This window comes from Elizabethkingia occulta (genome assembly GCF_002023715.1).
GTDB lineage: Bacteria > Bacteroidota > Bacteroidia > Flavobacteriales > Weeksellaceae > Elizabethkingia > Elizabethkingia occulta.
The window spans coordinates 461,371-576,713 of the sequence record NZ_MAHX01000013.1; the positions used below are offsets into that span (position 1 = coordinate 461,371).

107 protein-coding genes, 1 tRNA gene, 2 pseudogenes and 2 riboswitches (2 of these 112 only partly in view) are annotated in these 115,343 nt (G+C 36.3%); of the genes and pseudogenes, 57 read left to right on the top strand and 53 right to left on the bottom strand.

What is annotated here, in order from left to right; translation table 11 throughout:
* The 3 genes in view from BAZ10_RS08460 to BAZ10_RS08470 are tightly spaced (at most 1 nt apart) and all read left to right on the top strand, a layout consistent with a single transcriptional unit that may run on beyond the window.
* Positions 1 to 84: the 3' end of a translocation/assembly module TamB domain-containing protein gene (locus BAZ10_RS08460; RefSeq protein WP_078771671.1), read on the top strand. The gene continues 4,935 nt to the left of window position 1, outside the view; 84 of the gene's 5,019 nt are visible here — the last part of the coding sequence; its start codon lies off the left edge, out of view; its stop codon occupies positions 82 to 84.
* Positions 84 to 2,420, top strand: coding sequence for a translocation and assembly module lipoprotein TamL (gene tamL / locus BAZ10_RS08465; RefSeq protein ID WP_078771672.1), 2,337 nt, complete (start codon positions 84 to 86; stop codon positions 2,418 to 2,420). The genes BAZ10_RS08460 and tamL overlap by 1 nt, the downstream gene beginning before the upstream one ends.
* Before the next feature lies 1 nt (position 2,421).
* Positions 2,422 to 3,342, top strand: coding sequence for a YihY/virulence factor BrkB family protein (locus tag BAZ10_RS08470; RefSeq protein ID WP_078771673.1), 921 nt, complete (start codon positions 2,422 to 2,424; stop codon positions 3,340 to 3,342).
* A gap of 14 nt (positions 3,343 to 3,356) precedes the next feature.
* Here the strand turns inward: BAZ10_RS08470 and BAZ10_RS08475 are convergent, their stop codons facing one another.
* The 12 genes from BAZ10_RS08475 to BAZ10_RS08530 all read right to left on the bottom strand — a co-directional run bounded on the left by BAZ10_RS08475 (position 3,357) and on the right by BAZ10_RS08530 (position 17,100).
* Entirely contained in the window at positions 3,357 to 4,022 is a 666-nt protein-coding gene (locus BAZ10_RS08475) for a hypothetical protein (RefSeq protein WP_078771674.1), read from the bottom strand.
* A gap of 48 nt (positions 4,023 to 4,070) precedes the next feature.
* The gene (locus BAZ10_RS08480; RefSeq protein ID WP_059323451.1) at positions 4,071 to 4,826 is read right to left on the bottom strand and encodes an SDR family oxidoreductase; all 756 of its coding nucleotides are present in this window, start codon (positions 4,824 to 4,826) and stop codon (positions 4,071 to 4,073) included.
* Between the two features lie 167 nt (positions 4,827 to 4,993).
* Positions 4,994 to 6,301 carry a voltage-gated chloride channel family protein gene (locus tag BAZ10_RS08485; protein ID WP_078771675.1) on the bottom strand — a complete coding sequence of 436 codons (1,308 nt, stop codon included), beginning with the start codon at positions 6,299 to 6,301 and terminating at the stop codon, positions 4,994 to 4,996.
* A 29-nt stretch (positions 6,302 to 6,330) separates the two neighbouring features.
* Positions 6,331 to 6,398: riboswitch (Fluoride riboswitch) on the bottom strand.
* 85 nt (positions 6,399 to 6,483) lie between these two features.
* A complete protein-coding gene (locus BAZ10_RS08490) occupies positions 6,484 to 6,825 on the bottom strand; it encodes a cupin domain-containing protein (RefSeq protein ID WP_078771676.1) in 342 nt (113 codons plus the stop codon).
* Positions 6,826 to 6,836: 11 nt separating this feature from the next.
* A complete protein-coding gene (locus BAZ10_RS08495) occupies positions 6,837 to 7,673 on the bottom strand; it encodes a class I SAM-dependent methyltransferase (RefSeq protein WP_185116413.1) in 837 nt (278 codons plus the stop codon).
* A 139-nt stretch (positions 7,674 to 7,812) separates the two neighbouring features.
* The gene (locus tag BAZ10_RS08500; protein ID WP_078771678.1) at positions 7,813 to 8,301 is read right to left on the bottom strand and encodes a hypothetical protein; all 489 of its coding nucleotides are present in this window, start codon (positions 8,299 to 8,301) and stop codon (positions 7,813 to 7,815) included.
* A 260-nt stretch (positions 8,302 to 8,561) separates the two neighbouring features.
* Complete coding sequence (locus BAZ10_RS08505) at positions 8,562 to 9,062, bottom strand: MepB family protein (RefSeq protein ID WP_108721228.1); 501 nt, start codon at positions 9,060 to 9,062, stop codon at positions 8,562 to 8,564.
* 10 nt (positions 9,063 to 9,072) lie between these two features.
* Positions 9,073 to 9,870 carry a Rossmann-fold NAD(P)-binding domain-containing protein gene (locus BAZ10_RS08510; RefSeq protein ID WP_245803780.1) on the bottom strand — a complete coding sequence of 266 codons (798 nt, stop codon included), beginning with the start codon at positions 9,868 to 9,870 and terminating at the stop codon, positions 9,073 to 9,075.
* A gap of 132 nt (positions 9,871 to 10,002) precedes the next feature.
* A complete protein-coding gene (locus BAZ10_RS08515) occupies positions 10,003 to 11,430 on the bottom strand; it encodes an efflux transporter outer membrane subunit (RefSeq protein WP_078771679.1) in 1,428 nt (475 codons plus the stop codon).
* A 13-nt stretch (positions 11,431 to 11,443) separates the two neighbouring features.
* A complete protein-coding gene (locus BAZ10_RS08520; RefSeq protein WP_078771680.1) occupies positions 11,444 to 14,587 on the bottom strand; it encodes an efflux RND transporter permease subunit in 3,144 nt (1,047 codons plus the stop codon).
* Positions 14,588 to 14,608: 21 nt separating this feature from the next.
* Positions 14,609 to 15,763, bottom strand: coding sequence for an efflux RND transporter periplasmic adaptor subunit (locus tag BAZ10_RS08525; protein ID WP_078771681.1), 1,155 nt, complete (start codon positions 15,761 to 15,763; stop codon positions 14,609 to 14,611).
* A 443-nt stretch (positions 15,764 to 16,206) separates the two neighbouring features.
* Positions 16,207 to 17,100 (bottom strand): helix-turn-helix domain-containing protein, encoded by an 894-nt coding sequence (locus BAZ10_RS08530; protein WP_078771682.1) that lies wholly within the window; start codon positions 17,098 to 17,100, stop codon positions 16,207 to 16,209.
* A gap of 568 nt (positions 17,101 to 17,668) precedes the next feature.
* On the opposite strand from BAZ10_RS08530, the gene BAZ10_RS08535 reads away from it, so the two are divergent.
* From BAZ10_RS08535 to BAZ10_RS08545, 3 genes are all read left to right on the top strand, one after another.
* Positions 17,669 to 17,884 (top strand): hypothetical protein, encoded by a 216-nt coding sequence (locus BAZ10_RS08535; protein WP_078771683.1) that lies wholly within the window; start codon positions 17,669 to 17,671, stop codon positions 17,882 to 17,884.
* Positions 17,885 to 17,961: 77 nt separating this feature from the next.
* Entirely contained in the window at positions 17,962 to 19,695 is a 1,734-nt protein-coding gene (locus BAZ10_RS08540; protein WP_078771850.1) for a hypothetical protein, read from the top strand.
* Between the two features lie 550 nt (positions 19,696 to 20,245).
* Positions 20,246 to 21,829: a helix-turn-helix domain-containing protein gene (locus tag BAZ10_RS08545; protein WP_078771684.1), complete on the top strand. Its 1,584-nt coding sequence runs from the start codon at positions 20,246 to 20,248 to the stop codon at positions 21,827 to 21,829.
* Between the two features lie 8 nt (positions 21,830 to 21,837).
* Here BAZ10_RS08545 and BAZ10_RS08550 read toward each other — a convergent pair whose 3' ends face one another.
* From BAZ10_RS08550 to BAZ10_RS08555, 3 genes are read right to left on the bottom strand one after another with little or no spacing between them, the layout of a single operon-like run.
* Complete coding sequence (locus BAZ10_RS08550; protein WP_078771685.1) at positions 21,838 to 22,458, bottom strand: class I SAM-dependent methyltransferase; 621 nt, start codon at positions 22,456 to 22,458, stop codon at positions 21,838 to 21,840.
* A gap of 50 nt (positions 22,459 to 22,508) precedes the next feature.
* A complete protein-coding gene (locus BAZ10_RS18890; RefSeq protein WP_131828792.1) occupies positions 22,509 to 22,604 on the bottom strand; it encodes an MGMT family protein in 96 nt (31 codons plus the stop codon).
* Positions 22,605 to 22,626: 22 nt separating this feature from the next.
* Entirely contained in the window at positions 22,627 to 23,196 is a 570-nt protein-coding gene (locus BAZ10_RS08555) for a dihydrofolate reductase family protein (RefSeq protein ID WP_078771686.1), read from the bottom strand.
* Between the two features lie 361 nt (positions 23,197 to 23,557).
* On the opposite strand from BAZ10_RS08555, the gene BAZ10_RS08560 reads away from it, so the two are divergent.
* Genes BAZ10_RS08560 through lpdA form a run of 3 tightly spaced genes read left to right on the top strand, consistent with a single transcriptional unit; the run spans position 23,558 to position 26,795 of the window.
* On the top strand, positions 23,558 to 24,151 hold the full coding sequence (locus BAZ10_RS08560) for a TetR/AcrR family transcriptional regulator (protein ID WP_078771687.1): 594 nt from the start codon (positions 23,558 to 23,560) through the stop codon (positions 24,149 to 24,151).
* A gap of 47 nt (positions 24,152 to 24,198) precedes the next feature.
* Positions 24,199 to 25,371: an acetyl-CoA C-acyltransferase gene (locus BAZ10_RS08565; protein WP_078771688.1), complete on the top strand. Its 1,173-nt coding sequence runs from the start codon at positions 24,199 to 24,201 to the stop codon at positions 25,369 to 25,371.
* Positions 25,372 to 25,394: 23 nt separating this feature from the next.
* Complete coding sequence (lpdA, locus tag BAZ10_RS08570; protein WP_078771689.1) at positions 25,395 to 26,795, top strand: dihydrolipoyl dehydrogenase; 1,401 nt, start codon at positions 25,395 to 25,397, stop codon at positions 26,793 to 26,795.
* A gap of 175 nt (positions 26,796 to 26,970) precedes the next feature.
* Here lpdA and BAZ10_RS08575 read toward each other — a convergent pair whose 3' ends face one another.
* The 7 genes from BAZ10_RS08575 to BAZ10_RS08605 form a co-directional block, all read right to left on the bottom strand.
* Positions 26,971 to 28,239 carry an acetyl-CoA C-acetyltransferase gene (locus tag BAZ10_RS08575; protein WP_078771690.1) on the bottom strand — a complete coding sequence of 423 codons (1,269 nt, stop codon included), beginning with the start codon at positions 28,237 to 28,239 and terminating at the stop codon, positions 26,971 to 26,973.
* A 67-nt stretch (positions 28,240 to 28,306) separates the two neighbouring features.
* Entirely contained in the window at positions 28,307 to 28,732 is a 426-nt protein-coding gene (locus BAZ10_RS08580; protein WP_078771691.1) for a nuclear transport factor 2 family protein, read from the bottom strand.
* Positions 28,733 to 28,752: 20 nt separating this feature from the next.
* Positions 28,753 to 29,331 carry a GDP-mannose pyrophosphatase NudK gene (nudK, locus tag BAZ10_RS08585; protein WP_078771851.1) on the bottom strand — a complete coding sequence of 193 codons (579 nt, stop codon included), beginning with the start codon at positions 29,329 to 29,331 and terminating at the stop codon, positions 28,753 to 28,755.
* A gap of 227 nt (positions 29,332 to 29,558) precedes the next feature.
* Positions 29,559 to 30,359 carry a Cof-type HAD-IIB family hydrolase gene (locus BAZ10_RS08590; protein ID WP_078771692.1) on the bottom strand — a complete coding sequence of 267 codons (801 nt, stop codon included), beginning with the start codon at positions 30,357 to 30,359 and terminating at the stop codon, positions 29,559 to 29,561.
* Positions 30,360 to 30,383: 24 nt separating this feature from the next.
* Positions 30,384 to 31,574, bottom strand: coding sequence for an acyltransferase family protein (locus tag BAZ10_RS08595; RefSeq protein WP_078771693.1), 1,191 nt, complete (start codon positions 31,572 to 31,574; stop codon positions 30,384 to 30,386).
* Between the two features lie 193 nt (positions 31,575 to 31,767).
* Positions 31,768 to 32,505: a phytanoyl-CoA dioxygenase family protein gene (locus BAZ10_RS08600; protein WP_078771694.1), complete on the bottom strand. Its 738-nt coding sequence runs from the start codon at positions 32,503 to 32,505 to the stop codon at positions 31,768 to 31,770.
* Positions 32,506 to 32,727: 222 nt separating this feature from the next.
* Positions 32,728 to 33,633: a hypothetical protein gene (locus BAZ10_RS08605; protein WP_245803781.1), complete on the bottom strand. Its 906-nt coding sequence runs from the start codon at positions 33,631 to 33,633 to the stop codon at positions 32,728 to 32,730.
* A gap of 317 nt (positions 33,634 to 33,950) precedes the next feature.
* Here BAZ10_RS08605 and BAZ10_RS18895 point away from each other — a divergent pair, with 317 nt between their 5' ends.
* The 13 genes from BAZ10_RS18895 to BAZ10_RS08665 all read left to right on the top strand — a co-directional run bounded on the left by BAZ10_RS18895 (position 33,951) and on the right by BAZ10_RS08665 (position 45,984).
* Complete coding sequence (locus BAZ10_RS18895; protein WP_131828254.1) at positions 33,951 to 34,139, top strand: hypothetical protein; 189 nt, start codon at positions 33,951 to 33,953, stop codon at positions 34,137 to 34,139.
* Between the two features lie 175 nt (positions 34,140 to 34,314).
* Positions 34,315 to 35,985, top strand: a complete 1,671-nt coding sequence (locus tag BAZ10_RS08610; RefSeq protein WP_131828253.1) for a tetratricopeptide repeat-containing sensor histidine kinase — start codon at positions 34,315 to 34,317, stop codon at positions 35,983 to 35,985.
* 15 nt (positions 35,986 to 36,000) lie between these two features.
* Positions 36,001 to 36,666 (top strand): DNA-binding response regulator, encoded by a 666-nt coding sequence (locus BAZ10_RS08615; protein ID WP_078771696.1) that lies wholly within the window; start codon positions 36,001 to 36,003, stop codon positions 36,664 to 36,666.
* 466 nt (positions 36,667 to 37,132) lie between these two features.
* Positions 37,133 to 37,465: a YegP family protein gene (locus BAZ10_RS08620; protein WP_078771697.1), complete on the top strand. Its 333-nt coding sequence runs from the start codon at positions 37,133 to 37,135 to the stop codon at positions 37,463 to 37,465.
* Between the two features lie 11 nt (positions 37,466 to 37,476).
* Positions 37,477 to 38,544: a type I restriction endonuclease gene (locus BAZ10_RS08625; protein WP_078771698.1), complete on the top strand. Its 1,068-nt coding sequence runs from the start codon at positions 37,477 to 37,479 to the stop codon at positions 38,542 to 38,544.
* Entirely contained in the window at positions 38,541 to 39,071 is a 531-nt protein-coding gene (locus BAZ10_RS08630) for an SH3 domain-containing protein (RefSeq protein ID WP_078771699.1), read from the top strand. Before BAZ10_RS08625 ends, BAZ10_RS08630 begins: the two co-directional genes overlap by 4 nt.
* The gene (locus BAZ10_RS08635) at positions 39,072 to 39,455 is read left to right on the top strand and encodes a DUF6804 family protein (RefSeq protein ID WP_078771700.1); all 384 of its coding nucleotides are present in this window, start codon (positions 39,072 to 39,074) and stop codon (positions 39,453 to 39,455) included.
* A 2-nt stretch (positions 39,456 to 39,457) separates the two neighbouring features.
* Entirely contained in the window at positions 39,458 to 39,862 is a 405-nt protein-coding gene (locus BAZ10_RS08640) for a hypothetical protein (RefSeq protein ID WP_024568266.1), read from the top strand.
* A 6-nt stretch (positions 39,863 to 39,868) separates the two neighbouring features.
* Positions 39,869 to 41,203 (top strand): beta-carotene 15,15'-monooxygenase, encoded by a 1,335-nt coding sequence (locus BAZ10_RS08645; protein ID WP_078771701.1) that lies wholly within the window; start codon positions 39,869 to 39,871, stop codon positions 41,201 to 41,203.
* 11 nt (positions 41,204 to 41,214) lie between these two features.
* On the top strand, positions 41,215 to 42,117 hold the full coding sequence (locus BAZ10_RS08650; protein WP_049038955.1) for a hypothetical protein: 903 nt from the start codon (positions 41,215 to 41,217) through the stop codon (positions 42,115 to 42,117).
* A 441-nt stretch (positions 42,118 to 42,558) separates the two neighbouring features.
* Positions 42,559 to 43,905, top strand: coding sequence for a hypothetical protein (locus tag BAZ10_RS08655; RefSeq protein ID WP_078771702.1), 1,347 nt, complete (start codon positions 42,559 to 42,561; stop codon positions 43,903 to 43,905).
* 311 nt (positions 43,906 to 44,216) lie between these two features.
* Positions 44,217 to 45,575 carry an acyl-CoA dehydrogenase family protein gene (locus tag BAZ10_RS08660; protein ID WP_078771703.1) on the top strand — a complete coding sequence of 453 codons (1,359 nt, stop codon included), beginning with the start codon at positions 44,217 to 44,219 and terminating at the stop codon, positions 45,573 to 45,575.
* A gap of 52 nt (positions 45,576 to 45,627) precedes the next feature.
* The gene (locus tag BAZ10_RS08665) at positions 45,628 to 45,984 is read left to right on the top strand and encodes a TfoX/Sxy family protein (RefSeq protein WP_078771704.1); all 357 of its coding nucleotides are present in this window, start codon (positions 45,628 to 45,630) and stop codon (positions 45,982 to 45,984) included.
* A 71-nt stretch (positions 45,985 to 46,055) separates the two neighbouring features.
* Here BAZ10_RS08665 and BAZ10_RS08670 read toward each other — a convergent pair.
* The 5 genes and pseudogenes from BAZ10_RS08670 to BAZ10_RS08685 all read right to left on the bottom strand — a co-directional run bounded on the left by BAZ10_RS08670 (position 46,056) and on the right by BAZ10_RS08685 (position 51,075).
* Positions 46,056 to 47,114: pseudogene (locus tag BAZ10_RS08670) on the bottom strand (DNA polymerase beta superfamily protein).
* Between the two features lie 20 nt (positions 47,115 to 47,134).
* Positions 47,135 to 48,514: a TROVE domain-containing protein gene (locus BAZ10_RS08675; RefSeq protein WP_078771705.1), complete on the bottom strand. Its 1,380-nt coding sequence runs from the start codon at positions 48,512 to 48,514 to the stop codon at positions 47,135 to 47,137.
* A 99-nt stretch (positions 48,515 to 48,613) separates the two neighbouring features.
* Positions 48,614 to 48,740, bottom strand: a tRNA-OTHER gene (locus tag BAZ10_RS19055).
* Between the two features lie 75 nt (positions 48,741 to 48,815).
* Positions 48,816 to 49,563 (bottom strand): annotated as a pseudogene (locus tag BAZ10_RS08680) (nucleotidyltransferase domain-containing protein).
* Positions 49,564 to 49,695: 132 nt separating this feature from the next.
* Positions 49,696 to 51,075, bottom strand: coding sequence for an RtcB family protein (locus BAZ10_RS08685; RefSeq protein WP_078771706.1), 1,380 nt, complete (start codon positions 51,073 to 51,075; stop codon positions 49,696 to 49,698).
* A 118-nt stretch (positions 51,076 to 51,193) separates the two neighbouring features.
* Between BAZ10_RS08685 and BAZ10_RS08690 the strand changes: the two genes are divergently transcribed.
* Together BAZ10_RS08690 and BAZ10_RS08695 are read left to right on the top strand one after the other, a co-directional pair.
* Positions 51,194 to 51,526 carry a HopJ type III effector protein gene (locus tag BAZ10_RS08690; RefSeq protein ID WP_078771853.1) on the top strand — a complete coding sequence of 111 codons (333 nt, stop codon included), beginning with the start codon at positions 51,194 to 51,196 and terminating at the stop codon, positions 51,524 to 51,526.
* 215 nt (positions 51,527 to 51,741) lie between these two features.
* The gene (locus BAZ10_RS08695; protein WP_078771707.1) at positions 51,742 to 52,755 is read left to right on the top strand and encodes a helix-turn-helix transcriptional regulator; all 1,014 of its coding nucleotides are present in this window, start codon (positions 51,742 to 51,744) and stop codon (positions 52,753 to 52,755) included.
* A 4-nt stretch (positions 52,756 to 52,759) separates the two neighbouring features.
* On the opposite strand, the gene BAZ10_RS08700 is transcribed toward BAZ10_RS08695, so the two are convergent.
* Positions 52,760 to 53,374, bottom strand: coding sequence for an FEKKY domain-containing protein (locus BAZ10_RS08700; RefSeq protein WP_078771708.1), 615 nt, complete (start codon positions 53,372 to 53,374; stop codon positions 52,760 to 52,762).
* A gap of 23 nt (positions 53,375 to 53,397) precedes the next feature.
* Positions 53,398 to 54,168, bottom strand: a complete 771-nt coding sequence (locus tag BAZ10_RS08705) for a hypothetical protein (RefSeq protein WP_078771709.1) — start codon at positions 54,166 to 54,168, stop codon at positions 53,398 to 53,400.
* 266 nt (positions 54,169 to 54,434) lie between these two features.
* Between BAZ10_RS08705 and BAZ10_RS08710 the strand changes: the two genes are divergently transcribed.
* Together BAZ10_RS08710 and BAZ10_RS08715 are read left to right on the top strand one after the other, a co-directional pair.
* The gene (locus tag BAZ10_RS08710; RefSeq protein ID WP_078720787.1) at positions 54,435 to 54,917 is read left to right on the top strand and encodes a DUF4920 domain-containing protein; all 483 of its coding nucleotides are present in this window, start codon (positions 54,435 to 54,437) and stop codon (positions 54,915 to 54,917) included.
* Between the two features lie 208 nt (positions 54,918 to 55,125).
* Complete coding sequence (locus BAZ10_RS08715) at positions 55,126 to 55,851, top strand: sterol desaturase family protein (protein ID WP_078771710.1); 726 nt, start codon at positions 55,126 to 55,128, stop codon at positions 55,849 to 55,851.
* 9 nt (positions 55,852 to 55,860) lie between these two features.
* Here BAZ10_RS08715 and BAZ10_RS08720 read toward each other — a convergent pair whose 3' ends face one another.
* From BAZ10_RS08720 to BAZ10_RS08730, 3 genes are read right to left on the bottom strand one after another with little or no spacing between them, the layout of a single operon-like run.
* Complete coding sequence (locus BAZ10_RS08720) at positions 55,861 to 56,244, bottom strand: VOC family protein (RefSeq protein ID WP_078771711.1); 384 nt, start codon at positions 56,242 to 56,244, stop codon at positions 55,861 to 55,863.
* Entirely contained in the window at positions 56,237 to 56,527 is a 291-nt protein-coding gene (locus BAZ10_RS08725; RefSeq protein ID WP_078771712.1) for a hypothetical protein, read from the bottom strand. Before BAZ10_RS08725 ends, BAZ10_RS08720 begins: the two co-directional genes overlap by 8 nt.
* A gap of 37 nt (positions 56,528 to 56,564) precedes the next feature.
* The gene (locus BAZ10_RS08730) at positions 56,565 to 56,840 is read right to left on the bottom strand and encodes a hypothetical protein (protein ID WP_245803782.1); all 276 of its coding nucleotides are present in this window, start codon (positions 56,838 to 56,840) and stop codon (positions 56,565 to 56,567) included.
* A gap of 158 nt (positions 56,841 to 56,998) precedes the next feature.
* Between BAZ10_RS08730 and BAZ10_RS08735 the strand changes: the two genes are divergently transcribed.
* Both BAZ10_RS08735 and BAZ10_RS08740 read left to right on the top strand, forming a co-directional pair.
* Positions 56,999 to 57,277 (top strand): hypothetical protein, encoded by a 279-nt coding sequence (locus BAZ10_RS08735; RefSeq protein WP_245803783.1) that lies wholly within the window; start codon positions 56,999 to 57,001, stop codon positions 57,275 to 57,277.
* Between the two features lie 86 nt (positions 57,278 to 57,363).
* Positions 57,364 to 59,169: a chloride channel protein gene (locus BAZ10_RS08740; RefSeq protein WP_078771714.1), complete on the top strand. Its 1,806-nt coding sequence runs from the start codon at positions 57,364 to 57,366 to the stop codon at positions 59,167 to 59,169.
* Between the two features lie 104 nt (positions 59,170 to 59,273).
* Here the strand turns inward: BAZ10_RS08740 and BAZ10_RS08745 are convergent, their stop codons facing one another.
* Entirely contained in the window at positions 59,274 to 59,606 is a 333-nt protein-coding gene (locus BAZ10_RS08745; protein ID WP_078720782.1) for a YegP family protein, read from the bottom strand.
* A 215-nt stretch (positions 59,607 to 59,821) separates the two neighbouring features.
* Between BAZ10_RS08745 and BAZ10_RS08750 the strand changes: the two genes are divergently transcribed.
* Entirely contained in the window at positions 59,822 to 61,351 is a 1,530-nt protein-coding gene (locus BAZ10_RS08750; protein WP_078771855.1) for a SulP family inorganic anion transporter, read from the top strand.
* Positions 61,352 to 61,426: 75 nt separating this feature from the next.
* On the opposite strand, the gene BAZ10_RS08755 is transcribed toward BAZ10_RS08750, so the two are convergent.
* The 5 genes from BAZ10_RS08755 to BAZ10_RS08775 form a co-directional block, all read right to left on the bottom strand.
* The gene (locus BAZ10_RS08755; protein ID WP_078771715.1) at positions 61,427 to 62,821 is read right to left on the bottom strand and encodes a DUF5074 domain-containing protein; all 1,395 of its coding nucleotides are present in this window, start codon (positions 62,819 to 62,821) and stop codon (positions 61,427 to 61,429) included.
* Positions 62,822 to 62,892: 71 nt separating this feature from the next.
* Entirely contained in the window at positions 62,893 to 63,828 is a 936-nt protein-coding gene (locus BAZ10_RS08760) for a PKD domain-containing protein (RefSeq protein WP_078771716.1), read from the bottom strand.
* Between the two features lie 30 nt (positions 63,829 to 63,858).
* Positions 63,859 to 64,989 carry a YncE family protein gene (locus BAZ10_RS08765; RefSeq protein ID WP_078771717.1) on the bottom strand — a complete coding sequence of 377 codons (1,131 nt, stop codon included), beginning with the start codon at positions 64,987 to 64,989 and terminating at the stop codon, positions 63,859 to 63,861.
* The gene (locus tag BAZ10_RS08770) at positions 64,986 to 67,001 is read right to left on the bottom strand and encodes a TonB-dependent receptor (protein ID WP_078771718.1); all 2,016 of its coding nucleotides are present in this window, start codon (positions 66,999 to 67,001) and stop codon (positions 64,986 to 64,988) included. Before BAZ10_RS08770 ends, BAZ10_RS08765 begins: the two co-directional genes overlap by 4 nt.
* Positions 67,002 to 67,119: 118 nt before the next feature.
* A riboswitch (cobalamin riboswitch) is annotated at positions 67,120 to 67,302 on the bottom strand.
* Between the two features lie 355 nt (positions 67,303 to 67,657).
* On the bottom strand, positions 67,658 to 68,443 hold the full coding sequence (locus BAZ10_RS08775) for a helix-turn-helix domain-containing protein (protein ID WP_078771719.1): 786 nt from the start codon (positions 68,441 to 68,443) through the stop codon (positions 67,658 to 67,660).
* 74 nt (positions 68,444 to 68,517) lie between these two features.
* Between BAZ10_RS08775 and BAZ10_RS08780 the strand changes: the two genes are divergently transcribed.
* Positions 68,518 to 69,720 carry a CynX/NimT family MFS transporter gene (locus tag BAZ10_RS08780; RefSeq protein ID WP_078771720.1) on the top strand — a complete coding sequence of 401 codons (1,203 nt, stop codon included), beginning with the start codon at positions 68,518 to 68,520 and terminating at the stop codon, positions 69,718 to 69,720.
* A gap of 25 nt (positions 69,721 to 69,745) precedes the next feature.
* Here BAZ10_RS08780 and BAZ10_RS08785 read toward each other — a convergent pair whose 3' ends face one another.
* The 7 genes from BAZ10_RS08785 to BAZ10_RS08815 form a co-directional block, all read right to left on the bottom strand.
* The gene (locus BAZ10_RS08785) at positions 69,746 to 70,855 is read right to left on the bottom strand and encodes a serine hydrolase domain-containing protein (RefSeq protein WP_078771721.1); all 1,110 of its coding nucleotides are present in this window, start codon (positions 70,853 to 70,855) and stop codon (positions 69,746 to 69,748) included.
* A 178-nt stretch (positions 70,856 to 71,033) separates the two neighbouring features.
* On the bottom strand, positions 71,034 to 71,729 hold the full coding sequence (locus BAZ10_RS08790; protein WP_078403761.1) for an alpha/beta hydrolase: 696 nt from the start codon (positions 71,727 to 71,729) through the stop codon (positions 71,034 to 71,036).
* 61 nt (positions 71,730 to 71,790) lie between these two features.
* Positions 71,791 to 72,375, bottom strand: a complete 585-nt coding sequence (locus BAZ10_RS08795) for a Crp/Fnr family transcriptional regulator (protein ID WP_078771722.1) — start codon at positions 72,373 to 72,375, stop codon at positions 71,791 to 71,793.
* A gap of 32 nt (positions 72,376 to 72,407) precedes the next feature.
* Positions 72,408 to 73,490, bottom strand: coding sequence for a serine hydrolase domain-containing protein (locus tag BAZ10_RS08800; protein ID WP_078771723.1), 1,083 nt, complete (start codon positions 73,488 to 73,490; stop codon positions 72,408 to 72,410).
* A 123-nt stretch (positions 73,491 to 73,613) separates the two neighbouring features.
* Entirely contained in the window at positions 73,614 to 73,793 is a 180-nt protein-coding gene (locus tag BAZ10_RS19265) for a hypothetical protein (protein ID WP_245803784.1), read from the bottom strand.
* Positions 73,794 to 73,795: 2 nt separating this feature from the next.
* On the bottom strand, positions 73,796 to 74,173 hold the full coding sequence (locus tag BAZ10_RS08810) for a nuclear transport factor 2 family protein (RefSeq protein WP_078771724.1): 378 nt from the start codon (positions 74,171 to 74,173) through the stop codon (positions 73,796 to 73,798).
* A gap of 20 nt (positions 74,174 to 74,193) precedes the next feature.
* Positions 74,194 to 74,967, bottom strand: coding sequence for an MBL fold metallo-hydrolase (locus BAZ10_RS08815; RefSeq protein WP_078771725.1), 774 nt, complete (start codon positions 74,965 to 74,967; stop codon positions 74,194 to 74,196).
* 197 nt (positions 74,968 to 75,164) lie between these two features.
* Between BAZ10_RS08815 and BAZ10_RS08820 the strand changes: the two genes are divergently transcribed.
* Positions 75,165 to 76,430, top strand: a complete 1,266-nt coding sequence (locus BAZ10_RS08820; RefSeq protein ID WP_078771726.1) for a chloride channel protein — start codon at positions 75,165 to 75,167, stop codon at positions 76,428 to 76,430.
* A gap of 36 nt (positions 76,431 to 76,466) precedes the next feature.
* On the opposite strand, the gene BAZ10_RS08825 is transcribed toward BAZ10_RS08820, so the two are convergent.
* Entirely contained in the window at positions 76,467 to 77,957 is a 1,491-nt protein-coding gene (locus BAZ10_RS08825; RefSeq protein ID WP_078771727.1) for an aminotransferase-like domain-containing protein, read from the bottom strand.
* A 61-nt stretch (positions 77,958 to 78,018) separates the two neighbouring features.
* Between BAZ10_RS08825 and BAZ10_RS08830 the strand changes: the two genes are divergently transcribed.
* The 6 genes from BAZ10_RS08830 (at position 78,019) to BAZ10_RS08855 (ending at position 84,705) form a co-directional block, all read left to right on the top strand.
* Entirely contained in the window at positions 78,019 to 78,648 is a 630-nt protein-coding gene (locus BAZ10_RS08830) for a hypothetical protein (protein ID WP_078771728.1), read from the top strand.
* Entirely contained in the window at positions 78,623 to 79,738 is a 1,116-nt protein-coding gene (locus BAZ10_RS08835) for an aminotransferase class I/II-fold pyridoxal phosphate-dependent enzyme (protein ID WP_078771729.1), read from the top strand. The genes BAZ10_RS08830 and BAZ10_RS08835 overlap by 26 nt, the downstream gene beginning before the upstream one ends.
* A 927-nt stretch (positions 79,739 to 80,665) precedes the next feature.
* Complete coding sequence (gene bioD / locus BAZ10_RS08840; RefSeq protein ID WP_078771730.1) at positions 80,666 to 81,286, top strand: dethiobiotin synthase; 621 nt, start codon at positions 80,666 to 80,668, stop codon at positions 81,284 to 81,286.
* 63 nt (positions 81,287 to 81,349) lie between these two features.
* Positions 81,350 to 82,345, top strand: coding sequence for a biotin synthase BioB (gene bioB / locus BAZ10_RS08845; protein WP_078771731.1), 996 nt, complete (start codon positions 81,350 to 81,352; stop codon positions 82,343 to 82,345).
* The gene (bioA, locus tag BAZ10_RS08850) at positions 82,330 to 83,598 is read left to right on the top strand and encodes an adenosylmethionine--8-amino-7-oxononanoate transaminase (RefSeq protein WP_078771732.1); all 1,269 of its coding nucleotides are present in this window, start codon (positions 82,330 to 82,332) and stop codon (positions 83,596 to 83,598) included. The genes bioB and bioA overlap by 16 nt, the downstream gene beginning before the upstream one ends.
* 219 nt (positions 83,599 to 83,817) lie before the next feature.
* Positions 83,818 to 84,705: an alkaline phosphatase gene (locus tag BAZ10_RS08855; protein WP_078771733.1), complete on the top strand. Its 888-nt coding sequence runs from the start codon at positions 83,818 to 83,820 to the stop codon at positions 84,703 to 84,705.
* A gap of 250 nt (positions 84,706 to 84,955) precedes the next feature.
* Here BAZ10_RS08855 and BAZ10_RS08860 read toward each other — a convergent pair whose 3' ends face one another.
* From BAZ10_RS08860 to BAZ10_RS08880, 5 genes are all read right to left on the bottom strand, one after another.
* Complete coding sequence (locus tag BAZ10_RS08860) at positions 84,956 to 86,602, bottom strand: alpha/beta fold hydrolase (protein WP_078771734.1); 1,647 nt, start codon at positions 86,600 to 86,602, stop codon at positions 84,956 to 84,958.
* 172 nt (positions 86,603 to 86,774) lie between these two features.
* Positions 86,775 to 88,226: a TolC family protein gene (locus tag BAZ10_RS08865; protein WP_078771735.1), complete on the bottom strand. Its 1,452-nt coding sequence runs from the start codon at positions 88,224 to 88,226 to the stop codon at positions 86,775 to 86,777.
* Entirely contained in the window at positions 88,207 to 91,329 is a 3,123-nt protein-coding gene (locus tag BAZ10_RS08870; RefSeq protein ID WP_078771736.1) for an efflux RND transporter permease subunit, read from the bottom strand. Before BAZ10_RS08870 ends, BAZ10_RS08865 begins: the two co-directional genes overlap by 20 nt.
* Positions 91,330 to 91,361: 32 nt before the next feature.
* Positions 91,362 to 92,450, bottom strand: coding sequence for an efflux RND transporter periplasmic adaptor subunit (locus BAZ10_RS08875; RefSeq protein WP_078771737.1), 1,089 nt, complete (start codon positions 92,448 to 92,450; stop codon positions 91,362 to 91,364).
* Between the two features lie 58 nt (positions 92,451 to 92,508).
* Positions 92,509 to 92,838 (bottom strand): hypothetical protein, encoded by a 330-nt coding sequence (locus tag BAZ10_RS08880; protein WP_059323361.1) that lies wholly within the window; start codon positions 92,836 to 92,838, stop codon positions 92,509 to 92,511.
* Positions 92,839 to 93,564: 726 nt separating this feature from the next.
* Here BAZ10_RS08880 and BAZ10_RS08885 point away from each other — a divergent pair.
* The 8 genes from BAZ10_RS08885 to BAZ10_RS08920 are packed head-to-tail and all read left to right on the top strand — an operon-like array spanning position 93,565 to position 103,975.
* Positions 93,565 to 96,711, top strand: coding sequence for a SusC/RagA family TonB-linked outer membrane protein (locus BAZ10_RS08885; protein ID WP_078771856.1), 3,147 nt, complete (start codon positions 93,565 to 93,567; stop codon positions 96,709 to 96,711).
* A gap of 29 nt (positions 96,712 to 96,740) precedes the next feature.
* Positions 96,741 to 98,261, top strand: a complete 1,521-nt coding sequence (locus tag BAZ10_RS08890; RefSeq protein WP_078771738.1) for a SusD/RagB family nutrient-binding outer membrane lipoprotein — start codon at positions 96,741 to 96,743, stop codon at positions 98,259 to 98,261.
* A gap of 10 nt (positions 98,262 to 98,271) precedes the next feature.
* Positions 98,272 to 99,594 carry a GntP family permease gene (locus BAZ10_RS08895; protein ID WP_078771739.1) on the top strand — a complete coding sequence of 441 codons (1,323 nt, stop codon included), beginning with the start codon at positions 98,272 to 98,274 and terminating at the stop codon, positions 99,592 to 99,594.
* Between the two features lie 8 nt (positions 99,595 to 99,602).
* Positions 99,603 to 100,070 carry a RidA family protein gene (locus BAZ10_RS08900; protein WP_078771857.1) on the top strand — a complete coding sequence of 156 codons (468 nt, stop codon included), beginning with the start codon at positions 99,603 to 99,605 and terminating at the stop codon, positions 100,068 to 100,070.
* Between the two features lie 10 nt (positions 100,071 to 100,080).
* Positions 100,081 to 101,112: a sugar kinase gene (locus BAZ10_RS08905; protein WP_078771740.1), complete on the top strand. Its 1,032-nt coding sequence runs from the start codon at positions 100,081 to 100,083 to the stop codon at positions 101,110 to 101,112.
* Between the two features lie 6 nt (positions 101,113 to 101,118).
* Positions 101,119 to 101,799, top strand: a complete 681-nt coding sequence (locus BAZ10_RS08910; RefSeq protein WP_078771741.1) for a beta/alpha barrel domain-containing protein — start codon at positions 101,119 to 101,121, stop codon at positions 101,797 to 101,799.
* On the top strand, positions 101,768 to 102,886 hold the full coding sequence (locus BAZ10_RS08915) for a D-TA family PLP-dependent enzyme (protein WP_078771742.1): 1,119 nt from the start codon (positions 101,768 to 101,770) through the stop codon (positions 102,884 to 102,886). Before BAZ10_RS08910 ends, BAZ10_RS08915 begins: the two co-directional genes overlap by 32 nt.
* Before the next feature lie 18 nt (positions 102,887 to 102,904).
* Positions 102,905 to 103,975, top strand: a complete 1,071-nt coding sequence (locus BAZ10_RS08920) for a dipeptidase (RefSeq protein WP_078771743.1) — start codon at positions 102,905 to 102,907, stop codon at positions 103,973 to 103,975.
* On the opposite strand, the gene BAZ10_RS08925 is transcribed toward BAZ10_RS08920, so the two are convergent.
* The gene (locus BAZ10_RS08925) at positions 103,972 to 104,748 is read right to left on the bottom strand and encodes a DeoR/GlpR family DNA-binding transcription regulator (RefSeq protein WP_078771744.1); all 777 of its coding nucleotides are present in this window, start codon (positions 104,746 to 104,748) and stop codon (positions 103,972 to 103,974) included. The two genes, BAZ10_RS08920 and BAZ10_RS08925, sit on opposite strands and share 4 nt — an antisense overlap.
* A 189-nt stretch (positions 104,749 to 104,937) precedes the next feature.
* Between BAZ10_RS08925 and BAZ10_RS19355 the strand changes: the two genes are divergently transcribed.
* The 9 genes from BAZ10_RS19355 (at position 104,938) to BAZ10_RS08960 (ending at position 113,252) form a co-directional block, all read left to right on the top strand.
* On the top strand, positions 104,938 to 105,063 hold the full coding sequence (locus BAZ10_RS19355; protein WP_255025533.1) for a hypothetical protein: 126 nt from the start codon (positions 104,938 to 104,940) through the stop codon (positions 105,061 to 105,063).
* 169 nt (positions 105,064 to 105,232) lie between these two features.
* Positions 105,233 to 107,434: a peptidase domain-containing ABC transporter gene (locus tag BAZ10_RS08930; protein WP_078771745.1), complete on the top strand. Its 2,202-nt coding sequence runs from the start codon at positions 105,233 to 105,235 to the stop codon at positions 107,432 to 107,434.
* Between the two features lie 76 nt (positions 107,435 to 107,510).
* Complete coding sequence (locus tag BAZ10_RS08935; protein WP_108721193.1) at positions 107,511 to 107,714, top strand: hypothetical protein; 204 nt, start codon at positions 107,511 to 107,513, stop codon at positions 107,712 to 107,714.
* A 34-nt stretch (positions 107,715 to 107,748) separates the two neighbouring features.
* A complete protein-coding gene (locus tag BAZ10_RS19060; protein ID WP_165689640.1) occupies positions 107,749 to 107,925 on the top strand; it encodes a hypothetical protein in 177 nt (58 codons plus the stop codon).
* A 61-nt stretch (positions 107,926 to 107,986) separates the two neighbouring features.
* Entirely contained in the window at positions 107,987 to 108,163 is a 177-nt protein-coding gene (locus BAZ10_RS19065) for a hypothetical protein (RefSeq protein ID WP_165689639.1), read from the top strand.
* A 28-nt stretch (positions 108,164 to 108,191) separates the two neighbouring features.
* Positions 108,192 to 108,374, top strand: coding sequence for a hypothetical protein (locus BAZ10_RS08945; protein ID WP_078771747.1), 183 nt, complete (start codon positions 108,192 to 108,194; stop codon positions 108,372 to 108,374).
* A 93-nt stretch (positions 108,375 to 108,467) separates the two neighbouring features.
* On the top strand, positions 108,468 to 109,772 hold the full coding sequence (locus tag BAZ10_RS08950) for an HlyD family secretion protein (RefSeq protein WP_078771748.1): 1,305 nt from the start codon (positions 108,468 to 108,470) through the stop codon (positions 109,770 to 109,772).
* Positions 109,773 to 109,835: 63 nt separating this feature from the next.
* Positions 109,836 to 111,350, top strand: coding sequence for a vitamin K epoxide reductase family protein (locus BAZ10_RS08955; RefSeq protein ID WP_078771749.1), 1,515 nt, complete (start codon positions 109,836 to 109,838; stop codon positions 111,348 to 111,350).
* Positions 111,351 to 111,719: 369 nt separating this feature from the next.
* Positions 111,720 to 113,252 (top strand): M20/M25/M40 family metallo-hydrolase, encoded by a 1,533-nt coding sequence (locus BAZ10_RS08960; protein WP_078771750.1) that lies wholly within the window; start codon positions 111,720 to 111,722, stop codon positions 113,250 to 113,252.
* A gap of 176 nt (positions 113,253 to 113,428) precedes the next feature.
* Here the strand turns inward: BAZ10_RS08960 and BAZ10_RS08965 are convergent, their stop codons facing one another.
* The gene (locus BAZ10_RS08965; RefSeq protein ID WP_078771751.1) at positions 113,429 to 113,623 is read right to left on the bottom strand and encodes a bacteriocin-like protein; all 195 of its coding nucleotides are present in this window, start codon (positions 113,621 to 113,623) and stop codon (positions 113,429 to 113,431) included.
* A gap of 131 nt (positions 113,624 to 113,754) precedes the next feature.
* Between BAZ10_RS08965 and BAZ10_RS08970 the strand changes: the two genes are divergently transcribed.
* The 3 genes from BAZ10_RS08970 to BAZ10_RS08980 all read left to right on the top strand — a co-directional run.
* Entirely contained in the window at positions 113,755 to 113,958 is a 204-nt protein-coding gene (locus BAZ10_RS08970; protein WP_059323345.1) for a hypothetical protein, read from the top strand.
* Positions 113,959 to 113,995: 37 nt separating this feature from the next.
* Positions 113,996 to 114,562 carry a helix-turn-helix domain-containing protein gene (locus tag BAZ10_RS08975; RefSeq protein WP_078771752.1) on the top strand — a complete coding sequence of 189 codons (567 nt, stop codon included), beginning with the start codon at positions 113,996 to 113,998 and terminating at the stop codon, positions 114,560 to 114,562.
* An 86-nt stretch (positions 114,563 to 114,648) separates the two neighbouring features.
* Positions 114,649 to 115,343, top strand: the beginning of a protein-coding gene (locus BAZ10_RS08980; RefSeq protein ID WP_078771753.1) for a serine hydrolase. 796 nt of this gene lie beyond the right edge of the window; the window shows 695 of its 1,491 coding nt (coding positions 1–695); its start codon is at positions 114,649 to 114,651; the stop codon falls past the right edge of the window.

Consider the following 115,343-nt stretch of genomic DNA (forward strand, 5'->3'; position numbering starts at 1 on the left):
TTCCGTGAGATTTTTCAGAAATCCAAGAAAGAGAAAAGCAAAAAAATAAGAGATAAGAAAAACCAAGTCGTAGAATTTAAATAATGAAAAAAAATAAATTCCATATTTATTATAAATACTGGCTTATTTCGGGGCTGGCTCTATCTCTGCTTTCATGTAGTGGTACAGGTTACCTTAGGGAAGGACAGAACCTTTATACGGGAGGTAGTGTTAAGATTGAAAGTAAGACGATCTCAAAGAATGATAAAAAAGAGCTGCTGACAGCACTTGAAAGTAATCTTACGCCTAAGCCTAATCCTTCCATATTAGGGATGCGTCCTAAATTATTTTTCTATAATATTACAAAAGAGCCTAAAACGGATAAAGGATTCCGTTACTGGATGAAATATAAACTGGGACAGAAGCCTGTGTTGCTAGGGGATGTCGACAGAGAATTCAATAAAGATATTATTGAAAACTATTCAGAGAATAAAGGCTATTTCAATGTAAAGGCCACAGACAGTGTTATTGTTAAAAGCAAAAAAGCACAGGTAATTTACACCGTAAAGCCGGGAGAAAGATATCTGATTAGTCAGGTGAAGTTTCAGAAAGATTCCAGCCTGATTAACAAGGAAATTCAGAATACGACAAAACGAACATTGCTGAAATCCGGAAATCCCTTTGATCTGGATGTTATAAAAGCAGAAAGAGAACGTATAGATAACCGACTGAAAGAAAAAGGTTTCTATTATTTTCATCCGGATAATATCATTGTTCAGGCCGACACCACAGTTAGTAAAAACCATCAGGTAGAGCTTAATGTAAAACTAAAGGATGATACTCCGAAATTGTCGAAAGAGCAGTTTACAATAGATAAAGTTGTCGTTTTTCCTAACTACAATCTGCAGGATGTAAGAAAGGGGATGTATAAAATCCCGATGAGTGAGGACTCGCTGACTCCTTATGCGTATAAAAACATATATGTAATCGATCCTCAGCATAAATTTAAACCTAAAGTTTTTGACAGGGCTTTGTATTTTGAAAAAGGCGATTTGTATAACCGAACCAATCATAACCTGTCTTTAAACCGTTTAATCAATCTGGGGATATTCAAATTTGTGAAAAATGAATTTGTTGTTTCCGATTCGCTGAAAAATAAGTTTGATGCTTATTATTTGCTGACACCAAGGCAAATGCAGTCTTTGCGTTTAGAAGCTCTGGGGCGTACTAATTCTGCAAACTATGGTGGTAGTGAGCTAAATCTGAACTGGACACACCGGAATATTTTCCGTGGTGCAGAACAGTTTAAAGCAGCTGTTTATGGAGCTTTTGATATTCAAATGGGTGGAGGAGATGGTGCTAAAAATATGTTTCGTGCCGGGGTGAATACTCAGCTTTCTATTCCGCGTATCGTAGCTCCTTTCCGTTTCCATTCTTCCAGTGAATTTGTGCCGAGGACCAACATTACTCTTGGATATGAATTCCAAAACCGTAGACAATATTATACACTCAATAATTTTAATGCCTCTTTTGGTTATAGCTGGAAAGAAAATGCCAGAAAGGAACACGAGTTAAAAGTTTTTGACGCTACCTATGTTTCACCGACAAATGTTACGGCAACATATGATTCATTAACAGTGGTAAATCCTGAATTGAGGAGAGCTATTGAAAGGCAATTGGTTTTTGGGCCAACCTATACTTATACCTATACCAATACTATGCAGCCAAAGACCAATACGATCTATTACCGTGGTATGGTGGATTTGGCTGGTACTCTTACAGGTTTGTTTTCCGGGGCTAATGCTAAGGCAGGAAAAGAAAAGAAGATTTTTGGAATACCTTTCAGTCAGTATGTAAAAGTAGAAAACGATTTCAGGTTTTATCACAAATTCGGAGAGAAAAGCTCATTTGCATCCAGATTCATTGCCGGGATAGCTTATCCATATGGAAACTCAGTAACAGTACCGTTCTCCCGTCAGTTTTTTGTGGGTGGAAGTAACAGTATTCGTGCTTTCCGTGCACGTGCTCTTGGGCCGGGTAGTTTTGATCCGAGAAGAAATAACCCGAATGGTCAATTCTTCTTCGATCAGTCCGGAGATATTAAATTGGAAATGAATGCAGAATATAGAGCAAATCTGTATAAATTTATTAATGTGGCAGCTTTTGTGGATGCCGGGAATGTTTGGCTGGTGAACAGCAATCCGGATTTACCGGGTGGGAAATTTTCAAAAGATTTTTTAAGTGAAATAGCAGTAGGCGCAGGTGTTGGTCTCAGACTGGATTTTTCTATTCTGGTACTTAGACTCGATCTGGCAATGCCACTGAGAGTTCCTTACTATGAGAAAGGAAATAGATGGACTTTCGACAGGATTAATTTCGGAGACAGCCAATGGCGTAAAGATAATCTTGTATTCAATATAGCAATCGGATATCCGTTTTAAAATGCTCAAACATATCAAGTTTTTCTGGGAAGTTCTGAGGGACACCTTTACAGAGTGGAATGATTCTTCTGCGATGAAAGATTCTGCGAGTCTGGCCTATTATGCAATATTTTCTATTCCCGGTCTTCTGATCATTATTATCTGGATTGCCGGAAACTTCTTCGGTGAAGAGGCTATTCGTGGAGAGATAAGTGAACAGATCAGCGGATTTATGGGAAAAGATGTAGCCAAAAGCGTGGAAAGTCTGATAGCAGGAGCACTCATAGATAAGCAGAATATTTTTATGAAAGTTGTTGGTGTCGGTGCGCTGGTATTTGGTTCTACAACTTTATTTTTCCAGCTGCAGCATTCTCTGAATACACTTTGGGATATCCAATCGGCACCTAAAAAGGCTTTGCTGAAGTTTCTTCTGGATAGAGCTAATTCACTGGGAATGATCCTTATACTTGGGTTTTTACTCATGATTACCATGATCCTGTCTTCATTGATCAGTTTATTTAACAACTGGATCACTCAGTATTTTGGCTTCGAAACTTATATGTTGGTAGAGTTGGTAAACTTTGCAATTGGTTTCGGGCTGGTAATGCTTCTGTTTGCTCTGATGTTTAAAGTTCTTCCCGATGTACAGGTAAGCTGGAAACCTGTATGGAAAGGAGCTTTATTAACTACTATACTCTTTACACTGGGTAAATTTTTACTAAGCCTTTATTTCGGAAAAGTAAAACCTACATCAGCATTCGGAACAGCCGGAACGGTTATTCTGATTATGATGTGGATCAATTATACCTGTATGCTTATTTTCTTCGGTGCAAAGTTCACCAAAGTATATGCTTATAAAAAAGGTTATAAAATTATTCCTTCCAAGCACGCCAAATGGAGTCAGGCGAAACTCTATGCTGAAAGCCTGAAACCGGAAGACTAATATTTGGTATTGAATTAATAGTAAAAATAAAGCTTCGGTTTAAATTTAATCTCAGTAGCCTTATAATTGTCCATTGTTACTTTTGGAAACTTATAAGTATAGGTTTCAAATGAGCTTACATTCTTTTTAGGATCTTCAATATCATCACAGCTGCCTGTATCTTTTGTAATATTAATTTTCTGGGTAGAGAAATTGATGTCATAAGTATAATCGAAGTCACAGGTATCCCAATATCTGTATTTAGAACCAATCAGATACCAGTCATTACTCTGGTATCTGAATATTTGTTTATAGCTCTCAGTTCTTCTGGAATTGTTATGGGTTTCCTGCTCAATAATAAGAGTGTTGTTCTTGATGCTGATACTAACCAAGGGATCCGAAGTTTCTTCGAAACAGAATCCGCACTCTTTACTGCCCCATAAAATATTTGTATTCTTTTTGAATAGCTGATATTGGTTGCTGTTGTCCTGTTTTAGAATATAAAGAACTCTGGAATAATTTTTTTTAGGATCCTTTGTCTGGTTGAGGTTGCAAACAATTACTTTTTCATCTTTTCCGTCTCTATCCAAATCACCATATACTGTTTCTACTACTGTACAGTTTTTCGGTAATTGAAAATGTTGTGCAGAATACATGGGAAGTGATAAGGTAAATATGAGTACTGAGAAGTAATATTTCATTATTTGGATTTATTGATCACAAATATACATTATTCCGGGATCTGCTTTTTACGAACTGATTACAGAGATACCGGCATCAACTGCTAATTCTGCTCCATGGATATAAGAAGCTTCCTGTGAAGCCAGAAAAAGCACCGCGTTGGCTATTTCAGATGGTTCACCCTGTCTCTTAAAGGGAATTGTCGGGATAAGATTTTGTACAGCTTCATCAATCTGTTCTTTGTTCAGGCCTGTATTGCTGAATATATTGGTTTTAATATGTCCGGGACTAATACCATTTACACGAATGCCTTTTTCTGTGAACTCAGCAGCAAAGGTCTTGATAAAAGATTGTACCGCCGATTTAGCCGCTGAATAAACGGAAAAATATGGGGTTCCGATCTCAGTAACAAAAGAAGTGTTTAAAACAACAGAACTACCTGATTTCATCAGTGGAAGTATTTGTTGGACTGTAAAGAAAACACCTTTTACCAACATATTGAATAACTCGTCAAAATGTGCTTCGTCGGCTTGTGCTACAGATGCAAACTGTCCATAACCAGCATTTACGAACAGCAAATCGATGGTGTTGGTATACTGTTTTATGTTTTCCTGCAAAGCGAAAACATCTTTCATATTTCCGGCATCCGATACGATTCCGAAAGCTCTCTCTCCTAATCTATTTACTGCATTATGCACCGTAGCAGTACTTCGGCCTGTAATAATGGCAAATCCACCTTCCTCTATAAATTTTTGTGCGGTAGCATAACCCATTCCGTTAGTTCCGCCTGTAATAAGGGCAAACTTATTTTTAAATCTTTGCATGATATTTTGTTTATAATAGTATTGCAAAGATTGATATTAATGTAGGCGAATAAAACCCGAAACTTGCTGAGTTAATTATAAGTAATGAGTAATGTTTAGTGATACAGGACTTTAATATGTATAAGCCTTAAATCTAACCTCTAATTTCTAACTTCTAACTTCGTACTTTAAAGATCATTTAACCTTTTCCCCTGATAGCTTATAAACCTTGAATGCTTAGGCTCACCAATCATCTGTTTGCCATAAATACTGTTATTACCAGATAATAAGTAGGCAACAACACAAGCAATAGCGACATAAACACCGCATTCACTTCCAAAGAGTTCGATAGCCATGATCATACAAGCAATAGGAGTATTGGTTGCTCCGGCAAATACCGCTACAAATCCCATTCCTGCCAAAAGTCCGGGCGGAAGCGGAATGAAATAGCTTAATGCATTTCCCAGTGTAGCGCCAATAAAGAACAATGGAGTTACTTCGCCTCCTTTGAATCCTGCGGATAAAGTCACAATGGTGAAAATCATTTTCAGTGCAAAATCATACGCTGGCAATTGCTGATCGAAAGAAGCTACAATAGTCGGAATTCCCAGTCCTATATATTTTGTAGTTCCTATAGCCCATACTGCAGAAGCCACAATAATACCACCAACAAAAGGTCTTAACGGTGGATAAGATATTTTAGATTTAAAAATTCTTCCAGCGAAATGTATAGCTTTACTGAAGGCAGAAGCACATAATCCGAAGAAAATTCCGGCAATAATAGCATAGATAATATTCAGGAAAGAAACATCAGGAATGATGTTGATATGATAGTGGGTATGGTGTGTCTGCCATAATTTGGTTACCAAATCTGCAATAATAGCAGCCGAAAATGCAGGAAAGATAGCATTGTATCTTATTCTGCCGATCAGAAATACTTCCAGTCCAAAGATAGCACCTGCTAAAGGTGTACCGAAAACCGAACCAAATCCGGCAGCTATAGCAGCAATAATTAAAATAGCCCGCTCACCAGAATTGAGCCTGAAAGGTTTACTGAATTGGTATGCAATAGCACCTGCCATTTGTAATGCAGTACCCTCGCGTCCTGCAGAACCTCCAAAGAAGTGTGTGGCAATGGTTCCTATATATACAAATGGTGCCATCCGGAAAGGGATAATCTGTTTAGGATCGTGGATAGTGTCTATTAGTAGATTGTTTCCGGCTTCTATATCTTTGCCCAGATAGTAATACAGTAATCCTATAAGGAAACCCCCTATTGGTAAAAGAGCGATTAACCATAAATGATTTTCCCTGAAATTAGTGGCCCAGTCCAGTGTTTGTAAAAAGAATGCCGAAGCAGATCCTATTAAAGTACCTATAAACAGAGTGATGAGTAACCATCTGAAAATATAAAGGGTAGAAGGGTAGCGTCTGAAAAATACCTGTAAGGACAAATTGAATTTTCTGCTGGTTGTTTTTTCTTTTTTTGTTGACATAATGTACCTGATAAAATGTTAGACATTTAATTTAATCAGGCGTCATCAGCTCCTCAGAAGCGGTTGGGTGAGGAAGAACACCATTTCCTTTTTTTTGTATGACACAAATTTAGAGATATTTATTTATTTATCCACAACAAATTTTAATTCATTTTTTGCAAACGCTGTTTCATCGTCAGATTTTATAAATTAATTCGATCCCCATGAGACTTAGGTTCAGAAATTACCAAAAATTCTAAATCTTCAGATGATTTATTCAGAATATGATGCTTTAATTCCGGTTCAATATGAAAACTTTGTCTTTCGTGGACAGTGAAAGTTCCGTTTTCGGTTTCAAAAGTAGCTGTTCCCTTCAGAATGTAAAAAAGCTGTTGTGTCTTAGTGTGATAGTGGTAAGATTCTTCTGTGCCTGCAGGCATTTTTTCCTGAATAACACTTAGTGAATCAGTTTTCAAAAGGTGCCATCCGTCACAGGCTTCTCCCCAATTATAATGTTCTGTATTGTTGATGTCCCTGATGCTCATTCAATTTAATTTTATATTCTGGCTAATAAAAAAACTTCACCACTTGCAGGAGATAATCCGTCAGTTCGGTTCTTAAAGTACAAATCCCTCATATCCTGCGTATAAATAAGTTTGGTATCGTTAAGGCCGGATTCTTTTGCTATTGCTATTATTTCTTCCGGAGAAAAAAAGCTGATGAAAGGCGTCCCTGCTCGCTGAGCTCCTTTATTGGCCATCTCCTGCATAGGTTGGTCTTCTTTTTCCAGTAATTCCAAAGGTAAATAGAAGCTGATAGCAATGACAGATCCGGTTGCAAGGCTTGCCATATGATTTAGCGTCTTTATAATGGCAGCTCTGGTAAGGTATAATGTAACTCCGGTACAGGCAATAACGGAAGGTTTGTGAATGTTGAACCCTGTTTTCAGTAGTTGTTCCCACCACGATGATTTTTCAAAATTTACGGGTACAAAATGTAGATTTTCCGGAATATGAAATCCTGTTTCAAGTAATCTTTTTTGTTTCCATGCAAGAGTTTCTGGCTGATCTATTTCGAAAATCTGAATCTTGGATGCTATATCCGGATTTCGCTGTGCAAATGTATCGAGGCCGGAGCCTAAAATTACATATTGATCTGTTCCTTTTTTACTTTCAGTTATGATCAGATCTTCAATATAACGGGAACGCGCTACAACAGAGGCACGGAGTCGCTGTGTATATTTTATATCAGGCCGTTCCTGCCATTTCTCTTCAGGAGCAATCAGCTGTAATCCTACAGTGTCTTCAAGAATATAAGGTTCCGCATCTGCCTGTATATGAAAAGCTCTCCATAATGCAGTTCTTACAGCTGTGTTATCCGGCTGCTGTTCCATAATACTGTTTTTTTAGATTTACCTAATATAAAATTACAGCTAACCCAGGATATGAACAATAGGATTCTTAGATTTATTATTGTGTATAAATAACAAAACCTCCTGAGCAATCAGGAGGTTTTTATTGTGGATAAGTTTTTTATTTTGATACTTTCAGATACACTTGCTGTGTAGCTCCATCAATGGTAATATTAGGGAACTTCTTATCGTAGTCGATAACGATATCGCCTTTTTCCTCTTTTCCGTTACCATCAGAATCCCAAGTGATCGCTACATAATATTTTACAGGTTCTCCTTCTTTTACAGCAGGCTTAATAAGGCTTGCAGGATTAGCAGGAACCGGAAGATCTATTGTAAATGGAACTGTCTTTTGTTCAATTTCTTTTTCAGTAATCAGTGTAGCCGGAACATCAGCAATGTTAGCTGAAATTCCGTATAAACTTATTTTAAGTTTTGCATTTGTAATTTTAAATGTATCCGTTCCTGTGAATTCAATTTTAACATTTTTCTGCTCAGAAGATGTTTTTTCCGTCGAAGACGTTGTGTCTGTCATGGTTTGTTTTGGAGAATTGCAGCTGCTTACTAATAGCAAAGCTCCAATACCAATAATACTTGCAATACGATTCATAGTAGATATTTTAGGTTTATAAATGATTGTTTATTTAATAGAGACTGTTTAAATTTTATAGTTAATACTCTTCGATAGTTCGTCAAGCTCACTATAGACTTAACTCAGAGTGACATTGTTCATTTAGAATATCTTCCTTTTGTAGGTGTCAGGCTGAGCCTGTCGAAGCCTTATATTTTATTGAATTAAAATTTAAATAGGCCCTAGCCTCATAAAGTTACCCAAATTTATGCCAAAAGCCAAAATGCTAAAAAACCTTGTTATGAAAGCTTGAAAATCATATTCAGTTTTTCTGTTATCAGATTACTAGGTAAAGCTGTATCAATAAAATATTCCAATTGCCATTTTTGAGTTTTTTCGGCCTGTTTATTTTGTGGAATATCCCATACAGGATATACCCTGAATCCTCGTTTCCCTTCTTTGGAATCAGATGTCAGAATTTGTTTTTCGGCCAGTAAAGATTTTGGAAAAATAAAATAACCGGACTTGTCACTATGTTCTCCTGCGATAATATAGAAATTGAATTGATCATTATGGTTAAATGGTTCTGTCTGTCCTTTAATATTTCTTTTCCATAAAGTTACAAACAGTCCGTTCTTTTTGGGAGTTACTTTCGCTTTTCTGTATTTTATATTTAATTGCTGCAGCTGAAAATTATAACCAGAGTATTCTTCACAGTCAGTGTCCTGGGTTATAGCTGATATCTTAAGATCAATGTTTTTTAATAGTCTATTTTCGAGTTTTTGGAGTTCTTTGTTCATTGTTGATATTTTAAAATAACCTTGGATCTGGTCTTTCATAAGTGAAATTCAATACCTTTTCACTTTTCTCAGAGCTGATAATCCTTTGCTGTTTAATTTCAGATACAGTTTTGCAGACCCGATTGTTCTGCATGCTGATAACTTCCTCTTTTGTGGGATGCTGAGGTGCTACAATATTAAATATTTCGGAAGATATATTTTTATTAATCATTGTTTCGATAACCCTGCAGATATCGTGATAATGAATATGATTAACAACTTGCTCCGGATCTGTTATTTTATAATTCTTTAGCTGTCTGTTATCTCCCATTAGTCCACCAAGCCGAAGAATATTGACTTGTGGAAAACTTTTTTTAATCAGGTTTTCAATGAATACCATATTGGAGCTAAGTTCTGAATCGGTATAAGTTGTTTCATCAATGTTATTTGGATCCTGAGGATATATTCCGGTAGAACTGGTTAGAAAAATAGAACCACTATAATCACCAATATATTGGCTTACCCGGTTAAAGCGTCGATTCAATATTTCCAAAGCTGTCCGTTGTGAAAAGGGGAGGCATATAATAATTGCGTCTGCAAGATTAATATCCGGGTTATTTTCAATGATTTCATCAGAATCGAAATCGATATTGAAGTGCAGTGAATCTCCTTTATTATTGGAGCTTCTGTTGATTGTATAGATTTTGTAATGGTCAGAAAAATAATCAGCCAGACGTTTCCCTAACCAGCCATAGCCAATAATTGCCAGCTTTTTCATGTAAAGCTTTTCTAGAGATAAGCTTTCTGTTTCTATGTACTCCGGATTCATTACTTCTAAAATTGATGATCAAAGATACACAATAAACATAGTGATATCCGTCCTCTGTAAAACAAAACCACCCCGGAACAAATCCCGGAGTGGCCATTAGAAATAAAAACAGAAAATATAAGCTATTGTTTATTATTGCCATCCGCCTCCCAAAGCACGATATAGGGAGGTGGTAGCATTAAGTTGCTGGGTTTTTATATTGGCCAGATCCAGCTCGGCCTGAAGCTTGTTGGTTTGTGCTACTAACATTTCAAGGTAAGATGCTTCACTATATTTAAATAAAGTTTCAGCATTTTTTACCGTTTCATTCGATCTTTTTACCAATGCTTCTGCGATAGAACGTTGCTCTTTTAATTTATCAGCCTGAACCAGAACATCCGATACTTCACCTACAGCCTGGATTACACTTTGCTTGAATTGTAATTCCGCCTGTTGAGAAGAAATTTTTGACTGTTCATACTGTGTTTTTAGCTGTTTCCCTTGTAATAAAGGCTGTACTAATGATCCTGCAGCCATTCCAAACAAAGATCCAGGAATGCTAAACCAGTCACTTGCTTTGAAGGCATTAAGACCACCTTGTGCTGTAATATTAAGTACAGGGTACATATTAGCTTTTGCAATATTGATAGAAGCTACACTTCGTCTGAAATTAAGTTCCTGGGTTTTAATATCCGGACGGTAGCTCAGCAGCTCTGAAGGAATTCCTGTGGATAAACCAGCTGGTGCTTCTACGGAGTCCAGACTAATATTGCGTTCAACTCTGGAAGGAAAAGAACCTGTCAGGATATTTAGTGCATGTTCCTGTGTGCTTATAGCACTTTCAATTACAGGAATACTTTTTCTAATTTGGTCCATATTGGTTTCTTGTTGCTGAACCGCAAGTGCAGTCCCAATACCCACTTCAAACTGTTTTTTTATCAGTGCCAAAGTTTTATCACTTAATGCCAGGTTAGATTTTGTAATCTCCAATTGCTTATCCAGCATCAGAAGATTATAGTAACCCTGGGCTACTTCTGCAACCAATCTTGTTTTTACAGCTTTTGCTGCTTCCTGAGTTTGCAGATAGCTTGCTAAAGCTTCCTCTTTGGTACTTTTAATTTTTCCCCAAATATCTGCTTCCCAGGAAATAGATACAGCAGAGGTATAATCCTCGGTATATCTTTTACCTAAGAATTGACTTGCACTAATACCATTAATACTGTTATCCGAGGGTCTGTTAATACCTGCATTCGCAATACTCAGACTTACTTTAGGAACATTTCCCCATTTAGACTGCTGGAATCCTAAAGATGCCAGTTCTATTTGTTTTAATGCTACCTGCAGATCATTGTTTCCAGCTAAAGCTTTGTCAATCAGCGCAACCAGTACAGGGTCCTTATAGAAATCCCTGTAACTGATTTTTGCAATATTCTGAAAGTCTTCAATATTAGTTTGCTGGCTGCTATAGCTTTCTGGTACCGTAAGTTTAGGCTGTTCATACTTCTGAACTTTACAAGAAGTAACTAATCCGGATGCCAGGGCTATTCCCGCTGTTATATAGATGATTCTTTTTGAATTCATTTTTTCTAAAATTTTAATTATACTCCCAGTCTGCTTCCGAAATTTGTTTACCGCTGATACGTTCGTGCAGGTATTGGAAAATAACAAACAGAACTGGTGTAATAAATACGCCTAATACGGTTCCGAATAACATACCGAAGATGGCTGCATATCCGATAGAGTGGTTACCTAAAGCTGATGGTCCTACTACGAAAAGTAGAGGTGTAAGTCCTGCAATAAAGGCGATAGAAGTCATTAAGATCGGTCTTAATCTGGCTTTAGCACCTTCTACAGCTGCAGCAACAAGGCTTTTTCCAACTCTTCTTCTCTGTATCGCGAATTCCACGATAAGAATACCATTTTTCGCGAGGAGACCAATAAGCATTACCATGGCAATCTGCACATAGATGTTGTTGGAAATATCAGCAAATGTAATTCCGATAAATACCCCGGATAAACCAACCGGAATCGCTAATAATACGGATAACGGAAGGATGTAACTGTCATACTGTGCCGATAACAGGAAGTATACAAACACAATACATAAACCAAAGATTAGTGTAGATTGTGATCCTGATTGTGATTCCTCACGGCTCATCCCTTTATAATCATAGGTATATCCCTGCGGAAGTAGCTTTTCACTTACTTCTTCAACAGCTTTCATTGCCTGCCCTGTACTATATCCCTGCTTGGCCATTACCGTTAGATTGGATGCGTTGAAAAGGTTAAAACGGTCTACGATTTCAGCACCAGTTGTTGGCTTCAGAGTTACCAATGTATTAATTGGTACCATTCCGCCTGTATTATTTTTTACAAAAACACCATCCAGAGATCGTTGATCTTTTCTGGCATCGAATGCAGATTGTATCTGTACTCTGTAGTATTTCCCAAATCTGTTGAAGTCGGAAGATTGAATACTACCGTAATATCCCTGCATAACACCCATAACATCTGCAAGGCTTACACCAAGCTGTGCTGCTTTAGCTTCGTCTACCAATAGCTCGAACTGAGGGAATGATACATCGAAAGTTGTAAAGGCTACAGCAATTTCAGGTCTCTGCATCAAGGCACCCATCATTTGATAGGAAACCTGTCCCAGTTTCTGAAGCTCACCATTGGTACGGTCCTGAAGCACAAGCTCCATACCACTCGTATTACCAAAACCGTCTACAGTAGGCATATTCAGTACAAGGAAATTAGCACGCTTATCTTCTGCAAGTTTCGCCTGGAATTGTCCGATAATGGCGTCTATTTTCTTTACATCTCCACGATCTTTAAGGTGCTTCAGCTTAATCCATATAGCACCTGCGGAAGCCGATGAGGTGGAGCTAAACATGTTGAATCCATCTACTGTCATTACATTTTCTACAGCAGGATGTCCTGATAAATAATGTTCTGCAGTTTTTATAACCTCAATAGTTCTGGCTTTTGAAGCTCCCGGCGGAAGATTCACTGTAATAGCCAGGAAATTCTGATCTTCATCCGGAATAAAGCCTTTTGGTGTAGTCATAGACATCCATACGAATAGTCCTCCGAATACAGCCATGATAGCAAAGGCGATCCATCTTTTCTTAATAAGGAAGAGAATAGATTTCCCGTAACGGTTAGTTATGGCGTTGAATGCAGCATTGAATCCTGCAAAGAAACGGTCTTTAAAGTTTTTCTTCTCATGGTGATCACCTTCATGTGGCTTTAAGAATAAAGCTGTAAGCGCAGGGCTTAGTGTCAAAGCATTGATTGCAGAAATAATAATTGCAATAGCAAGGGTTAAGGCAAACTGTTGGTAAAATAAACCTGTAGATCCTTTCATAAAAGCTACCGGAACGAATACAGCAGACATTACCAATGTAATCGATACAATTGCACCGGATATCTCATGCATTGCAGACATTGTTGCCGCACGTGCGTTCAGTTTTCGGTGTTCCATCTTAGCATGGACAGCTTCTACAACTACTATGGCGTCATCCACAACAATACCAATTGCCAATACAAGGGCAAACAGGGTAAGAATGTTAATAGAGAATCCAAAGAGATTCATAAAGAAGAATGTACCAATAATGGATACCGGAACTGCGATTGCCGGAATCAGTGTTGAACGGAAATCCTGAAGGAAAATATATACAACAATAAATACAAGGATAAATGCCTCAATAAGTGTAGATATTACCTGGCTAATAGATTGGTCCAAAGATTCCTTTGTAGCATACGGAATACGGTATTCTACTCCCGGAGGGAAAGATTTTTCCAACTGCTTCATTTTTTCGTTAATGGCAATCTGCACCTCGTTGGCATTGGATCCTGCCATCTGGAATACAGCCATCATTGGCCCCCCCTTTCTATCGAATTTAGAAGAGCTACCATAACTGTAAGCACCAAATTCTACTTTGGCGACATCCTTTAATCTAAGTATAGAGCCATCATTCTGAGCTTTAATAATAATGTTCTCATATTGTTCAGGCTCGGTATATTTTCCTTTGTAACGCATAACATACTCCATAGCCTCGTTGCTGTTTTCCCCGAATTTACCCGGAGCAGCTTCAATATTCTGAGACTGGATGGCGTTGGAAATATCTATAGGTGCAAGTCCGTATGAATTTAGTTTTTCAGGATCTAACCATACACGCATAGAGTAGTCCTTATTACCCCATACCATTGCATCACCAACTCCTTTTACCCTTTTTAATTCCGGAATAATGTTGATTTTGGCATAGTTTTCCAGAAACAGTTCGTCTATTTTACCATCCTTACTTGTTAAAGAAAGCATGGAAATCATACTGTTCTGACGCTTGATCGTTGTAATACCAGCACGTACAACCTCTACAGGTAATTGATTGGTTACCTGAGCAACACGGTTTTGTACGTTTACAGCTGCCTGATCGGGATTGGTTCCCAGTTTAAAAATTACGGTAATGGAAAGTGTACCATCGTTACTGGCTGTGGAAGTAATATAGTCCATATTTTCCACGCCATTGATGGCATTTTCTATAGGTGGTGCTACCGAACGTGCGATGGTTTCGGCATTAGCACCCGGATATACCGCTGTAACCATTACGGTTGGTGGCGCAATCTCCGGAAATTTTGTAATGGGAAGGTTGAGCATTCCCACTATCCCCAGTATTACCATCAGTATGGATATAACTGTGGCCAGTACGGGTCTTTTTATAATATTTTTAAGCATAACTTACTTTTAAAAAACGATTTACTGAGCTTTTTTCTGTTCTTTATTTTGCTCTTTTTGCGGAACAACAGTTGTTCCTGGCTGTAATCTCTCGAATCCGGTAACAATGTAACGGTCTCCTGCCTTAAGCCCGCCGGTAACAATGTAATTGGTTCCGGCTTTACCGGCCACTTCTACAGGGATCTGGATAGCTTTATTTTGCTTGTCTAAAGAGAAAACATATACTTTATCCTGGATCATCATTGTAGAACCTACAGGAAGCAATGTAGCATTGTCATATTTCTGCTCCAACAGGACTTTTCCGGTATTACCACTTCTCAGGGTTGCTTTGGAATTATCAAATACAGCACGCAGGGTAATGGCTCCCGTCATTTTGTTGAACTGTCCTTCCACTGCATTGATTTTACCAGACGTTTCATACTGCTCGCCGTTGCTCATGATAAGGTTAACCGGAGGTGTATTCTTCAACTTTTCCTCAATAGAATTTCCGGCATATCGATTTTGAAAGTTAACAAAATCATTTTCGCTTAAACTGAAATAAGCATATACCTGATGGATATCCGACAGTATTGTGATAGGATCCGCATTTGTTGGAGCTAATAAACTTCCGATGCGGTATTTGAAGCGTCCGATATAGCCACTTACAGGCGCCTTAATTGTGGAGAAATTAAGGTTTATTTTCGCAGATTCTATTGCTGCCTGTGCCTGACTTACACTACCTCTGGCTGAATTATATGCTGTCTCAGCTTCTTTTACCTGAATAGGAGAGATCATGTTGTTTTTAGCAAGCTCCCTTTTACGGTTCAGCTCTATATTAGCATTTGCAAGAGTTGCATTAGCCGAAATAAGTGTAGCTTGTGCGCTTCTCAGTTGTTCCTGAAAAATGCGGTCTTCAATTTTGAAAAGTGCCTGTCCTGCTCTTACATAATCACCTTCATCCACAAAAATCCTGCTAAGATAACCTGATACCTGCGGACGGATTTCCACAGTGGAAACGCCTTCTATTGCTGCAGCATATTCTCTTGGAATTGTTACATTCTGCTGAGAGATAACGGCTACAGGTAGTTCTGGTGGTTGCTGATTGTATGCTTGATTATCGCCGCCTTTGCTGCAGCTGCTCAGGATAAGAGCCACAGAAACGATGAAGGACGACTTTAAAATAAAATTCTTATACATAATGTTTTTTTTACGTGTGCAAAATTCGACTTAAAAAAGGCTTAAAAAAAGGTGCAAAAAGCGACTAAATTTGTCAAAAAGACGCCTGGTAATTGCTCCGATAAATATTATCGATTATTCTAATTAATTGTTTTTATAGTGCTTTGGCGTTATTTATTATTTAGACTTGTTTTAAACTCTGTCAAAAAAGTACCATCACTGATTTTTTTGTACAAACGAAATAAAGGACATGGAAAAGTGTCAAAAAATAAGATGTTTTCATAAATAAAAAGTTTTATTGAGCGGCTAAATTAGATGCAGGACGTGACAACCTTATGTCAGTAAGAAAAAGATGACAGAAAATTAACTGATAACAAAGGCTTATTTACAGATTTAGCTTTTTTGAAATTTTTCCGGAATGATTTGTTAGCGGGGTATAGAGTAAGGTCGTGGTAGAGTATCAGTTAAAAAGTTTTATCATCTATTTTATATTCAGAAGGAGATTTTCCTTCCTGCTTCTTGAAGAATTTACTAAACATTGCCTGATCGTTAAAGCCAAGTAGGGCTGCCACTTCACTGATGTTGGCATTGGTTCTTTTTAACAAAAGCTTGGCCTCTATAATAATCGTTTGATTAATGATGTCTTTAGGCGTTTTGTTCATTGTTTTTTTTATGACCTTGCTTAGATATTTTCTTGTGATAAATAGCTGCTCTGCATAAAACTGTACACTATGCTCGAATCTGTGTTTTTCTTTTACCAGTGTAAAAAAATTTGTTGTAATTTCTTCATCTCTGGACAGCAGGTTTTTGGTGTATCCGTCTTTTTTGATGTAATTGGACAATTCATACAGCAGCAATGAAAAATGATGCGAAATCATATCTTCCATAAAGTATTCCTGCAGTGTATTGCTGTTCAGCCGTTTTAGTTCTCTGATATGAAAATTCATCCGGGTAAACAGTTCAGGCTGCTCATTGATGATTAGAGATTCTCCCTGTCTGAGTTGTTTTAGCAGATTGTGATAGTTGAAACCAGCTTGTGTAATTGGTTTTTCCGTAAACAAAACATAAGAAGCAACATAGTCGTCGGATAGATATTCAATAGAGAAAGTTTCTAATATTGGGGAAAATAATATATCTCCGGCATACAGTGTAAGATATTCGCCATTCGAAATATAACTGACAACACCAGATTTTACGAGTATTACACAGAAAGAATCGGACCTGTATAATGAATTTTCTTCCAGATGGTAATCCTTTTTGGTCAGGTCATAAGTGAGGATATCTTTGTTGATAACCTGTAGCTTTAATACATCTAGTGCATCCTGTAACGTTAAAAATGAAATGAAATCCCTTCCCATACGGAAAACTTAGAATTACAAAAATATTTATTTATTTTCAGAAAATCAGCTAAATACATTTTTATTATTCCTGTTTGTGTGATTTTTTTATAAGATAATACTAATTATTTGCTCTTTTCGTCACAATAAAAGTAAGCCCCCAAAGCTACTACTATCAGAAAAATATATACGGTTTTTCGTTATATGCTTTTAGTATCAAAAAAATGTCTAACAATTTACAACTTTTCAAAAGTATATTATTAATAAAGTTTATTGTTATTCCGGATAATTTATGTTCTACGTCTTTAGTTGTATGTCCAAAAAAGCTTTCTGTTTTCCGAATTATGATATTTTATACGGATTGCGATGTAATACTTTTCATTTTTTCTTTTTCAAATATTTAAAACTCTGTTTATCAGTTGTTTGTAGTGCTTTATAGTATTACCGTTTTGCGCATTATGATAATACTAATGCTTCTTTAAAGGAATAGCTCATTCTAGTTTTGTAAGGCAGGGATAGTGCTTAAAACACATTTTAAACACTTTCTGTTTTACAAACAACTGAATTTAATGAATCAAACCAAATCCGAATGAGAAAAAAAACTTTACAAAATGAAGCTGCTATTATCTATGAAAAAGCACGCTATGTTCATCCTGAACTGAAAGTCGTTTATGTTGAAATGGAAACAGGAGTTGCAGCGAGTTCTGCAACATTAAGTCCGGGAGATACAACATCACCTGGGACACCTCAGATTGATGACTGGTACGACAGTGGGAATATAGGTGATAAGAATTATGATCTTTAAATACACTTTATAAAAAATACACTCTTGCAGTGATGAAGTTAACAATTATTAGAATTCTAAAACATACACCAAACAATATGAAAAATATTTATACTCTAAAAAATATAAACAGACTAACCGTATTAACTATAATTACCACTTTTTTTATCTCTTGCTCTTCCAGAGATGAGAGTCCTGCCAATCCTGCACCCAACCCTGCAGATGGTACAGTGCTAACCTTTAATATTACCGGCATTGCAGAAGAAGGTAATGTGACCAATATAGCCACGGCTTCTGTAAATAATAAATTAACAGGAGTGTCTCCAATGGGGGTAATGGCTAAAAATGAAATAGTATCTGCAGGAGGTTTTGATGTAATTACAAATACGGAAGGTCTTTCTACTTCAAGAAATACAGGGCTTATGCCTTCTGCATCAGCTTTTTCTTCTGGCACAGCAGCTGTGGCAGCGAGTACTCCGATGCAAAACGGAATTAAATACCGATTGTTAATTTATGATGCCGTAAGCAATGCACTCGTAAAAGATGTAGACGGTACAGTAGGAATAGTTCCTAATATCCAGGTAGACGGAGGTAAGCAATACAAATGGTATATTATTTCTACTAATTCTACCATATCTCCTACAGTAAACACAACTACAGGAGTAGTTTCCGGAAGTTCGCTGGCTAACAAGGATATATTGTACAATCAGGGTGTTGTAACCACCCAATACGGACAGAATAATCTAAATATAGCATTCAGACATTACACAGCCCGTATCGATGTAAAGTTAGATACAAGAGGAATGTTTGGTTCCATAAACAATACATCCACTTTGGAAGTGGGAACAGGTACAGGGAGTAGTTTTGCCAGTATAATAAAGACAGGAGATCTTAACCTGTTTACAGCTACTTATACCAATTTGCAGGATGTTCCTGCAGTTACAGGTGCCAATATGGTGAATGCAACCGGAGCCGGAGGTGCTGCAGGTGCAACTAAAATTGCGACTTTCTATACAGTAAGCAGTACTACTGTTCCTGCCAATAATCTTAGGCTTAGAATGGGTACGCTTGATCTTACAATGGATAACAATACAACCAGAAGCTTTACCAATAGTATTGTACCCTATAGTAATACTTCATTCACGCCAATTTTAACAAGCAAATATAATATTAGCGCTCAGTTAGTGGAGTCCGGAGTAAGAGTAAAGGGGCTACTGTGGGCAAGGACTAACCTTACCTACAATACATCTCAGGCAGACCAGTACAGATTCAAGGTTAATAATGAATATGCAGACCCGGATAAAGATCTTGATTATTGGAACTGGATGTCTGCAACGCCTACAGGTTCTTCTTCTGATAATGTAGATCCTTGTTCCAGAGTTTATCCGGAAAATACATGGAGAATGCCAACAAGTGCTGAATTTAGTTCTCTCGGGGATCCGGACCAGAAAAATGAAAACTATGGTTTGCTGGTAGGTGCTGTTTATAGTGCTGTTTGGAATCTGGATACAGGTAATAATGTTAATTTGGCCTATCCGGAAAAATCTCAGAATCTTTTCATACCTCTGTATGGTTACCGTTCTACACCGGGAATTCTTGGTTCTTCTATTAATGATTCTCCGGTAGGATTAGTAGCCGGTTTATTGGGGGCTGGTTCTGCTTATTACGGAACAAATACTGCAACAAATGCTTCCAATGCAAATTTCTATTACATAAGATACTTCAGGCTTGCATTTTTGGTTGGCTGGAGTAATTCGGAAATAAAAAATGCTGCAAAAACAGAGGGACGTTCCGTACGTTGTGTCAGAAGTATATCTGTAGCTAACACCTGATCAAGAAAACACAATTAATTATATCAATTAATAATTCATCATCATTTGTTTATAAACTGTGTAGCAGTTTCAGCGGGCAACCAGAATTTTATCAGGTTGTCCCGTTTTTACAATTGTTGGTATGAATATCGCGGGAAAATAACTAGTAACCGAAAACTATTGTTATTAGGCTACTGAACAGGGATATATATTCTTTTAAAAACTTTATTTATTAGAATGATCAGATTGGAATAATTCTGTTTTTTATCCTGAAATTTTAATTTTTTGTAATTATTAAATATAAATGGATTATTTTTCTGAATATTATAATTTCTAGATTTATTGTGTTACATCTATAGCAGGCTTAGATTTTGAGTTATACTATTTATTATAAAGATTAAAAAATGCCTTTTTGGCTAATAGTTCTAAAATCTTTGGTTTGGTAATAATATTCTTTTCAATTTTCTCATGTATGTAGAATACTGTCCTGTAAGGTAATGAGTGCTGTTATTTTATCAATAATAATTTCTTATTCGTCTGAATTTAAATTTAAAATGCTAATTGACTAAATATGAGGAAGGTTGTTTTAGCAGTTTTCTATTTCTTAATAGTTTTATCGTATGCCCAAAATAAAAATGGCAGTGCGATTGTATATGATAAAACAATTCTGATGACATCACAAAATCAGAATGAGTTCCTGAAAGCATTAAAGGCGGCGGATTCTTTGTATGTAAAAGCAGGAACGCCATTGTTGAAAACAAAAAGCCTTATGCTTTCTGCTCTTCTTTATCATCGGTCAGGAGACATTGGTAAATGTATTGAATATGCTGTAAAGGCAGAAGAAACTGTAGAACAGACAAATCTGGTTGAATGGAAGGCTCAGGTTTACATTTTTCTGGCCGCGCAATACCGTATTCTAAAGCTTTACGGTCATTCAAAAAAATACATGAATAAAGCTTTTAATACTACCAAATTAGTTCAAAATAAAAATATTACAGGTTCTATAAATGGACTGATGTGGCAGGAAATCGCCTATTACGAAATAGAAAAAAAAGATTACAGAAAATCAATTGAGAGTGTAATGAAATCACAGCATTTCTTCAACATATCTGGATATCATGATGATTTTTCGGAGGCCAGCAACGAACATATTTTAGGGCTTAACTATTATCATCTGAATAATATGGATGCCTCACTCCGGCATTATCTGAAAGCATTAAATATTGCGAAGAGCATGCCTGGTTACTGTATTAAAGGCTTTATATACAATGGCCTGGCAAAGGTATATTTAAGTAAAGATAATCTCAGGCAGGCTAAAAAGTATGCAGAACTTGCTTCAGGAATAGCTAATAAATCGAACTGCCTACAGCTAAAAAATGAAGTATATGATACATTTCACAGGTATTATACCATTATTCAGGATGTTGAAGAGCTTGCGGTGATACAGGAGAAGAGAGATTCAATAACCGATCTTTTGGCGAGCAGATCGACTTTGTTTATCAACGATTTTTATCAGAAGATGGATAAGAAGAATAATATTCTCCAACAGAAGAATCATATTAAAAATTGGATTATCATCGTTATTTGTTTGATCCTGATGATTAATATAATCTATTTTACACAGTACAGGGAAAATTTTAAAATGACATTTAACAGAATTAATCGCATTTTGAAAAAGAGAGTTTCTGAAAAGAAGAGCCCGAAAGATATTTATAATAATTATTCTGCTGTAAAAATAGCAGATCTGGAGGATGATGAAGTACAAGATAATGAAGCCGGGGTCATGATGACGCAGGCTACAGAACAGAAGTTGCTGCTGCGTCTGCGGGAATTCGAAAATTCTACATTATTTACCAAAAAAAATATTTCGCTCTCTTACCTGGCCACTTATTGTGGAGCTAATACGCGCTATATTTCCTATATCATTAATACCTATAAGAAAAAGGACTTTAACAATTATATCAATGAATTACGGATAAAATATATAGTGTTTAAGCTGGAAAAAATGCCGCAATACAGAAAATATAAAGTAGCTACACTGGCAGAGGAAGCAGGTTTTTCTTCCCCGAATAAATTTGCAACGGTATTTAAAAAAGAAGTATCTGTTTCGCCTTCCCTATATATAAAGCATCTGGATGATGTAGCGGCAGGATAAAATACAGTTTAACCTGCCCGTTTCTTAAAACTACAGAATATAAAATTCTGAGATGTATCGAATGGGGTTATATGTTCTTCTGTAATACACTTGAGTTTATCAAACTTATCTTCCAGTTTTAGAGATAAAGATTGCTCATCATATTGGATAATCTCAAGACCACTGCATTTGGTTGGCCCGTCAACAGAAAATGTTCCGATAGTCATATAACCAGTAACATATTGTTCAGCAATGCTGATGTATTTTGCAATTTGTTCCGGTGTTGTCAGAAAATGGAAAGTAGCTCTGTCATGCCAGATTTCGTAATGGTTTTCAGGTTCAAAGCTGGTAATATCACTTACAATCCATTTTACTTTTTCGGCATCTTTTCCCAGACGTTTTTTTGCTCTTTCCAGTGCTTTTGCTGAAATATCCAGTACAGAGATGTTTTCATAGCCTTCGCGAAGAAGAAAGTCAACTAAATTACTGTCCCCGCCACCAATATCAATTATTGATGCAGTTTTATCCGATCCAAATGAATGTATAAAATCCAATGATGTTTTCGGGATTTCCTGTGTCCAGCTTACCTGATCCGGATTTTTGGTTTCATAAACAGTTTCCCAGTGATTTTTTCTTGTTGAATCTTCCATATCATCTAATCTTGATAAATCAAATGTACGGAATCCAATAAAAGTATAAACTAAAAAAGTGATTGTTCTCCTCTTTCCAGTTCCAGAAGATATTTCTTTCGCCAGATACCGCTGCCATAACCAGTGAGGCTTCCGTCTCTTGCCAAAGCTATATTATTAATAAAGAGTCTAGTGTTTACCGGTAAAGCATTTTAGCGCGACCTCGCCATTAGCCAACGGGATTATTCCTGAAAAAAAGAATTCCTGTCTGTCATAATTCCCTTTAAATAACGGAATACCATCTCCTAAAATTACGGGATATAAAATAATGTGGTATTCATCTATAAGATCAAATGGTAATATAGACTGAAACAGTGCCGGACTTCCGAATATAACGATAGATTTACCCTTTTTCTGTTTTAGTTTTCTAATATACTCCGGTATATCCTTATGAATAATTGCTGTACTCTTATCGGGAGCTTCTATTGTTGTTGAAGCAATTACTTTTCGGGTAGAGTTGTACCAGGTAGAATAGCGAACTTCGGATGGGCTGGCTTCCGGATTTTTGAAAGCATATGGCCAGTAAGTATTCAGCAACTGAAAGGTTGTTCGTCCTGCAAGGATTGTATCAGCATCTTCGGCAATACTGCAAACATAATCCAGGTTATTACTTCCGGGATTTAAACCATCAAAACTTCCGTCTGTATTAGCAATGTAGCCATCCAGCGATGTGTGAACAATGAAAATTAACTTACGCATAACAGATATTTTTTTGAGATAATAGAGTCTGTTCAAATTTTATAGTTATTACTCTTCGATAGTTCGTCAAGCTCACTATAGACTTAGCTCAGAGTGACATTATCTATCTAAAACATTTTTCTTTTAGAGGTGTCAGACTGAGCCTGTCGAAGTCTAATATTATTTTGAATTAGAATCTAAACAGGCTATAAAATTATTCAATATCAGATTCAACTTATATTGTCCTATGACAAGAATTTAATTTTGTTTGCTGATTTACAATAGATAACCTGTCTTAATCAAAGAAATATTAAATAATCATTTTAAAATATACCAATTGGTATATTTTGTTTGTATATTTGTCTTACAATTTTGAGGGGAGATGAATAAAGCTGAAAAAACAAAACTATTTATTATCGAAAAAACAGCTCCGGTGTTTAATACAAAGGGATATGCCGCTACATCGTTATCGGATATCACGGAAGTTACCGGATTGTCTAAAGGTAGTATTTACGGAAATTTTGATAGTAAGGATGAGGTAGTAACTGAAGCATTTAAATACAATGCTGCACTTTTATATAAAGGATTTGAAGAGGCTATGAGTACTGCAGAAAATGCTTACCTGCGGTTGCGTGCTTTTGTTAATTTCTACAGGGACAATTGGAGCCAGATATACAGTATCGGTGGATGTCCAATGCTGAATGCTGCTACGGAAGCAGACGATCATTTGTTATTTCTCCAGGAAATTGTAAAGAAATATTTTATGATCTGGCACAAAAGAATTGTTCGTGTTATAGAAGAAGGAAAGACTGAGGCAACTTTCAGAGCAGATACCAATGCAGAACAGTATGCTTACACTATTATGATGCTGATAGAAGGCGGTGTATTATTGTCCAGAACTCTGGGAACTACTGCGCAGCTGAATATTGCACTGGACCGTATTTTGAAAATTATTGATGAAGAAATAAAGGTTTAATTTTTTTAATTTAAAATATACCGATTGGTATATTTTGGAAATTTGATATGGAAAATGTTTTTATTGTAGCAGCTAAACGTACTCCTGTTGGCGGACTGCTTGGTAGTCTGGCATCTTACACTGCTACTCAGTTAGGCGCTTTGGTTATCAAAGCCATTTATAATGAAGTACAAATACCCGAATCTGCTGTAGATAGTGTGTATTTAGGAAACGTTCTGAGTGCAGGAGTCGGTCAGTCTCCGGCACGTCAGGCCGCTCGTTTTGCTGGTGTTCCGGATGATAGAGATGCAACAACTATTAATAAAGTATGTGCTGCAGGTCTAAAAGCTGTTATTTCAGGAGCTCAACAAATTCAGTTGGGCATTGACGAAGTTGTATTGGCAGGGGGAATGGAAAGTATGAGCAATACGCCGCATTATGTCTTCATGCGAAACGGAAACAAACTTGGCCATGCGGTACTTACAGATGGAATGATTAAAGATGGGTTGTGGGATGTCTACCACGATTTCCATATGGGGAATGCAGCGGAGATTGGTATCAGGCATTTTGGATTTACAAGGGAAGAGTTGGATGATTATGCGCTAAGTTCTTATCAGCGCGCGCAGGATGCTACACAAAATGGGAAATTTAAAAATGAAATAGTACCTGTACCTGTCCAGCATAAAAAAGAGAAAAGCCTGTTTACAGAAGATGAAGACATTTATAAAGTAATTCCCGAAAAAATAAAAGGACTGCCTCCAGTATTTGAAAAAGAAGGATTATTAACAGCTGCTAATTCCAGTAATCTGAATGATGGTGCATCGGTGCTTCTATTGGCTTCGGAAGTTGCTGTAGCAAAATATAACCTGAAACCTTTGGCTAAAATAATTGGTTATGCAGATGCCGCGCAAGCTCCGGAATGGTTTACCACTACACCGGCAGTAGCAATACCTAAAGCTCTGAAAAGAGCCGGATTGCAATTAGAGGATATCGATTATTATGAAATTAATGAAGCTTATGCTTCAGTAATTCTTTCTATGCAGGAAATGCTGGGGATTTCTCCGGACAAAATTAATGTTTATGGTGGTGCAGTCGCAATAGGGCATCCAATAGGTGCTTCAGGAGCAAGAATACTAACTACTCTTACTCACGTTTTACAACAGGAAAACGGAAAATATGGTGTAGCTGCTATCTGTAATGGTGGTGGTGGAGCAAGTGCTATAGTAATAGAGAAAATGTAAAAAAGAAGTAAAATAAATTGGATATGGAAAGTTATGATGTTACCGTTATTGGATCAGGTCCCGGAGGATATGTTGCAGCTATAAGAAGTGCACAACTGGGATACCGGACATTACTGGTAGAAAAATATAATACTCTGGGTGGAACTTGTACCAATGTAGGTTGTATTCCTACAAAAGCTTTGCTGGATAGTACCCATCATTATTCTGATGCATTAAAGAAATTCAGTCAGCATGGAATTAATATAGAAACTATCGGACTGGATTTTGAGCAAATGTTCCGAAGAAAAGCAGATGTTGTACAAAAAAACACTGAAGGCTTGGAATTTCTGATGAAAAAAAATAGTATTACCCGAGTAACAGGTACAGCTAATTTTGTGGATAACTCAACTATCGAAATTCTGCATGAAGGTAATAAGCAAAAAGTAAACTCTAAAAATTTTATTATTGCTACAGGTTCCAAACCGTCGGCTTTACCGGGTATTAGTATAGATAAAGAAAGAATTATCACTTCTACAGAGGCCTTGTCCCTGAAAGAGCTTCCTAAAAGTATGGTAATTATAGGTGGTGGGGTAATCGGTGTAGAAATGGCTTCTATTTTTAACAGATTAGGCACCGAAGTGAGTATTCTGGAATATGCAGATCATCTTATTTCTGCAATGGATCATGAACTTGGGAAAGTTTTACAAAAAATATTGAAAAAAGACGGGATAGATATCCGCTTGCAGCAAGCTGTTTATAAAGCTGAGAACCTTGGTAATCATACAAAAGTATATTTCAGAGACAAAAACGGAGTGGAAAATTCTCTGGAAGCAGATTATATATTAGTGGCGGTAGGAAGAAGACCATACACGGAAAATCTTGGACTTGAAAACACTGGAGTGAAGCTGGATGAACGAGGTTTTATTGTAACCGACGAAAAGTTGCAAAGCTCTGCTCCCGGGATATATGCTATAGGTGATGTAATTGGTGGTGCAATGTTGGCACACAAGGCAGAGGAAGAAGGTGTTTTTGTCGCAGAAACCATCGATGGGCAGAAGCCTCATATTCATTATGGACGTATTCCTTCCGTTGTTTATACATGGCCTGAGGTAGCATCTGTAGGTGCTACAGAAGAAGAGCTGAAGAAAAATAATATAGATTATCAAGCTGGAAAATTTCCATTCTCGGCCAGTGCAAGAGCCAGAGCTTCTATGGATATGGAAGGTTTTGCAAAAGTATTGGTAGATCCTAAATATGGTGAAATTCTTGGCGTGCATATTATTGGCCCACGGGCAGCCGACAGTATAGCTCAGGCAGTAGTGGCTTTGGAATACGAAGTAACGGCAAAAGATATGTTCAGTATTTCATATGCGCATCCAACTTATACAGAAGTACTAAAAGAAGCTTATATGTTGGCTTACGGCCAGCCGGCAATCAATATCTAAAAGACCGAAGGCCAATGCATTTATTAATTTTTGAAATGAATATTAGTCAAGTTCCAAATTACCCGGCTATTTTAAATGCAAAGCAAAAGAATAATAGTAGTAAGTTAAAGTAGATTAAATTGTAAAAAAGAGAGACTGTTCACAGCCTCTCTTTTATTTATCTTTTAATAAGAAATTATTTTTCAATAATCATGGTTACTCCCTGCCCGCGGGCTGCACAAATAGAAATAAATCCTTTCCCGCTACCTTTCTCATTCAGGAGTTTGGCCAGAGTCGCAATGATTCGTCCTCCGGTAGCTGCAAATGGGTGAGCTGTTGCAAGGCTTCCACCTTTTACATTCAGTTTTTCAGGATCAACTTTTCCTAAAGCATCTTGTAAGCCAAACTGTAGCGCCAATTCTTTTGTTTCCCATATTTTGAGTGTTGCCAGAATTTGAGCTGCAAAAGCTTCATGAATTTCATAATAATCAAAGTCTTCAAGTTGCATATCAGCTTTCCTCAGCATTCTGTCTGCAGCAAATACAGGTGCTAAAAGTAGATTCTGTCTGTTTTGCACATATTCAATTCCGGCAAGTTCTGCATGAGTGATATAGGCAAGAATCGGAAGTCCGTTTGCTTCTGCCCATTCTTCGCTGGCTAATAGTACTGCTGATGCTCCATCGGTAAACGGAGTAGAATTACCGGCAGTGAGTGTTCCATCTTTTTTATCGAAAGCTGGTTTTAGTGTTGCGAGTTTTTCCAGACTGGTATCTCTGCGCAGATTGTTATCTTCTTTTACGTTCAGATAAGGAGTGATCATATCTTCATAAAATCCTTCATCATAGGCTTTAGCCAATTTTTGATGACTGTTGAAAGATAAAGCATCCTGTTCCTGTCGGGAAATCTGATAATATTTTGCAGTTAATTCAGTATGCTCTCCCATTACCAGCCCGGTTTCGGGTTCCTGTCCTTTGTATGGAATAGGGAACCAGTCTTTTATTGATGGTTTTAATAATTGTTTTATTTTACCAAAAGCGCTTTTCTCCTTATTAGCATTCAATAAAGCTTTTCTTAGCCGAAGACTGCTTTCAAACGGGATATTACTCATCGCCTCTACGCCACAGGCTATACCACATTCTATTTGCCCCAAGGCGATTTTATTAGCGATATATATAGCTGCCTCAATTCCGGTATCACAGGCCTGTTGGAGATCGCAGCCAGGAGTTGCCGGATCCAGATTTGTTTTCATTACAGTTTCCCGGATAAGATTACTCTCGGATATATGTTTGATAACAGCACCGCCGGCAACTTCTCCTAGTAATTTTCCCTGAAGATGGTATTTATTGATAAGCCCCTGAAGAGCAGAAAGAAGCAGGTCCTGATTGGTTGCATCGGAGAAAACAGTATTATATCTTGCAAACGGAGTTCTGTTATAGCCGATTATTGCAACTTTTTTAGCATTCATTTTATTCTTTTTGATACGTAATAAAGTTACGAAAAAAAATACCAACCGGTATTTTTTTTATATTGTTTTATCCGTTTAGTACAGCAAAAGAAACACAGCTTCCACCAATAACTTTCAGCTGATTGTCTATATTTTTCCATAAGCGGATATAGCGGAATTTTTCTTCAAAATATACTCCTCGGAATTTTCCTTTTAGTATTATGGTTAGTGTAATTACAGCTGTATCTTCTATAATGTTCAAACTTTCTGTTTTCGGAATAAGTTCTTCGACTTCCATTATCCCGTCCTTATAATTTTTTAAGTCCTGTTCTTTTGTTATAATCTCTCCATTGGGAAGAATGAATAACAAATCATCATGTAGGAGCAGATCGAGCATCTGGATATCACTTTCTTTTATGGCTTTGTATAATTGGTTTTCACATGCTATTATATTTTCTTTCGAAAGCTCAGAAGAAAATGTAGTATTACAAATAAAAGATACAAGGCTAAGCATATGTGATAATAGTAGTTAGGTTATAATATTTGTTGCAGTTTAATATACTGAAGCAGCATGATGGTTTTAGCATCTTTTATCTCTCCGGTTGTTATCATATCCATTGCTCTATCAATACCTGTTTCGAGTACCTCAATATTTTCTTCCTCTTCTTCCAGACCGCCACCATCGGCAACTTTCATGTCTTTTGAATATTCAGCAATGAAAAAATATAGAATTTCTGTAACCGATCCTGGCGACATATAGGCTTCAAAAACTTTGCGTACATCTTTTACTTTGTAACCTGTTTCTTCTTCTGTTTCTCTACGGATGCAATCTTCAGGATTATCCTGATCTAAAAGTCCTGCACAGGCTTCAATGAGCATGCCGGTTTTATTTCCGTTGAGGTAGGTAGGAAGTCTGAATTGTCTTGTCAGAATAACAGTTCTTGTATCTTTATTATAAAGGAGAATTGTTGCACCATTTCCCCTGTCATAGGCTTCTCTGCTTTGGGTCTGGATACTGCCATCTTCTTTGGTGTATTCAAAGGTTACTTTTTTTAGTATGTACCAATTATCAGATAAAATCTCGGTGTTAGTAATCTTTACGTCCGGAGTCATTTTTTTGTGTTGTTTAGATGGAGCTAACATACAAAGAAATAAAGAATTAGAGGGCTTTTGAGAAGGATATTTTTTTGTAAAATTCATCCTGTATTTTATGCATTATATCCTGTTGGGAATACAATTGATCAAAAAAATAACCGGGAGAAAAATGATTATTCATTTTTCTCCCGGTTAATCCTCTTTATTTCTTCTCCCAAAAACGTGGTTGAAAGACGTTTTTTTCCTTAGTCTATAATTCCGAAATGTTTCAGCGCTTTCAGGATGCCATCATTATCCACATCATCTGTTATATAATTTGCAATTGCTTTTACCTCAGGATTGGCATTTCCCATAGCAACTCCCAGGGCAACATGCTTCAGCATAGTAATGTCGTTTCCACCATCACCAAACGCCATTGTTTGAGAAACATCTATTCCGTAATGTTTACAAAATACTTCTATGCCAACTTGCTTGCTTTGTCCACTAGGGTTAACGTCTGCAAATAGGGGAGACCATCTGGAAGCAATTGAATCCGGCATTACCTGAGCCATAAATGCAGGCTCTTCTTCAGAAGAGATGAAAATATTACCCTGAAGTACATTTTCAGTGTCCGTATTGGACATATCTACCAAAGGTGGTATTGGAAGGTTTAAATGGGCATACATACCGGCTATTTCAGGAGTTACATCATGAATGAAATTTCCGTGTTCAGACATTAGGGAAAAGCTTAAAGGATTGTTATCTGCATAATCCAGTAATGCTTTTACATCATTGGGATTAATACATTTTTTGAACAATACTTCGCCTTCTTTGGTAATACAATAGCCACCATTATAGGTAATAAAACCATCGAAATCCAGATATCTGATGTGTCCAATATCGTTATAAGAGCGTCCGGTAGAAACAAAGACATGAATGCCTTTTTCTTTCAGAATTTGGATAGCTTCTTCTGTGGAGGTCGAAACTTTGTGCGTTTTAAAGCTTAGCAAGGTTCCGTCAATATCGAAGAAAACGGCTTTAATATTTGTATTCTTTTCTTGCGTCATTTTTATAGTGTTTTATAATGTTCGTTACACGTATTTTTTTATAATATCAATTTTTCTTAGTAAGATGCTTGTTCCCATACTCATTAATAAGGCAGTAATTAGAACAATGGAAAATTTAATAATAGCCGGAATATCAATGTCTAATAACATAAATTGTACCCATACAACAAAAATATAATGAATGAGATATATCATATAAGCATTATCTGAAAGTGAATTCCACCATTTCTGAGAATCTTTAACCAGATATCTGAAAATACTTATAAATGTAATACAGCTTACAGTACAGATAGCTGTATAGAGACTCAGATAGATCATCCATGCATTAAAAGAGGACATTGTCTTTTGATTGACAAGGTCTTCCAGTATCCGGTATTCATTGTTAATAGTAAGAGCTGCATACAACAGAACCGTTGTTAGTATCCAGTATTTTGTATTCCTTATAATTGCAAATTTTTTAGAAAAAATACCATTGCTAAAATCTGAATTCCCAACGATAGCACCAAAAACGAAATATCCGAAATAAGCGAGTATCCTGCTAAGCTGAAAATCGAATGGTCCCCAACCTGTCCATGTACCTTGTCCAATACTGTATGATATCGGAACGTATGTGATCCAAGTAAGAGCAAATAAAATTATAAAAAATACGAAAGGTTTTCCGGAGAAATGATTGATATAATTTGATGCTTTTTCAAGAGCTTCTTTGCATAATGGGTAGAAGGCAGCGAAAATAAAATTAAACACAAATAATACCCATATAAACCAAGGTGGTCCTACTGGCCATTGCTCGACAGAAAAGAAATCGAAGATATAATTCACAATATTGGCATTATGATGAAGAGTATAATAGGCCGGAAAATAAGCGAGTAGCATTGCAGGTACTCCCAATAGCCAAAAAGGAATAAACAATCTGTAAAACCTGTCTTTTATAAAAGAAGAAGTGTCCTTACTTTTAATGCTTTTAATTACAAATAATCCGCTGATGAAAAACATCAGGAACATAAAGAAAATATCGTTGAAGTTCTCGAAGATATCTAATCCTATCCATCTTTTAGAATCTATTATAGGTGCTGTAGAATTGATATAAATTTTGTCATCAGCCTTCGCAAATGTAGTATAGGCTAACGATGAATGATGGGCAACCACCAGAACTGTAATAGATGACCGTAAATAATCAACCCAGAGAATTTTCCCTGTTTTTTTTAATGTTGTCATGATAGGCTTTTGTTTTGTGCCTCCGGATGTAATTATTTCCGAATGATTTTTGGCTTATTAATTTGGTAAAGGACTGCCTGTAAAGACTCTCCTTAATAATAAGACACTATATCAGGTTAAAAGTTACACTGCAGATAAAGAATACTGGTTTCTGTGCTTATCCTGTGCAATATCTAAATACAAAATCTGGTATTTATATAAATAAGTCAGAGCCTAATACTTCCAATTCCTGTGGAGTAGGCTGATTTTTAGGATCGATGAATCCTTTAAAATCAGGTGTGTCATCACAGAAAATAATATCGAAAGAAAAACGATTTCTGCCATATAAACCTCTGTGAATCATATTTGCAGAAAATACCAATAAATCCCCGCGATCCAGGCTTATTACTTTTCCTCTTTCCAGGCCATCGCCTGGTTTTCGACCGTTCAACGATAATCTGGTTTCTGATTCTTCCGGCAGATCCCAATTTTTATGAGTTCCGGGAACGAGTTCAATACCTAATTCAGGTTTAAACGGAATTCTGAAATGTACAACGTTTTGGTGTCGGATAGCTTCTTTTTGATCATCAATGCTAAGCCCGGTATACTGAATGTCACGGTGCCAGTAGTTTTGCTGTAGCGGATTGAACGGATCAAAAAATAGTTGAGTATTCAGGAATACAGCTTTTGCAGGAAAAATAGAGCTAACAATGTTTTTAATTTTTTCCTGAGTGATAAAACGAAAAAGTGCAAGGCGTTCCTGTTCGCTGATAAACTCACCGGATGTTATACTATGGCTGTTGATAGATCCATTTTTATAACCTTCGGCATTGACTGCCAGCCAGCTTTTATGGAATTTTTTCAGAATACGCTCTGTCTCTTGCAGCTTGGTTTCTGCAAAAAAGTTTTCAAAATGAATATAACCGGACTCATTGTAATCGTTATGCTGCATTGTGGTATTGTGATTTTGAATGAAGTAAAAGTTATGCAAAAATCTAACCTCTTTCAAATATACAACAATTCTTTTCCTTATACAGGCATAGCGTTTTAAGTTATGTTAATTTAACAAGTAACTGGTTGTCAGGTGTCAATTGCCAGATGTTAGTTGTCGGTTATCAGTTGTTAGTTATCAGCCATCAACCATCAACCATCAACCATCAACCATCATATATAGCTATTCTGCATGTGCATATTTTTCAATAATCATTTCAGTAACGGGACGGAGTGTAGCCCCATTCTTAGGATTGGTCCCTTTTCTATTATTAGTGGTAAAAAAGTCAACCTTGTTCCAACGTTTGGAATACCAGATTTTACCCAGCGCATTCTCCGAAGTTAAAGTATCGGGTCTTGTAATTTTTTTAAAATAGTCAAGTTCTGTAGAATCTATAGGAATAATGATACGGTGAGGGTTTTTATCTTCACATACAGTAGTGGTATAAGTGCTGTCATTCCAATACATGCACTTCTTTTCTTTCAGAAGAAATCCTGTTGTAGTTGTAATACCGGAATTAGGTTTGTCCTTATCATACATAGTACCACCGATGAGTGATCCGGCAAGAATAACTCCTATAATTCCCATATTGGCTTTGTTGTTTTGTAAGAACTCCGACAGATTGAAAACCGGAGCATTGGTAATCGTAACAAATATATTGGAAAGCCTTGCCGATAAAGATTCTTCATCCTCGTTAATACTTATTTTTACAGTAGTATCACCTTTTTCTTTTTCAATGCTAATGTTTTGGCAGAAGTCTTCAAAGTTTTGATAGCCCAGAAACTGACTTAGATGTCTCAGCATTACGTCATCGATATTATAATTCTCATTCTGCTCAATCAATCTTCTATGATATCGAGCATATGTTGCAGTATCTCTTGACAAATTAAATCTCTCCTCGAAATGTGTACTTAAATATTCTGCAATAGAATTTTTGGTATTTCTTTGAGTTTCATTTTTTACTTTTTCGAATACTTTTTGCACTAAAATTCTCTTACGTTGGTAGTTTTCTCCCATAGAATTATCATTAAGAATTAATAACGTGTCCAAATTAGACAGATAGCTGTCCAAAAAAATACGGTTTCCCATAATAATACCCATTTCTCTGTCTATTTGCTGTCCATCGCCTGTCTGGGATTATGGTTTGTTGCTGGTCTATATTTGTCATAACAAAATCGGTGATAAACAAATACTTATAAAAACAAAAGTACAAAACTGATTTTTAAAATAGCCGGATAAAACGGAGTGTAAATCTCTGGGTTGGGAAGCAGAATTTGCTCCTCCGTTTTTGAAAGCCTACTTCCCAAAAATTTAAGAAGCGCTTCTTTTTTAAACAATGTGTAACACCGCCTGTGATCTGTTTCGCAGGGAAGAACACTTATGCAAAACTTTAAATTTTTGAAACAATGATTAACTTGATTTTAATGCTACTAGGCTTAGCATTTCCAAATAATAATACACCAGCACCAGTAAACCATCCAACTACTATTTCTACATATAGTATGGACTCGGGAGATCCGGGAGATCCGGGAGATACAGTAGGAGATATCGGCGGAGATACGAGTGGAGATAATGGACAAATTCCAAGAAAATAATTTAAAGGAAAGGCGGCAGAAATGCTGCCTTTCTCTTTGCTATGTAGAAGATACGGGGAAGTATTGTTTGGATTCGTATAAAAGAAAATATTTATGAATGTATTAATGCTATAAAAAATAAAGAACGAATATTTTACGCATTATTTTTTTAACTTAGGCTGAAAATATAATAATCTTGAGAATACTCTATTTTTTATTATTTGTCTTGATGGTTTCATGTACAAAAATTAAAGAAAGTACTGTTAATAAACCTGAGAAAGTAGATAATCCTTACTATGAAAAAGCTTGGTCATATCTGGATAAGAAAGATCCCATTAATGCTTTTCAAAATTTTAATAAAGCAAAAGAAATCTATTTGAAGAATAATGACAGTTTGGGTGTTGGAAAATGCCTGATGAATATGGGCATTATTTTAACCGATCAGGGTGATTATTTTGGAGCACAGGAAACTTCTTTAGAGGCTATTAAGTATTTTAATGAGAATGAAGTAGAGGAATGTAATTATATAAATTCTAATTATAATAACTTAGGAGTTGTTACTTATAATTTAAAAGAATATACTAATTCAATTAAATTTTATAATTTGGCAACCAAATTTTCAAAAAATTCTCTAGATACTAAAGTGTTTTTGAACAATAAAGCAAATGTTTATAGAGAAAATGAAGAATTTGATAAAGCTTTAAAAATATATAGTCAAATATTAAAAGAAGGTAGTAGGAATAAAAGTGAATATTCAAGAGCACTTACAAACTTAGCAAAGACTAAATGGCTTCAAAATTCTGATTATAATCCGGTTTCGGAATTTAAAAAAGCTTTGAATATTCGATTAGAGGAGAAAGATATTTTTGGTCAGAATTCCAGTTATGCGCATTTAGCGGACTATTATATAAACGAAAAGTCTGATTCTGCCTTAATATATGCTAATAAGATGTATGTAACGGCTAGGCAAATAAATAATCCTAATGATCAAATAGAAGCCCTTCAGAAATTAATTATTCTTGAAAATCCTGAAAAATCTAAACAATACTTTCTGACCTATCAAAAACTAAATGACAGTTTGCAGACTGCCAGAAATAAGGCAAAAAATCAATTTGCCTTAATCCGTTACGAAACAGAAAAGAATAAAGCTAACTTTCTGAAGGCTCAGGCAGATAATGTGAAGAAGCAAAATCAGATATTAAAACAGTATGCAGGTTTAGGAATCTTGGGGCTTGTATTAATAGGCGGTGGAGTTTGGTACAGAAGAAGAAAGAAAATTTTACAACAGGAAAAAGAGCTGGAAGTAAAAAAGACAGAACTTAGATATTCTAAAAAAGTTCATGATGTTGTCGCCAACGGAATTCACAGGGTAATGACAAAGCTCGAAAATCAGGAGCATATTGATAAAGATACCATGCTGGACGATTTGGAAATTGTATATGAGAAATCACGGGATATTTCTTATGATCATGAAAAAAATAATGACCTTCCGTTTGGAGAAAAGTTAACAGAAATGCTGAAATCTTATTCTTCCGATGACTTGCAGCTGGTTATTATTGGAAATGAGGAGATACATTGGGATAAACTGAATAAAAACACTCAGGCTGAAATATTTTATGTATTACAGGAGCTTATGACCAATATGAAGAAGCATAGCAAAGCGACACGTGTTGTAATTAGAATGCACCGCATAAATGAAGAAATTACGATCCGTTATACAGATAATGGTGTAGGATGTGACAAACTCTCTCCTAAAAACGGAATTAAAAATACGGGAAACCGTATGGAATCTATTGGCGGGACAATTAATTTTGACGCAGTAAGTGGAGAAGGCTTTAAAGCCGAGTTAAAATTTTCTGTTCAATAAAAATACCAATTCAAGATGTTTAAAAAAATCCTTGTTGCTGAAGATTATGAAAGTTCTAATATTTCTGTAGAGAAAGCATTGGAAGACCTGAAAATAGAAGAATCTAAATATGTTTATTATTGTGATGATGCATTGCAACGTGTACAGATGGCTATACACGAAAAACAGCCTTTTGAACTACTGATCACTGATCTGTCTTTTGACGAGGATCATCGGGAACAAAATATTAAAAGTGGTTCCGAGCTTATCGAAGCTGTGAAAAAAATACAACCGGATATAAAGGTTATTGTTTTCTCTATTGAGAAAAAACCGAATATAATAGATGACCTTTTCCGTAAATATGAAATCAACGGTTATGTGTCCAAAGGCAGAGAAGATACAAAGGAACTGAAGAAAGCCATAAAAGCTGTTTTCAATAATGAGAAACATATTTCGTTGAATCTGAAAAAGTCTATAAAAGATAAAAACTCATATGAATTTACTTCATACGATATCACCTTGGTGGATTTGCTTTGTCAGGGAATGCGACAACAAGCTATATCGGATCATCTTAAAGATAGTGGAGTCCGCCCTTCCAGTTTAAGCAGCGTGGAAAAAAGGCTAAATGGTCTGAAAGAATCTTTGAATGTAAATACTACCGAACAAGTCGTTGCTATTTTTAAAGATATGGGATTGATATGAGCCAGAAGTTAGAAATTAGAAGTGGGAAGTTAGAAAACTGATATCGCAGATTAGTAATCAGTTCTTTTAATCGAAACGAAATTAGAATGCCGATGTATAACTAGCTGTCAGTCTGAGCCATTGTTCTTTACTTTAAGGAAAGAATAATGAAGTCGAAGACTAAAATATAGTTAAAATAGCCTTGACAGGGCTTCTTTATTACAGATTTGTAAATCATAACTATTAATCAACAGAAGTTAGAATCCCGATGTGTAATTAGCTGTCAGTCTGAGCCATTGTTCTTTACTTTAAGGAAAGAATAATGAAGTCGAAGACTAAAAATATAATTAAAATAGCCTTGACAGGGCTTCTTTATTATAAACCTTTCAAAGTTGATTTGAAAGGTTTTTTATTTTACGGGTTTCCGTAAGGAAAGCTTTTGCTGGCGATCTACTTTTGGAGTGTTAAACCAATTAAAAATAACACTATGGGAAAATTTGTAATTACTAAAAGAGTAAATGGCGAATATCAGTTTAATCTGAAAGCAGGGAACGGCGAGATTATTTTAACCAGTGAAGGTTATAATCAGAAAGCATCTTGTCATAAGGGAATATCATCTGTGAAGGTTAATTCTCAGGACGACTCCAAATATGATAGAAGAGTGGCTAAAAATGATAAAGACTATTTCGTGCTAAAAGCGGGTAATGGTGAAATTATCGGAATGAGCCAGTATTACGCAACAAAAAACTCTATGGAAAGCGGAATAGCATCGGTAAAGCATAATGCTCCGGATGCTGAAGTTGTAGATGAAACTATTTAATACCAGTAATAATGGAACTCAAATTAAAACTAGAGCAGCTAACTCAGAGAATTCATGGAATAAAAGAGCAGGTACAAACCGAAGAAGCAACAAAGAATGCTTTTGTAATGCCTTTTATTCAGATGTTGGGTTATGATATTTTTAATCCTACAGAAGTAATTCCGGAATATATTGCGGATATCGGAACTAAGAAAGGTGAGAAGGTGGATTATCTGATTAAAAATAATCAGGAACCAATTCTGATTATAGAATGCAAAAACTGGAAGGAAAATGCCGATGCTCATAATTCGCAGCTTCACAGATATTATCATGTTTCTAAAGCCAGGTTTGGTGTATTGACTAATGGTATTGTGTATAACTTTTATGCAGATCTGGAAAAACCGAATATTATGGATGATAAACCATTCCTTACGGTTAATCTGGAAGATCTAAAAGATAGTGCTGTAAAAGTGCTGGAAAGTTTTACCAAGCAGAGTTATAATTTGGAATCTATCCTGGATTCTGCTGAGGCATTGAAGTATATAAGAGCCATTAGAAAAGAATTCGAGAAAGAAATAGAAAATCCTTCTGATGATCTGGTGCGTTTGTTAGTAAATAAATTTTTTGAACGGCCACTTACTGCAAATCGCATGCAGTCTTTTAAAGAATATACCAAAAGAGCACTAAGCATCTCTATCACGGAATCTATCAGCTCTCGTCTGAAATCGGCTTTAGTGATTAACGAAACACTCGATACTAATACTCCGAAACCTGTTGCTGTTGATGAGCATAGTGAAACTTCTAAAATTGTAACTACAGAAGAAGAACTGGAGGCTTTTCAAATTGTAAAAGCTATTCTGAGAGAAAAGATCCCAGCGGAAAGAATTGCCCACAGAGATACTCAATCTTATTTTGGAGTTCTATTGGACGATAATAACCGAAAACCTGTTTGTCGTTTTCATTTTGGAACATCCAAAAAGCAGATCGAACTTTTCCACAATGGTAAAGATGCCGGAGAAAGAATTCTTTTGGAATCATTGGAAGATATTTACAAACATCGTGATTCATTGCATCAGACACTTGAAAATTATATAATATGATAAAAATGTTACTTTCTCTATTTACAGGTGCTGGATTATTAATTGCGTCCTATAATCCGGTTTCATTGCATGCAGATAGTCATAACAGAGGCTGTACAGGATCTGCAAATTGTACGGCATGCTCCAATTGTTCGGGTTGCGCTCATTGTAATTCAGGTGGTACATGTGGTGTGTGCAGCGGTGGCTCTTCTAAGAAAAAAACTTACTCTTTCGGAAACTATTCAAAAAAGAAATCTTCAGGAAATAGCAATAATCTGAAATCAGGTTATTCAAAAACAAACTTTAGGGAAAGTAAAAACCCAGTATATTATTACAGCAGTAAAATGGCACTTACCGAAGACAATTTTCTGTTTACGATAGACAAGAAAGTTGAAGTGAAGAAAGCACCCGGAGATCAGTTTAAAGTTTTGGAAACTTTACAGCCAAATTCAAAACTTATTTTTCTGAACAAAGAAGAAAAATGGTATAAAATACGAGTATACAAAAGTGGTACAGAAGGATTTGTTCATTCCAAAAATGTGAAGTAAATGAAGTATTTCTTTCTCTTCTGTGCACTATGCTGCTTTATAGCGGTATTGCGGCTGCCCATTGATTATTATACCTTTTTACGCATTGTAATTTTTATTGGAGCCGGTGTAGCATTATATCATCTGTTTAGAAATAAAATCTACTACTGGACAACGGTGTTCGGATTTATTCTCATTCTTTTTAATCCCGTGTTTCCGATATATCTGCATAAAAAGTCATTATGGCTGCCGCTGGATATTATTACAGGAATTCTTTTTCTGTGTCTGAATTTTATCAAAAAGAAACAGGAAGAAAAAAAAGATACACTTCCGTTACCTAAAGAACCTGTTACTCATACGCGTGACAGAATCATGAACCAACAACCATTAAAACAAAAGAAATAAAAATGAATATTCAGATCTCCGAAAATCTAAAAGCGCATTTTCTCAGGCTTTATCAGATGGCCATATGCGATGATAATTTTAGTAAGCTTGAATTGAAAATGTTGTACCGTTTTGCTGAAGAAAGAGGCGTTACAGCTAAGAATCTGGACGAAGTTCTGCTAAGTCCTGTAGATACCAAAAATGCGCTTCCCCAAACATTGGAAGATAAAATAGAGTACTTGTATGATCTTGTACTCATGATTTGGGCGGATGACCATGTAGACGATAACGAAAGATCGGCATTGGAAAAGTATATAAAGCTTTTTGGCTTTGTAGAAGAAAATGTATCTGCAATTGCCAATTACCTTTTAGAAGCCGTAAAAAGCGGAAAAACAAAGAGCGATATATTGTATGAACTTCAAAATTAAAGCATCATGACAACTCAAATCAAAAACCTGTTCCGGTTAAAGCCATCCGGATTAATTAATGGTAATCATAACAAAGATATAAATCCGGAAGAATCTACTGAAGATAAAGAAGAAGTAAGAAAGAGAACCTATCATGAAGCCGGACACAGAGAAGGCGGACGAAATATAGGCAGCCCCAGAGCACTGTCTATATCCCTAAATGCTATTTATGCCAAGTTTCAGAATGAAGAAAAAGAAAAGGTAGAAAAGCAAAGGGCAATAAAAGAGCCTTATTACAATGAACAAAAAAATAAAGAAACTGAGATAAAAGCATTACAGGTCAGTCAGGAGAATAAAGAAGAACAAACTTCCAGAGTTGAAGAGCAAATAAAGAAAATAAAAGATATAGTGGAGGGTATAAAGTTTGAAATCAATGACCTGGCCCGCAATCCTGAAAAATACCATATAAAGGCTACAAAAGGTGCTTCTACAAAATTTTGGATAGGTTTTATTATCCTTATTCCAATTAGCCTGTACCTGTTTACATTTTATATTTCTACTTCTTATTCAGCATTTTTCAAAACATTTGATCCGGATAGTAATCTTATCATGAATATGCTCGACCCTAAAGCTTTTGAAGTGGCATGGAAAGATGGTACATTGGAAGGGGCTTTTGTTACGCTCATTCCGTTTGTGTTTTTAGGATTAGGTTATTTAATTCATATGTATGGGGAGAATAAAACAAAACTCAACTATTTTAAAGTAGGTGTTTTGTTTCTTACGACTTTTGTATTTGATGTAATCTTAGCCTACCAGATAGAAGAAAAAATCTATAACCTGAATAAAACTTTTGATTCTCCACCATTCGACTTGTCTATAGCATTTACAAAAATCCAGTTCTGGGGGATTATATTTGCTGGTTTTGTTGTTTATATCATTTGGGGGTTGGTGTTCGATTTTATTATGAAAGAACATAAAGAAAAAGATAAGATTAAGCATGAACAGGAAAAACGTGAGCAGGATATCCGAATTCATCAGGAAAGAATTACAGAACTAGATCAGCAGAAAGAAACGCTTGTAAAAGAGCAACATGATATTCGGGAACGTATTGTAAATGCACAAGGGAGGATTGCAGAACTGCAAAGAATAATAGATGCCGTGATTATTCCGACTAAAGAATATGTGCTTTATGCATCTGAATATACACAAGGCTGGACCACTTTTATTTATGAGAAGCTTTTCCTTCCTAATCACGAAAAGCAGGAATTGGTAGATGAATGTCTTAAAACTTATGATGACCACATGGAAAACGTTGGTGCTAAGCATGAAACTCAAAACTCTGTATACTTACCCGTATTATAAAAATATCTGCTATGAAAATTAAATTTATATTTTTAATACTTACAACCTCTCTATTACAAAATTGTGGTAAAGAAAACATTCCTCAAAAGGAAAATAATTCTACGGCAAGTGCTGAAAACATAACTAATGTGGCAGATAAAAATCTTAATATTAGTTTTTTGTTGGACTTATCGGACAGAATAGATCCGGTGAAGTATCCGAATGCTTCCATGCCTTACTATCAGCGGGATTTATATTATATAAAAAGTGTAGAGCAAGCCTTTGTTGATCATATCAAACATAAGAAGATACTCCAGTTGAATGATCAGATGCAGGTTTTCTTTGATCCTGAGCCTCAGAATCCACAAATGAACAAGCTTAGTCAGCAACTTAGGGTAAGATTTGACAAGAATTCTACAAAAGATCAAATAACGGGAGTAGATAAGGTTTTTACAGAGATTCCACCTCAAATTTATCAATCGGCTATTCGTGGGAAACAATATACAGGCGCAGACATCTGGCGGTTTTTTAAAAATAAAGTAAAGGATTACTGTATAAAAGATAAGCACCGCAATATTCTGGTTATTATTACGGATGGCTATATGTATCATAAAGACAGCAAGTTTACTGAGGGTAATAAAAGCTCTTTTCTTACCCCTGAATTTATACGAAGTAAAAAGCTAACGACTTCAAATTATAAAGAATTGATTGCTAAAAATAGGTTAGGTTTTATCCCTGCTACCGAAGGACTTCAGAATCTTGAAGTATTGGTAGTAGGTATTAATCCTGCAAAAAACAGCCCATACGAAGAAGATGTTATCCACCAGTACTGGGCAGATTGGTTAAATGCAATGGGTGTAAAGAAATTTGAGATTAAAAATGCAGACCTTCCAAGTAATCTTGATCCTGTAATCCGTAAGATTATCCAGAAATAAGTCTTATTTGTTTTGAAGATGAAGCCTTGAATATATTTTATTCAGGGCTTTGCCGGAATAAATGTAAAGAATTGAGAGTATTATGGAGTTCCTTAATTTTCTTAAACCCTTAATGGTAAAATGAATCGCTAAGATATTTAATTGATTAAGAAAAATGTAATGATAATATATTTAAGGGGGCACCAAAGTATTAAGAATTTAAATTTCAAATTAAAACCTTTGTGTAAAGCATACTAAAAAATAAATGATTGATTATTTAGGGAATTGGCTTTTGTCAGGGAGGTTTCCCTTCGAATACTTTTGTAATTATCTATCAATATGGTAGAATTTAATTTAGGGTTAACATTAAAGCTTTCTTTTTTTCATAAATTGTAGAGAATTAAGGCAGTTTTTGAAAAAAGACTGTATTCGCTAAATCCCAAACACATTAAATTTTTACCAATGAAAAAAAGATTTCAACCCCCAAGTGTAGGAAAATTATACACAATTGTATTCTTTTCTTTGTTCTTATCATTCGTTTTAAGCTCTTGCTCACGAGATGATACAACCGGAAATAAACTTCCGGAAAGTTCTGCAAATAACAGTGGTTATAAAACTTATGGCGATCTTGTTTTACAAAAAAATGTAATCGTCCTGAATGATGCATCTGTACAAGCTATTACAGATAATGACCAGCAAATAAGCTTTAATTATACTACAAACCAGACGGATAGTATAAAAGAAGGAACTGTTATTGTAGCGACTAAGATAGAAAACGATAAGATCAGAAATATTTTGGCTAAAGTAGTCTCTGTATCCGGAACGGGTAGTCAACCCGTTTTCAGAACAACCAGCGCGAAACTTGAAGAAGTTATATACAGTGGCAATATCAGCGGTGTATATGATCCTTCACAACAGGCCTCATTGCAGGTTAATGGTCAACAAGCCGGTTATGTACCTATACAAGGATTGATTCCACAGGCAACTAATGCTAAGATTAGTAATCTGGAAGCCAAAGCAATTAACATACAAAAGAGTGCTAATATTGACAAAAGTGCCATTAGCAATACAATTAACTTCAAGTATTTTAGCTTTGATAAAACTATTCCTTTACCATCACAGCAAGTAGGACCGGTTACTGCAACAGCGGATATTAATGTAAAAGGTGGATTTACACCAAAGATAAAGTACAATATTTCCTTTTCTTTAGGGCATCTGTCCAGTTATTATGTAGACTTTATCATGGATGACATCAGTCTGCAGGCTTTAGCAAATATCCAGGGGAAATTAGGATATACTTTAAGTGTCACAGATTATATTAATATTCCTATTGTACCAATCGTATTGGGACCTACAGGGCTTATAATAAGTCCGACGATAGCTGCCGGGCCTTATGTAGGAGCAAGCGCAACCGGAAGAGCACAATTACAGCTCTTTGCTCTTACAGGAAAAGCTAATTTTTTAGTAGGTGTCAAACCAGATCTGAATGTTAATTTGCAGACTATTGCTGGTCCAAAAATTACAAAAGTTGAAGGTGAGTTGTCTGCTGAGGTTGGAGTAGAAGTAAAAGGAGCAGTAGGGTTACAGTTTTTAACGGCTTCTATTGCCAATTCTGGGCTTAGAGGAAGAGTAGCTGCTGTTCCGTCTTTAAAGCTAGAGTTAATCCCGAACAAAAGTATGCCTTTCGAGCTAAAAGCTAAAATACAGGCTGATATGTTTTATGGATTCGGAATCTCACCATTGAGATACGAAGGGACTTTCCCGTTACTGAACAAAGAAATTCCTATTTATAAAACAAACCTATTTTAAAATATTAATACATTTACTAAGTTGTGCCGGGTTTACTATCCGGCACTTTTTATAATAAATAATATAGGTTATTTTCTAATTAAATAGTATTTATTCTATATTTTGATTTGCTTTTTATTTCATTTACCTCCACAAAAATACATGAGATGATATAGGGTTTATGTTATAGTTATCTCTTTTACTGTTAGATATAAGCTTTTTTGTCCTAAAGGAGTAATATACTATTCTCTGTCTTTTTTGACTTTGTGGTTAAAGATCTTCCGGTAATTTTTTTGTACCTTTTATCTGTAAAAATCACTAAACACATTCTTATGTCAAATATTTTCGCCAATATCCGGCAAGCCATAGCCTTATTTAAATCTGTTGATTTTGAAAAGCTAAGTAAGATTTCACAAAAAGTAGATATCCCGAAGCTTATGGATAACTTCTCTAAGCTGGATGATAAGCAGATAAATGGACTGATGAAAATGATGGATCAGGACAGACCTAAAAGAGAACTTCCTCCTGTAGATGGAGATTTTTATGATATATACCATACACTGACTCCCGAACAAAGGGAAGTTCAGTTAAAGGTTCGGGATTTTATGGAAAAAGAAGTAAAACCATTAGTAAATAACTACTGGCTGCACGATGAATTCCCATTTGAGTTGATTCCGAAATTTAAAGAACTGAATATATGCGGTGTTACCTATGAAGGTTATGGATGTCCGGGAATGCCTTTTCTTATGGAAGGTGTAATTGCGATGGAAATGGCGAGAATAGATGCTTCTATAGCAACATTCTTTGGAGTACAGTCGGGGCTGGCAATGGGTTCCATATATATTTGTGGTTCCGAAGAGCAAAAACTAAAATGGCTTCCGCAGATGCAGAAGTTTGATAAGATAGGAGCTTTTGGCCTTACAGAACCAGAAGTAGGATCCGGCGCTGCTGGTGGATTAACAGCAACTTGTAAAAAGACAGCAGAAGGTTGGGTACTGAACGGGGAGAAAAAGTGGATTGGCAATGCCACATTTGCAGATATCATTATTATCTGGGCAAGAGACTTGGATGATGGTGAGGTAAAGGGCTTTATTGTGGAAAGAGATAATCCTGGTTTTTCTGTAGAAAAGATCAAAGGAAAAATGGCACTAAGGATTGTGCAAAACGGATTGATTACATTAAAGGATTGTCTGGTAACAGAAGAAAATCGGTTACAAAAAGCCAACTCATTTAAAGATACAGCAAAAGTATTGCGAATGACAAGGGCTGGAGTTGCATGGATGGCGACAGGTTGTGCAAGGGGAGCTTATGAAAGTGCATTGGATTATACGCGGAAGCGTAAGCAATTTGGAAAGCCTATTGCTTCTTTCCAGATGATTCAGGGGCATCTTGTGGAAATGCTGTCTAACCTTACCGCTATGCAAACATTAGTATTCCGGCTTTCCGAAATGCAGGATGAAGGCATACTAAAAGATGAACATGCTTCTCTGGCGAAAGTATTCTGTACCATGAGAACCCGCGACATTGTTTCGCGTGCTCGTGAAGTAATGGGAGGTAATGGTATTCTGTTGGAATATGATGTTGCCCGTTTCGTTGCGGATGCAGAAGCTATTTATTCTTATGAGGGTACTAAGGAAATCAACTCTCTTATTGTCGGCAGATCTATTACAGGCTTTAGTGCATTTGTGTAATATTCTAGGTTGGACAATTAAAGTTTCTAAGGCTGATATAAACTAAAATCTGATGGCGTACCGTATAGAATTAGCAGATCGGGTCAGGGAAAAGCTGGCTGAAGTCCCAAATATAGAAATTGAAGAAAAGAAAATGTTCAGAGGCTTGTCCTTCCTGATTAATGGGAAAATGTGCATTAATATAAGTGGTGATAATCTGATGTGCCGCTATCATCCGGATCTTGAAGATGAGGTTGTGGAAAAGACAGGCTTTATTCCAATGATTATGAGAGGTAAGCAGCTTAAAGGTTATTGTTATGTCGAACCCGAAGGCTTTCGAAAAGCAGACTATTTTAATTATTGGATTAATATATGTCTGGATTATAACAGTGTTGCAAAAGCATCTAAAAAAAATAGTTCTGTTAAGTAGTCTTTCCTATATAAAAAATACCTCATAGGTTTCTAAAACCTATGAGGTGTGAAAATTCAAAAGAGAACAAATTATTTATACAGTTTCTTCCGTATTTCTACCAATAAACCTTCTGTCCTTTGTATCTCTGGATATTCCGGAAGAGAAGAAGTGGTGTAATGATTCTCGATAGCCCAAATAAGGTTTTCTGCTTTTTGCATGATCATATCATATGGCCACTTACCTGATTTAATATCCAGCAATTCATCACGGTTATCCACACGTACCTGTAAAGAACCAGTTCTGAAGATTTGTTCACAGGACTGCAACAACCGTATAGTATGCATCATATTTTTACTGTCATAGTTTTGTCCATGTTTCCGGTTCACGTTATAACGATCTTCGTTGCGTTCAGAAATCCACTTCCAGTATTCACGGTATTCTTTACAATAAACAGAATAAGCATCCAGATTACAGAAAAGATAAGCTATGGATTTTTCTTCCTTTGGGATGGATGATACTTAAACCTGATTAGCTTCTTCAGTATGTATAATCCCTTTATAGCCTAATGTTCCGGCTTCATCATAGAATACTGCATAGATTCCGCGGGTATTATCTATGCTGACCAGACCACATTTATTCTGAACTTTTCCCTGATCCGTTAACCATTTTTTTAAAGGAACAGAAAGATGATCTTTAAGTATATAGCAAAAATCAAGGACAGATTTTCTTTCTTTTTCTACAGGATTCAATATTTTTTTATTCAACCCCTTAGCCTTTTTTATCTGAGATATGGCGTAGCCGGCAAAGGTATCTTTACATTGTTTCGAAAGAAATTCTCTTGAATTTACCAGATCCATAAGCGAGTGTTTGTATAGAATACAGTCATCCGGGCTGGCCAGAATTTCTAAAATATTCGGGTTGTTTTTTTGCAGAAGTTCCATAAAACGACCTATTTCGTAATAGATAATATCGTTGGTTTCGTTGGATATCTGTGGGATATAATTGAGACCAAAAAAGGAATCTTTTGGCAGATAATAAATACCCCGTATATCGGTATTCGAATTCTCTGTTGCCAATCCGAAAGCACAGCTTCCGGATACGACTTCAAAAAGGATAAGTTTATTTGCTTTTAGTTCTTCTATAGTCATTTTGTTCTTTTTAATTTAGATTAATTGTTTTCTAAAGCCTTGATATAATGGAAAACACGATCGCTCCATCCATTGATTTCTGCTGTCCAGTTTCCGGTCTTTATTCCGTGGGTATGGGTAGAGATATCGATAATATAAGAAGTCTTATAGGGTGTAGTATCTGGTTTTCTTTTTAGCCCGGATTGAGCATCGATATCCTGGCTATCTGAGATTACGACAAGTCTTTCGGCATCTTTGGCATAACCTTTCTCCTTCAACCATTCACATAGCTGGTAAGTGAAAATACCACCACCACCTAATTCAGAATATATCTTTTTATAATGTCTGAATATTCCCAGCCCTGCAGTATTATCCCATACCATATGTTTTCCTTTTCGGGAAGAATCGCTACCGGCTGTGAATACCAGAATAAGATCTTCAAAGATATAGGAACCAACAGCTGCCATAGCAAAAGCCAGATCCATTCTGGAAAACTTAGAATTGGATGAGGTTACCTGTCCCATACTTCCGGATACATCTATAGCCAAGATGGTCGTCCCTGCTATTTTCTCCTGAGAGAAACAGTTTTTCATGGCATCGTCGATGTAAGCTGTATATTCCGGTGCATTTCTTTGTGCTGCCAGAAAATTTAAAGGAGTCAGCCAGTTACTTTTTACCTGAGCAATCGCTTCCCGCATTGTCTTTCTGGAAAGCCCCGCTTCCATCATATTTCTAAGATTTCTAAGAATTGCCAGAGACCCCAAACTTTTTTCAGTAAGCATTCTTTCGAAAGTTGCTTTTTTATCAGCTCCCTGAGATAGAGCTACTTCCCATGTATTAGCAGGTTTCAGAGTATCTTCTACCAAAGCTTTTAGTGCCTTTTCATTTTTTGCTGTAGGCTTAGGGTGAACAAGGTTTACCACATCTACCAATGATATTTCCATATTGTTTTTTCGGTATTTGGCAATCTGGTATTCGTCATATTGATCAAAAGCTTTCGCAAGACCTTTTTTTACAGATTTAGACATTTTATAAGATCCATTTCTTGCTTTCAGCATCTGAAGCAGATCTATAGTCATATCAGGTCTGTTGGCTATTTTAGCAACAGTATCTTTTATATTCACATGATGAATTTCATTAGCCAGAATTAATAACCATAATGGAGTATGTCTCAGTTTTTGTTCAAAACGGCATTCCAGTGCCAGATCAATAATCTGTTGTCCGGTTACTTTATAACACAAATTTTCTATTTGCACCATAATTTCATCTACCGGCTGGTAATAGTCGGATTCAAAAAGAAGATTAGCAAGTGTTACTCTTCTCAACAGTTCATAATCGGAATATTCTCCTGCTGCATTTGTTTGTTTTCCCGCAATAATACCGGAACCAAACGCTGTTTTTTTTGAATTTAATTTTGACATTACTATTTTGTTTTTTTAGTTAAAGAAGTGGTTAAAACTAATAAAGGTGTTTTTTTCCTGAACGAAGTAACCTTATATCTCACACCACTCCAGTTATTGAGAGACTGGCCGGATTCGAACCGGCGACCAACGGTCCCAAGCGAAGTAACTTTATCATCACACCTGTGCGCAGGTTAAAATCTGGTAAAGTGTTTTTACGTTGCTCTATCCTCTGAGCTACAGTCCCATTTACTCATGCAAAGTAATTAAGTATATACGCAATGTTTTTGCGTAGTTTATTTTTTTACATGAGTAGTTAAATTTATATTACAAGTTTTCTAAAAACCTGCTCCATTGCTGCTTTATCAGCTTTTCCTCCGGACAAACTTTTAGAAAGCTCTTCATTTTCTGAAATTAATTTTTCCATAAATCCGAAAAGCTCCCAATCATTTGGATGAAAATAAGCTTCACCCTTTGTAGCTTTTAGTGCCATCAGATTTTCTATTTTAGTTTTTATACTAGGTTCAGCTAAAGCTAACAGATCACTGAATAACACAGGTGGAGTTGTTTTTTTTCTCTGCTATCCATTTTCCGGATAACGCTGTCCTAAGGCAATAGAAATAACTTTTTAATTTTACTTTCTCATTCCGGCATGCTTGCAGGTATTTTTTACTCATACTCAGATAGTGATAAGAAACGGCTATTGGCGAGAAACATTGATCTGCCAATGGTCTGAATAATTCTGTAAAGCTTTTGTTTTCTATATACACTATTGGTGAATAAAACCAGCTGAGCAATCCTGCATTGGACTTGAGTAACAGATGGAAGGTTTTGCGCAAATCCCAACCGGAACCATCCAAATCATCCTCTGTCATAAACTCTATTGTTTCATCTTTATCCCATGGGGTTAGATACCAATCCTTGGAATGCCTGTAGATAAAGCGTATATCGTAATCGCTATCCGGAGAAGCAAAACCCCAGGCTCTGCTTCCGGATTCTACAGCGAGTAATATTTCTATATTATATTTTGCTTCGGTTTCCCTTAGCTTTTCTATTATTTTAGTTTTCATCTCATAAATGATTATTTACCTCTCTTAGTTGGATTTTTCGACATCTTTTATTATCGATTCTCTTTAATAATGGTCTTAGGTGTTTTGCATATTCCCGGAATCTGAATCTCCCTTTGATGTAGAGGCTTTTCATTATTTTTTAAATTTATTCTTCCTTTTCCATGGCGCATTTTTCATAACATCGCCAGCCATAATACACCCGTAAGGCATTACTTCATCCAGTATTTCACATAATCCGTATTCTTCAATCTGAGCCCTTACATTTTGTGCATTTTTATAAGCGCTTGGAAGCTCAGAAATATCGATTTCGTTGGAAAAGAATCGGATGTCCAATCCTTTGGTTTCTTCCGCGAAAACTTCTTCATTGGTTATATGTGCCAGTGTTCTTTTGTGCTGGCTTCTGCTGAAGTTTCTTCCTGCACCGTGAGGAGCAAATCCTAAATTTCTGTCGTTTGTTGTTCCCTGAACAATCAATACAGGCTCCGCCATATTCAGAGGGATGAGTCTTGGGCCTGTAATATCCGGCATAAATTTGTCGTCCAGCGGAGTTGCTCCTTTGGCGTGGAAGAATAAATCTCCGTCTCTGAATACGAAATTATGTTCGTTCCAGTATCTGTTTTCTTTTTCCATATCCATTTTTGCTAATACAGCATCATGAATAGAAGTATGGTTTTCTTTTGTCCATTGTCTTATCAATTGTAATGCTTCCCAGTAGGCTTGTCCTTCTTCTGTATCAAAAGGAATCCATGCATTCTCTTTCAGAGTTTCTGGTGAAATATCCTGTCTGAAACGATTGGCTACGTGCATTCCTTTATCATATAATGCGGCACCCGGAGCACGAGATCCATGATGTGTAATCAGCATTGTATTCCCGGTATTTTTAGAAATTCCGACATATAAAAAGTGGTTACCATCGCCCTGAGTTCCCATATGCGAACGGGCTATACTTATTAATTTTTCATCATTCAGGAACATATTTCCTCTGAAAGAATCCATTAATTCTACAGACATAGGCATCTGTTCCCCTCTTGCTCTTCCGCCGTATCCGAAATGTGTTACAGAATGTGCTGTATCCAGTACTACTTTCGGATTTGCTTTTCCAAAGTCTGTTAACATAACAGAGCAACAGATATCTGCACTATGGAATCCCGGATGGATAGCATTTTTAGCAACCACTACACCACCTACAGGAATATGACCTTCCGGTCCTGTAGGACAGGCATCCGGCATTATAGCTCCGGTAGTTAATGTTGGGGTTTTCATCAGTGTCTTCATTGTTCTGATTACTTTTTCCACATTGTCATTTTCACTTTCGTGTTCAGCTCTGATGTTGATGATGAAGTCTTTTGGCTCTTCATGTAACGGAATAGGCTCCGGTAATCTGAACTGTTCCAGATAAGCTGTCATTTGATCTTCATTCAGATTATTTTCGTTGATATATTCTAATGCTTCTGCAAACCATTTTCCTGGTCTGTATCCTAAGCTGATTAATTCGTTTCCTGTAATTTTCATCGTTTTCTTAATTTGATGATGCAAAGTAATTGTGTAAGTGCGCAATGTTTTTGCGCAGATAAAATATTTTTATATTTTTGAAAAAAAAATTGATAATAACAGACAAAGAATATATAAAATGATACTAGAACAATTAGAGCAATCTCCTGAGGCCATTGAATTTAACGATGTTATTGCTTACGTCGACAGCAATTATGATTTCACACCAACTGAATTCAGAAATGGTAATACGGTAAATGAAGCCGGGCAGAATAATGGCTCATGTAAAGTATTCAGCTTTGCTAAAGTAAACAACCTGTCTAAAGAGAATACACTAAATCTTTTTGGTGCATTCTACAGAGAAGATGTATTGAAAAATCCTGAAGGTACAGATCACCAAAATATCAGAAACTTTATAGAATTCGGATGGGATGGAATTGCCTTTGAAGGGGAGGCGCTGAAGAAGAAATAACTTAGTAATGTGAAACATCACAAAGGCACAAAAGATAAGTGATAATATACTGCTTCCAGGGCACAAGGATTTTATCTCAAGATAAATATAGAAGTATCAAAAGAAAAATCTTTGATTTTTCTTTGTGCCTTGATTGCGGTTGAAATGCTATATCTAATCGTGTCTTTGTGTTATAATTTGTATGATAATTGGTCCCTAACTTCTAACTTTGAAAAATGTCTTCTAATAAAAATGCATTGATCCGCTATAAAACGCTGGATAAATGTCTGAAAAATAAATACCGCAAGTATACACTGGAAGATCTGATAGATGAATGTTCAGAAGCCCTGTTTGAATATGAGGGTAAGGAGTCGTATGTAAGTAAACGAACGATACAGCTGGATTTGCAGAATATGCGCAGTGAGAAGTTTGGTTATGAAGCTCCGATAGAAGTATACGAACGTAAGTATTATCGTTATAGCGATCCGGAATACAGCATTCATCATATTTCTGTTAATGAAAACGATCTGAAGGCCATGAACAATGCGATACAGATTCTGAAACAGTTTAAAGACTTCTCCATGTTTCGGGAAATGAATGGCGTATTGCAGAAGCTTGAAGATTCAGTAAATGCTGTTCAACAGAAGTCCATTATTCATCTGGACAAGAATGAGCAGTTAAAGGGTCTTGAATATATCGATGTATTGTATCAGGCTATATTGAACAAAAAGGTACTGAAGATTCTCTATAAAAGCTTTACAGCAAGAGATTTTAGTACCTATACTGTTCACCCGCAATTACTAAAGGAATTTAATAATCGCTGGTTTCTGATATGTCTTTACAAGGGAGCTATGTATAATCTGGCATTGGACAGAATGGAAAACATTGAAACAGATGAACAAACTGTCTATATCGACAAAGATTTGAATGGGGATGAATTTTTTAAAGATGTTGTAGGAGTTACTGTTTCGGAGAGTATGCACCCTCGAAATGTTACCTTCTTTGTGGATAAAATCAATGCCCCTTATGTGAGAACCAAACCTTTACATCACAGTCAGCAGATTGTAGAAGAGAAAGAAGATGGAACGGTTTTCAGTATTAAAGTTCAGCTGAATTATGAGTTAGAACGATTGTTATTAGGCTTTGGAGAAAATCTGGTCTTATACAGACCATTAAGATTAAAGAAGCGTATTGAACAGAAATTACGAAAAGCAATTAGTAATTACAGTGAGTCTGAATCTTTGGAATAGGCTATTAGTTTTTCTTTTTTAAAGAATTTATCTCAGCATCCATTTTTATGTACCAATCCTTCCCATTTCTTTTAATTAAATAAGCTTCTGTAATCTCAGTATATTTCTTTCGGGCTTCGATGCTTTCATTGTCTATTATACAGCCTGTATTCTGATATACAATTCCGTATTTTTTAGTAATACTATCTGTTTGCTGAGCTAGTTTTTCATTATATGCATCTGTAATTCCGCCCGCATATTCATAAATAATCAGGTTATTTCTTATGTCATTTTTTGCTTTAATAATATACTGTTGCTGCATCCCCTCAATTCTTGTTTTTGTTTCAGCATAGATGGGGTATGAAGCTTTTATAATTAATACTATTAAAAGTAAATTCATCACAGGGAATATTCTTAAATATTTTTCCCTGAAGTTTAGCCTTTTCATACGAAGAAAGCTAAAAGGCAAAGAAAAAACAGCAGAAGCAATGATAAACAGGATACCTGGTGTGAAACTAATCTGTTGAAAAAACTTTCCAATATTAAATTTTGTTGGATAGGTCATGAAATATTCTGATGCGAGAAACGCTGCACCTACTAAAATAAGAATGAGAAAATTAATGAGAATCAGTTTTTTCACAATAATGCTAGTATTTTGAACAATTACATTTTCTCCATATAATCCATAATAGTTTTCTGGAAGTCTGTCAGATTCTGATTAGCAGATTTAATAACTTTCCCATTACTGTATATGTTATACTTGCCATTCTGACCACTGGTCTCTGTCCACACAATTCCTTTTTTAATTTTTCCTGTATTGTCTGTATTCAGATAAGCAACAGGTAAAGGTTCAAATTTCTCAGCATAGCGACCATAATATATTTTCAGTAATGCATCTTCCTGTGAAAAGTCATCTGCAAGAGCATTGAAGATAGAATCAATATCTGTAAGATTTGTTTTTTTATCCATTCTCCAGGATAACTTTAACACTTTATCCAACCCACGGGTATCTTCGGGATTGGCTCTGCTGATAATGCTTTCTACTTTTCCATCTTTGTATTGAGAAGAGATAATGCTGTTTGGCGGTAGATTATTGAGGTCTAAATCAATTGACTCAATATACATCAGTTCTTTATTTTGATACTGGAGATCGGTTGTATATCTTTTGTTTTTTAGATAAATTCTGATCAATGCATCAGGTTTCTGCCCGTCTTTTATGTTAATGATATTATCTTCTTTTGTGAAGAAAAGTGTATTTCCATAGTTTACAGCCGCCATATCCACTGTAAAGCTAGTAAGCTTACCATTTGTAAATTGTTTCGTAATTCTTCCACTTTCAATTTCTTTTGTCTCCGATTTTACAGCATTTTGTTTTTGTGCAAAAGATTTTGAATTGAAACAGAACAGGATAAAAAAGCAATACAAATATCTCATGTTTTTATTTTAAGGTTAAATATACTAATGATATTTATCATTGTTTAAATATATTCATAAATTTCTATAAATGGCTTTACAGTTCAGCGGTCATTATTTGATATTAAATTTCACTTTTTTGTTGAAAATTATAAAACATAAATTCTTTAAATTAGATGGTTTTGTTTTTATTTAGAAAAAGACTTTTCTGAAAACGCTGAACAGTTATAAATATAAAATGAGAGCACCAGAGCTCCCGAAATAATACAAACAACAATTTTAATAATATGAAAAAACTATTTTTTTTAAGCTTGCTTTTCATAGGCATTGCAGTGTCAGCTCAACTTCCGGAAGGGAATGCTAATGTCGGTGATGAATATGGTGCAGGTGTTTCACAGACAAAAGCGGGAACAGCCGTAAGCATGGCAGATCTGAATAAAATTCTGAACGAGAGAAAAGAAGTACAGGATATTACGGTAAAAGCTACTGTTACCGATGTATGTCCTAAGAAAGGATGTTGGATTACACTCGACAATCCAGATAAAACAAAGGTATTTGTTAAAATGAAAGATTATGCATTCTTCCTGCCTGCAGCGATTAAAGGAAAAACAATTTTACTGGATGGAAAAGCGCAGTTAAAACAAACTTCTGTTGAAGAATTAAAACATTATGCTGAAGATGCTAAGAAGCCACAAAGCGAGATTGACAAAATAACAAAGCCAGTAACGGAAATCCGTTTACTTGCCAGTGGGATAAGAGTTGCTCAATAACTTATACCTGTATAGAGTGAATAAAAATGATCGGATATTTATTCCGATCATTTTTTATTTTACCAATCGCACAAGGCAATAAAATAATATTGTCAAACTTTGTCAAGGTTTTATAGATGCTGCCTTTTGTGATTAATTCAATTTCCGGTTAAGATTGTAATCCGAATTTCATATTTTTATGAAACTAAAATAGGCACAAAACTAATTTATGAATTTTAATAGGCCTGAATTTTATGGCTATCTAAAAGTTTTTCAGGAGTTTTCATGGACGCAATGGTTAGTATTCAGTCTTGTGGTGAATGTATTTCTATATTTATTTTCCATAGGATTATATCTGTTTGTTGACAAAACATGTCGTAAAGACAAATTACAGAAAGAAGATCATCCTGTTACAAAATCAGATTTTTTATTAAGCCTGTTAACTGTTATTTGCAATAGCAGTATTATGCTGTTGGGAGTTCTATTATGGAAAAACCACTGGATAATATTGGATAGTAATACTCCGGCTGGTATTATATTTTTAGAGGTTATTGCACTTATCCTTCTGATGGATTTCTGTATGTACCTTTTCCATTATGCTGCTCACTCACCTTATATTTATAAAATATTACACGGAAAGCACCATGAGCATGTTAGTACAAACTTTTTAAGCTTGTTTGTGCTTCATCCTTTCGAGACGTTGGGCTTTGGGCTGATGATGATTGTATTGCTGATGTGCTATAATTTTTCTCCTGTTGCTATTGTAGTATATCTAACAATTAATCTTATATGGGGAACCATAGGACACCTGAACAGAGAATTTTTTCCAAAAAAATCAGACCAACTTGGAATCGGAACAACCAAATTCCATAATCTCCATCATATGAATGAAAGTAAAAATTTTGGTTTTTACACTTCTGTTTGGGACAGGCTTTTCGGAACTTATAAGGAGTAACTTACGAAGTTAGAAGTGCAGATCCTGATGCAGAGCTATTCTGTTGCCCTCACTATCTTCAAATTCAGCAACAGCGAAACCATACTTTTCATTCAAGGTTTTAGGATATAAAACTCTTCCGGCATGTTCCTGAACCTTTTTGAGAGTCTTTTCTATATCCTCTGTTTTAAAATATAGAATAACTCCGTTTTGAGTAGGTTTGTAAACATCACCCTTTACCAGAGCTCCTGTTATTCCGCTTTTAGTTTCTTCAAAAGGAAAGAAAGCCATCTCATAGTTGTCCATTATTTCTTTCTCAAAAGTAAAATCAAATATGGCTGAATAGAATTTTTCTGCCCGCTGAAGATCATTTACAGGAATTTCGAAATAAATAATGGGATTGGTCTTACTCATCAGATGTTATTATATTTTGTGCCTTCACTTCGTCCCAGCAGTTAACACAAACAATTTTGTAATCACAGTTGGTAAACCATTCATCGAAATCATCTTCTGTTTCTGCTTTATCGAACACCTGGTTACATTGATCGCACCAGGCATCTGGTCTGCCGGTATCGCCTTCATCATGTTCATGGAAGCCAAGCGGAGCATTACCCGATATACTATGTGCAAGATGGGTACATATCAATGCTATTTCCTGTTTTCCATGCTGTCCGCATTCTACAAATTTTTGTGACATTTACTTTGGTACTTATTTAAATTAGTCTTGTTGTCTGTTATTCGTCATTCCATACACGCATTTCGGCTGTACACCAGCCTGCAATAATGTCCAGTACATCATCAGCATAGTTTTGTAATTCTTCCGCAGATTCGTGTTTAATTTCTTTTACAATGCCTTCCGCATCTGCCTGATGCCCACCCAGATTACGAAATTCTATAAGCAAATCCCTAACCTCAGTACTTAACCCATTTCCCTGTGCGATATAAAACAGGAGTTTTTCTTTTAATGTTTCACGATCCATTTTGTGATTGTTGTTGAAAATTTTATTCATCTTTTTTATAAAAATACAGGTATATTTTTTTTCTGTATTTCAGGTATAAAATATGATAATAAAAAGGTTTTTTTAAAAATACGAATTTATTTTTGAAACCTTACCGAGATAAATGCTTTCAGAAGAAATAATATAATTAAATTTAAAAACAGGTATATTTGACGTATCAGATAAATGCTGAAAACTATTTATATCCGAAAAAACACATTATGCTTTCATCCGCTTCACTCAATTTAGAATCTGCACTTATTTATTTTATAATTCTTTCTTTTCTGGCATCGGGTTTTATTTATACATTAATCGTTCTTATTATCCATGCCTATCAGAAAAAACTAAAAAATTTCAGCTATTATTTTATTTCATATCTTATTTCCGGTATCATCGGAATAGTCCTGATATGCTTGTTTGGCTTCCTGTGGCTGGCATCTCTTAATTAACTTGGCCAGTTTATCAAGCTATAATTAATTATAAAAAAAATACACGAAGCCATAATTTTTAGAAAAATGAATCTTAATTTTGGGGTATGTCAAAAAATAGGAGGTCTAAAGGTCCAAGATTTATACGCCGGAGTATATACAATATAAAAAGTATATTGGGGCTGCTGAGGATCGTATTATCGGACAGGCAGTTTCTATACTTTTCTTGCGTTATTGTCGGGATAACCTCTGCATTGGCAGTAACGGTTCTGAAGACCTTTGCACACAGCGTCTTTCAATTTACCACATATGTTAATAAAATTCTGAAGTTACCCTATCTGAACAGTATACTTCCTATATTGGGTATTGTACTTACTGTACTGATTATTCGTAAATTTCTTAATGGTTCTCTCGAAAAGGGTACGGCTCAGATTATGATTGCTGTTGCCAAGAGGTCAGGGTTTATGCCTAAAAAGCAAATGTATGCACAGATTGTTACAAGCTCATTGACTGTTGGTATGGGGGGATCTGCAGGTCTGGAATCTCCGATTACAATTACCGGTGCAGCTTTAGGATCCAATTATGCCCAGGATTTTCGACTGAATTATAAGGACAGGACACTTTTGCTGGCTTGTGGTGTAGCTGCAGGGATTGCTACTGCTTTCAATGCTCCGGTTGCCGGGGTATTATTCGCTATAGAAGTGATATTAGCAGACATGAGCGTTTCGGCATTTATTCCGATTATGATTTCTTCGGCTACAGGAGCAATTATGTCGAACCTGACACTAAAAGGCGGTATTTTATTATCTTTTAAAAGAGGACTAAACTTCGATTATCATAATACAATTTATTATGTTCTTCTGGGCATTATCGCGGGATTTTTGTCTGTATACCATGCACGGCTTTTCCGTTGGGTAGAACACCGCATAGGAAATTATTCAAAAAGTGTTTATACAAGAGCTTTTGTAGGAGCTGGTATATTGGGGATGCTTATATTTTTGTTTCCCCCATTGTTTGGTGAAGGTTATGAGAATATAAAGGTATTGGCTAATAATCAGGCGGGAGAACTACTTGATAATTCATTGTTTGAAAATCTTAATGGAAATGAGTGGTGGATTATGCTTGTTGTACTGATTACAATGATGATTAAATCTATAGCAACAGGGCTAACACTTGGAAGTGGTGGTAATGGTGGTAATTTTGCGCCTTCACTTTTTGTAGGTTCCTACTTAGGTTACCTGGTTTCCAAGGCTGTTACACTTATCGGTATTAAAAACCTGCCCATAGATAATTTTACTGTTGTGGGTATGGCAGCTTTACTGAGTGGATTATTCCATGCGCCACTTACAGCAATATTCCTTATTGCTGAGATAACCGGAGGTTATGGACTGATTATTCCACTGATGTTGGTCTCTTCTATAAGCTATGCTATTGCAAAAAGATATGATAATTATAGCATGGATATTTATAGTATTGCTGATAAGGGTATTGTATTTACCTCCGATAAGGACCGTAATATTTTGGATAAAATTGATGTGAGCCTATTATACAGTAGCCATCTGAAAACAGTATTTACAGATTTTACCTCGCCGGAAATTAAAGATATATTTGTCAACACCAGCGAGAACTTTATTCCGGTACTGGATCGATCATTAATGATTCAAGGAATTATTATGCTAAATGATGTGCGGAAGCATCTCTTTTCTGAAGAAGAAGTCGACTTTTCCGAATTTATCATACCTGCCAATATTATATCTGTAGAAGAAACGACAGCAAACATAATCAGGATGATGGAAGACTCGCGAAAAGATTATGTCCTGCTTACCAAAGACGGAAAATATACAGGATATATATTGAAGTCTACCATCATGGATGCTTACCGACAAAACCTGAAAAAACTGAGAATAGAATAGTTCTGAAATATTTTTATAACACGGATATAAACCTAAAAAAGCTGCCTCTTACATCTGACTTTGCAAACATAGGAGACAGCCTTCTTTTTTATATCATAGCTGTTTTATACAGTAGTATCTTCTACGGAAGCTTCAGGGGCATTATTCTTTACAGAAGCTATACCATTATCTCTGCCGGCAGAACTTTCATACATTTCGCTTGTACCGATAATCTGTCCGTTGGTTGCTTTTAGATTGAAATAATGTTTACCATTGGATGAGGTTTTCCTGTCGAATTTATTATCATCCTGAGAATTTTTCTTTACCGATTCTATGCCGTTTTCGCAGTTAGCTTTGGTAGAGTAGCCTTCACTTGCTAAGATTACTTGTCCGTTAGTAGCTTTCAGGTTGAACTGAAACTCACCATTTTTTCTTTTTGAAATTTCAAATTTTCCCATAATGTTTTTGTTTAAAGTTAATGAAAATATCTGAAATATAATTCTTTATGTGTTTGTTGGGTAGAGGGAGTTCTAAAGATATTTCCGACTCCTGTTTTTGGCATTTATAGTTTTCTGTACCTTTGCAGCTGGTATTTTGTGCTGAACAAAATGTGAGTTATGAAATACTTTTTTGGCCGGGATTCTCTATGGCCAGAGCTTATACAATCAGTTTTATGAACAATATTTTAAATCTCAAGTCATTCAGGGAGATTAATTTTAAGAATGAATTACTGGCAGGGTTAACGGTTGCTATGACTATGATTCCTGAATCTCTGTCCTTTGCTATATTAGCCGGATTATCTCCTTTAATGGGACTTTATGCTGCCTTCCTTATGGGAATTGTAACGGCAGTTTTAGGAGGAAGACCAGGAATGGTATCGGGTGGAGCAGGAGCAACTGTTGTTGTACTGATGGCTTTGGCGTCATCTCACGGCGTTCAGTACCTGTTGGCAGCTGTTGTATTGGCGGGTATACTTCAGTTTCTGGTAGGAGTTTTTAAATTGGGAAAATTTGTGCGTTTGATTCCACAGCCTGTAATGTATGGTTTTCTGAATGGGCTGGCAATTATCATTTTTATGGCTCAGGTAGCCCAGTTTAAAATAGTACAGGATGGTGTAAGTGGATGGATGAGTGGAAGTATGCTGTATATAATGGCAGGACTTACATTATTAACGATTGCTATAGTACTCATTTTCCCAAAAATCAGTAAAGCTGTTCCTTCGTCTTTAGTCGCGATTATCATAGTATCGGTTCTTGTTTACTTTCTGAATATTGATACAAAAAAAGTTATAGATATTGCATCCGTAAGCGGTTCATTACCTTCTTTCCATATACCGGCTATTCCGTTTACTACAGAAACACTGAAGATTATATTTCCATATTCATTGATTATGGCCGGAGTGGGACTTGTGGAATCTCTACTAACGCTAAACATGGTAGACGAAATTACCAGAACAAAAGGAGAGTCTAACAGAGAAGCAATAGCGCAAGGAACTGCTAATATCGTCAATGGATTTTTCGGCGGAATGGGAGGATGTGCTATGGTTGCACAGACTCTTGTAAATATTGGAGCCGGAGCGAGAACCAGAATCTCTGCAATTATCGGAGCGCTGACTATTTTACTGATTATTCTTGCCGGAGGGCCTGTTATCGAACAGATTCCGATGGCAGCTTTAGTTGGGGTAATGATGATGGTTGCAATAGGAACATTTCAATGGGTTTCACTAAGGATTGTGAATAAAATGCCCAAGTCGGATATTTTTGTCGGAATACTGGTAGCTGTTATTACAGTTGTACTCCATAATCTGGCATTAGCAGTATTGGTTGGGGTTATAATCTCAGCTCTTGTTTTTGCATGGGATAATGCCAAAAGAATACGTGCCCGAAAGTCTATGGATGAAAACGGAAACAGAGTGTATGAAATATATGGTCCATTATTCTTCGGAAGCACAACAGCTTTCATGGATAAGTTTGATGCACTTACCGATACAGACAAAATTATTATCGATTTTAAAGAATCCCGTGTAGCAGATATGTCGGCTATTGAAGCGTTAAAAAAGCTAACGGAACAGTACAAAAATTATAACAAAAAAGTAGTATTGAGGCATCTGAGTGCAGATTGTGTACGTCTACTGGAAAATGCAGGCGGATTTATAGAGGTCAATATCGAAGAAGATCCTGTTTATAACGTAATGCCGGAGTAATTTTACCGAATAAAAATGAAGAAAGGGATCTGAATATTCGGATCCCTTTCTTACAAGTTAAATTACTTTAAATTATTATTGTGTAACGTCTATATTGACTGTTTTTTCCACGTACTTACCATTCGATACCGCTGAAATGGTGATTTTTTCTTTTCCTGTTAACTCTTTGGCTTTGATAATCAGTGAATCTGTTTTCAACTCGTAAGTTGCCAGCTCTGTACCTTTAGCGCTGATAGATTTTACAATAGAAGAAGAAGTATTATCAGCATCAACGATTTTATCATTTAGGGCAATGGCTCTTCTTTTTCCTGGTGCTACAATTATTTTATTCAACAAGATTTCAGGTGCGTTCACATCTTCGAAGAATGGTACAGCCGGGAACCAGTAATAACGTTCGTCTTGAGAGCTGGTACCATTACCGCCATTTACAACGATGCTCTTTTCTAATGTACCGCTATTGCCTATGATATGTATCCAGTTGTAGCTGCCTGCATCGCCCCAGCCATTACGTTTTACTGTTAATACCAGTTTGTCTGTCAATGGATCCACACGTAATCCTGCTCCGTAGAAAGCAAGCTGTACACCCTGATCGTCCTTACCTAAATCATAAAAAGAAGTATTAAGCGATTTAGTTGCTATGTTATATTTTACAACTGAATTTCCTTTTGCCCAGTATAATACGTTTTGTTTTGTACTAGCAGAAAGACTTCCTGCAGTCCATGCATACCATGTTGCACCGATTGGGGCATTGGTAATATCAATTTCATCCGTTTTTTCTAGTGTATAAGGATCAATCTGAATTAACTTTTTATTGGCTCCGATCCATACCTTACCATCTTTACTTTGTACAACAGAAGCAAAGTCAGTTCCACTGATTAATTTTTCTACAGTATTGGTTTTGGTATTGATTACATAAGCTCCTTTCGATTGTGTAATAGCAATTACATAATCACCTACTAAAAGCATATTTCCCGTTTGGCCGCTTACTCCTGTAATATTACCTTCTACTTTTAGCGTTTCGATATTGAATATAGAAATTCCGTTGCCTGTAGAGATATAAGCTTTTTTAGGGTTGATCCCCACAAAGGCACGTCCGTCACCACCGATTTCGGTAAGTACAGCTTTCATTTTTAAAGTTTTGGCATCTGCTACAACCAATCTGTTTTTTTGCTTGGATATTATGTAAGCATTATTTCCGTAAATAGTGGCAAACTGTGTAGTTACTCCAAGTTTTTCACCGTTGTTGGCTGCACGATAGGCTCTGTATATAATAGAACCATCATTTTTAAAATAGTTTACAGATCCGTTATCGTGTCCAAACCAGTCTTCGTTGGCAACATAAAAGCCTTGTGTAGATACTACTGCTGAAGGAGCAGATTCTAACGGTTCAACAAAATCATCATTAGAACATGATGACAACGCTAGAAAGCTCAATAAAGGTAAAGCAAAAGAAGTATATGCTTTTCTCATAATTTTTTTTTAATTTTTTAATAAATAGTTGATATATAGTAGTTTTGTGTTTTCTGTTTATGATAGTGGAGTTATTTTATTCGCAGATCATAAGCGCCCGTAACCTCAGTACTTACTTCTCCCAACATTCCGTTTTCCTGACGGATAGCACTGTACACTTTTACAAAGTCAATTCCGGGTAATTTTACATATTTTCCACTTTTATCTACTGCCCAGGAGATATCGATGTTAGATGCATCATTGTCATTAGTAGCATTGTCAGCATATCCAAATTCGAACGCAGCGGAACTCCATATACCATTGTTCTGTTTAAAATTATCGGCAATTTTGGTTCCTTTAAAAGTGATAGAAGATTCACCAAGCCACGTCGGATAATAGCTTTGTTTATGGAACGAGTTTTTGGTCAGATAGCCTTTGCTCCCCTGATTGTCTTCCCAACGGATATATTCCGTATCTGTCTGCCAATTTGCAGAACCTTTTACCGGAGTTTTAGATTCATCTGGTTTATAGTAGGTGATACTATAGTTTTTAATAGTAGTATCTTTAAAATACTCACTGCCCGCAATTTCATACCACTCATCTTCATCAGGCTTGCCATTTTTATTTTTGTCCCACGCAACCATTATAATTCCGGGTTCGGAGCTTCCGGCAAAAGTATTACCCAAAATTTTAAAATCAGCACCTTCACCATTTGCAACAGTATGGTCAAATCTGAAGGTGACATAGCCCCCAAAGCCTCCTAAGTGTATCATACCATTGGCCCCTTTTGCTATAGCATCGTTGGCTTTTTGTATCATATCTTTTTTAGTGTCCCCGGTATTATATTTTGGCAAATCGTTGGTGAATTGTCCCGGAGCAGGCATATAATCCAGCACTTCGCTAATGTATTTACTATAGACTACGGGCTCGGTGGTGTCATTGTCCGAAGAACAACTGTAGAGGCTTGTAAGGATAATACCTCCCAATAAAAATGTTTTAGCAATGTTTGCTTTGTCTGAAAATTTCATGGGTAATTTTTTTTATTATAGCGTCAATGTTTATTTATATAAAAATGCGAAGTGAGCCGGGATATTTCCGCCATCAGTCTTCCATTTGAAGTTTCCGTTTTTATCAAAACAATACAGACTTCCTGTGGAAACATAATTACCGGCATCGGTTATATACAAATCTTCTGTAATTGGATTTACAGCAATACCATAAGGGGTTTCTATCATTGTTTCGTATTCGGAACTGAATAGTTTTTTGGAAATAATTTCTTTGGTTTTGAGATCGATAATTCCGTAAGACTTTACTGTAGTTTTTGTATTATAGTTGAATGCATTACTTAGATAATAAAGCTTGTCATTGACAATAGTGAAATTACCGACTGGAATATTGAAGGTCTTTTTAATGGCTCCAGTTTGACTGTCTACAATAAATAAATTAGAAGATACCGTTTGATAGTCACCTCTGGAGGTTACATACAGATCGCCATTAGCATCTACTTTTAGTTTATTCAGGTTAATGGCAACGTCGTATTTAGTAGTTTCTTTAAAATTAGCTAAATCGATAACAGAAACTGTTCTGTCATAATTAGGTACACGATAGCCTCCGGAGTTAGCAACATAAAGTTTGTTTTTTACTACAGCCATTTCCTCTGGTTGATATCCAACTATTGCTTCACGGGTAACCGATAATGAGATAGTATCTATTTCCATTACTTTTCCCAATGGTGCTTTCGGATCCACAGATATAGGTCCTGCATAAGAGGAAACATAAGCTTTGCCATTAGCGAAAGCTAAAGACCTACCATTTTCCACTGTAATGCTTTTTATTTTTTTTACGGTTCTGGCATCCAAAACTTCAACTTTATTGGATGCATTTACCACAACATACATCTTGTTACCATAGATTTTAATGTCATTACCTACGTCACCCATCTCCTTTACTACATTTGGATTGGCTTCCGCATAGATATTGCGTGAATAAGTACCTTTAGTATAGTCAAAGTAATCCAGAGTAGCTTTATTACTGTTCATGTTGCCTTCGTTAAGAAGGTAAAAGCCTCTGGTTGCTATATCTTGTGGTGGAGTTATCTCTTCAGTTTCTTTCTGTATGATATACTGATCTCCACGGCAGGAAGCGAGGAAAACAATAAATAACAGATAAGCTAAATTTTTTATTTTCATAATGTGAAATTTAAAATAAACCTGAAGTTGCGTCCAGGCATAGGATAGTTAAGCACAACATCATAGTATTGATTGAAAAGATTATTGACTTCGAAAGATGCTTTCAACTGATGTTTATTCAGCTTAAAAGTTTTTTGTACAGACAGATCGTGGGTGTACCATGGGAGCAAATGGTTGTACTGAATATTATTCTGACTGGAATCATAACGCTCACCTACATATACAAAACTATAGTTCAGACCCCAGGATTTATAATCCGTCATCAGAGCAAAGCTGCCACTATTCCATGGTGTATAAGGAATCTGGTGGCCATAATAACTTTTTTTAGGATCTGTAAAATCTCTTGCTCTCTGGTAAGTATAAGTAAGGAGTGGACGTATGTGCCACAGACCCAGCTCCAGTTCACTTTGTAGATTAACATCTGTTCCTATAATTTCTACTTTACCAAGACTAAGGTTCATCCAGATAAACATATTACCATTGAAGGTTGATGTAATTTTATTAGTTACATTGTTGTAATAACCATCTACATTCAGGCTTATATTTTTTACGATTCCGGTGGAAAAGTTTTTGCGGTAACTAAAACCAACATCGTACTGATGTGTGAATTCTGGCTTTAGAAGCGACACCCCGAGTGTTTTATAATACATTTCGTTAAATGTAGGCAGTCTGAAAACCTGTTTGTAGAATGCTTTTAAATGAAAATCATGTTGGCTGAAAGGCTGATAGCTTAGGAAAAGAGCTGGTGTCCATTTGTTTTCATCTCCAGGTGCAGCATTTTGTAATACCTTATTTTGTACAAAGGTACCGAGTAAGCTTCCCTGAGCTTTTAGTCTTCCCCAACGGTAGTTGGTTGCTAAGGCTAGCAAAGTGGTATATCGCTTAGGATAACTAAAATTATAAAGGTTGGCAGCCATATTATTGTACTGAAAATCTGCCGATATACTTGCGTCCCAGTTGTTGTTGATCTGGTAAAGGGTAGAGGAGGATATGTAAAATTCCCGTTGTATATACTGATTGTCGATTTTTGGACGCTGAGGTGCAAGGGTGTCGATATAGCGATTATAGTCGTATGCAAATTTTGCTTTCAGCTGTGTTTGTACTTTTGGGAAGATCCTTTGCATCCAGCTTCCCTGAACAAAATAATTAGCATCTTTCAATCTCTGACCTTCATCGCCGAATCGCCCGTTTACAATAGCTCCAGGTAATCCGCGGTTAGATAAATATGCATAAGCTCTCACATCCCATTTTCCATTTTTTAGATCCCCATTAATGCTGGTTTCAAACCTTTTAGCTTTTACATCCGCATCATGTCGCTTTGCTATGGTGTCATAGGCTATCTGACCATTAGGATATTTCCGGTAATATCTGAACTTATAAATTCCGTCCGTGTCCATGTATTCTCCGCTAAGAGAAGCGGAAACCGAGTTAGAAATCTTTTGTTCTAATTTGAAAGAAGGATTGAACGTTTGTATAGAACCGCTTTTAGTTCGGACAGTAAGATTAGTTGTTCTATTATCTTTGAAGATTGTTTTTTTAGGCTGAAGATAGATTGTACCTGAGCTTCCAAAATCTTTTGCCGATTGGAAGATGTCACTTTTCTGACCATTGTACAATGTTATCTCTTCCAGATCATCCAAAGAAAACTTGCCAAGATCTACAATTCCATTTTGTGCATTACCAATGGGGATTCCATCATAAAAGACACCTACATGTTGTGCTCCAAGGCTGCGGATATCTACTGTTTTTAGTCCACCAACACCACCGTAATCTTTAATCTGAACACCAGAAAAGTAACGAAGAGCATCGGCAACCGAATTGTTATTCAGCTTTTCAATAATATCCGATGTCAGTTTCTGAGGAGGAATTACAGCACGTGAGTTTTTCTTGAAGATATCAACAGTTTCGACTTCTTTTATTCGTGTTGTATCTTTTTTCTGGGCAAAAGTAAATCCGGCTGCAAAAAGCAGAAATAAGGAGTATAAACAGGAATAGAGTAGTCTTTTTAGCATTGGCCTTACATTATATCAAAAATGTTTAAGCCTATGCAGAGAATATCAGTACGTGACTATCCCGGAGGGAAATCAGGGAGAGTTTATTCAGGTCGATATAGCTTTATTCCACGAAAGCATCAAACATATACTTCTGGCAGGTCTTCTGACTTACTTCTCCTTAGCGCCTTCCCATTACCATGGTAACAGTGACATATTGCTAATTTGTTTTGCGAAGTTTACAGCAGCGGGTCTGTTCAGGATTTACACCTGATTCCCTTTTAAGCACTTTTTAAGGCGCACCAAAAACTGGTGGCAAATATAGGTATTTATAACGTAATGTAAGTAATTGAAATATAAAGGAGTAAAAAGAGAATGCCGGCCACATATTAATCATACAGAAAGCGGCCGGCTTTCTCACCTATATAACTTATTAGTCCATTTCTAAAAATAGTCGAAGTGATTAATAATGAATATTACACAAATATAATATTTTATCACTATAAAGTGAATAATATAATGTATGAATTTATAAAAACAATTAGCAGTTACTGAATAATTTATCGTGAAATATACATTTTGAAATGACCAATATTATATGCCTTATAGATGATCAGGTTTATAACAGGACAGACAAAATGAAAGTAATGTTATATATTTAAAAAGCATTATAAAATCTAAATCAATTTTTTCAGAAACTCACTGGGGCGGTATTGCATAACAGAAAAGAAGCTATTGGTATATGCCTGCAGACTTTTATAACCCGTTTTAAAAGCTATTTCGGAAATCGTCCATTCCTGGTCGCTTAATAATTCCAGACTTTTAATAATACGAAGCATTTGCTGGTATTTACTTAGCGTCAATCCGGTTTCTTTTTTAAATACTCTTTCCAGTGTACGCAGGGATAATGCTGCAATTTCACTTAGATCTTCCATGCTCAGATCTTCGGTGTAATGTTCATGGAGATAATCGATAGCTTTGCACAGTCTTTTGTCTTCCGGTGGGCTGATATGCAGTTGCAGAGAGCGTGCAACAAACTGAGGAAGTTCATTGCTTAGGGCTTTTAAGAATATAGTTTCATTAGGATCTTCTTGTATTTTTTTAGACCACTTTTCAGAATATTTAATCATTTCTTTTAGCACCGGCGGAACTAGGAACACACTGACTTTTTTATAAAACGAATCATCTTTATCGATTTCGAAAAACATAATCATCAGTCTGATCTTTTCGGAGTGCGAATTGGTTTTATGGATATGCCCTGATGGTATCCAGGCAGCATGATTTTGAGGTAAAAGATAAATTTTTCCTTCAACAGTCAGATACTGGAAGCCGCTTTCCACATATACCAACTGGCCTTTGCGATGCGAGTGCAATTCGTCATCATGTATCCAATTGTCTTCAAACCAAACAAAATAGGGCTTTTCTATATCATCTATATTGATAGGATCTTGACTGCAGCTCATGTCGTTTTATATTAATATTATGGCAAATTTAAATAAAATTACGTAATTACTTTTGTACTCTAATCTTTATGACGATGAAGTACGAAACAAGAAAAGAAGCTTCAGTTTTTTTATTGCTGATTAATATTTTAGTTGTAATACTGGTATCCAGTAATCTCAGATCTCCCATAACAGCTGTTGGTCCAGTTTTGGATCAGATAGGCAGTACATTACATCTGGATCATTTTCAGAGTAGTCTACTGACTTCCATACCGCTGTTTATGTTTGCCAGCTGTTCGGTTCTGGTTAGCCGTTTCTCTCACCGGTTCAGCATCAACAGATTTTTACTATATGCACTTATAATCCTTAGTTTTGGTTTATTTCTGCGTGTGTTTGGATCAGTATGGACATTATTTGCAGGATCAGTTTTTATAGGTCTTGGTATTGCCATTGGTAATGTAATTACTCCGGGATATATCAAAAACAATTTTCCGAAGCAGATTGGTCTTATGACAGGGATTTTTGCTGTGGCCATGAATCTTACAGCAGCTTTGGCATCTGGTTATAGTATCAGTATCGGACAATGGACAGGCTACGGCTGGCAGGGATCTTTAGGAATATGGTTAATAATAGCATTGCTTGCTTTGCTGGTTGTAATATTGGAACTTCTCTTTAATAAAAATACGGCAAAGCAGCAGAAAACAGATGTTGCCAAGTCAGATTTCAATATGTTTAAATCTGCACAGGCTTGGAATATCAGTATATTTATGGGCTTACAGTCATTGGTATATTATTGCCTGGTTTCCTGGCTTCCGGCTGTCTTAGGAGATTATGGTATGACGGGGAATGCACCGGGATGGGTACTTTTCACTATTCAGATTGCCATGCTTCCTATTACCTTTATCGGACCTATTATTGCGAACAAAATGAAAGATCAGAAAATAATGATTGCTTTCGTTTGTATTCCTATGATGGCGGGTGTTCTGATGTTTGCATGGCTAAAATCGGACTGGGTATATTTCACAGCAATATTGTTAGGATTATCAAACGGATTATCGTTTAGCTTATCCATATTGTTCTTTTCCCTGCGTACAAAATCCAGTGCTAATGCTATTAAAATATCTGGAATGGCGCAATCCGTTGGTTATCTTATTGCAGCTTTCGGGCCTCCGATTTTTGGAAAATTGCATGACTGGAATTCAGGCTGGCAGAGTTCTTTTTATTTTCTGGCTGTAGCAGTTATTCTGATGTTCTTCTTTGGATTCAGAGCGGCAGGCAGAAGATATGTAGAGGATTAAAACGTTGAATATATAATAATCGTATTTACCTGTCGAATTTTTCTATTTCTAATCTTGGAGATAAGCCCTTTATATACCACGATGCAATAGCCCGTGAGAATTGAGGATATAACTCTCCATCATTAGATAAGGTGATTATGGTTATTTTTTCCTTTGGGAATCTCAAAACATCTCCTAAACCAGGACCACCACTGTGTCCACCGTAAAATATATTTCCGTTATTTTCCAAAGCCCAGCCTACTTTGGAAAATTCGGCGGTTTTATCTCCTATTTTATCGCTGTTGTAGATTAGCTTATTTGCAGCTGTAATAGAAAATATTGTGCTTTTGTCCAGGCCAATTGCCCAGTTACTCATATCATTGATGGATGCATAATAACCACCGCCCGGATAAGTATATTGTGGATAAAGGAATTTGTAGTTAACAAGTTTTCCTTTATCGTTGTAATAGGTTGTAGCTCTTTCCTTGATGATGTCGGTGCGCATGTATCGACCATCCACCTTGAATTCCATGTCAAAAGCTCCATCCGTCATGCCCAGAGGTAAGATAACTTCATCACGCAAAGCTACAGTAAAAGGTTTGCCATATATTTTTTCCAAAATATAGGATAGTACCATGAAATCGGACTGTCCGTACTGCTCTTTTGTTCCGGGTTCAAATGTCAGAGGCTTATTTTTAAGCTGCTTTACAATCTCTTCTGTGGGAAGATAGCTATTGCTGTCATAGAATTCAGGAATGCCGCTGGAATGACTGATGAGGTTTTTAATCTTTATTTTTTTCCAATCTTCCGGAACTGAATCCAGATAGTTATCTAAAGATTGTTCCAAATCTATCTTCTTGTTATAGATAGTTTTAAGGAGAAGGGTAGAAGTGAGTAGTTTTGTGCAGGACGCAATCTGAAAGTTAGTATGGGGCGTAACTTTATTATTCCATTCTATATTTGCTGTCCCATATACAGCTTTCTTTACTATTTTTCCGTCCTTTATTATGGCTACAGCCATTCCCGGAATACTTAAATCTTTCATTTTTTTCTGAACGAAAGAATCTGTCTTGTTATTTGCCTTGTCAAAATTTTCCTGTGCAGGTATTTGTTGATACAAGGCCAGTGCTAAAAAGAAAATTAGAATTGATTTCATTTTGTATTGATTGATGAAAATTTTATGACTAACTATTTAGTTATGTAAAGTTAGCTAAAGATTTTATATATACAACTATTTATTTAGTGATATTGAAATTAATTCCGATAAGCTACCGATAGAAAAATAAAAACCTCCCTGAAAAAGGAGGTTCTGGATTATAAATAAATTAAAAATTTTAATACATAACGCTTACAGCTTCTTTAATAAGATCTGTAACTTCTTTTGGATGTGTTGCCAATGAAGCATGGCTGGCATCCAGGTGCAAGATTCTTCTCGGATCCATACGTTCTGCCATCTCTTTTTGTGTTGCTGGCGGAATCATATGATCCTGATCGGAAACCTGATACCAGTTGGGTTTGGTTTTCCATGCCGGCTCACCAGCTTCTGTTCCGAAAATACTTCCATGAATTGGTTTTTGTGATAAAGACATTACCACTGAATCATCAGGATTCAGATCCTGCGCAAAACTCTCATGGAATTTGTCATATTTAATCCATAAGAAGCCTTTAGAATCCGGGTAAATATTAGCAGCACCTGAAGGCTGTTCTCTTCTTTCAAAAATTCCTCCCATACTTTCTCCTTTATCCGGTGCAAAAGCAGCAATGTATACAAGTCCTACTACCTTGTCGTGATGTCCTGCGCCAGAGATAACGGCACCTCCATAAGAATGTCCAACCAGAATGACTCTGCCTTCCTGCATGTCGATCAGGTCTTTTGTTTTTTGGATATCGTCTTCTAACGATGTTAATGGAAGCTGAACGCTTCTAACGATGTAGTCTTCATTATGAAGATTTTCAATAACATGTCTCCAGTGTGAGCCATCGCCCCACGCCCCGTGAACTAAAATAATTGTCAGATTGTTTGTTTCCATACTGTTATGTTTTGGTATAACAAATATACAACCGGAGGTTTCTAAAAATGCTTCACTTAGGTTAACGTTTTACAGTCCTGTTTCTTATCCTGCTCAGAGACTGAGGTTTTATTCCTAAATAACTTGCAATATGTTTCTGAGGAACTAACTGAAAGATCTGAGGGTTTTCTGACAAAAGGTTATAATACCTTCTTTCGGGAACATAATATAAAAGTTCTTCTATCCTCTTCTGGGCACTTAGAAAGATTACTTCTGTCATTTTCCTTCCGAATTCCTGCCAGTAAGCTTCTTTCTGATAGAGTTTTTGTAAATCGTCTTTATGCAATAACATAATCTCGGAATCCTTAAGTGCTTTAATGTTCATCTTGGATTTTACATTCTGAAGAATACTTTCATAGTCTGTGAAAAAATGATGATTAAAATGGAAATTAAAATTGATGTCTTCTCCGTTTTCGTTGATATAGAAAGTTCGCATAAGCCCATTTTTCAAAAAACCAAGATATTCACATTGCTCGCCCTCCTTTAGAAAAAACTCCGATTTTTTCAAAGTTATTTTTTTAAGGTAACTGCAAAACTCTTCGTAATGTTCCTGATCTACTAAAAATAATGGTCCATATGTCTCATAATTATCAAGTATATCCTTCATGTTTGTGTTTTATGTTATTTGCTTTTGTTTATTTATTGTCCGTAATAAGCGGAGATCAATCTTTCTCTCATTTTATTTAGATATTTAATATCCTTGGTGTTTGATAAAATAATTAATGAAATATTCTTATCAATTAAATGTACCCAGTTAGCACTATGTCCATAGCCTTCCCCTTGTCGTTCGGCAAACATTGTATTTACAGCACCAAACTTTTTAGGATAAACCCATAAGCCTAAGGCGACATCACCTAATTCTTTATTGGATGTAAGCATAATATCCAAGGTCGATTTCTTAATTATAGTATGATTAAAAACTGCCTGATCAAATATCAGTAAATCTTTTGGTGTAGAATACATAGCTCCGGCAGAATATAAATTGTCGATATAGGTATTGGTAGGAGTATGCAAAGTAAAAGAATCTGAATCATCAGCAACGTAGCCATCGTCTATATTTTGCATAATGTCATTATGATGCAGAAATCCTGTATTGTACATTTTCAGAGGTCCTAATATTTCTTCTTTCAGAACCTGTTCAAAAGGTTTATTGTATATTTTTTCAATAATCTTGCCTAGTAAGATATAATCGCCATTATTATAGCTAAACTTCGTACCCGGCTGATCTACTAATTTTTCAGAAAGAAATGTATTAATAAAATCATCCAGATCCCAGATTGTATTATCATAAGCCTGATGAATGAGTTCTGGAGAGCTGATGTCTTTATTTTCACGTCCGCTGCTGTAAGTGAGTAAATTTCTTATTGTTGCTTTCTTAGCTGCTTCACCTTTATATTCAGGGTAATAGGTTTCTATAGGGGCATCCAGATTTATTTTTCCTTTTTCATAAAGCTGCATAATCAATACCGCAGTAAATGTTTTGGTAAGTGAGAAAATATGAAACTTTGTTTTGTCCGAAAATTTGATGTTATAATGTCTGTCTGCCAGCCCGGTATAAGTTAATAGCTCGGTTTTGCCATTTTTAGCTAAAAGTATAGCACCGTTGAAGTTGTCCTTCTTTATACTTGTGTCTATTACTTTATTCACATTTTGAATTTGTGGATAAATAATATTCATTACAAATATTAATAAGCCTGATATTGCGTTTTTAGTATTGCTCATGGCAGCGCTGGGTTTTATTCAGAAATAATAAGATAATAATTGTCCAGATCCCTCAGAATAAACTGATTTGATATTACTGACTCTAAAAAATAAAAAAACTCCGTTGTTGTTTTTTTTCAATGTTCAGCATTGTGGGGTGATAATTCTCACCCATTTATGAAGACACTGGATTACAGTATCACCATCTTTCAGTATTTCGAAAGTTTCTCCACTATGGGCACTGCTGTAGTTCAGCAGCTTTTTTTTGAACTCTGAACTTTTGGATACATTTCTTACTGCAATTATAGTTTCTGTTCTTACCATATTTAGCTTATATCTGTTAACTCAATAATTCTGTCATCCAAAAATTTGAAAATTGATTTGCCTGTTAGTTTGAGAGTATTTCCTTTTTTTAATCCATTAGGCATGTCTGCTGAAAGAACTGCAAAATAATCTATTTCTATCTCGGTCTGATCTTCGGAATGTTTTACCGATGTGATATTCTGCTGTCTTTCGGTAAAGTACATTTTAGCCAATTCAGCCTGTCGTCTGAATTCTTTTTTTCCTTGTAAAAGCAGGTTAGTTTCTCCGTCCTGAATATTTTTAAAAATGATATTGTCGTGGAGATTGGCTACCATCCCGGGAATGTCGAACTGGTTATAAGCATTAATATAACTTCTGATAATATGTTCTTTTCTGCTCATGTTATTGGTGTTTATATGGGTTAGTGTACTTTTTCAGGGTTGTAACGTCTGAACTCTTCTATATCATGATAACCAAATACTTCAATTTCAGGATATTCATCGGTTAGCTTTCGTATTTTATTGATGTTTTCTATGCGCAAATCATTGTCTTCGGCACTTATTCTTGCCAATTCATTTACAGGATGGCTGCTGTCATATAATTCTGCTTTCAGATAGTAAGCATCTGCAACATAAAATATCCATTGGTTATTTGCCTTTATGGCAATACCACAATGCCCTTCGGTATGACCAAACAGGGGAATAAGATAGATTTCAGCTTCAGTATCTGTTTCAATTTTTCTGGCTTCAAAACCATACCACTCATCTGTTGTTTTAGCATAGGTTTTAATGGTAGGCAGATGTGCCATAGGCAGTTTTATGTATCTGGGATTTCCGGAATTAAAACTGTCAAATTCCTCAGCTCCTACATGTACAGTTGCCTGAGGAAAATCGGCAACACCGCCAATATGATCATTGTCCATGTGAGATATAATACAGTCAGTTACCTGCTGCGGGGCAAAACCAAGATTTTTAATTTGTAGTATCGCTGTCAGATCTTCGCTGAAGCGGTAGCCGACCATATCAATAAGCTGTTGACCTATTCTTTCAACAGGTTGTTGTGTGTCCAGAAGTCCAATGCCCGTATCTATAAGGATAAGCTTATTATCTTCTTGAATCAGTAAGCAATGTCCACATACATTATCATTAAATGGAGAAACAATTCTTACACAGTTTAGATGGTGTATTTGGGTCATTTATTTGTAAATTATTAAATTTAGCCAGCTGTGTCTTACTATACTTGCAATTTACTGAAAATTCATAATTTTTCATACAGCTATTTTTCTGAATAACAAAGCTTTTGATTTATTATAGGTATTATTTCTGTGTATTTTGAAAAAAAAGATGATTATTGTAACTTTACAGAGCATTTTTCAATGCCTAAATCTTTTATATGAAAAGAAAAAAGGTCATTATCCGACATTACTTCAGACTTATATTGTTATCATTGCTGGTGGGGTTAATATGTGCATTGATGGCTTTCTCTTTAAAGCATATTACCGAATATCTGGAGGAAAAGTTTTTCTCTTTGGCAAAAGAACATAATTCTTTATTATTTGTTGTACTGCCTACTGTTGGGATTACGGCAATTTATTTCCTTAGAAAATTTTTTTTTCAGAACAGAAAGAATAAAGGAATCACAGAAATATATAAAACTCTGGATCAACGAAAAGATCATTTACCTTTTTTCAAAATACCGTCTCACTATCTGAACGGTTTTCTTACTGTAATTTTTGGAGGTTCTACAGGTGTTGAAGTTTCCACTGTGGTTGCTACAGCTACTGTTGGTAATATGGCTTATGAACAAGGCTTTTCTGCGAAAATGTATAAACGTGAACTGATCTGCGCCGGAGTAACAGCCGGAGTCGCCATTTTGTTCGGAAGCCCGCTTGCAGGTTGGTTATTTGCTATGGAAGTTATAGCCCGCAAGATCAATAAATCTCTGGCGATAAGCTGTACAGCCTCTGCTCTTATTGCAGGACTATTTATCTTTTTATTCGATAGCAAACCTTTACTGGATATTAATATTAGTGGCTGGAAATGGTCGGCAGTACCGTTTTTTATAATACTAAGTTTGCTGGGCGGGATTTTGTCAGTTTATTTTACCATTCTGGTGATCCGTATCAAAGATTTTTTCTCAAAAATAGATAACAATTTTCTTCGTGTAAATCTGGGTGCTCTTATGGTAGGGAGTATGATTTTCTTTTTGCCGGTATTAAACGGTGACAGTTATCATGGCCTTAAAGGAATTCTAAACCAGGCTCTAAATCATAAAGAAGTATCCATGCTTTTACTTTTAGCATTGGTTTTCCTGAAACCTGTGGCATCTTCTTTAACTCTTGGTGCTGGTGGCGACGGTGGTGTATTTGCCCCGAGTATTGTTTCGGGTGCATTGTTGGGATTACTGTTTGCTTTGGCGTGTAATACTTATTTCCATACAGATCTTATTCTCATTAATTTTGTATTGGTTGGTGCTGCAGCAACTTTATCAGCTTCCATTTATGCTCCGTTAACAGCACTTTTTCTGGTTTGCAGTTTAGTGCCCAATGGCTATTTGTTATTCTTTCCTTTGCTGTTGGGAAGCTTTATTTCGAAATTTTTTGCACAGCGTTTATTACCGTATAATGTTTACACTTATGGGTTTAAGCCTACAAAATGATTATAACCTGAACGGATTGTAATTATTTAGGATAGATTATTTTTTCAGCGATTCATTTGCGTTGCGAAGGATTTGTAATGATTTGTTCATTTCATCCTCTTCTAAGTGGCCATAACCCAATCTGAGGGCGGTGAAGTCTTTGTTCTGGTACAATAGTGTACGGGGAATAAAAAGATCGTTTTGCTGACAGTGGGCACTTAGCTGAAAAAGATTAATCGGTGACCGCCATTCCATCCATACCGCAAGTCCGCCGGAAGGAATACTGAATTTTATATGATCCCCCAGATGTTCCTGAAGCAAACCCGCGAACAGATCTCTGCGTTCTTTATATATCTTGGCTGATTTTTTCAGGTGACGGTTAATTTCACCTTCTGCAATCATTTCTCCCAATGCCTGTTCCATAATAATGTCGCCTTGTCTGTCTATAATGCCCAGGTATTTACGCATTTCTGTCATCAGATTTTCAGGTGCTACAATAAAACCTGTTCGAAATCCTGGAGCCAGGGATTTACCAAATGAGCCTACATAGATTACCATGCCATCGGTATCCGAGCTGGCCATCGGCAATATTGCAGTATTGTCATAATGGAATTCAAAATCATAATCATCTTCTACAATAGCGAAACCATATTGCGAAGCCAAAGACAGTAATTCAAGCCGACGTTGGGCACTAAGAGGTACTGTAGTAGGGTAGTGATGGTGCGGTGTTAGATAGAGCATCCTGATTTTGGTGGTTTTGCACAGTTCCTCTATAAGATCCGTGCGAATACCTTCCTCATCTACCGGGATTGTTTTAATAACAGCGCCGGATTTTTGAAAGATCATATTTACAGCAAAATAACTGGGATCTCCTACAACTACCATATCGTCTTCAGACAGAAGGATTTCGGAGATAATATAAATACTCATTTCCGTACTTCTGGTAATCAGAAGGTTGTTTTTACTGATGTGCAGTCCCCGGCTCAGGTTAAGATACTGAGCAAGATGTTCTTTAAAGTATTCGCTGCCTTCGGTATTATAATAACCTATCTTTTTGTAACTGCTTTTACGCTTCAGGTTGGCACTATAAAAGCTGGAATAGTTTCCGATCTGAGATAATCGTGTATCTGGTACACCGTCGTTAAAGATATACGTGCAGGACGAATGTTCAAAAGGATTGTCCAGAAGATTACTTTGGCGGAAACTGAAACCTGTCTGTTGTGGATAAGTTGCAAGGTCTTGCCTTTTCGGAGTCTTTATATTAATGTTTTTGGTAGTTCCGCTTTCAATTACAAATGTTCCCTTATTTGGAATTGTTTCTACCCATCCCTGAGCATCCAGTTCTTCATATGCAGCAATAACAGTTTTTCGGTGTACTTCCAGAATAATGCTCATATTTCTGGTTCCCAGTAATTTCATTCCTTTCATCAGATATCCCCGCTGTATAGCATTGATCATCTGATGAACGATCTGTAGATATACAGGTCGTGACGATTTCTTGTCTATATAGATTATTTTCTTGTATAAAAACTGATCCGGACTACTCATTATTTTAAATCTGGTACCATTTAAGGTCCGGCAAGATAATAATTTTGCTTCAAATATTTATATGCAAAAAATAATAGAAGCGATTATCCTGGATAATGAGATACATGCGAAATGGCTGAATACACTTTCGTTTATGGAAAATGCTGGTGCCCGGAAAATATCTGCCTGTGAAGATCCGGTAACGGTAGATCTTATCCAGCTAAAGCATGCTGCAGAAGAACATCGTCATGCTTATTATCTGAAAAAGCAAATACTGAAACTGATACCGGATTACTGTATTAATTATAAAGCAGATGAAATGCTGGCACATGGATATACCCGACAATATCTCCACAGATTGGATATGCAGGCCAGCCGTTTTCTGAAAGATACTTTTCAGTTAGACGGAAAAGCACTTCGATATGCCTCTTACCTGTTTGTAACCTATGCTATAGAAGTAAGAGCGGATGAACTTTATCCTGTTTACCAAGAAGCATTGGATAAAACGAAGTCCAGAGTAATGGTAAAGTCTATTATTCTGGAAGAGGAAGGCCATCTTGAAGAAATGATCCAACAGTTGGAACGTTTCCACGAGAATTGGGAAAATTATGCCGGAGAAGTTCTGAAGATAGAAAATCAATTGTTTCAGGATTGGATTGACGCTGTAGGAAGAGAAGTTTTATCTTATGAATCAGCCGGAGCACTGGCATAAGGTATTGGCGGACAGACGGGAAAATGGAAATTACCGTAGTCTGAAAATACAGGAAGAAGGAATTGACTTTTTGTCCAATGACTATTTGGGAATTGCAGGTAATAAAGCTTTTCAACAGTATTTACTCGAATTGTTAAATATAAATCCGGAACTGCTTTCCGGAGCTACGGGATCACGATTGATTAGTGGTAACAGTCTTGTTTATGAACAGGCAGAGGAATTTATTACCAAAGTCCATAAGGTAGAAAGTGCCTTATTGTTTCCGTCAGGATACAAAGCCAATCTCGCATTGTTTTCCTGTATCGCAGGAAGGCATCATACAATATTGGTTGATGAACTGGTGCATCGTTCTGTGCATGACGGTTGTGCTTTGTCTTATGCTCAGAAAAAGAAATTCAGACATAATGATCTGAATCATTTAGAGTATTTATTATCCCGTACAACAGGGCCAGTATTTATTGCTGTGGAAAGTCTGTATTCTATGGATGGAGACTTTGCTCCGTTACAAGAAATTATTACACTGGCAGAGCGATATGCTGCATGGGTAATTGTGGATGAAGCTCATGCGGTGGGAGTATTCGGAAAAGGATTGGTACACCGGTATAATTTACAGAATCGTGTTCTTGCTACAGTGATAACGTATGGAAAAGCTTTCGGGATGCAGGGTGCAGTGATAACGGGAAGTAATGTGTTAAAAGAATATCTTATCAATTTTGCTTCACCATTTATTTATTCCACTGCCATGCAGGGATATCAGGTACAAGGAATTATTAAAGCTTATCATTTTCTTGAGACTTATCCACATTTAGAAAATGAATTACAAAACAATATAGAGTACTTCCGGAAGTACCAGATTCATGCTCTGTCTCAAAGTACGAGCCCTGTACAAATTGTACAGTTTCCCACTGTGGAAAAGCTTTGTAAAGCTGTACAAGAGCTAAAACAACAAAAAATAAATACTTATCCCATCTTTTCTCCCACGGTAAAAGCTGGAAGCGAACGTTTGCGGATTACACTGCATCAGTTCAATTCACCTTCGGAAATAGATGAACTAGCCAGTATAATTAAAGATAATTTGAAACATGACTGAAAATGATATTCAGACTGGTTTAACCACAAAAGAGATAAAATACTGTTTTAAACCACATAGAGTTAGTATTGATAATAAGATTTTCACAGAAAATAAATTTTGCACATCAGCTATGTATTCTATATCAGTATCGAAGATACCTTGATATAACGATATACAACTTTGTGCCTATGTGGTTAGAAAAAACAGTGAGAGGCAAATAGTAGAATGAATATTAAATAAAACCACATAGAAACATGGGATTAGTCATGATAATAAGATTTTCATAGAAAATAAATTTTGCACATCAGCTATGTATTCTATATCAGTATCGAAGATACCTTGATATAACGATACACAACTTTGTGCCTATGTGGTTAGAAAAAACAGTGAGAGGCAAATAGTAGAATGAATATTTAATAAAACCACATAGAAACATAGGATTAGTCATGATAATAAGATTTTCATAGAAAATAAATTTTGCACATCAGCTATGTACTCTATATCAGTATCGAAGATACCTTAATATAACGATACACAACTATGTGTCTATGTGGTTAGAAAAAACAGTGAGAAGCAAATAGTAGAATTAATATTCAATAAAACCACATAGAAACATAGGATTAGTCATGATAATAAGATTTTCATAGAAAATAAATTTTGCACATCAGCTATGTATTCTATATCAGTATCGAAGATACCTTGATATAACGATATGCAACTTTGTGTCTATGTGGTTAGAAAAAACAGTGAGAAGGAAATAGTAGAATGAATATTCAATAAAACCACATAGAAACATAGGATTAGTCATGATAATAAGATTTTCATAGAAAATAAATTTTGCACATCAGCTATGTACTCTATATCAGTATCGAAGATACCTTGGTATAACGATATGCAACTTTGTGCCTATGTGGTTGTAAAAAATAACAACAAGAAAATAACAGAATGAATACTAAATACTTTATTACAGGAATAGGTACGGGTGTCGGCAAAACAATAGCCTCTGCTGTATTGAGGCAATACTTTAAGGCAGATTACTGGAAGCCTGTGCAATCCGGAGATCTGGATCAATCTGACAGTATGCTTGTGAAGCAATTGACCAATGATGAATGGAGAATACATCCCGAACGCTTTTGTTTGCAATATCCGGCATCTCCGCATCAGTCTGCTGCTATGGAAGGAATAGAGATTAAGGTGGATGACTTCCGATTACCTGAAACCGATAATATGCTGTTAACAGAGGGTGCTGGTGGATTATTTGTTCCGTTAAATCATGAGGAGTTTATGATAGATCTTATCGAACATTTTAATATACCTGCTATTCTTGTCGTCAAAGATTATCTGGGTTGTATCAACCATACACTTCTTTCTCTGGAAGCACTTGGCTATAGAAATATAGAAGTTGCTTTTGTTGTTTTCAACGGAGACTTTGTTCCGGAAACCAGAGAAGTGTTGTTGAAACATATTCCGGAAAATTCAAAAGTAATAGAGTTACCAGAGATTAAAGATCTTACCAGAGAAGTGATTCAGGAAGTAGCTGACAGTGTTCAGCGGAATTTAAAGTAAAAGAAACAAATGCCAGTAAATACAGGTGTTGAAAAATAAAAGTAAAAGTAAAAATCAAACAATATGACCAAAGAAAAGACATTGCGCCATGACTGGACGAAAGAAGAGTTGCTCGACATTTATAACAAGCCATTGATGGAGCTCGTATATGAGGCAGCGACAGTACATCGCGAATGGCATAAGGCAGATGAGGTACAAATCTCGACTTTATTGTCTGTAAAAACAGGAGGTTGTACAGAAGACTGTTCTTACTGTGGGCAGGCAGCACGCTATCATACCGATATCAAAGTGGAGGCGCTTTTGCCTACAGCAACTGTAATGGCTCATGCGCAAAAAGCTAAAGAAAGAGGAGCTTCCCGTTTCTGTATGGCAGCAGCATGGCGTGAGGTAAGAGATAACAGAGATTTCGACCGTATTATAGATATGGTAAAAGGTGTAAATGAGATGGGATTAGAAGTATGTTGTACCTTAGGAATGTTAACCGAACCACAGGCTAAAAGATTGCAGGAAGCGGGTTTATATGCTTATAATCACAATCTGGATACCTCAGAAGAATATTATGACGAGATTATCTCTACCCGGAAATTCGATAACCGTATCAATACGATAAACAATGTGCGAAAAGCGGGAATTACGGTTTGCTCAGGTGGTATTATAGGTTTGGGGGAAACTCATGCAGACCGTGTAGCAATGCTGAGAACTCTGGCTAATATGGAGATACATCCCGAATCGGTTCCGGTAAATGCTTTAGCAAGAGTGAAGGGAACACCATTGGAAAATAATCCAAAAGTTGACATCTGGGATATGGTAAGAATGATAGCCACAGCCCGTATTGCAATGCCAGCTTCTATGGTGCGTCTTAGTGCTGGCCGTATAGAAATGACAGAAGCTGAGCAGGCATGGTGCTTTATGGCAGGAGCAAATTCTATTTTTACCGGCGAGCGGGAGACATTGTTAGTAACTCCAAATCCGGGAGTGTCGGAAGATATGCAAATGCTACAGAAATTAGGATTGAAACCTATGGTTAAAGAAAGAGAAGTAGCATGCAGCAAGAGTTAATAGTACGTGATAGCAAAGTGAACTGGCATCCTTATACCCAGATGAAAACAGCCAGTCATATTCCTATTGTGAGAGGAGAAGGATCTTATATTTATGATGCAGACGGAAAAAGATATATAGATGCTGTATCGTCATGGTGGGTAACGCTGCATGGACATGCGCATCCTTATATAGCGGCCAAAGTATCACAGCAATTGGAAACTCTGGAGCAGGTAATCTTTGCAGGTTTTACACATCCTAATGCTATTGAATTGTCTGAACGGCTTTTGTCTTTGTTACCCGGTAATCAGGAAAAAGCATTTTATACCGACAATGGTTCCACGGCTATAGAAGTAGCACTGAAAATGTGCCTTCAGTTTCATTATAACCGTGGTGTAAAAAAGAATAAAATATTTGCTTTTAGAAATGGTTATCATGGTGATACTTTCGGAGCAATGTCAGTAAGTGGAAGCGGAATATGGACAAATCCATTTGGGGAGCAACTCTTCGAAGTATTGTTTATAGATGTTCCGACGAAAGAGAATTTGAAAGAAATAAAAGCCTATATAGATTTGTATGCGGACGAAGCAGCTTGTTTTGTTTATGAGCCTTTGGTACAGGGAGCAGGCGGTATGCTAATGCATGAAGCCGAAGCTCTTTCGGAGCTGATGCAGTTTTGTAGATCCAGGGATATTTTACTTATTCAGGACGAGATATTTGTAGGATTTGGACGTACTGGAAAGCTGTTTGCTGTAGATCATCTGTCGGAAGTTCCTGATATTATGTGCTTCTCAAAAGGTCTCACGGGCGGAACGCTCCCTTTGGGGATAACTACCTGCACACAGGAAATCTATAATGCTTTTTATTCGGATGATAAAACAAAAGCATTGTTTCACGGACATTCTTTTACGGCAAGTCCGCTGGCTTGTGCAGCAGCATTAGCGAGTCTGGATTTATTGTTGTTGAAAGACACAGAGGAAAAGATACAGCGTATTGTGCAGCAGCATAAAGAGTTTGCTAAAATATTGGCGGAGCATCCTAATGTAAAAGAAGTACGTCAGACAGGGACAATATTTGCCATGGAATGGAAAATAGATGAGGAGACTTCCTATTTCAGTGATATGCACGAAATATTATATCCTTATTTCTTACAGCGTGGTATACTAATGCGCCCGCTGGGAAATATCATTTATCTGGTACCCCCTTACTGTACCACTAAAGAAGACTTAGAAGAAATTTATCAGGCTATTTTAGAAGCTCTGGATATATTATAAATTGGCTATTGCTTTGGCAAGATTCAATATTTTGGCAGGATTTTTTATAAGATAAAAACCTTATAGGTTTCACAAACCTATAAGGTTTAATTGTAAATATAATATTTAAATAAAGAATGTTTTGAATTTTCAGATTATGTTAAGTCTTAGTAATACAGAATAGCGACCTAACTCTCATACTTTGTGTATCTTTGGTGAATAACCATTAAAACAAATATCATGAGAAAATCTGTTCTGGTGCTGGTGAGTCTTTTCATCACATTAGTAGTGTATGCACAACAAAAGGTAAAACATGTAGTCCTTATCGGATGCGATGGTTTTGGGGCTTATGCCTTACCAGAAGCTGATATGCCAAATCTGAAGAACCTGATGAAAGAAGGTTCATGGTCGTTGAAAGCACGTTCCGTACTGCCTTCGTCCAGTGCTGTTAATTGGGCATCTATGATTATGGGAGCAGGACCTACGTTGCATGGTTACACCGAATGGAATAGTGCTGTTCCGGAGATCTCTTCTTCGGATCTTACAAAAGAAGGAATGTTTCCTTCCATTTTCAGTATATTAAAAGAACAGAAACCTTCTTTGACAACAGCATTGGTATACAGTTGGCAGGGGATAGATCCTCTGGTGCAGAAAGGAACAACAGATATAAGAATTCCCGCAAAAGACAATGACGATTTCTGTACAGAGTCTGCTGTAGAAGTTATCAAAACGAAAAAGCCAGTGCTTACGTTTGTTCATCTTGATCAGCCGGACGGTGTTGGTCATAATATAGGACATCGTACACCGGCTTATTATGAAGAATTAAAAAAGGTAGATGCCCGTATCGGAAAAATTGTACAGGCTGTAAAGGATGCAGGTATAGCCAACGAAACTGTTATTATTGTAACGGCTGACCATGGTGGTAAAGATAAAGGACATGGCGGAAAATCTCTGGATGAGGTTCTGATTCCGTGGGTGGTTTATGGTAAAGGAGTAAAGAAAGGTCAGGAACTGAAGAATACAATTATTACTTACGATACTGGTGCTACTATAGCATGGCTGCTGGGATTGAAAATGCCGGATAGTTGGAGAGGTATTCCGGTAAAGCAGGCTTTCTCTATAAAATAATTCCTGCATAAATATCTTATTTAGAGTGCACTGAAACAAAACATCCGCTTCGGAGAGCGGATGTGGTTTCCTCATCTGGAAAAAATTCTGGATACTTCAGCATTGGAAAAAATAGGAAAATTTCTTGATGTTATCCCTGAGACAGAAACCAATACCTATTATGATGAATTCTGGAAATAATATTTTCAGAATTTATCATTTTCCGGAGGAATCAATATATAAACATTTGCTTCTACTATAGGCTATGATATTAGGATTTATTTTTTAAAAAATTTAGCATCAATTCATTCAGCTTATCAGGCTGTTCAAACGGAATATAATGTGTAGCATTGGGGATAATAGCCAGCTCCGAATTACGGATAAGTTTGTGGATAAGTCTGGTATGTTCATCTTTAATTACATCATCACTTCCTGCAACTACCAAAACAGGGTTGGTAATAACACTCAACTGATTGGACGTGATATCTGGGTGATTCAGCATAAGTTTTACCAGTCGCTGATTAGTCTTGGGATCATTAGCGGTTATTTGTTTTTTGAATAGTTCAATTAATGTTTCTTTTACACCTGCGGGATTCATATTGGCACCAATAGTAACAATACGGTTAACCATTTCCGGATGTTCATAGTTAAAAATTAAAGCTGTATTACCTCCGTCGCTCCAGCCAATAATATCAACCTGTTCCAGATTAAGACTTTTGGTAACCTGATATAAATCTGAAGCAAATTTTTCGTAGCTATAGGCGTCTTGTGTAAGGTCTGTACTTCTTCCCTGACCTCTTGTATCTATAACGATTACACGATAATGCTTGGCAAAAAAAGGAATTTGTTTAGAAAAATCAGAAATACTCCCGTTATTTCCATGCAAAAAGATCAAAGGTTGCCCTTTTCCATATTCTTCATAATATATTTTGGCATCCTTCAGATCTATATATTTTCCTTCTTTATTTTTGCCATATACTGTTTTCTGGGCGGTTTTTTTATGTTCATAATAACTGATAAGAGCTTTAGTGTCTGCATCATTATTATTGTCTGCTTCCTGTTCTTCGGTAATATCCTTTTCTCCTTTAGCTTTATCATAACGAATATCGAGATTGGTAATAAAGCTTCCTTCACTTGCTTCCCAGTTTCCCTGGCTTTGGTATCTGAAAAGCAGATTTTTTGAAAGAGATTTTTTAGCAGAAATACCAAATACAAAACCAATATCTGGTAGTGCTTTATGATCTACTAATTGCAGAGTGACTGCTATTTTATCAAGATTGTTAAAGTTTAATTTATATTGCGATAGGTCAATTTTTTGCCATCCGGTAGTTGAGGTTTTGTAGATAATGTTTTCTTGTAAAAGAGGTCGGTCTGGTTCATTGTTTTTTACACTGTAGATGTTAAGCTTCATCGTTATCTGTTCGAATTTTGAACTTGGGATAATATAGAAATTGTAAGCAGCCAGCCTGGTTTTTTGGTAAACCGTGAAAATATTGCCCTGTTCTATAGTGGGAACATTCTGATCGAACATTTTAGAAAAAGTAAGGAAGGGGCGGGACTTTTGACCTATTGTTTTTTCCTTCAACTTCTTGGAGCCAACTACAACAGCTTCAATGTTAGTAACTTTGTAATCCATCACAATATTACTGGTGGTTTTTAATTCGTTTGCAGGAATACTTTTGTCCGCATATCCGGCTGCCGTAAAGATGATTTCCTTATTCTTGGCTTCATCAGGGATTTCAAGTTTGTAATTCCCACTCCCGTCAGTAATAGTTCCGGTTTTGGAATCTTTTATTCCTATTGCGCAATATGGGATTGTTTTGTTATCCTGATTTTTCACAGTTCCTGTAATAGCGGACTGGGCATGAGCACTGATACTCAATAAAGATAGTAGTGTTATACATCCAAATTTGTACATGTTTCTATGGTATTTTAGATATATGACACCGTATAGTGAAAAAAGTTTCACCAGATTTTAAACTTTAACTATTATTAACAGCTAATCTGGGATTAGTAAAACGCTTTCCCAGCTTGATGAAATTCAACACATAAAAAAAAGCAGCCTGAAATTTCTCAGGCTGCTTTCTTATTTAATCGTCCAGATTTCCGCCAAGTGCTTTGAATAAAAGAACATTGTTTCGGGTATTCTGATGCTGAAATTCCAGTAAATCTAATTCAGCCTGCAGCTTGTTTTTCTGAGAGTTGATAAGCTCCATATAATTTGCATAACCGGTAACATACAAATCGTTAGATACCTCTATACCTCTTTCCAAAAATCCAACTTCTTCAGATTTTAGTTTTAAAACCTTTTCATAAATTTTGGTTTGTTTTAAAATTGACTGAAGTTCATTATATGCTGTAGTAATACTCTTCTGATAATTTAGAAAGGCTATTTCCTGCTCTTTATCTGCAACATTGAATTCATGTTTTAACTGACCTTTGTTGAATATAGGAACAACTAACCCACCTAAAAGCTGTGCTGCTAACGAACTAGGCTTGAATAATGTTTCTGCAGAGAATGAATTGAAACCAATACCTGCACCAATATCTATACGGGGATAGAATGCTGCTTTTGCTGCTTTTGCATCGGCATGTGTAGCTTCCAGTACATAATAATTTGAAGCAACATCCGGTCGGGAATGGATAATGTTTTTTACATCTATAGATTTATTTAGGATATCCATATTGCTTGTTATAAGTACTTTGCTGCGTTTTACTTCACCACCGTAAGATCCGGTAAGCGTCATAACTGCCTGTTCTACCGCTACAATTTCTGCTTTAATATGTTCAACTTCAGCCAGCCAGTTATTGTTTTGTGCCCTGAACTGTTGTACAGCCAGCTCGGTTGCTTTTCCTACTGCACGCTGAGCGGTAATAATTTCGAAAGCCCTTTGTTGTAGCTGGTAGTTTTGTTTATAAATTGCCAGTTTATGGTCCAGTGCTACCAACTGATAATATAAATTGGCTATATCTGTAAAAAGCTCTACCTGTAGCAAGCGCAGTCCTTCTGTAGAAGCCAGATATCTTTTCTGGGCCGCTATCTTTTTATTTTTTAGCTTTCCCCAGGCATCTATTTCCCAGCTGCTTCTTGCTCCTAACCAATAATTGGGGGTGAAATCACGATTGATCTTCTGTTCATCTGTGATATTAGGAGAAAGGTTGGTGTCGTAGTTACCAACACCTTCCATGGTATATTTACCATAATGATCTCCGGACACAGATGTGCCGATATCAAGAGAAGGCAGTAGGTCCATTTTCGATCTTCTAAGGAAACTGTTCGCAATTTCTACACGCTGTTGAGCAATCTGAAAATCGGGATTCGCCTTGACTGCCTGATCATACAGCTGAATTAAAGCCTGATCGTTGAAATAGGTATTTATATTCACCGGTTTAAATTCCGCCTGCTGGTCTTTTGCTGCCGGCAGAATATTTACGGGTAATGCCGGTGCTTTTTTAATATCGGATACCTGCGGAGTAGTACATGAATGTAGCCCCAGTACTACAAGAGGGATGTATATAATTCTATGAAACCTTTTGTTCATCTTTCTTCTTGTTTTCTAGTTTGGCAAAAAATATGTAAAGTCCGGGGATAATAACCAGTCCGAAAATAGTACCGATAAGCATACCACCTGCTGCCGCGATACCAATGGAACGGTTTCCTGTGGCACCGGCACCAGTTGCAATACATAGCGGTATAAGTCCTGCTACAAAGGCAAAAGATGTCATCAGGATCGGACGAAGACGCTGGCGGGCCCCTTCGATAGCTGCAGGAATAATGTCATAACCTTCTTTGTTCCGGGCTATAGCAAATTCAACAATCAAAATGGCATTTTTGGCAAGCAAGCCGATCAACATGACAAGGGCTACCTGTGCATAGATATTGTTATCCAGACCGACCAGTACCAAGGCAATGTAAGATCCGAAAATACCTGTTGGTAAACTTAGTAGTACCGGCATTGGCAACAGGAAACTTTCATACTGTGCTGCAAGAAGAAGGTAAACGAATAACAGACATACCCCGAAGATATATACGGTCTGATTACCAGATAAAATTTCTTCTCTGGTCATACCGGACCATTCGATATCAAAACCTCTCGGAAGCGTTTCCACAGCTACACGTTCTACTGCTGCAATAGCATCTCCGGAGCTGTAGCCTTCAGCTGGTTCTCCATTGATCATTGCCGACATATACATGTTGTAACGGGTAAGAACTTCCGGGCCGTATACACGTTCTATGGTAATAAATGTGGAAAAAGGAACCATTTCTCCAACGTCATTTTTCAGATACAGATTCAGAATGCTTTCCGGTGTATCACGATGTTCCGGACTTGCCTGAACCATTACCTTATACATCTGACTAAAACGGATGAAGTTAGTTGCGTAATAGGATCCAAGCATAGTCTGCAGGGTAGACATTGCATTGTCCACAGATACTCCTTTTTTAGCAGCCATATCATAGTCAATATGGATCATATACTGCGGGAAGGTAGCATCGAAACTGGTAAAGCTATTCTGAATCTCAGGAGCTTCATTTAGTTTTTTGATAAATTCTTTGGTGACCTTGTCTGTATTGACAATATCTCCACCTGAGCGGTCTAGTAAACGCAATTCGAAACCACTGGTGTTACCAAATCCCGGAACTGTTGGTGGTGCAAAAATTTCGATCTGGGCATCGGATATACCTTTGGTTTTCTTTGATAATTCAGCAATAAACTCATTAACAGAGATATTCCGGTCTTTCCAGTCCTTCAGGTTAATCATCGCCATACCATAAGATGCACCTGCAATTTCCGTAACAATGCTGTACCCGGCAAGAGTGGTTACATTTTCTACACCTTCAATCTTTTTAGCTATCTCGGTAACTTCATCCAGAACTTTTTCGGTTCTTTCTACAGTTGCACCTTGTGGAGTTGTAACGCTGACATAAGCCATTCCCTGGTCTTCCATTGGGATAAAACCACCCGGTAAGAATTTGGATGTCGTCCAAGTAAGGCCAATGAATAGGAATAATAATCCGAAAGTTACTGTTGTTCGGGTAGCGAATTTTGAAAGGATATTAGTATAGCCTTTTGTCAGTTTATCGAAACCATTGTTAAAACGTTGGAAGAGTTTATCCACAATATTCTTCTTCTTATTGTGGTCGTGTGGTTTCAGGATAATAGCACAAAGGGCTGGTGTTAGTGTTAATGCATTTACCCCTGAGATTACAATACTGATAGCCAAAGTCAATGAGAATTGTCTGTAGAATACACCTACAGGGCCATCCAGAAATGCAACAGGAATAAATACTGCGGACATCACTATAGTAATTGCCACTACGGCACCTGCAATTTCTTTTGTCGCTGTAATGGTGGCATCCAGAGGACTAAGGCCTTCTTCCATTTTAACATGGACGGCTTCAACAACTACTATGGCGTTATCCACTACAATACCAATCGCCAGAACCAGCGCGAATAATGTTAGTAGGTTAATGGAGAAATCCAATGTCTGCATAAAGGCAAATGTCCCGACTAAAGCAACTGGTACAGCAAGGACCGGTATTAATGTAGATCGCCAGTCCTGTAAGAAGATAAATACTACAATTCCTACAAGGATGAAGGCTTCAATCAGAGTATGCAATACAGAGTCTATGGATGCATCCAAAAATCGGGAGACATCGTAGGCCATGTTGTATTCCATACCCGGTGGGAAAGATGTCTCTTTCAGATCCGTCATTTTTGCTTTTACATTTTTGATAACTTCCGAAGCATTGGAGCCCGGACGCTGTTTCATCATAATTGATGCAGACGGTCTTCCATCAGTTTTGGATACCATTCCGTAGTTCATGGCACCAAATTCTACTTTGGCAATATCTTTTAGTTTCAGAATTGTACCGTTGGCATCCGAGCGGATAGGTACTTCTTCATATTGTTTTGGATCGTAGAATTTTCCGGTATATTTTATAACGTATTGTAGCTGGCTGGAAGTCTTTCCGGATGTTTCACCTACTTTTCCGGGCGCTGCCGCAATATTTTGTTTTTGCAAAGAAGTAATAACCTCGTCTGCTGAAATATGATATGCGGCCATCTTCTGAGGGTCCAGCCATACCCGCATGGAGTATTCTTTCTGTCCCATAATTTCTGCACGGCCTACACCATCAATACGTTTCAGTTCCTGCAGAATATTAATGTCCGTGAAGTTGTAAATAAATTGTTCATCCTGACTTTCGTCCTTACTCGTAATGTTAAGGTACATCAGCATACTGTTTACTTCCTTTTCGGTTGTAACACCGGCACGGATAACTTCTTCCGGTAATTCGTCGAGAACAGTGGTTACCCTGTTCTGTACGTTAACAGCTGCTACATCGGGATCTATTCCGACTTCAAAGAAAACCTGAATAAGGGTTAGTCCGTCATTGGAAGTTACAGTGGACATATAGGTCATTCCCGGTACACCATTTATGGCCCGTTCCAGTGGAAGGGCTACTGCATTAGCAGATACTTCGGCGTTAGCACCTGTATATCTTGCTGTAACAGTTACAGACGGAGGTACAATATCGGGAAACTGGGTGATGGGTAACTTTAACAAAGCCATCACTCCCAATAGAACAATAATTATAGAGATTACTAGCGAAAGAACCTTTCGCCTGATAAACATTTCTACCATTGCTAGTTGATTTTACAGATTATGAAAGGATGTTAATAAGTCTTTTTTATACTGATAGATTCACCATCTCTTAAAGACTGTGTGCCTTCATAAACGATAATATCACCGGATTTTAGTCCGCTGTCCACAATATAAGAATCTCTGAGAGTAGATCCGATACTTATATGTCTCATCTTGACTTTCTTCTGAGAGTCAACTACAAAAACATAGGTTTTGTCCTGAATAGAAAATGTAGATTTCTGCGGAATAAGTATAGCATCCGGTTGGTCTTCCGAAATAATAAGTTTTCCGGAAGTACCATGTTTGATCAGGTGGTCAGGATTCGGAAAAGATACTTTGTATCTGATAGATCCTGTGGCCTTGTCAATTTCACCCTCTGCAGTTCTTAATGTTCCGTTGTATTGGTATTTAATTCCGTTAGGAAGCATTAATTCAATTTTTTGGTGAGCACCAATTTTGTCATTGGCCAACATCTCAAAATACTTGTTTTCAGGAATAGAAAAATAAGCATAGATCTCATTCAGCTGAGATAATGTTGTAAGAAGAGACCCGTTTTCTACCAAGCTTCCTTCTTTATAAGGTATAACATCTATAACACCATCAAAAGGTGCAACAATATTGGTGAAACTTATTTTTTGTAAAACGGTTTTGCGTTCAGCATCTGCGTATGCGCGTTTTGCTTTTGCGGAAGACAGCTTGGCTTTTACCATTTCCAGTTCATTTCCGGCAACAAACTTTTTGTCGTAAAGACTCTGGATTTGTTTAACCTCTACTTCGGCAATACGGACATCTGCTTCTGCCTGCTTCAGGCTGGCATTAGATTTTAAAAGCTCCATTTGTAATTCAGCATCGTTAATCTTGAAAAGTCGCTGACCTTGTTTTACAAACTGGCCCTCATTAACAGAAATATATTGCATAATTCCTGCAATTCTGGAATGAATTTCTACATTCTTTTTTGCTTGGATATCGGTTACAAATTGGTTGCTTACTAAGGTGTCTTTTTTGATAATTTTTAATACCGGTACATTTTTTACTTCCTTGTTACCCTTGTCTTTGGCTTTACTACATGAAGCAATAAGTAATACTGTAACAATACAGATTATTACATGTTTTAAATACATTGTTAAATATTTTAGTTGAAAAGTGAATTTTATAAATTTGATTATAAGTCACTTATCGCTAATATAACTGGAGTAAATGTAGAAAGGATTTAACTGAGCATTTGATGTGGATCGGAAGATCCGTAACATAAACCTTTTTGCCGACTTTGGAAGGAGTTAAAAGGCTGTAAAAATAAGAATCATCGTAGAATACTTTTTTCAGAACATGAATTGTTCTGCCTGATACCAGTATACTATTATCCGTATCCTCACCAACATCAATGGTGTGAACAACAATACTGTCGTATGTCTGCAAAATATTCTTAGTAGTGGAATTGGTCCAGTCGTTACTAAAAATACTTGCAAGAGACAGAAAAAATAATAAGATGTATGAATTTATATTTTTCATTTAAATTCACTCTGTCGTATAACTATTAGCTTCAGCTACAAAAATAGGGAGTTTATTTTAAATATCAGAATAAGTAAAATAAAGGCATATCGGATTTACTTTCGATTATCTTGTTTTTAGAGCATTCAGACGGGGTTTTATAGAGTTATAATTATTTTATTGAAATAAATCATGTCCATATCTGACTGTTGTTCAGATTTCATATTTTGTGTTCTCAGTTGTGCAAAAAAAATGCAATAAGTGTATTTTTTTATTTTAAAAGTGAAAATAATTCATAATTTATTCATTTGTAATTAAAATTAGATTTTAATTCTTAATAATGTATGGCGTCTATGCTGTTGTCTAAATTTTATCTCAAAATATTAAAGTGCATATTTATAATAATATTTGAATATATTTTATCAAATACATTTTTATTTTTTGTTTCTGTTATTTTTAATATTTATATTAATTGATTGTTTTGTTATTTAATTAATATATGTTTCGATGGTATTTGGCTAAATAAATAGTTGTTTTTAAAAAAAATGTGAGTTGAAACTTCAAAATTATAACATTATAATCCTTAAATCTTTTATATAATCTGAATCGTAATACCTTTTGTATGTGTTTAATATTGGCTATTATTCAGTATTTTGCAAAAAAAATGCAATTAATTGCAAAAAAAATGCTTTGTATGTAAAAAATTTATATACATTTGAGTTTATATTAAAAAACGAAAAAATAGCTATGAAGAAAATATTGTTTTTAACATTTATTGGAGGTATGGCATATATGATGAAGGGAAATGAACCGGTGACTAAAAAATATGCTACAGTACAGGGTGCTTTTCAGACGGAAGTAACCGGAAGAGTTGTTAATCAGGAAGACGGATCTCCTATATCCGGAGCAACTGTTTATGCAAAAAGTAATCCTGATCAGAAAACTACTACAGATGAAAAAGGGTATTTCAGATTAAATCTTCCGGAAGGGGAAACTTTTGTTGTGGTAAATTTTGCAGGCTATACTACTGCAGAACATAAACTAGATGGCACAGAAGATTTGCTTATTAAACTGAAATCATCAGAAAATGTAATAGAGCAGGTTGTAATTACTGCATTGGGGGTGAAAAAGATTGGTAAATCTGTTACTTATGCTATTACCGAGCTTAAAGGGGATCAGTTTGATAAAGCTAAAGAAACAAATGTGGCAAATGCACTAACGGGCAAAATTGCAGGTGTGAATGTAAGTAGTACTGCAACCGGTCCAAATGGTTCGAGCAGAGTAGTGATAAGAGGAAACGGATCTTTGAACGGGAACAACCAGCCAATGTATGTGATAAATGATCTGCCGATTGATAATACTCAACTCAATCTTCCTGTTATTGGTAACGGAGCAAACCTTACCAGAATAAATGTAGATAGGGGAGATGGTACTACGGTGATCAATCCTGATGATATCCAGAGTATAACCGTTCTGAAAGGAGGTACTGCTGCTGCGCTATATGGAGCTAATGCTGCAAACGGTGTAATCCTTATTAATACTAAAAGAGGTACTGCACAAAAAGGAATCGGAATAGATTATAATACCTCTTTCACTTTAGAAAATGTTGCTATTGTACCAGACTGGCAATATGAATACGGAGCAGGAGATAAAGGGAAAAAACCTCTTACCCAGTCGGAAGCTGTTAGTACAGGGCGCTGGTCCTGGGGTGCTAAAATGGACGGAAGTGATGTAATACAGTTTGACGGTGTAAAAAGGCCGTACAGTCCGCAAAAGAATAATATCCGGAATTTCTACAGAACAGGAAATACATTTACCAATTCGGTTGCTTTATCTGGTGGAACCGAAAAGGCGGCGGGACGGTTATCGCTTTCAAATATGGATAATAAAAATATTATTCCGAATGCAGATTTTAACAGAAAGACAATTAATATAGCTGGAAATGTCAATTTGACGAACTGGCTGAAATTTGATGTTGTTGCACAATACAATATTGAAAAATCCAACAACAGGCCAACTGTATCGGATGCGGAAGCTAATCCTAACTGGGGCGCTTATATGATTGCTAATACAGTAGATATACGAAATCTGGCTCCGGGATATGATGCAAACGGAATGGAGGTAGCCTGGAATCCTGTTCCGATTGCTACTAATCCACAATATGTTATTAGTAAAATAAAAAATAATGATACCAAGAATCGCTTTATAGGGATGGTGAATATGAAGCTGAACTTTACACCTGATCTGTTTTTGGTAGGACGAGTGGGGCAGGATTATACCAATTATAACTTTACAGGATATATTCCTAAAACAACACTTAATAATCCTATTGGGTATCTACAGAGTTCGAAGATGGCACTATCCACAATCAATTCGGAGGCGATTTTAAATTATAATAAAAAGAATATTTACAAAGATATTTCGGTAAATGCTTTACTGGGTGTGAATTCCCGTACAACTATGAGGGATGAAACCCGGATAGAAGGTTCCGGATTTATTCTTGATAATGTTTATTCTTTAACCAATTTGTCTACTGTAAGCTATACATATCCGTACGGTAAGACAAAAACAAATTCGGTATATGGTGCTGTAGACTTAGATTATAAAAATGTTTTTTTCCTGAACTTTACAGGACGCCAGGATTGGTTTTCAACGCTCTCGCCTCAAAATAATTCTGTTTTCTATCCTTCAATTGGAACCAGTTTGATTTTGTCAGATATTTTTAAAATGCCAAAATGGATTTCTTATGCCAAATTCAGAAGTTCATGGGCGCAGGTAGGCGGGGCAACACCAGATCCTTATGCTCTGCAGCCTTCTTTTATCTTGTCACAAGGTGGTCACAATGGACAGCAACTTCAGGGATATACGAACTACAGGGTGCCTAATGCTACTTTAAGTCCGCTTACATCTACCACTTTCGAGATAGGGACTGATTTGGGATTTTTCAGGAACAGACTGAATGTTGATTTTGCATGGTATGACCGTTCTACGACCAATGATATTGTAGAAACAACGATTTCCAACTCATCGGGAGCAACCACTTCATTGCTCAATATTGGTAAAATGAGAAACAGAGGGATAGAATTACTGATTAATGGTAAGGCTTATAAATCCAAAAATTTCTCATGGGATATTACTTTAAACACTTCTTACAACAAAAATACTGTAGAGGCACTTACAGATCAGCTTAATTCTATTTCTATGGCTACTTCGGTAAATGGTTATGCGATTGTCACCAGTGATGTAGGCAGGCCTTATAGTATTATAAAAGGTTACAGACCTCTTACAGATGCCAGCGGAAATATTGTCTATAATGTAAGTGGTGGCTCTGCAACGATGGCAAGAGGATCTCTGGAAGAACTAGGTTTGGGAGTTCATCCGTGGGGAATAGGGCTTAGTAATGACTTTAAATACAAATCGTTTACACTTAACTTTTTAATAGATGCAAAATTCGGAGGAAGCCTTTTCTCTGGTACAGATTTATACGGAACCAGAATGGGGCTTACAAAGCTTACATTGGAGGGACGTGAAAACGGATTGCCTATAAAAGGAGTGGATGTAAACGGAAAACCTGTTGATATGGTTATTGCTCCGGAGAACTTGCGTAACTATTACGACGGAATGAGAAATATTACTTCCATGTTTGTCTATGATGCCAGCTTTATAAAGCTAAGACAGCTTGTTATTGGATATAAGCTGCCTGCTATAAAAAGATTGCCAGCTATAAGAGAGATATCCGTTTCACTTGTTGCCAGAAATCTGTTCATTCTTTACAAGAAGACACCAAATGTTGATCCCGAATCTGTATTTAGTGCAGGAAATGCACAAGGTATAGAGCAATTCGGAGTACCAAGAACCAGAAGCTTTGGATTGAGTTTAAATGTCAAATTGTAAGAAATCTTATCACATCTAAATTACATAATATGAATAAAATAATATTATATACACTGTTTGTACTGTTGTCTGTTTCTTCTTGTACAAGAGGTTTTGAAGATATTAATACCAATCCTAATTCTGTAGATACACCCAATCCGGATTTTGTATTCAGCAAATCCCAATTGGACGGACTGAACAACAATTACTTTTATACCTCCATCCTCCAGTGTGGACAAATGATGCAGCATTATGCTTCCTATAAAGAAGCGTCTGGCGTTGGGGATAAATATCTGGATAATGAGGTATACTATTCCGCTTATTTTTCGCAGGCTTATCCAAATGCTATAAATCAGGTAACGTTGGTAATAGACAAATTAAAAGATAGTCCTAAGGATAGTAACAAGCTGAATACTGCCAGAATCTGGAAAGTGTATTTGTATCATCGTATTACCGATTTGTATGGAGATATTCCCTATACGGAAGCTGCAAAAGCTTATACAGATAAAATTTTCTTACCAAAATATGACAGTCAGGAATTGGTATATAAAGACATGCTGAAAGAGCTGGACGAAGCAGCATCTGCACTTGATGCAGCAAAAATTGGATTTGGTAAAGCTGATTTAATCTATAACGGTGATATTGTTAAATGGAAAAAATTTGCTTATTCACTAATGCTTCGTTTAGGATTGAGGTTGACTAAAGTGGATGTTAATCTTTCAAAAGATTGGGTAACCAAAGCCATTAATGGAGGTGTTATTCTGAATAGTGCTGATAATGCTATAATGAAATATACAGATGGGCCTAATGATTTCAACCGTAATCCGTCTGCATTTGATCCTATAAGATGGGATTTTTCCAGAGGATCAAATGGAAGAACAAACAATGAAGGGGGTAAGCTAAGTAAAACTTTTATAGATCTGTTGAAATCTACTTCTGATCCTAGAATAAGTGTGTATTCTGGAGTATGGGAAGGATCTGTACAGAATACAACGCCAGCGGCGCAAAAAGGTTTTCCTAACGGAACTAATATAGCGCCCAGTCCTGCAGAACAGGCAACTTATTCCGAACCTAATCAAAGTACAGTTCTCCGGATGGATGCTCCGTTGCTGATATTGGGTAATGTTGAAACTCAGTTATATCTTGCAGAGGCCTCTTTACGAGGATGGTATGGGGAGTCGGTTAAAACACTTTATGAAAAAGCAATAAAGGCTTCTTTTCTTAATATGGGAATATATGGTGCTTCTTATGCAATTAGCGATGCAACACCTTATCTTACAGCTAATCCGTTTAAAGATTCAGGAACATTTGATGAGAAAATGAACCAGATACATACACAATTGTGGATTGGATTATTTGTAGATGAACAGGAAATTTATGCAAACTGGAGAAGAACAGGATATCCACAATTGACACCTGTAAACTTCCCGGGTAATGTGACCAATGCTACAATACCAAGGCGTATAAAATATCCTACGAGCGAGTATTCCGTTAATTCTGCTAACCTGGCAAAAGCGCTGGAACGACAGGGTAGAGATGTTTTTACAACGAGAACATGGTGGGATAAATAATATACGAATAATGAATATTCTGATTCTTTCATTATGTATTGTTGTATTGGTACTGCAGATCGTAAGATTTAAGATTAATCCCTTTATTGCATTTATTACAACATCTTTGTTGGCAGGGCTTACATTAGGAGTTCCTGTTGATAAGCTGGCTGGGACTATCCAGAAAGGTTTTGGTGATATGCTGGGGTCTATTACACTGATTATTATTTTCGGTACGTGTATAGGAAAGCTTACCGTTTCCTCAGGTGCAGCATCTGTAATTGCAGATACTGTTATGAAGTGGACAGGTGAAAAGTATGTGCGTTTGGGACTTATGATTACCGGATTTATTGTCGGAATACCTTTATTTTATAGTGTTGGCTTTATATTGCTGGTGCCTCTTATTTTTTCAGTAGCATATCAGTTTAAGCTGCCTAAGGTTTATATCGCGATTCCAATGCTGGCATCTTTATCTGTCGCACATGGATTTCTGCCGCCTCATCCTTCGCCAATGGCATTGAATAGTATGTTGCATGCGGATGTAGGTCTGGTACTTATCTACGGAATTATTATAGCTATACCGACTCTTTTTATCGCAGGTTTATTATTCTCCAATACACTAAAGAACATTAAAACTACTGAGACCAGCGCATTTAATTCTACAATGAGTGCATCTGCTCCTCATGCTGAAAAACCGGGTTTCTGGATAAGTATCACTTCTTCATTATTTCCTGTTTTTGGACTTAGTATTACAACGCTTTTACCTCTGATATGGAAGAATGAATATGTAAGTCTGGTGTGTAAAACTATTGGAGAACCCAGCATTATCATGTTGTTATCATTGGTAATATGTACCTATACCTTAGGTATCAGGATGGGAAAAGATATGAAAACCATTATGAGTGAGTTTACAGAGGCTATTAAAGATGTTATTTTGATTATACTTATTATCGGAGGAGCGGGCAGCCTGAAAGAAATAATGATGGTAAGCGGCGTTAGTCAGACAATTGTGGATAACCTGAGTCAGATCAATATTCATCCTTATCTGCTTGCATGGTTAATGGCTGCATTGATAAGAATCTGTGTAGGATCTGCTACGGCAGCGGGCTTGATGACGGCGGGTGTTTTGTTGCCGTTGTTGCAACTGGATGCTTTGGACGCGAATCTTTTAGTACTCGCTATAGGAGCTGGTAGTCTGATGTGTTCCCATGTAAATGATCCCGGATTTTGGTTATTCAAAGAATATTTCGGTACCAGTATGAAAGATACGGTGAGATCATGGACCGTAATGGAGTCACTGGTCTCTGTGCTCGGAATTGTTTTTATTTTTATACTTAACACTATTATACATTAAAAAATATGATGAATTTGTTACCGCAGGAAAAGTTTGAAACACTCGGATTGTCTTTGCCTCCGGCTCCTGCACCGCTTGGCATATATAAACCTTTTTTAGTAGATGGTAAATATCTGTACTTGTCAGGGCACGGCCCGGTAAGGGATGATAAATCCCTTATTATTGGGAGAATAGGCGAGGATATGGATATAGAACAAGGCAAGCTTGCAGCAAGACAAGTAGGCTTAACCATGTTATCCACTATTGTTACTAATTTTAATAGTCTGAATGCTGTGAAGAAAGTCGTTAAAGTATTTGGTATGGTCAACTGTAGTGCAGACTTCCTAAGACATCCTTATGTTATTAACGGATGTAGTGATCTTTTTGCAAAAGTATGGGGGAAAGAGAATGGTATAGGGGTAAGAAGTGCAGTAGGAATGGGATCATTGCCGGATAATATCCCTGTGGAGGTAGAAGCTGTTTTCGAATTGTATTAAAAACTTTTGAATGAAAGATAATACCTCTTCCATAAAAGTAACAACGTTTGGTGAATTGCTTCTTCGGATGCATGTTTCCGGAGAGAATAGATTTACGCAGACAAAAGAATTGCAGGTTTACACGGGTGGAGCAGAAGCTAATGTCTGTATTTTGCTTTCTCAATTGGGGATTGATACTCATTATGTTACACGATTGCCGGATAACGATCTTGCGCAGCTGGCCATCAACGAGCTTCACAAATACAAAGTAGATACAGCAGATTGTATATATGGTGGTGAAAGAATGGGATTGTATTTTGTGGAATCCGGTAATCAGATAAGAGCATCACAGGTAATCTACGATCGCAGTAATTCTGCATTTTCAACAATAAATGAAGAAGATATTAATTGGGATATTGTACTGTCAGAATCTTCATTGTTTCATTGGTCAGGAATTAGTCCCGGAGTTTCTAATAATGCGGCGTTGATGTGTAAAAAGGCAATATTATCGGCTCATAATAAAGGTATTGATATTTCTTCTGATTTTAATTTCCGCTCCAAATTATGGCAATATGGTAAGCATCCGTCCGAGATTATGCCTGAGTTACTTTACTATAGTACAATAACGATAGCTGATCTGGATTCTTCAGAAATATATTTTGGGCTTGATATTAATAAAAACGATTCCCATTCTGACAGATTTCTGAGAGTGTATGAACTGCTGAAAGAGAAAATGCCATACCTGAAGACACTGGCGATGAGTTTCAGGATTTCGGAGGGAGCTACACAGGTATATTATGGAATGTTATTGCATGAAGATAAGTTGTATGAATCCAAAAAAGCAAGACTGCATATCATTACGGATCAGATAGGTACTGGTGATGCTTTTTGCGCAGGACTGCTTTATGGGCTTACTGGTGATTTTTCCGGACAGGAAACTATTGATATGGCAATAGCCTGTGGGGCTTTAAAACAAAGTATTCCGGGAGATTTCGCGATTATTTCTCCCTCAGAAATAGACCATTTTATTAATCACAATTCCAGTAACAGAATTAACAGATAAAGATTTATGTATGATATTTTAAAAGAACAGGGAGTACTTCCTTTAATTACAAAAATAGGAGTTGAAACTGCCAATATATTGCTCCAATCTGCTGCTGATTCAGAAATTAAAATAATTGAATTTGCAGCCCGGTCCGGAGATTCAAAGGAAGTATTTGCTCAGATGATGCGATTTAAGAATACGCATAATCTTAATGTTAAACTTGCCGTAGGTTCAGTTCTTAATGCAGCAGATGCGGCGGAATATCATAAGATGGGGGCTGATTGTATTGTCTGTCCACATATCGATCCTCAGATTGCAGCCTATTGTAATGATAATAATCTGTATTGGATTCCGGGAGCGGCAACTCTAAATGAAATATTATATGCAAATAAATTGGGAGCGGAGGTTGTTAAGCTTTTTCCGGCTGATGCTATAGGTGGAGCAAACTATGTAAAAGCAATAAAATCTCCATTTCCTGAACTGAAATTAATGCCAACGGGAGGAGTCCGGTTGGAAGAGGATAATTTGAAAGAGTGGTTCTCGTCAGGTGTTGCTTGTGTTGGGATTGGCTCACATTTGTTTTCAGCAGAAACTTTGGCTAATCTGAATTATGAGAAATCACTTGAAGTATTTAAATATTTAAAAGAAACTGTACAAAAAATTAAAGATCAATATGCAGCAAAAATGGTGGGAAATAAATCCTGATACCCTTACAGATACTCCTTTTCTGGCAATATATTCAGATCGTGTCCGGTACAATATAGAAAAGCTTATCGAATCTGTAAATGGTGATCTGACAAAGTTAAGGCCTCATGTAAAAACACATAAGCTTGGAGAGATTCTGGAGTTATTCAAGACTTATGGAATTGATAAAGTAAAATGTGCAACCATTTCGGAAGCGGAGCTGTGTGCTTTGTACAATATTCCGGATGTATTATTGGCATATCAACCGGCTGGTTTATTAAAGCAGAAACGTTGGTTGGAGTTAGTACAGGAATATCCGAAAATTAACTTTTCTGTTATTGTAGATAATTTTGAGATTGTAGATGTTTTGTCCAAACTTGGACAAGATAATGATCAGACTTTTAAGCTTTATATTGATATTAATACCGGTATGAACAGGACGGGTATAGATTTTAGGAGTGATTGGGAAGATCTGGTCCGTAAAATTATAGAAATGCCTAATATTCACCTTTTAGGAATCCATATTTACGATGGGCATTTGCATGGTACAATGGAGGAAAGATTGGATAAAGCTTCAGTAGCATTTTCTGTTATTAGAGACAAATTATATTTCCTTAAACAAGAGCTGAACGTTGATTTGAAGATTGTAGCGGGCGGTTCGGGGACATTTCCTTTTTATGCAGAGCAGGAAGATGTGGAGTGTAGCCCTGGTACTTTTGTATTCTGGGATATAAATTATCAGATTAATTTGCCTGAACAGAAATTTTTACCTGCAGCAGTATTGGTAGGGACTGTTGTGTCTAAACCTACGGGAAATACATTGTGTATTGATATAGGATATAAAGCAGTTGCTTCAGAAAATCCTCTGGACAAGCGCTTGACAATTCTTGATGATACCCATCTTATACCTGTATCACAATCTGAAGAACACATGGTACTTCAGAATAATGGAGACAGGCAGTATCGATTAGGTGAAATAATCTATGCAGTTCCTTATCATATTTGTCCTACCTGTGCTTTATACGAAACTATTCAGGTTGTTAATGTTCAGCAAGATATTATGGATCAGTGGACAGTACTTGCCCGCAAAAGAAAAATAAATATATAAACAAAAATTAAAAACCTTATGTTCATATTCGACGCACATCTGGATCTTAGCATGAATGCTATGGAATGGAACCGGGATCTTAGAAATAATGTAAGCTTGCTACGTCAATTGGAGCAAGGTATGGATGATAAACCAGACAGAGGCAGAGCAACTGTATCTTTTCCTGATCTGCGGAAAGGGAATATAGGTATTGTTGTTGCAACGCAGATAGCAAGATTTGTGAAGCCGGATAGTCTTATTCCGGGATGGAATTCTCCACAGCAGGCATGGGCGCAGACGCAAGCACAGGTCGCTTGGTATAAGTGTATGGAAGAAGAAGGTGAGATGGTTTCCATTACGGACCGGGAATCTTTACAACGGCATATTGCCTTATGGAATGATGGGACACCAAATGATAAAAAACCAATTGGTTATATACTGAGTTTGGAAGGAGCGGATTCTATAGTTGATATTTCTTACCTGGAGAAAGCATATAATTACGGACTTCGGGCTATTGGCCCGGCTCATTATGGTCCGGGACGTTATGCCAATGGAACTGATTCCACAGGGGAAATGAATAAAAAAGGAATAGAATTGTTACATGAAATAGAGCGCCTGAATATGATTTTGGATGTTACTCATTTATGTGATGATGCTTTCTGGCAGGCATTAGATCATTATAATGGACCGGTTTGGGCAAGTCATAATAATTGCAGAAGTCTGGTGAATCATAACAGGCAGTATGATGATGAACAGATTAAAGCGCTTATTGCCAGAGGAGCTGTTATAGGGGGAGCTTTAGATGCCTGGATGTTGGTTCCGGACTGGAAGAGAGGAGTTTCTACACCTTTGGGTATGCAGTGTAATCTGGAAACAGTTTTTAAGCATATGGATCATATTTGCCAGATTGCAGGAAATGCACTTCATATTGGTGTTGGATCTGATCTGGACGGAGCTTTTGGAACCGAACAGTGTCCCTATGATCTGGATACAATAGCCGACCTTCAAAAATTGGTTTCTATTTTCCGGAACCACGGTTATACAGAAGAAGACCTGAAAAATATTTTTCATCAAAACTGGATAAATTTTCTGATGAAGAATTGGGATTAGATAAATGTGAGACTTGGAACTGCATTTTTGTATGATTGCAGTTTCTCGTCACCGGAATCTGCTTCTGTGACAACATAATCTACTTCGGATAGATCTGCAATTTTCATTTTTAATACAGTATTTAGCTTTTCAGATATTGTAAGAATGGCCACTTTTTGTGATGCTTTTATCATCATTTTTTTAACCTGGACGGTATCCCAATCCGAATCTGAAAAACCTCCTTCTATATCTAGTGCATTGGTGCCCAGAATCAATAAATCTGCCTTAATGCTTCCCAATGTGTTATAAACATCTCCGCTAATGCACATCTGGCTGTAAGGAGATATGGCACCGCCTATCATAATTGTTTTAATATTGGGTTTGTCCAGTAATTCGATAGCTGAAATTACTGAAACAGTAAATATTGTAAGATGCAAATCATTCGGAATCAAACGAATGAATTCTCGGACCGTAGTGCCTCCGCCCATTAACAAGACCATGCCGTCGTGTAATAATTCAAGCGTTTTTTGTGCAATAATTTGTTTAGCCTCTCCGGAATAAACCTGTGTGGCTGCAGAAGAGTGGTGGTAAGCCTTTGTCATAGCACCACCTTTTATTTTTATAATTAATGATTCTGCTTCAAGTTCATTAATATCTCTTCTGATGGTATCTTCAGAAACAAAAAGCTGATTAGATAGCGTATCAAAACTTACACGTGTATGCAGATTAATCTCTTTTAAAATATGAGCTTTTCTTTCTTCTTTAGTGTAATTGGCTAAGTGATTATTATCCATGTTTTTTTATTACATACAAATTTAAGTAATTCAGACTTGCTGAAAAACACCGATATAGAATTTTAGTCAATATTATTAATGTATAAGAGTATTATTATATTTCCATTTTTGGTGTTATTTTTTAAAAATACTTGCGCATGTCATCTGAAAAAATCATATTTGTATACCAACCAAATAAAATATTACATTATGAAAAAGTTACAAAAAGATGAGCTTAAAAAGGTTAATGGAGGAATGGCTCCAAAATGCTGCATTGACTGGGATCCTATAAAAAGGAGATGTGAAATGTGGGATGGCGGCTGTCTAAATCCTTAATACAAAACTAAAGGCAGATATTCATATCTGCCTTTAATATTTAATTGCACGCACCAAGAATATCTGAATACATTACTAAAGTCAGGTATAAAATATCCAAAATAAAAAAAATTAGGAGGCAGAGTACAGATTGCTCTTTATTTCTATATTTCGTGAAAAAATATTAGTATTGAAAAAATTTCCATTCTATAAGCAGCCAGATGCCAAGGACTGTGGTCCTACATGTTTGCGGATTGTAAGTAAATATTACGGAAAAAGCATACCATTACAACAGATACGTGGTCTTTCTGAAACCACACGTGAAGGAAGTAGTCTATTAGGACTAAGTGATGCTGCAGAAAATCTCGGATACCGTACACTTGGTGTACAGATTAATTTTGAGGATTTAGCATCCGAAGTTCCGTTGCCTTGTGTTGTCCACTGGAACAAAAACCACTTTGTCGTGGTTTATAAAATTGAAAAAAAGAAAAACGATTATACAGTATATGTTTCTGATCCAAGTTATGGACTGATTACCTATACTCGGGAAGAGTTTATTAAATTCTGGATTGGGGAAAATGCAGATGAAAAAACAGAAGAGGGCATTGCTCTTATTCTGGAAACTACTCCTGCTTTTTATCAGACTGAATGGGATGATACCGAAAGTAAAGCCAGTTTTAAATTTCTTTCAAAATACTTACTGAAATATAAAAATCTGATTTTGCAGCTGGCAGTTGGGCTTTTGGCAGGGAGTTTACTTTCTCTGATATTTCCATTCCTTACGCAGAGTATTGTCGATGTCGGAATTCAGAATCATGATATTAATTTTATTTATCTGGTTTTATTAGCACAGATAATGCTTTTCGTTGGAAGAATGGGAATAGAAGTTATCCGCAGCTGGATCTTACTTCACCTTTCTACCCGGATTAATATTTCTATTATTTCCGATTTCTTTATCAAATTAATGAAACTGCCAATTAGTTTCTTTGATACAAGGATGACCGGAGATATTATGCAAAGGATAAATGACCATCATCGTATTGAACAGTTGTTGACTAACTCTTCTCTCAATACTTTATTTTCATTGGTCAATCTTATTATATTTAGTATTGTACTATTATTTTATGATTACCGTTTATTCCTGATTTATCTTTTAGGAGCAATTCTTTATATAGGATGGATTACTTTTTTCCTGAAAAAAAGGAAAGAGCTAGATTATAAAAGATTTTCACAGATCTCGCAGGAGCAGAGCAAGGTTATAGAGCTCGTTAATGGGATGCAAGAAATTAAAATGCACAATGCTGAGAAACAAAAGCGTTGGGGATGGGAGTTTCTGCAGGTAAAGTTATTCAAGCTTCGTATCAAATCACTTTCATTGGAACAATGGCAATCTGTAGGAGGTAATTTTATCAACCAGATGAAAGATATTCTGGTTAGCTTTTTATCAGCAAAACTGGTATTAGATGGTAATTTGACTCTGGGGATGATGCTTTCCGTGCAGTATATCATCGGACAGTTGAACGGACCATTAATGCAGCTTATTGATTTTATTCGCCAGACTCAGGATGCGAAAATATCATTAGAACGCCTGGGAGAAATTCATGATAAAGAAGATGAAGAGAATGCAGAAGAACAATATGTAAGTGAGATACCTCAGGAGGACATTGAAGTTAGAGATCTTTCTTTCCGTTATGTAGGTTCTGACGCTTATGTTTTTGAACATCTTAACCTGAGTATTCCTTATCAGAAGACAACTGCAATTGTTGGAGCCAGTGGAAGCGGAAAGACAACATTGCTAAAACTGTTGATGAAGTTTTATGAACCACAGGAAGGTGAACTCAGAATAGGTAATACACCACTTAAGAATGTTTCACCTCGTTTTTGGAGGGATCATTGTGGTGTTGTGATGCAGGAAGGTTATGTATTCAATGATACTATAGCCAATAACATTGCAGTCGGAGAAGATTATGTAGATAAGCAAAAACTTCGGAAAGCAGTAGATATTGCTAATATCAAAGAATTTATTGAAGGGCTTCCGCTAAGTTATAATACCAAAATAGGAAACGAGGGCATTGGTGTGAGTGGCGGACAAAAGCAACGTTTGTTTATTGCGCGTGCAGTTTATAAATCTCCGGAATATATCTTTTTTGATGAGGCTACCAGTGCCTTGGATGCTAATAATGAGAAAGTCATTATGGAAAATCTGGAACAGTTTTTTAAAGGAAAAACGGCTATTGTTATTGCTCACAGATTATCAACTGTGAAGCATGCTGATAAGATTATTGTTTTGGATAAAGGTAAAGTGGTAGAAGAGGGTAGCCATTCCGAATTAGTTGCATTGAAGGGTGAATATTACCGATTAGTGAAAAACCAGCTGGAGCTTGGAAATTAAAAAATATTGATAAATATTTTTTCAACATAGTGTGAAAAATCTTATATTTAGATTTACTAATCAATAAATATTTATTATGAAAAAACTTGAAAGAAAAGAATTGAAAAGTTTCTCTGGAAGCGGTTCTAAAGTATGTAATAATCATCTTGTCCCGGGGGATCAGCTTCCGGAAGAAGGAGGTTACTATGATTGTCCTTGTAATACCCAGGTATTTTGCAGAAATATGGGAGCATGTATAACAGTTTCGGCAAATGGAATTCCAGATTTCTGTGAAATCTAAGTCTACTAATTTAACCAAATTAAATATGTTCAATATGAAAAAACTTGAAAGAAAAACACTTAGAAATGTAAAAGGAGGAGCAATTCTACCAGGAGGTCCTGAAGCTTGTGGAGATTGGTGTTTTGGTATATGGCGTCCATGTGAAGCAGAGCATTTAGCTTGTCCAGATGGAGGTAATGATATCTATCCTATTGGCTATCCAGTAAAATAAGAATGCTTTTATAAAAAAGCTAGAAAGAAAAAATCTTAAAATTCACCAAATTAAAAACATTATGAAAAAATTAGTAAGAAATCAATTAAAGGTTGTTACAGGAGGACTTGGATGTAATCCCAGTGCTGGTATTGATTGTCCACGAAATACTGTATGTTGTGCTTTAGAATGGAATAGCCCATCAGGTGTATGTAAAAAATCTCAGGACGACGGTGCTTGCTGGGCACCTAACCCTTAAAATAAAAAACAACCAAATTATTTTTATTATGAAAAAAATTGAAAGAAAAGGACTTAAAGAAATCATTGGTGGTGGGGAGCCTTTACCAGAAGGATGGGGAATCTGTATTGTAAAAGGTGAACATATTCCAACACCTTGCAATGAATACTGTCCGGATAAATTAAGAACTCAGCCTATCTGTATGGCTCCTGTACCGGGAAATCTTTCCTAGTATTCATTAACAGAATATTAATAAAGAATAAGTAAAAGTATTCAATCTAAATAATTATGAATCCTTTTCAAAAAGGATTCATAATTTTATTATATGGAAGTAAAGAGAGATATTTTAGACGAAATAGAATTGCGCTCCGAAGGTGTGCAGGACATCCTGACACGTCCGCCACACTGGATGATCCGCTGGGGAAATACCATTATTTTTATTATTTTGTTACTCATATTATTGATGAGTTACATCATTAAATACCCTGAATTTGTGCCTTCTCAGGTTGTAATTTCTACGCAGAATCCACCAGAGAAATTAGAATCAAGGATTAACAGTAAGATAGAAGCTCTTTTTGTAAAAGACCATCAGGCGGTTACCAAAGGACAACAGTTATTAATTCTACAGTCTACAGCCCGTTATCAGGATGTATTAAAACTTCGGGATATAGTGGATGCTTTAGACAACAGACAGCTAGAGAATTTTCCTTTGGGAGAAACTTCCGGGTTCAAATTAGGGGAAGTTCAGGGAGATTATAATGCTTTTGCTAAAGCCCTGACAGAAGAACAGCTTTATACACGTCTTCAACCATACGCTCCGGATAATATAGCCGCAGAGCAAAGCCTCTCTGAGTCCAGAAACAGGATTCAGGCATTGCAACAACAGAAAAGGCTGGAGCAGGCTAAATATGAGTTGTCTAAAAAAGAATTTGAAAGATCACAGCAATTATATAACCAAGGAGTAATTTCTGCATCCGAATTGGATCAGGAGAGAATTAAGCTCTTGCAGGCTGGTCAAAGTGTGGAAAATGTTAATATGTCAATTTCGCAGCTACAGGAAGGAATTTCCGGAATACAAAAAACCAGAAGTGGAGTTTCTATTAATGCACAAAAAGATAAAGTTAACTTTTCTTCTCAGACGATACAATTGTTTGAGCAGCTGAGGAAATCACTTAACAGCTGGGAACAAAGCTATTTATTTACTTCATCTGCAGACGGAACAGTTAGTTTTCAGCAATATTTAGGAGAGCATCAGTTTGTAAAATCCGGAGAAGTACTTATTACAGTGATGCCTAAGGAAAGAGAAACCCTGATAGGCAGGCTAACAATTCCTTCAACCAACTCCGGAAAAGTAAAGCCGGGACAAAAAGTTTTAATAAAATTAGATAATTATCAGTTCCAGGAGTTCGGAATTGTAGAAGGTCGTGTGCGCAATATGTCCTCAGTACCGGATAAAGATGGTAATTATTATGTTGATGTAAGTCTTCCTAAAGGACTTATAACTTCTTATAACAAAAAACTGTCATTTGATAAAGAACTAAAAGGCAATGCAGAGATTGTAACACAAGATCTCAGACTGATAGAGCGTTTCTTCTATCAATTCAGAAAGTTATTGGGCTACCAAAGCTAAATAATATACAACACCAGAAAAACACCAAAGAAATTATAAATTAAAAATCACAATAATATTGATATGAATTTTGACCAGCTAATACACCAGTTAAAACTCGATAAAGAAGAATTTTATTTTCAGTTTAATTCACATCCCGATTATCCGTCCGCTTTAGCCTTGAGTGATACACTGGATTTTTTCAGAATAGAGAATGATGCTTACGAAATAGAAGAAGATATATGGGGGGAACTACCGGACAAATATATAGCAATAGTAAAACAGAATGAGCAGAGTAAATTTACACTTGTACAACGCACAAAAGATGGTTACGATTTGTTCTCGGATAAAAAGTATCATTATTCTGAAAAAGAATTTTTAGAAAATGTTGGTAACTTTGTATTGATCATGAATGATCAATATCAGGAAAAATCAGATAAAATAGAAAAAAAGAACATATTCTATTTACTTATTGGTTTGTTTCTGTTAATCAGCTTACCATTTAATACATTATGGAGCAGTGCTTTTAATGTTCTAAGTGTTATTGGTATTATGCTGTCTTATGAGCTCTTCTTTCAGGATCTTGGACAGACTTCAGCTATCATTAGTAATATTTGTGGTGGTGGAGTAGGTCAGGGATCCGATAATCGCTCTTCCTGTGATAAAGTGATTGGTTCCGGTACTTTTAGCTTGTTTGGATTAAAACTACAGGATTACAGTTTCATCTATTTCCTGAGCTTATTTTTCATAGGTATATTAATTCCTTTTTCCGGAACTGTTTTATTTGTACTTAGTACAATATCCTTACTTGTGGTTGCCTATTCTTTGTATATGCAATCTGTAGTACTTAAAGCTTTTTGTAAAGTGTGTCTTTTTATAGCTGCAATTCTTATAGGGCAGTTTGTACTAAGTTTTCTGAAATTGAACAGCGGATATCATATCTATCCATTTCTGATTTCGTTGGTACTTATGGGAGGGATTTTTGGACTTATTTATTATTTTAAAAATTTAAATCTGAAATATGATGAACTCAAGAAGAATCATATGAAGAATATAAGGTTCAAAAGAAATTTCCAGTTGTTCAAACGAGAATTGGAAGCAGAGGAACCAATTAATTTTGACAATCCTAAGGAATTATTCTTTGTTGGAAACCCAGGTGGGAAACTTCATATGGCAATAATTTCCAATCCTTACTGTGGATTTTGTAAAGGGGGACACGAAATTATTCAGAAACTATTGGATAAGTCAGAAGATATTTCGGTACAGATAAGATTTAATTATCGGGATTTCCGTGCCGATGAGAATTTTAAAAAACTCTTATCCAAACTATATGAAATTTATTTAAAGGATCAGAAAGAATTTTTAAATGCATTGCATTTCTGGTTTGAAAAAAGAGACCATGATTTATTTTTTAAAACTTATGGTGAAGCAGAAATTAATCAGCCTTTCCTTCATGCACTGGAAATCCAGACACTGGAAAACGATAAACATTCACTGAACTTTACACCAATATTCATTGTTAATAAATATAAGTATCCTGGCGTATATGAGCGCGAAGACATTTATTATTTTATTGATGATTTAATGGAAGAACAATAGTTCTATTTTACATAGTGACATTCATGATTAACAACCAATTAAATAAATATTATTATGAAAAAATTAACAAGAAAACAGGCAAGTAGCATTTCAGGTGGATTGGCATGCAGAAGTGAAGATTATTATTGCCCTGGAAATTCTTATTGCTGCATAAGCAATATGCGTTGTATGATTTCAACTCAAACCTGTAAAGACTAGATCTGTTACGAATATTTAATATTCTCAGATATGAGGGAGCTGTTTAGCTCCCTTTTTTATTGATTTTTTAATGATTATTTCTGCTCTATGACAGGAATAATTATTTATTTTTCTTAAATTGACAAAGATCAATTTTGAATATTCCATAGATATTAACAAAATTAAAATAATATGAAAAAAATTATTTTAGGCATTATAACAGTACTTGTCCTTCTGGTTATAATTGTGCTGGTGAAAACCTATACTTACCCTTTTAAGAAAGTAGATGTAAATGCAAAATCTGCAATAAATATCCCACAGAACGATTCGGCGATATATCGATTTTCAGGAGGATTAAAGATTCCGACTATTTCTACAGGGGAATTAGGTGACTTCGATTATACAAGTTTTGATCTGTTTAAAAAATATTTAAAAGAAAACTATCCTCTTGTCTATGAACACACAGAGTACCAAGAAGTAAATGGTTACGGATTGGTTTTTAAGTTAAAGGGTATTAATTCAGGTTTACAGCCTATTCTGTTTCTTTCCCATATGGATGTAGTTCCACCAGGAGATGCGGATGTTAAAAATAAAGAAGAAAATATTTTCAGACCCCAGGATAAACCTGCACCTTCTCCGAAAGAAGTTGCAGAAGACTGGGATTATGGACCCTTTTCGGGAGCCGTGGCAAACGGACGAATTTATGGAAGAGGAGCATTGGATATGAAGGGAATGCTATTCTCTTTAATGGAATCTTTGACCACGCTTATTAAAGAAAAGCATGTGCCACAAAGGGATATTTATCTTGCCTTTGGTTTTGATGAAGAAGTTGGCGGAAGAAAAGGCGCTGTAAAAATTGCAGAATATTTTAAATCTAAAGGATTGGAGTTTGATGCTGTTTATGATGAAGGCGGAATTATTGTAGAAAAAGGAAGCATATCCGGAATCAATTCTGATGTAGCATTAATAGGATGTGCAGAGAAAGGCTTTCTTTCTGCCAGAATAAAAGTAAAAGGATTGGGAGGACACTCTTCCATGCCACCTATGGAAAGTGCGATTGGTAAAGCCGCTGTTATTATGCAGCGATTGGAAGATAATCAGATGAAACCAATGATTACTCCATTGATACAGGAGTTTTTTGACAATGTTGGAGGAGCAATGCCTTTTACTAACCGTATGGCTATTGCCAATCGTTGGTTACTAAACCCTGTTTTGTTGTCACAACTTACCAAAAATAATTCTACTAATGCATTGGTGCGTACGACTACAGCCCTTACGATGATGAAAGGAAGTGATGGAACTAATGTACTTTCTCCGGAGGTAGAATTTGTAGTGAATTTCAGGTTGCTCCCCGGGAATACAGTTAAAGATGTTAAAAACCATATTGCTAGGGCTACTAAAGGCTTTGATGTGGAAGTAGAAGAGGTAGATAATACAAGAGAAGCATCAGCAGTATCTTCTACAAAAACTAAAGCCTATAAAGTAATAGAATCCGGGATTAAAGAATTGTATCCGGAAGCTTTAGTCTCTCCTTATCTTACAGTTGGTGGTACGGATGCTTATAAATATCAGATTGTTAGTAAGAATATTTATAGGTTTATCCCGTTTAAGATTAATCATGCCGAGCAGCAAAGTATTCACAGTACCAATGAGTATATAAGTATAGAAAATTATATGCGTATGATTCGCTATTTTGAATATGTGATGAAAAATTATGATGAATAATAATTCATTGACTAGTCCTGTATTAGTTTTTCAGGACTAGTCACAACGGATTAGGTGTGATTTAAATGGCTTAAATATAATAAAACAAAAAGGAGATAAAAACTTTATCTCCTTGTAAAAACTATTTTTGTGGATAAGTCTGCTTTTAGGCAAACCTAAAATTTGTATAAGATTTATTAATCGTTTACACATTTAGGCTTACAGTCATCACTTGGATTTACTTCAGGATCACAATAAGCTACACTTTCTTCCATGTGCATATATTTAGGGCATTTTGGGCCGCTGCCTCCACCACCAAGTTCTACGAACCCAGGCTGACCGCCCAAAACAGATTTAAGTTCATTTCTTGTGATTTTTTTTAGATTTTTCATATTTAAATATTTATTTGGTTGAACAGTAAATATACTAATTATTCACATGAATGTGATAAAAAACTAAGAAAATATTAATAGAGATATAAGAGACCTTTACTTTCCGGGAATAATAGTCGTATTTTTGCAAAATGGAACTGGAAGAAACGATTATTGATATTTTAAAAACAAAGAAAACCAAAACGGGCGGAAACTGTGGTACTTATGCTGCTGCAATGTGCTATGACCTGAATATTCCTTACCAGGATGTAAAACCTATTCTGGAAAAACTTGAGGCAGAAGATAAAATCTTTTACCGAATCGGAGTTGCCGGAAAGCTTATTTTCTGGAAGTAACTCTATTCTTTATAAATCCTGTTTAACACCCGATACTATGTCTAAATTAAAAACCACCAGAGAATTGAAGAATCTGACTCAGGAAGAGCTGTCGGAAAAATCAAAGATTTCGGTAAGAACTATTCAGCGTATCGAAGCCGGAACAGAGCCTAAAGGCCACACCCTTCGGGCGCTGGCTCAGGCACTGGATGTACATGAACAGTTACTACAGAATAATGAGATTGTAACTGAAACAAACGATGTGAAGATAATATCAGGAGAAGAGGAAACTGACGTAAATTTTGCATCTATAAAGATTATCAACCTCTCTTCCATACTTTTCATTCTTTTGCCACCTCTCAATATTCTTGTTCCTTTGTTGCTGATGTTTAAGATGAAGCAAAAAAATACGCTGGCCAGGCAGATAATTTCTGTTCAGATTTTATGGACAGTAATGGCACCTGTTATATTTATGCTGGGAATTTTTCTAAAGCTGGGACGTCAGTTTACATTGGTATTAATGATTCTTATTGTGCTGTCCAACCTGTTCATTATTCTGCGTAATGCAGCCGAAATAGACAAAAAGAAAAGACTTTTCTATAAGCTGAATTTCAGTATGATATAAGCTCTGTCAGGGCTTTGTCGGGTTTTTGTCGGGTTTATTTTTAGCAAGGAATTATCCTAAAATATAATCTTTGTAAAAAAATAGCAATGACAAAGTATACCCGTTTTTTTCTCTCCGTTTGTATCCTAATTTTTAGTATTCTTCATGCACAAGAAAATGAGAATAGTGCATTGTATAAAACTATTATAGCTAAAGATAGTCTGCTTTTCTCAGTAGGATTTAATACCTGTAATATTGAACAGACAGAACGATTGTTGAAAGATTCGTTTGAATTTTATCATGACAGAAGTGGTCCTGCGGATAAAAAGAAATTTATGACAGATTTCAAAAATAACCTATGTAGTACGCCGAATACATTTCGAGCAAGGCGAGCTTTGGTTAAAGGAAGTACAACTATTTATCCGCTATATAAAGATGGAAAGTTGTATGGTGCTGTCCAAAATGGAGATCATTTGTTTTATGAAAGCGTAAATAAGGGTGCTGAGAAGCTGGCAGGAGCTGCTAAATTCACCCATCTTTGGATTCTGGAAAACGGAGACTGGAAACTTTCGCGATCATTAAGCTTTGACCATCAGGCTAAACAAAATATCGATCAGAAATTTGGATTCGAAAATGATAAAGAATTGGAAGCATGGTTAAAAGAAAATAAAATTCCTGTATTGGGATTGGGAATTATTGAAAACGCTGCCTTAAAGCAAGTCAAAGTTTTCGGAGAGATAAAGAAAGGAGTTCCGGCGCCTTATAATACTTATTTCAATGTAGCCTCTCTTACCAAACCAGT

Coding starts and splice junctions, on each gene's coding strand:
- BAZ10_RS08580 (WP_078771691.1), bottom strand. CDS start 28,732: ATGCTTAGCCTTGTATCTTTTATTTGTAATACTACATTTTCTTCTGAG.
- BAZ10_RS08600 (WP_078771694.1), bottom strand. CDS start 32,505: ATGCAGCATAACGATTACAATGAGTCCGGTTATATTCATTTTGAAAAC.
- BAZ10_RS08630 (WP_078771699.1), top strand. CDS start 38,541: ATGATAAAAATGTTACTTTCTCTATTTACAGGTGCTGGATTATTAATT.
- BAZ10_RS08705 (WP_078771709.1), bottom strand. CDS start 54,168: ATGAGATATTTGTATTGCTTTTTTATCCTGTTCTGTTTCAATTCAAAA.
- BAZ10_RS08655 (WP_078771702.1), top strand. CDS start 42,559: ATGAAAAAAAGATTTCAACCCCCAAGTGTAGGAAAATTATACACAATT.
- BAZ10_RS08775 (WP_078771719.1), bottom strand. CDS start 68,443: ATGAGCTGCAGTCAAGATCCTATCAATATAGATGATATAGAAAAGCCC.
- BAZ10_RS08615 (WP_078771696.1), top strand. CDS start 36,001: ATGTTTAAAAAAATCCTTGTTGCTGAAGATTATGAAAGTTCTAATATT.
- BAZ10_RS08780 (WP_078771720.1), top strand. CDS start 68,518: ATGAAGTACGAAACAAGAAAAGAAGCTTCAGTTTTTTTATTGCTGATT.
- BAZ10_RS08770 (WP_078771718.1), bottom strand. CDS start 67,001: ATGCTAAAAAGACTACTCTATTCCTGTTTATACTCCTTATTTCTGCTT.
- BAZ10_RS08605 (WP_245803781.1), bottom strand. CDS start 33,633: ATGGGAAACCGTATTTTTTTGGACAGCTATCTGTCTAATTTGGACACG.
- BAZ10_RS18895 (WP_131828254.1), top strand. CDS start 33,951: ATGATTAACTTGATTTTAATGCTACTAGGCTTAGCATTTCCAAATAAT.
- BAZ10_RS08905 (WP_078771740.1), top strand. CDS start 100,081: ATGAAAGATAATACCTCTTCCATAAAAGTAACAACGTTTGGTGAATTG.
- BAZ10_RS08620 (WP_078771697.1), top strand. CDS start 37,133: ATGGGAAAATTTGTAATTACTAAAAGAGTAAATGGCGAATATCAGTTT.
- BAZ10_RS08890 (WP_078771738.1), top strand. CDS start 96,741: ATGAATAAAATAATATTATATACACTGTTTGTACTGTTGTCTGTTTCT.
- BAZ10_RS08520 (WP_078771680.1), bottom strand. CDS start 14,587: ATGCTTAAAAATATTATAAAAAGACCCGTACTGGCCACAGTTATATCC.
- BAZ10_RS08565 (WP_078771688.1), top strand. CDS start 24,199: ATGGAAAATGTTTTTATTGTAGCAGCTAAACGTACTCCTGTTGGCGGA.
- BAZ10_RS08755 (WP_078771715.1), bottom strand. CDS start 62,821: ATGAGAAAAGCATATACTTCTTTTGCTTTACCTTTATTGAGCTTTCTA.
- BAZ10_RS08665 (WP_078771704.1), top strand. CDS start 45,628: ATGGCGTACCGTATAGAATTAGCAGATCGGGTCAGGGAAAAGCTGGCT.
- BAZ10_RS08945 (WP_078771747.1), top strand. CDS start 108,192: ATGAAAAAAATTGAAAGAAAAGGACTTAAAGAAATCATTGGTGGTGGG.
- BAZ10_RS08560 (WP_078771687.1), top strand. CDS start 23,558: ATGAATAAAGCTGAAAAAACAAAACTATTTATTATCGAAAAAACAGCT.
- BAZ10_RS08810 (WP_078771724.1), bottom strand. CDS start 74,173: ATGAGCAGAAAAGAACATATTATCAGAAGTTATATTAATGCTTATAAC.
- BAZ10_RS08525 (WP_078771681.1), bottom strand. CDS start 15,763: ATGTATAAGAATTTTATTTTAAAGTCGTCCTTCATCGTTTCTGTGGCT.
- BAZ10_RS08885 (WP_078771856.1), top strand. CDS start 93,565: ATGAAGAAAATATTGTTTTTAACATTTATTGGAGGTATGGCATATATG.
- BAZ10_RS08745 (WP_078720782.1), bottom strand. CDS start 59,606: ATGGGAAAATTTGAAATTTCAAAAAGAAAAAATGGTGAGTTTCAGTTC.
- BAZ10_RS08625 (WP_078771698.1), top strand. CDS start 37,477: ATGGAACTCAAATTAAAACTAGAGCAGCTAACTCAGAGAATTCATGGA.
- BAZ10_RS08640 (WP_024568266.1), top strand. CDS start 39,458: ATGAATATTCAGATCTCCGAAAATCTAAAAGCGCATTTTCTCAGGCTT.
- BAZ10_RS08870 (WP_078771736.1), bottom strand. CDS start 91,329: ATGGTAGAAATGTTTATCAGGCGAAAGGTTCTTTCGCTAGTAATCTCT.
- BAZ10_RS08955 (WP_078771749.1), top strand. CDS start 109,836: ATGAATTTTGACCAGCTAATACACCAGTTAAAACTCGATAAAGAAGAA.
- BAZ10_RS19065 (WP_165689639.1), top strand. CDS start 107,987: ATGAAAAAATTAGTAAGAAATCAATTAAAGGTTGTTACAGGAGGACTT.
- BAZ10_RS08545 (WP_078771684.1), top strand. CDS start 20,246: ATGAGGAAGGTTGTTTTAGCAGTTTTCTATTTCTTAATAGTTTTATCG.
- BAZ10_RS08690 (WP_078771853.1), top strand. CDS start 51,194: ATGATACTAGAACAATTAGAGCAATCTCCTGAGGCCATTGAATTTAAC.
- BAZ10_RS08895 (WP_078771739.1), top strand. CDS start 98,272: ATGAATATTCTGATTCTTTCATTATGTATTGTTGTATTGGTACTGCAG.
- BAZ10_RS08765 (WP_078771717.1), bottom strand. CDS start 64,989: ATGAAAATAAAAAATTTAGCTTATCTGTTATTTATTGTTTTCCTCGCT.
- BAZ10_RS08555 (WP_078771686.1), bottom strand. CDS start 23,196: ATGCGTAAGTTAATTTTCATTGTTCACACATCGCTGGATGGCTACATT.
- BAZ10_RS08720 (WP_078771711.1), bottom strand. CDS start 56,244: ATGAGTAAGACCAATCCCATTATTTATTTCGAAATTCCTGTAAATGAT.
- BAZ10_RS08865 (WP_078771735.1), bottom strand. CDS start 88,226: ATGAACAAAAGGTTTCATAGAATTATATACATCCCTCTTGTAGTACTG.
- BAZ10_RS08485 (WP_078771675.1), bottom strand. CDS start 6,301: ATGTCAACAAAAAAAGAAAAAACAACCAGCAGAAAATTCAATTTGTCC.
- BAZ10_RS08535 (WP_078771683.1), top strand. CDS start 17,669: ATGAGAAAAAAAACTTTACAAAATGAAGCTGCTATTATCTATGAAAAA.
- BAZ10_RS08480 (WP_059323451.1), bottom strand. CDS start 4,826: ATGCAAAGATTTAAAAATAAGTTTGCCCTTATTACAGGCGGAACTAAC.
- BAZ10_RS08790 (WP_078403761.1), bottom strand. CDS start 71,729: ATGGAAACAAACAATCTGACAATTATTTTAGTTCACGGGGCGTGGGGC.
- BAZ10_RS08925 (WP_078771744.1), bottom strand. CDS start 104,748: ATGGATAATAATCACTTAGCCAATTACACTAAAGAAGAAAGAAAAGCT.
- BAZ10_RS08505 (WP_108721228.1), bottom strand. CDS start 9,062: ATGAACAAAGAACTCCAAAAACTCGAAAATAGACTATTAAAAAACATT.
- BAZ10_RS08960 (WP_078771750.1), top strand. CDS start 111,720: ATGAAAAAAATTATTTTAGGCATTATAACAGTACTTGTCCTTCTGGTT.
- BAZ10_RS08645 (WP_078771701.1), top strand. CDS start 39,869: ATGACAACTCAAATCAAAAACCTGTTCCGGTTAAAGCCATCCGGATTA.
- BAZ10_RS19265 (WP_245803784.1), bottom strand. CDS start 73,793: ATGGTAAGAACAGAAACTATAATTGCAGTAAGAAATGTATCCAAAAGT.
- BAZ10_RS08820 (WP_078771726.1), top strand. CDS start 75,165: ATGAAAAGAAAAAAGGTCATTATCCGACATTACTTCAGACTTATATTG.
- BAZ10_RS08965 (WP_078771751.1), bottom strand. CDS start 113,623: ATGAAAAATCTAAAAAAAATCACAAGAAATGAACTTAAATCTGTTTTG.
- lpdA (WP_078771689.1), top strand. CDS start 25,395: ATGGAAAGTTATGATGTTACCGTTATTGGATCAGGTCCCGGAGGATAT.
- BAZ10_RS08695 (WP_078771707.1), top strand. CDS start 51,742: ATGTCTTCTAATAAAAATGCATTGATCCGCTATAAAACGCTGGATAAA.
- BAZ10_RS08740 (WP_078771714.1), top strand. CDS start 57,364: ATGTCAAAAAATAGGAGGTCTAAAGGTCCAAGATTTATACGCCGGAGT.
- bioA (WP_078771732.1), top strand. CDS start 82,330: ATGCAGCAAGAGTTAATAGTACGTGATAGCAAAGTGAACTGGCATCCT.
- BAZ10_RS08800 (WP_078771723.1), bottom strand. CDS start 73,490: ATGAGCAATACTAAAAACGCAATATCAGGCTTATTAATATTTGTAATG.
- BAZ10_RS19355 (WP_255025533.1), top strand. CDS start 104,938: ATGAAAAAGTTACAAAAAGATGAGCTTAAAAAGGTTAATGGAGGAATG.
- BAZ10_RS08880 (WP_059323361.1), bottom strand. CDS start 92,838: ATGAAAAATATAAATTCATACATCTTATTATTTTTTCTGTCTCTTGCA.
- BAZ10_RS08650 (WP_049038955.1), top strand. CDS start 41,215: ATGAAAATTAAATTTATATTTTTAATACTTACAACCTCTCTATTACAA.
- BAZ10_RS08815 (WP_078771725.1), bottom strand. CDS start 74,967: ATGACCCAAATACACCATCTAAACTGTGTAAGAATTGTTTCTCCATTT.
- bioD (WP_078771730.1), top strand. CDS start 80,666: ATGAATACTAAATACTTTATTACAGGAATAGGTACGGGTGTCGGCAAA.
- BAZ10_RS08950 (WP_078771748.1), top strand. CDS start 108,468: ATGGAAGTAAAGAGAGATATTTTAGACGAAATAGAATTGCGCTCCGAA.
- BAZ10_RS08875 (WP_078771737.1), bottom strand. CDS start 92,450: ATGTATTTAAAACATGTAATAATCTGTATTGTTACAGTATTACTTATT.
- BAZ10_RS08550 (WP_078771685.1), bottom strand. CDS start 22,458: ATGGAAGATTCAACAAGAAAAAATCACTGGGAAACTGTTTATGAAACC.
- bioB (WP_078771731.1), top strand. CDS start 81,350: ATGACCAAAGAAAAGACATTGCGCCATGACTGGACGAAAGAAGAGTTG.
- BAZ10_RS08860 (WP_078771734.1), bottom strand. CDS start 86,602: ATGTACAAATTTGGATGTATAACACTACTATCTTTATTGAGTATCAGT.
- BAZ10_RS08575 (WP_078771690.1), bottom strand. CDS start 28,239: ATGAATGCTAAAAAAGTTGCAATAATCGGCTATAACAGAACTCCGTTT.
- BAZ10_RS08910 (WP_078771741.1), top strand. CDS start 101,119: ATGTATGATATTTTAAAAGAACAGGGAGTACTTCCTTTAATTACAAAA.
- BAZ10_RS19060 (WP_165689640.1), top strand. CDS start 107,749: ATGAAAAAACTTGAAAGAAAAACACTTAGAAATGTAAAAGGAGGAGCA.
- BAZ10_RS08590 (WP_078771692.1), bottom strand. CDS start 30,359: ATGACGCAAGAAAAGAATACAAATATTAAAGCCGTTTTCTTCGATATT.
- BAZ10_RS08975 (WP_078771752.1), top strand. CDS start 113,996: ATGTCTAAATTAAAAACCACCAGAGAATTGAAGAATCTGACTCAGGAA.
- BAZ10_RS08470 (WP_078771673.1), top strand. CDS start 2,422: ATGCTCAAACATATCAAGTTTTTCTGGGAAGTTCTGAGGGACACCTTT.
- BAZ10_RS08855 (WP_078771733.1), top strand. CDS start 83,818: ATGAGAAAATCTGTTCTGGTGCTGGTGAGTCTTTTCATCACATTAGTA.
- BAZ10_RS08760 (WP_078771716.1), bottom strand. CDS start 63,828: ATGAAATTTTCAGACAAAGCAAACATTGCTAAAACATTTTTATTGGGA.
- BAZ10_RS08795 (WP_078771722.1), bottom strand. CDS start 72,375: ATGAAGGATATACTTGATAATTATGAGACATATGGACCATTATTTTTA.
- BAZ10_RS08685 (WP_078771706.1), bottom strand. CDS start 51,075: ATGAAAATTACAGGAAACGAATTAATCAGCTTAGGATACAGACCAGGA.
- BAZ10_RS08710 (WP_078720787.1), top strand. CDS start 54,435: ATGAAAAAACTATTTTTTTTAAGCTTGCTTTTCATAGGCATTGCAGTG.
- BAZ10_RS08500 (WP_078771678.1), bottom strand. CDS start 8,301: ATGAATCGTATTGCAAGTATTATTGGTATTGGAGCTTTGCTATTAGTA.
- BAZ10_RS08900 (WP_078771857.1), top strand. CDS start 99,603: ATGAATTTGTTACCGCAGGAAAAGTTTGAAACACTCGGATTGTCTTTG.
- BAZ10_RS08725 (WP_078771712.1), bottom strand. CDS start 56,527: ATGTCACAAAAATTTGTAGAATGCGGACAGCATGGAAAACAGGAAATA.
- BAZ10_RS08660 (WP_078771703.1), top strand. CDS start 44,217: ATGTCAAATATTTTCGCCAATATCCGGCAAGCCATAGCCTTATTTAAA.
- BAZ10_RS08675 (WP_078771705.1), bottom strand. CDS start 48,514: ATGTCAAAATTAAATTCAAAAAAAACAGCGTTTGGTTCCGGTATTATT.
- tamL (WP_078771672.1), top strand. CDS start 84: ATGAAAAAAAATAAATTCCATATTTATTATAAATACTGGCTTATTTCG.
- BAZ10_RS08495 (WP_185116413.1), bottom strand. CDS start 7,673: ATGGAACAGCAGCCGGATAACACAGCTGTAAGAACTGCATTATGGAGA.
- BAZ10_RS08490 (WP_078771676.1), bottom strand. CDS start 6,825: ATGAGCATCAGGGACATCAACAATACAGAACATTATAATTGGGGAGAA.
- BAZ10_RS08750 (WP_078771855.1), top strand. CDS start 59,822: ATGAACAATATTTTAAATCTCAAGTCATTCAGGGAGATTAATTTTAAG.
- BAZ10_RS08785 (WP_078771721.1), bottom strand. CDS start 70,855: ATGAAATCAATTCTAATTTTCTTTTTAGCACTGGCCTTGTATCAACAA.
- BAZ10_RS08595 (WP_078771693.1), bottom strand. CDS start 31,574: ATGACAACATTAAAAAAAACAGGGAAAATTCTCTGGGTTGATTATTTA.
- BAZ10_RS08730 (WP_245803782.1), bottom strand. CDS start 56,840: ATGAATAAAATTTTCAACAACAATCACAAAATGGATCGTGAAACATTA.
- BAZ10_RS08835 (WP_078771729.1), top strand. CDS start 78,623: ATGAATCAGCCGGAGCACTGGCATAAGGTATTGGCGGACAGACGGGAA.
- BAZ10_RS08970 (WP_059323345.1), top strand. CDS start 113,755: ATGGAACTGGAAGAAACGATTATTGATATTTTAAAAACAAAGAAAACC.
- nudK (WP_078771851.1), bottom strand. CDS start 29,331: ATGACTCCGGACGTAAAGATTACTAACACCGAGATTTTATCTGATAAT.
- BAZ10_RS08825 (WP_078771727.1), bottom strand. CDS start 77,957: ATGAGTAGTCCGGATCAGTTTTTATACAAGAAAATAATCTATATAGAC.
- BAZ10_RS08510 (WP_245803780.1), bottom strand. CDS start 9,870: ATGAATCCGGAGTACATAGAAACAGAAAGCTTATCTCTAGAAAAGCTT.
- BAZ10_RS08515 (WP_078771679.1), bottom strand. CDS start 11,430: ATGAATTCAAAAAGAATCATCTATATAACAGCGGGAATAGCCCTGGCA.
- BAZ10_RS08915 (WP_078771742.1), top strand. CDS start 101,768: ATGCAGCAAAAATGGTGGGAAATAAATCCTGATACCCTTACAGATACT.
- BAZ10_RS08715 (WP_078771710.1), top strand. CDS start 55,126: ATGAATTTTAATAGGCCTGAATTTTATGGCTATCTAAAAGTTTTTCAG.
- BAZ10_RS08635 (WP_078771700.1), top strand. CDS start 39,072: ATGAAGTATTTCTTTCTCTTCTGTGCACTATGCTGCTTTATAGCGGTA.
- BAZ10_RS08830 (WP_078771728.1), top strand. CDS start 78,019: ATGCAAAAAATAATAGAAGCGATTATCCTGGATAATGAGATACATGCG.
- BAZ10_RS08530 (WP_078771682.1), bottom strand. CDS start 17,100: ATGGGAAGGGATTTCATTTCATTTTTAACGTTACAGGATGCACTAGAT.
- BAZ10_RS08475 (WP_078771674.1), bottom strand. CDS start 4,022: ATGAAATATTACTTCTCAGTACTCATATTTACCTTATCACTTCCCATG.
- BAZ10_RS08920 (WP_078771743.1), top strand. CDS start 102,905: ATGTTCATATTCGACGCACATCTGGATCTTAGCATGAATGCTATGGAA.
- BAZ10_RS08540 (WP_078771850.1), top strand. CDS start 17,962: ATGAAAAATATTTATACTCTAAAAAATATAAACAGACTAACCGTATTA.
- BAZ10_RS08935 (WP_108721193.1), top strand. CDS start 107,511: ATGAAAAAACTTGAAAGAAAAGAATTGAAAAGTTTCTCTGGAAGCGGT.